The organism is Blautia caecimuris (genome assembly GCF_024622975.1).
GTDB classification, from domain to species: Bacteria; Bacillota; Clostridia; order Lachnospirales; family Lachnospiraceae; genus Blautia_A; species Blautia_A caecimuris.
The window spans coordinates 1-115343 of record NZ_JANJZT010000003.1 but is presented as its reverse complement, the minus strand read 5'-3'; the positions used below and the strand labels follow the sequence as shown (position 1 = coordinate 115343).

Annotated in this window: 89 protein-coding genes, 1 tRNA gene and 1 riboswitch (1 of these 91 running past the window's edge); of the genes, 80 read left to right on the top strand and 10 right to left on the bottom strand. The window is 43.1% G+C overall.

All coding sequences use genetic code 11. The features are described from left to right. From gpr to NSA57_RS02975, 33 genes are all read left to right on the top strand, one after another. Positions 1 to 643, top strand: partial view of a GPR endopeptidase gene (gpr, locus tag NSA57_RS03135; RefSeq protein WP_257463992.1) — the 3' portion only. Its footprint begins 266 nt before the window's first position; 643 of the gene's 909 nt are visible here — the last part of the coding sequence; its start codon lies off the left edge, out of view; the stop codon is at positions 641 to 643. A 165-nt stretch (positions 644 to 808) separates the two neighbouring features. Further along, positions 809 to 2110: a stage II sporulation protein P gene (locus tag NSA57_RS03130; RefSeq protein ID WP_257463991.1), complete on the top strand. Its 1302-nt coding sequence runs from the start codon at positions 809 to 811 to the stop codon at positions 2108 to 2110. 496 nt (positions 2111 to 2606) lie between these two features. Continuing rightward, positions 2607 to 4415 carry a translation elongation factor 4 gene (gene lepA / locus NSA57_RS03125; protein WP_147598410.1) on the top strand — a complete coding sequence of 603 codons (1809 nt, stop codon included), beginning with the start codon at positions 2607 to 2609 and terminating at the stop codon, positions 4413 to 4415. A gap of 122 nt (positions 4416 to 4537) precedes the next feature. After that, positions 4538 to 4894: a hypothetical protein gene (locus NSA57_RS03120; RefSeq protein ID WP_257463989.1), complete on the top strand. Its 357-nt coding sequence runs from the start codon at positions 4538 to 4540 to the stop codon at positions 4892 to 4894. Then, positions 4884 to 6119, top strand: coding sequence for a radical SAM family heme chaperone HemW (hemW, locus tag NSA57_RS03115; RefSeq protein WP_257463988.1), 1236 nt, complete (start codon positions 4884 to 4886; stop codon positions 6117 to 6119). Before NSA57_RS03120 ends, hemW begins: the two co-directional genes overlap by 11 nt. Before the next feature lie 64 nt (positions 6120 to 6183). Continuing rightward, positions 6184 to 9027: an excinuclease ABC subunit UvrA gene (gene uvrA, locus NSA57_RS03110; RefSeq protein WP_147598407.1), complete on the top strand. Its 2844-nt coding sequence runs from the start codon at positions 6184 to 6186 to the stop codon at positions 9025 to 9027. An 81-nt stretch (positions 9028 to 9108) separates the two neighbouring features. Then, complete coding sequence (gene mreB / locus NSA57_RS03105; protein ID WP_257463986.1) at positions 9109 to 10098, top strand: rod shape-determining protein; 990 nt, start codon at positions 9109 to 9111, stop codon at positions 10096 to 10098. A 1-nt stretch (position 10099) separates the two neighbouring features. Beyond that, entirely contained in the window at positions 10100 to 12331 is a 2232-nt protein-coding gene (gene recD2 / locus NSA57_RS03100) for an SF1B family DNA helicase RecD2 (protein WP_257463985.1), read from the top strand. 32 nt (positions 12332 to 12363) lie between these two features. Next, positions 12364 to 13071, top strand: a complete 708-nt coding sequence (locus tag NSA57_RS03095) for a ComF family protein (RefSeq protein WP_257463984.1) — start codon at positions 12364 to 12366, stop codon at positions 13069 to 13071. Positions 13072 to 13216: 145 nt separating this feature from the next. Beyond that, entirely contained in the window at positions 13217 to 13651 is a 435-nt protein-coding gene (locus NSA57_RS03090; protein WP_257463983.1) for a hypothetical protein, read from the top strand. Further along, entirely contained in the window at positions 13648 to 14757 is a 1110-nt protein-coding gene (locus NSA57_RS03085) for a hypothetical protein (RefSeq protein ID WP_257463982.1), read from the top strand. Before NSA57_RS03090 ends, NSA57_RS03085 begins: the two co-directional genes overlap by 4 nt. A 51-nt stretch (positions 14758 to 14808) precedes the next feature. Beyond that, entirely contained in the window at positions 14809 to 15696 is an 888-nt protein-coding gene (gene cdaA, locus NSA57_RS03080) for a diadenylate cyclase CdaA (RefSeq protein ID WP_257463981.1), read from the top strand. Further along, positions 15674 to 16954: a CdaR family protein gene (locus NSA57_RS03075; RefSeq protein ID WP_257463980.1), complete on the top strand. Its 1281-nt coding sequence runs from the start codon at positions 15674 to 15676 to the stop codon at positions 16952 to 16954. Before cdaA ends, NSA57_RS03075 begins: the two co-directional genes overlap by 23 nt. 15 nt (positions 16955 to 16969) lie before the next feature. Continuing rightward, complete coding sequence (locus tag NSA57_RS03070) at positions 16970 to 17233, top strand: HPr family phosphocarrier protein (RefSeq protein ID WP_022067741.1); 264 nt, start codon at positions 16970 to 16972, stop codon at positions 17231 to 17233. Positions 17234 to 17278: 45 nt separating this feature from the next. Further along, the gene (locus tag NSA57_RS03065; RefSeq protein ID WP_257463979.1) at positions 17279 to 20035 is read left to right on the top strand and encodes a L,D-transpeptidase family protein; all 2757 of its coding nucleotides are present in this window, start codon (positions 17279 to 17281) and stop codon (positions 20033 to 20035) included. 77 nt (positions 20036 to 20112) lie between these two features. After that, positions 20113 to 21195: a dTDP-glucose 4,6-dehydratase gene (gene rfbB / locus NSA57_RS03060; protein ID WP_178709057.1), complete on the top strand. Its 1083-nt coding sequence runs from the start codon at positions 20113 to 20115 to the stop codon at positions 21193 to 21195. A gap of 221 nt (positions 21196 to 21416) precedes the next feature. Next, positions 21417 to 23555 (top strand): pyridoxal-phosphate dependent enzyme, encoded by a 2139-nt coding sequence (locus NSA57_RS03055; protein ID WP_257463977.1) that lies wholly within the window; start codon positions 21417 to 21419, stop codon positions 23553 to 23555. Positions 23556 to 23557: 2 nt separating this feature from the next. Beyond that, positions 23558 to 24745 carry an ATP-grasp domain-containing protein gene (locus NSA57_RS03050; protein WP_257463976.1) on the top strand — a complete coding sequence of 396 codons (1188 nt, stop codon included), beginning with the start codon at positions 23558 to 23560 and terminating at the stop codon, positions 24743 to 24745. 15 nt (positions 24746 to 24760) lie between these two features. After that, positions 24761 to 25147 (top strand): DMT family transporter, encoded by a 387-nt coding sequence (locus NSA57_RS03045; RefSeq protein ID WP_022068089.1) that lies wholly within the window; start codon positions 24761 to 24763, stop codon positions 25145 to 25147. Then, positions 25144 to 25488: an EamA family transporter gene (locus NSA57_RS03040; RefSeq protein WP_022068088.1), complete on the top strand. Its 345-nt coding sequence runs from the start codon at positions 25144 to 25146 to the stop codon at positions 25486 to 25488. Before NSA57_RS03045 ends, NSA57_RS03040 begins: the two co-directional genes overlap by 4 nt. 18 nt (positions 25489 to 25506) lie before the next feature. Then, positions 25507 to 26454, top strand: coding sequence for a glycosyltransferase family 2 protein (locus NSA57_RS03035; protein ID WP_147598396.1), 948 nt, complete (start codon positions 25507 to 25509; stop codon positions 26452 to 26454). A 16-nt stretch (positions 26455 to 26470) separates the two neighbouring features. Then, positions 26471 to 27598, top strand: coding sequence for a dTDP-4-amino-4,6-dideoxygalactose transaminase (gene rffA / locus NSA57_RS03030; RefSeq protein WP_257463975.1), 1128 nt, complete (start codon positions 26471 to 26473; stop codon positions 27596 to 27598). A gap of 13 nt (positions 27599 to 27611) precedes the next feature. Beyond that, positions 27612 to 28889 (top strand): D-alanyl-D-alanine carboxypeptidase family protein, encoded by a 1278-nt coding sequence (locus NSA57_RS03025; protein WP_257463974.1) that lies wholly within the window; start codon positions 27612 to 27614, stop codon positions 28887 to 28889. Between the two features lie 10 nt (positions 28890 to 28899). Next, positions 28900 to 29778, top strand: a complete 879-nt coding sequence (gene rfbA, locus NSA57_RS03020; protein WP_022068084.1) for a glucose-1-phosphate thymidylyltransferase RfbA — start codon at positions 28900 to 28902, stop codon at positions 29776 to 29778. 1 nt (position 29779) lies between these two features. Further along, positions 29780 to 30349 carry a dTDP-4-dehydrorhamnose 3,5-epimerase gene (gene rfbC / locus NSA57_RS03015; RefSeq protein WP_173751851.1) on the top strand — a complete coding sequence of 190 codons (570 nt, stop codon included), beginning with the start codon at positions 29780 to 29782 and terminating at the stop codon, positions 30347 to 30349. Continuing rightward, positions 30346 to 31152: an ABC transporter permease gene (locus NSA57_RS03010; protein ID WP_257463971.1), complete on the top strand. Its 807-nt coding sequence runs from the start codon at positions 30346 to 30348 to the stop codon at positions 31150 to 31152. Before rfbC ends, NSA57_RS03010 begins: the two co-directional genes overlap by 4 nt. 12 nt (positions 31153 to 31164) lie before the next feature. After that, on the top strand, positions 31165 to 32421 hold the full coding sequence (locus NSA57_RS03005; protein ID WP_178709050.1) for an ABC transporter ATP-binding protein: 1257 nt from the start codon (positions 31165 to 31167) through the stop codon (positions 32419 to 32421). Next, positions 32418 to 34601, top strand: a complete 2184-nt coding sequence (locus NSA57_RS03000; protein WP_257463970.1) for a class I SAM-dependent methyltransferase — start codon at positions 32418 to 32420, stop codon at positions 34599 to 34601. Before NSA57_RS03005 ends, NSA57_RS03000 begins: the two co-directional genes overlap by 4 nt. Positions 34602 to 34679: 78 nt before the next feature. Then, positions 34680 to 37097 (top strand): glycosyltransferase family 2 protein, encoded by a 2418-nt coding sequence (locus NSA57_RS02995; protein WP_257463969.1) that lies wholly within the window; start codon positions 34680 to 34682, stop codon positions 37095 to 37097. 18 nt (positions 37098 to 37115) lie between these two features. Beyond that, positions 37116 to 39560 carry a glycosyltransferase family 2 protein gene (locus NSA57_RS02990; RefSeq protein ID WP_257463968.1) on the top strand — a complete coding sequence of 815 codons (2445 nt, stop codon included), beginning with the start codon at positions 37116 to 37118 and terminating at the stop codon, positions 39558 to 39560. 10 nt (positions 39561 to 39570) lie between these two features. Next, positions 39571 to 40419, top strand: coding sequence for a dTDP-4-dehydrorhamnose reductase (rfbD, locus tag NSA57_RS02985; protein ID WP_147598387.1), 849 nt, complete (start codon positions 39571 to 39573; stop codon positions 40417 to 40419). Between the two features lie 6 nt (positions 40420 to 40425). Further along, on the top strand, positions 40426 to 43056 hold the full coding sequence (locus tag NSA57_RS02980) for a YfhO family protein (protein ID WP_257463967.1): 2631 nt from the start codon (positions 40426 to 40428) through the stop codon (positions 43054 to 43056). 96 nt (positions 43057 to 43152) lie between these two features. Beyond that, a complete protein-coding gene (locus tag NSA57_RS02975) occupies positions 43153 to 43440 on the top strand; it encodes a DUF6506 family protein (RefSeq protein WP_138270741.1) in 288 nt (95 codons plus the stop codon). 193 nt (positions 43441 to 43633) lie between these two features. Here the strand turns inward: NSA57_RS02975 and NSA57_RS02970 are convergent, their stop codons facing one another. The 3 genes from NSA57_RS02970 to NSA57_RS02955 form a co-directional block, all read right to left on the bottom strand. After that, positions 43634 to 43870 carry a hypothetical protein gene (locus NSA57_RS02970; protein ID WP_138270740.1) on the bottom strand — a complete coding sequence of 79 codons (237 nt, stop codon included), beginning with the start codon at positions 43868 to 43870 and terminating at the stop codon, positions 43634 to 43636. A 436-nt stretch (positions 43871 to 44306) separates the two neighbouring features. Further along, the gene (locus NSA57_RS02960; protein WP_022067715.1) at positions 44307 to 45443 is read right to left on the bottom strand and encodes a sodium ion-translocating decarboxylase subunit beta; all 1137 of its coding nucleotides are present in this window, start codon (positions 45441 to 45443) and stop codon (positions 44307 to 44309) included. 335 nt (positions 45444 to 45778) lie between these two features. Further along, positions 45779 to 47014, bottom strand: a complete 1236-nt coding sequence (locus tag NSA57_RS02955) for a D-alanyl-D-alanine carboxypeptidase family protein (protein ID WP_257463965.1) — start codon at positions 47012 to 47014, stop codon at positions 45779 to 45781. 248 nt (positions 47015 to 47262) lie between these two features. Here NSA57_RS02955 and NSA57_RS02950 point away from each other — a divergent pair, with 248 nt between their 5' ends. The 15 genes from NSA57_RS02950 to NSA57_RS02880 all read left to right on the top strand — a co-directional run bounded on the left by NSA57_RS02950 (position 47263) and on the right by NSA57_RS02880 (position 68558). Beyond that, positions 47263 to 49122 (top strand): glycosyltransferase family 2 protein, encoded by a 1860-nt coding sequence (locus NSA57_RS02950; protein WP_257463964.1) that lies wholly within the window; start codon positions 47263 to 47265, stop codon positions 49120 to 49122. 9 nt (positions 49123 to 49131) lie between these two features. Continuing rightward, positions 49132 to 50085, top strand: coding sequence for a glycosyltransferase family 2 protein (locus NSA57_RS02945; protein ID WP_257463963.1), 954 nt, complete (start codon positions 49132 to 49134; stop codon positions 50083 to 50085). A gap of 110 nt (positions 50086 to 50195) precedes the next feature. Continuing rightward, positions 50196 to 51599, top strand: coding sequence for an undecaprenyl-phosphate glucose phosphotransferase (locus NSA57_RS02940; RefSeq protein WP_257463962.1), 1404 nt, complete (start codon positions 50196 to 50198; stop codon positions 51597 to 51599). Between the two features lie 19 nt (positions 51600 to 51618). Beyond that, positions 51619 to 53178 (top strand): LCP family protein, encoded by a 1560-nt coding sequence (locus NSA57_RS02935; RefSeq protein ID WP_257463961.1) that lies wholly within the window; start codon positions 51619 to 51621, stop codon positions 53176 to 53178. A gap of 87 nt (positions 53179 to 53265) precedes the next feature. Further along, entirely contained in the window at positions 53266 to 54195 is a 930-nt protein-coding gene (locus tag NSA57_RS02930; RefSeq protein ID WP_257463960.1) for a glycosyltransferase family 2 protein, read from the top strand. A 115-nt stretch (positions 54196 to 54310) separates the two neighbouring features. Then, positions 54311 to 55741, top strand: a complete 1431-nt coding sequence (locus tag NSA57_RS02925) for a S1C family serine protease (protein ID WP_257463959.1) — start codon at positions 54311 to 54313, stop codon at positions 55739 to 55741. Positions 55742 to 55876: 135 nt separating this feature from the next. Further along, positions 55877 to 57304 (top strand): ATP-dependent Clp protease ATP-binding subunit ClpX, encoded by a 1428-nt coding sequence (clpX, locus tag NSA57_RS02920; RefSeq protein WP_257463958.1) that lies wholly within the window; start codon positions 55877 to 55879, stop codon positions 57302 to 57304. Between the two features lie 26 nt (positions 57305 to 57330). Further along, the gene (locus NSA57_RS02915; RefSeq protein ID WP_257463957.1) at positions 57331 to 57981 is read left to right on the top strand and encodes a zinc ribbon domain-containing protein; all 651 of its coding nucleotides are present in this window, start codon (positions 57331 to 57333) and stop codon (positions 57979 to 57981) included. 255 nt (positions 57982 to 58236) lie between these two features. Then, entirely contained in the window at positions 58237 to 60000 is a 1764-nt protein-coding gene (locus tag NSA57_RS02910; protein ID WP_257463956.1) for a hypothetical protein, read from the top strand. Between the two features lie 155 nt (positions 60001 to 60155). Further along, positions 60156 to 60239 (top strand) — tRNA-Leu (locus tag NSA57_RS02905). Between the two features lie 236 nt (positions 60240 to 60475). After that, entirely contained in the window at positions 60476 to 61552 is a 1077-nt protein-coding gene (locus tag NSA57_RS02900; RefSeq protein ID WP_147598377.1) for a carbamoyl phosphate synthase small subunit, read from the top strand. Next, positions 61552 to 64767 (top strand): carbamoyl-phosphate synthase large subunit, encoded by a 3216-nt coding sequence (gene carB / locus NSA57_RS02895; protein WP_257463955.1) that lies wholly within the window; start codon positions 61552 to 61554, stop codon positions 64765 to 64767. Before NSA57_RS02900 ends, carB begins: the two co-directional genes overlap by 1 nt. A gap of 291 nt (positions 64768 to 65058) precedes the next feature. Then, positions 65059 to 65961: an undecaprenyl-diphosphate phosphatase gene (locus NSA57_RS02890; RefSeq protein WP_022067097.1), complete on the top strand. Its 903-nt coding sequence runs from the start codon at positions 65059 to 65061 to the stop codon at positions 65959 to 65961. A 100-nt stretch (positions 65962 to 66061) separates the two neighbouring features. Continuing rightward, positions 66062 to 67558 carry a glycerol kinase GlpK gene (glpK, locus tag NSA57_RS02885; protein WP_257463954.1) on the top strand — a complete coding sequence of 499 codons (1497 nt, stop codon included), beginning with the start codon at positions 66062 to 66064 and terminating at the stop codon, positions 67556 to 67558. A gap of 52 nt (positions 67559 to 67610) precedes the next feature. After that, positions 67611 to 68558, top strand: coding sequence for an SPOR domain-containing protein (locus NSA57_RS02880; protein ID WP_257463953.1), 948 nt, complete (start codon positions 67611 to 67613; stop codon positions 68556 to 68558). A 49-nt stretch (positions 68559 to 68607) separates the two neighbouring features. Here NSA57_RS02880 and NSA57_RS02875 read toward each other — a convergent pair whose 3' ends face one another. Both NSA57_RS02875 and NSA57_RS02870 read right to left on the bottom strand, forming a co-directional pair. Beyond that, a complete protein-coding gene (locus NSA57_RS02875; RefSeq protein ID WP_147598374.1) occupies positions 68608 to 69534 on the bottom strand; it encodes a substrate-binding domain-containing protein in 927 nt (308 codons plus the stop codon). Next, on the bottom strand, positions 69527 to 69739 hold the full coding sequence (locus tag NSA57_RS02870) for a TOBE domain-containing protein (RefSeq protein WP_022068675.1): 213 nt from the start codon (positions 69737 to 69739) through the stop codon (positions 69527 to 69529). The genes NSA57_RS02875 and NSA57_RS02870 overlap by 8 nt, the downstream gene beginning before the upstream one ends. Positions 69740 to 70256: 517 nt before the next feature. Between NSA57_RS02870 and modA the strand changes: the two genes are divergently transcribed. The 4 genes from modA (at position 70257) to NSA57_RS02850 (ending at position 74502) form a co-directional block, all read left to right on the top strand. After that, entirely contained in the window at positions 70257 to 71165 is a 909-nt protein-coding gene (gene modA / locus NSA57_RS02865; protein WP_257463952.1) for a molybdate ABC transporter substrate-binding protein, read from the top strand. Positions 71166 to 71212: 47 nt separating this feature from the next. Continuing rightward, entirely contained in the window at positions 71213 to 71908 is a 696-nt protein-coding gene (gene modB / locus NSA57_RS02860; RefSeq protein ID WP_147598617.1) for a molybdate ABC transporter permease subunit, read from the top strand. A 264-nt stretch (positions 71909 to 72172) separates the two neighbouring features. Further along, positions 72173 to 73222, top strand: a complete 1050-nt coding sequence (locus NSA57_RS02855; RefSeq protein WP_257463951.1) for a sulfate/molybdate ABC transporter ATP-binding protein — start codon at positions 72173 to 72175, stop codon at positions 73220 to 73222. A 377-nt stretch (positions 73223 to 73599) separates the two neighbouring features. Continuing rightward, the gene (locus NSA57_RS02850; protein ID WP_257463949.1) at positions 73600 to 74502 is read left to right on the top strand and encodes an RpnC/YadD family protein; all 903 of its coding nucleotides are present in this window, start codon (positions 73600 to 73602) and stop codon (positions 74500 to 74502) included. A gap of 39 nt (positions 74503 to 74541) precedes the next feature. Here NSA57_RS02850 and NSA57_RS02845 read toward each other — a convergent pair whose 3' ends face one another. Together NSA57_RS02845 and NSA57_RS02840 are read right to left on the bottom strand one after the other, a co-directional pair. Next, positions 74542 to 75630 carry a PucR family transcriptional regulator gene (locus NSA57_RS02845; protein WP_257463947.1) on the bottom strand — a complete coding sequence of 363 codons (1089 nt, stop codon included), beginning with the start codon at positions 75628 to 75630 and terminating at the stop codon, positions 74542 to 74544. Between the two features lie 218 nt (positions 75631 to 75848). Beyond that, positions 75849 to 76880: a LacI family DNA-binding transcriptional regulator gene (locus NSA57_RS02840; RefSeq protein ID WP_257463946.1), complete on the bottom strand. Its 1032-nt coding sequence runs from the start codon at positions 76878 to 76880 to the stop codon at positions 75849 to 75851. A gap of 394 nt (positions 76881 to 77274) precedes the next feature. On the opposite strand from NSA57_RS02840, the gene NSA57_RS02835 reads away from it, so the two are divergent. From NSA57_RS02835 to NSA57_RS02795, 9 genes are all read left to right on the top strand, one after another. Beyond that, a complete protein-coding gene (locus NSA57_RS02835; RefSeq protein ID WP_257463945.1) occupies positions 77275 to 78510 on the top strand; it encodes an extracellular solute-binding protein in 1236 nt (411 codons plus the stop codon). A gap of 17 nt (positions 78511 to 78527) precedes the next feature. Further along, entirely contained in the window at positions 78528 to 79904 is a 1377-nt protein-coding gene (locus NSA57_RS02830) for a carbohydrate ABC transporter permease (protein ID WP_257463944.1), read from the top strand. 2 nt (positions 79905 to 79906) lie between these two features. After that, complete coding sequence (locus NSA57_RS02825) at positions 79907 to 80779, top strand: sugar ABC transporter permease (protein ID WP_257463943.1); 873 nt, start codon at positions 79907 to 79909, stop codon at positions 80777 to 80779. A gap of 15 nt (positions 80780 to 80794) precedes the next feature. Next, positions 80795 to 82714 (top strand): type I pullulanase, encoded by a 1920-nt coding sequence (pulA, locus tag NSA57_RS02820; protein ID WP_257463942.1) that lies wholly within the window; start codon positions 80795 to 80797, stop codon positions 82712 to 82714. Positions 82715 to 82718: 4 nt separating this feature from the next. After that, positions 82719 to 84653: an amylo-alpha-1,6-glucosidase gene (locus NSA57_RS02815; protein WP_257463941.1), complete on the top strand. Its 1935-nt coding sequence runs from the start codon at positions 82719 to 82721 to the stop codon at positions 84651 to 84653. Positions 84654 to 84684: 31 nt separating this feature from the next. Beyond that, positions 84685 to 86946: a glycogen/starch/alpha-glucan phosphorylase gene (locus NSA57_RS02810; protein WP_257463940.1), complete on the top strand. Its 2262-nt coding sequence runs from the start codon at positions 84685 to 84687 to the stop codon at positions 86944 to 86946. An 11-nt stretch (positions 86947 to 86957) separates the two neighbouring features. Then, complete coding sequence (gene malQ / locus NSA57_RS02805) at positions 86958 to 88415, top strand: 4-alpha-glucanotransferase (RefSeq protein ID WP_257463939.1); 1458 nt, start codon at positions 86958 to 86960, stop codon at positions 88413 to 88415. 63 nt (positions 88416 to 88478) lie between these two features. Further along, positions 88479 to 90230: a glycoside hydrolase family 13 protein gene (locus NSA57_RS02800; RefSeq protein ID WP_257463938.1), complete on the top strand. Its 1752-nt coding sequence runs from the start codon at positions 88479 to 88481 to the stop codon at positions 90228 to 90230. Positions 90231 to 90245: 15 nt separating this feature from the next. Beyond that, the gene (locus NSA57_RS02795; RefSeq protein ID WP_330671287.1) at positions 90246 to 91928 is read left to right on the top strand and encodes a glycoside hydrolase family 13 protein; all 1683 of its coding nucleotides are present in this window, start codon (positions 90246 to 90248) and stop codon (positions 91926 to 91928) included. Positions 91929 to 92240: 312 nt separating this feature from the next. On the opposite strand, the gene NSA57_RS02790 is transcribed toward NSA57_RS02795, so the two are convergent. The 3 genes from NSA57_RS02790 to NSA57_RS02780 all read right to left on the bottom strand — a co-directional run bounded on the left by NSA57_RS02790 (position 92241) and on the right by NSA57_RS02780 (position 95147). Then, positions 92241 to 93332 (bottom strand): ABC transporter ATP-binding protein, encoded by a 1092-nt coding sequence (locus NSA57_RS02790; RefSeq protein WP_147598360.1) that lies wholly within the window; start codon positions 93330 to 93332, stop codon positions 92241 to 92243. A gap of 164 nt (positions 93333 to 93496) precedes the next feature. Continuing rightward, positions 93497 to 94363 (bottom strand): damage-control phosphatase ARMT1 family protein, encoded by an 867-nt coding sequence (locus NSA57_RS02785; RefSeq protein ID WP_257464066.1) that lies wholly within the window; start codon positions 94361 to 94363, stop codon positions 93497 to 93499. A gap of 412 nt (positions 94364 to 94775) precedes the next feature. Beyond that, positions 94776 to 95147, bottom strand: a complete 372-nt coding sequence (locus NSA57_RS02780; RefSeq protein ID WP_147598358.1) for a hypothetical protein — start codon at positions 95145 to 95147, stop codon at positions 94776 to 94778. Between the two features lie 390 nt (positions 95148 to 95537). Beyond that, positions 95538 to 95615: riboswitch (Fluoride riboswitch) on the top strand. A 43-nt stretch (positions 95616 to 95658) separates the two neighbouring features. Here NSA57_RS02780 and NSA57_RS02775 point away from each other — a divergent pair. The 19 genes from NSA57_RS02775 (at position 95659) to NSA57_RS02690 (ending at position 114900) form a co-directional block, all read left to right on the top strand. Beyond that, the gene (locus NSA57_RS02775; RefSeq protein WP_257463936.1) at positions 95659 to 96834 is read left to right on the top strand and encodes a cation:proton antiporter; all 1176 of its coding nucleotides are present in this window, start codon (positions 95659 to 95661) and stop codon (positions 96832 to 96834) included. Positions 96835 to 97317: 483 nt separating this feature from the next. After that, positions 97318 to 98943, top strand: coding sequence for a response regulator (locus tag NSA57_RS02770; RefSeq protein WP_257463935.1), 1626 nt, complete (start codon positions 97318 to 97320; stop codon positions 98941 to 98943). A gap of 12 nt (positions 98944 to 98955) precedes the next feature. Continuing rightward, positions 98956 to 99984 carry a sensor histidine kinase gene (locus tag NSA57_RS02765; RefSeq protein WP_257463934.1) on the top strand — a complete coding sequence of 343 codons (1029 nt, stop codon included), beginning with the start codon at positions 98956 to 98958 and terminating at the stop codon, positions 99982 to 99984. Continuing rightward, entirely contained in the window at positions 99953 to 101377 is a 1425-nt protein-coding gene (locus NSA57_RS02760; protein ID WP_257463933.1) for an ATP-binding cassette domain-containing protein, read from the top strand. The genes NSA57_RS02765 and NSA57_RS02760 overlap by 32 nt, the downstream gene beginning before the upstream one ends. Before the next feature lie 140 nt (positions 101378 to 101517). Then, positions 101518 to 102486: a substrate-binding domain-containing protein gene (locus NSA57_RS02755; RefSeq protein WP_257464065.1), complete on the top strand. Its 969-nt coding sequence runs from the start codon at positions 101518 to 101520 to the stop codon at positions 102484 to 102486. A gap of 102 nt (positions 102487 to 102588) precedes the next feature. After that, positions 102589 to 104076, top strand: a complete 1488-nt coding sequence (locus NSA57_RS02750) for a sugar ABC transporter ATP-binding protein (protein WP_257463932.1) — start codon at positions 102589 to 102591, stop codon at positions 104074 to 104076. 13 nt (positions 104077 to 104089) lie between these two features. Then, positions 104090 to 105097: an ABC transporter permease gene (locus NSA57_RS02745; RefSeq protein ID WP_257463931.1), complete on the top strand. Its 1008-nt coding sequence runs from the start codon at positions 104090 to 104092 to the stop codon at positions 105095 to 105097. Between the two features lie 13 nt (positions 105098 to 105110). Beyond that, positions 105111 to 106001, top strand: coding sequence for a sugar phosphate isomerase/epimerase family protein (locus tag NSA57_RS02740; protein WP_257463930.1), 891 nt, complete (start codon positions 105111 to 105113; stop codon positions 105999 to 106001). 12 nt (positions 106002 to 106013) lie between these two features. Next, on the top strand, positions 106014 to 106577 hold the full coding sequence (locus NSA57_RS02735) for an SIS domain-containing protein (protein ID WP_257463929.1): 564 nt from the start codon (positions 106014 to 106016) through the stop codon (positions 106575 to 106577). A 26-nt stretch (positions 106578 to 106603) separates the two neighbouring features. Beyond that, positions 106604 to 108358 (top strand): dihydroxyacetone kinase subunit DhaL, encoded by a 1755-nt coding sequence (gene dhaL, locus NSA57_RS02730; RefSeq protein WP_257463928.1) that lies wholly within the window; start codon positions 106604 to 106606, stop codon positions 108356 to 108358. Between the two features lie 63 nt (positions 108359 to 108421). Continuing rightward, positions 108422 to 108865 carry an RpiB/LacA/LacB family sugar-phosphate isomerase gene (locus NSA57_RS02725; RefSeq protein ID WP_257464064.1) on the top strand — a complete coding sequence of 148 codons (444 nt, stop codon included), beginning with the start codon at positions 108422 to 108424 and terminating at the stop codon, positions 108863 to 108865. Between the two features lie 30 nt (positions 108866 to 108895). After that, entirely contained in the window at positions 108896 to 109678 is a 783-nt protein-coding gene (tpiA, locus tag NSA57_RS02720; RefSeq protein ID WP_257463927.1) for a triose-phosphate isomerase, read from the top strand. A gap of 319 nt (positions 109679 to 109997) precedes the next feature. Next, positions 109998 to 110213, top strand: a complete 216-nt coding sequence (locus NSA57_RS02715) for a hypothetical protein (protein ID WP_306814018.1) — start codon at positions 109998 to 110000, stop codon at positions 110211 to 110213. Continuing rightward, positions 110195 to 110266, top strand: coding sequence for a hypothetical protein (locus tag NSA57_RS19900; protein ID WP_390427221.1), 72 nt, complete (start codon positions 110195 to 110197; stop codon positions 110264 to 110266). Before NSA57_RS02715 ends, NSA57_RS19900 begins: the two co-directional genes overlap by 19 nt. A gap of 225 nt (positions 110267 to 110491) precedes the next feature. Then, entirely contained in the window at positions 110492 to 110929 is a 438-nt protein-coding gene (locus tag NSA57_RS02710; protein WP_257463926.1) for a PBECR2 nuclease fold domain-containing protein, read from the top strand. Positions 110930 to 111211: 282 nt separating this feature from the next. Beyond that, positions 111212 to 111682 (top strand): ABC transporter substrate-binding protein, encoded by a 471-nt coding sequence (locus tag NSA57_RS02705; RefSeq protein ID WP_330671285.1) that lies wholly within the window; start codon positions 111212 to 111214, stop codon positions 111680 to 111682. Between the two features lie 146 nt (positions 111683 to 111828). After that, positions 111829 to 112419 carry a hypothetical protein gene (locus NSA57_RS02700; RefSeq protein WP_257463925.1) on the top strand — a complete coding sequence of 197 codons (591 nt, stop codon included), beginning with the start codon at positions 111829 to 111831 and terminating at the stop codon, positions 112417 to 112419. Next, the gene (locus NSA57_RS02695) at positions 112350 to 113618 is read left to right on the top strand and encodes a DNA primase family protein (RefSeq protein WP_257463924.1); all 1269 of its coding nucleotides are present in this window, start codon (positions 112350 to 112352) and stop codon (positions 113616 to 113618) included. The genes NSA57_RS02700 and NSA57_RS02695 overlap by 70 nt, the downstream gene beginning before the upstream one ends. 247 nt (positions 113619 to 113865) lie before the next feature. Then, positions 113866 to 114900: a helix-turn-helix domain-containing protein gene (locus tag NSA57_RS02690; protein ID WP_257463923.1), complete on the top strand. Its 1035-nt coding sequence runs from the start codon at positions 113866 to 113868 to the stop codon at positions 114898 to 114900. The last annotated feature ends 443 nt before the right edge of the window (positions 114901 to 115343 follow it).

Here is a 115343-nt window from a genome sequence, read left to right as displayed (position 1 = left end):
TCATCTGAGAAAGCTTGTCAATCTGAAGCGAGAGACATCAGTTCTTGTGGTAGGCCTGGGAAATCAGGCAATTACAGCAGATGCCCTGGGTCCTCATGTGGTGGATAATCTCAGAATGACCCGCCATATTATCAGAGAATACGGACTTAAAAGCACAGAAAAGGAAATTCTGCACCGGGTCAGTGGTCTTGCGCCGGGCGTTATGGCTCAGACAGGAATGGAAACTTCAGAAATTGTAATGGGTGTAGTGGCAGAAACAAAGCCGGATCTTGTGATTGCGGTAGATGCCCTGGCAGCCCGCAGTATCCGAAGGCTGAACCGGACAGTCCAGATCACGGATACGGGGATTCATCCAGGTTCCGGGGTGGGAAATCACAGGATCGGACTTACTGAAGAATATCTTCAGGTAAAAGTAATTGGAATCGGGGTTCCCACAGTAGTAGATGCGGCAACGATTGTCCATGATTCTATGGAACATCTTCTGGATGCACTGGAGGAACAGGAGCAGAAAGAGTTCCTGGAGGAAATGATTGCGCCAAATCTTTACAGTATGTTTGTGACACCGAAGGATGTGGATGAAACTGTAAAATATTTAAGCTTTACCATATCAGAGGGGCTGAATATGGCTTTTTCAGGCGTCTGATGGGAAAATCAAAAAATAGATTTCTGCATAGATAAAGCTTATTGCTGCTGTCGCAGAGAATCAGAATATATGACCGGGAAATACTTTGACAGCAGCATATTTCCGGAAATACAGGGGTATAATCATATCATTTTTGTCATAGGATTCTTTGAAAGAGGTGATTCTATGACGAAGCTCCAGAAAGTAACCTGCATTATTTTGAGCGTTTTCTTTTTTGCGGTTCTGCTTTTGGTTCCGGGACCGTTTTTTTTGCGGGGAAATGTGTACAGGCAGCTGCCGCTTTACTGCTTTCTGGAGGAAGAAGCAACAAGTGTTCCTCAGAGAGAAGATCCGGAAACCTATGAAAAACTTGTGGAAAGTAATGCAAAATATCTGGCTGATATGATGAAGGCGGAAAATCTTCAGTCGGGCAGTGATGATATGCGGGAAAATCAGGAAACGGCTGCTGAAAAAGAAAAAAACAGACCGGAAGCACACCTGTCAGAAAATGAAAAACTGGAAGAAAAAACAGAAGAATCGGACAGGCACTTGCAGGAACAGCAGGTGACCGGAGAAAAGAAAAGCTCTGAGACAGAGGCGATTCCCACATCAAAACCGGAAGTCAGCCCGGTATCAGGTCCCACTGCCAGTCCGGCAGTCAGTTCAGCAGCCTCTGCACAGCCTGCCCTGGCGCAGATTCAGCCTGCACCGGTTATTGATCTGGCTCCGGAGATCCTGGCAGATTATGATTATCTGCTGAATAATTTTTTTATTGTAGACGAGGATACTGCCACCAGCGCAGAGCAGCTGGATGCAGCAGAATTTCTGGCAAATGATCTTACGGTAAAGAAGGATCCGCGGACGCCTCAGATTCTTATTTATCACAGCCATACACAGGAAACTTTTGCAGATTCCAGAGAAGGCGTGGTGGAGGATTCTATTGTGGGAGTGGGAAACTATCTGGCGAAAATTCTTACAGAAACCTATGGCTATCAGGTACTTCACGTAACAGAAGAATTTGATCTGGCAGGAGGCGTGCTGGACAGGAATAAAGCCTATGATTACGCCCGGCCTTATATAGAACAGATTCTGAAAGAAAATCCTTCTATAGAAGTAGTAATAGATCTTCACAGGGACGGTGTGGCGGAGGATCGTCGGCTGGTAACAGAGATCAACGGCAAACCTACAGCTCAGATTATGTTTTTTAACGGACTCAGTTATACAGCCTCAGGCGGACCGGTGGATTACCTGCCCAATCCATACATACAGGATAATCTTGCTTTTTCTTTTCAGATGGAATACCAGGCCGCGCAGTATTATCCGGATTTTTACAGAGGAATCTATCTGTCCGGACTGAGATATAATCTGCATCTGAGAAAAAGAGCAGTTCTTCTGGAAGCGGGGGCGCAGACAAATACAGTGCAGGAGGTAAAAAATGCAATGGAACCTTTTGCAGATATTCTGAACAGAGTCCTGACAGGGGAGTGAAAAATCTTGCTTACATTATACAGAATGAAAACTCTTAAAGGCAATAGAGGATATATGCAGGAGCAGCTTCTGTTTATTTATATTATAAGGATTTATGCGTTATATGGAACTGTAAATGAGACAATACAGAATTTTGCACAATAAAATCCACAGTATGCGGACATAAACAAATTTTAAACTTTATTTGTATATCCTGTAAAGGCAAAACAGAGAAGATTTTGTGTGCTTTTTTAATCTGTTCATTTACAGAGATGGTATTTACTTTTGCCGGCTGGGATTTAAAAATGCATTTAAGTTTTGTCGAAGGAAAAAAGAAAATAGGTCTTGAAAATATGAACGTATGTTTGTATAATGAAAGCAGGAAAATAAATAGCATGTAGGACTGCGAAAGGCCTTGGAAAGCAGGGCTGATAACTGGACTTGATGAGGGCGGATATGCTATAATGGGGCACGATATAACGAAAATACACTGAGATAAGAGGAGGAACGCTGCGGAATGACAGATCAGAGCAAGATTCGTAATTTCTGCATTATTGCACATATAGACCATGGCAAGTCCACACTTGCCGACCGTATTATTGAGAAGACCGGACTTCTGACACAGAGAGAAATGCAGGCGCAGATCCTGGACAATATGGATCTGGAAAGAGAAAGAGGGATTACTATTAAATCTCAGGCAGTCCGGATTGTTTATAAAGCAAAGGACGGAGAAGAATATATTTTTAACCTGATCGATACGCCGGGACATGTGGATTTTAACTATGAGGTTTCCAGAAGCCTTGCGGCCTGTGACGGAGCCATCCTTGTGGTAGATGCTGCTCAGGGAATTGAAGCTCAGACACTGGCAAATGTCTATCTGGCTCTTGAACATAATCTGGATGTGCTTCCGGTGATCAATAAGATCGATCTTCCAAGCGCGGAACCGGACCGCGTGATCAGTGAGATCGAGGATGTGATCGGACTGGAGGCAGAGGACGCGCCAAGGATCTCTGCAAAAACAGGACTGAATATTGAGGATGTACTGGAACAGATCGTGGAGAAAATCCCGGCGCCGGAAGGGAATCCGGATGCCCCGTTAAAAGCCCTGATCTTTGATTCTATTTATGACTCCTATAAAGGTGTTATTGTATTCTGCAGGCTGATGGACGGATGTATCAGAAAAGGCACAGAAGTAAAAATGATGGCAACAGGTTTTTCAACAGAGGTTGTGGAGGTTGGATATTTTGGAGCCGGCCGTTTTATTCCATGTGATGAGCTGTCTGCTGGAATGGTAGGTTACTTTACAGCAAGCATCAAAAACGTCAGTGATACCCGCGTAGGCGATACGGTTACAGAAGTGACCAGACCGTGTGCGGAGGCGCTTCCCGGATATAAGAAGGTTCAGCCTATGGTTTACTGCGGCCTTTATCCGGCAGACGGAGCCAAGTACGGGGATCTGAGAGACGCTCTGGAAAAGCTTCAGTTAAACGATGCGTCTCTTTTCTACGAGCCGGAGACTTCTGTGGCGCTGGGCTTCGGTTTTCGCTGTGGATTTCTGGGGCTGCTTCATCTGGAGATCATTCAGGAGAGACTGGAGAGAGAATATAACCTTGATCTTGTCACTACCGCTCCAGGCGTTATTTATAAGGTCTATAAAACAAACGGAGAGGTAATCGAACTTACCAATCCGTCCAATCTTCCGGATCCCTCAGAAATTGAGTATATGGAAGAGCCTATGGTAAATGCTGAGATCATGGTAACGACGGAATTTATCGGCGCGATCATGGATCTTTGTCAGGAACGCCGGGGACAGTATATTGGCATGGATTATATGGAGGAAACCCGTGCGCTTCTGAAATATAAGCTGCCTCTGAATGAGATCATTTATGACTTCTTTGACGCTCTGAAATCCAGATCCAGAGGATATGCATCTCTTGATTATGATCTCTGCGGTTATGAGCGCAGCGAGCTTGTGAAGCTGGATATTCTTGTAAATAAGGAAGAGGTAGACGCCCTTTCCTTTATTGTTCATGCGGAAACTGCCTATGAAAGAGGACGTAAAATGTGCGAGAAGCTGAAAGAGGAAATTCCCAGACAGCTTTTTGAAATTCCAATCCAGGCAGCAATCGGAAGCAAGATCATTGCCAGAGAGACAGTTAAGGCCATGCGTAAAGACGTGCTTGCCAAATGTTATGGCGGCGATATCAGCCGTAAGAAAAAGCTTCTGGAAAAACAGAAAGAGGGAAAGAAGCGCATGCGTCAGGTAGGAAATGTGGAAATTCCTCAGAAAGCCTTTATGAGTGTCCTGAAGCTGGATGAGAAATAAGGAATTCTGTGAAGGTCAGAAACAGTACTAATAGGTGACTGTACGCAGAAGGCTGTAAAGGTCAGGAACAGTAAGGAAAATAGCCTGAACAGGCCTGAGCCTGTCAGAATTGGAGATAGGAAATGAAAAAAAATGCAGCAAGAAAGCTGGTTGTTGTTTCTGTGCTTCTGCTCTGTGTGTTTATGGCAGGATGCGGCTGCGGCAAAAAGAAAAAGGATCCGGTCACCCAGCAGGTTCTGAAGATCAGTATCACACCTGAGCCGTCGCCTGCGCCTGAACCGGATAAAATGGATCAGAAGGCAGTAGTCAAAAACGGAAATATTACCATGGTAAATGAATATCTGGTCAACGGGAACAAGACAGACGATAAAGAAACCGACAGCAGAACAGGTGAGAACTCCGAAAATGCAGAAAGTCCGGAACCGGAAACCGATAACGGCAGCGACACAGGAGATCAGGAGGACATTATTGAAGAATAAAGGGAAAAAACCTCTGGAACTTTATCTTCACATTCCTTTTTGTGTGAAGAAATGTGATTACTGTGATTTCCTTTCCGGTCCGTCCGGCACAGAGACCAGGAAAGCATATACAGAGGCTCTTATTAGAGAAATTCAGGCGCTTCCGGAACACCTGGACAGAGAAGTTGTTTCTGTGTTTACAGGAGGAGGAACGCCGTCTCTTCTGGATGCTTCGGACATGGAACGGATCATGGCGGCTCTCCGAGACAGATTTGAATTTTCTGAGAATGCAGAGATCACCATAGAGGCCAATCCCGGTACTCTTTCTTCTGATAAGTTGGAAATATATCGGGCGGCCGGTATCAACCGTCTCAGTCTGGGACTTCAGTCAGCGGATAACAGGGAGCTTCAGCTTCTTGGAAGGATTCATACGTATGAAGAATTTCTGGAAAGCTATGAGCTGGCAAGAGCTGCCGGATTTGACAATATTAATATTGATCTGATGTCAGCAATTCCGGAACAGACCTGTGAAAAATGGATACATAATCTGAAAACTGCAGCAGAACTGAAGCCGGAGCATATATCCGCCTACAGCCTGATCGTGGAAGATGGGACGCCTTTTGCCCGGAGAGAACTGAAGCTTCCCGGTGAGGATGAGGAATATCAGATGTATGAAGATACGGCAGATATTTTGAAGAGATATGGATTTGAACAGTATGAAATATCTAATTATGCAAAGAATGGATATGAGTGCAGACATAATATAGGTTACTGGAAAAGAACAGAGTATCTTGGACTTGGACTGGGATCAGCCTCTCTTGTAGATGAAGAACTATGGAAATGCCTTTGTGGAGAGGAAACCAGCGGAAGCTCTGAAAGAGAAGGTATGGACGGAACAGAATACTGCAGCCCGGAACAGAGGGAATACCGGTTCTGTAATACCCGGAATCTGCAGGAATATCTGGAGAGCAGCAGGAATCCCCGGATAATCCGCCGGGATGTTGCTGCTTTGTCAGAAAGGGAACAGCAGGAAGAGTTTATGTTTCTTGGACTTCGGATGACAAAAGGCATTTCTGTTCAGGAGTTTAGGGGACGTTTCGGAAAAGAAATTGAAGAAATTTACGGAAAAGTTCTGAAAAAATATGAAGCCATGGGATTTCTGGAGGAAAGCGGTGGATTCTGGCGTTTTACGCGAAAGGGAATACATGTAAGCAATCACATTCTGTCAGATTTTCTTCAGGACTGAAGGGCTGAAACCAAAAGCAGGATACAGAATCCAGGTATATACAGGATAGAAATTGGAGGAACAAATGGCTGAACATACAACAGGCAAAAAGTTTATCAGAATCCGCGGGGCAAATGTAAATAATCTGAAAAACCTCAGCGTGGATATTCCGAGAGATGAATTTGTGGTTCTGACAGGCGTCAGTGGATCCGGAAAATCTTCTCTGGCTTTTGATACCATTTATGCAGAAGGACAGAGACGTTACATGGAATCTCTTTCTTCCTATGCAAGACAGTTTCTGGGACAGATGGAAAAACCGGATGTGGAAATGATTGAAGGGCTTCCTCCGGCAATTTCCATTGACCAGAAATCCACCAACCGAAATCCCCGTTCCACAGTGGGAACCGTGACGGAAATTTATGACTATCTTCGTCTTCTGTATGCAAGAATAGGAATTCCTCATTGTCCCAAGTGCGGAAAAGAGATAAAAAAACAGACCGTGGATCAGATGGTGGATCATATCATGTCTCTGCCTGAGCGGACAAAGCTTCAGCTTCTGGCTCCTGTGGTCAGAGGGCGGAAGGGAACCCATGTCAAGCTTCTGGAACAGGCAAAAAGAAGCGGATTTGTCCGTGTTCAGATTGACGGAAGCCTGTATGAACTGTCAGAAGAGATTAAGCTGGACAAAAATATCAAACATAATATTGAAATTATCGTAGACCGTCTTGTGGTAAAACCGGGAATCGAAAAAAGACTGGCAGATTCCATTGAAACTGTTCTGGATCTTGCAGAGGGACTTCTCATGGTAGATACCATGGACGGAAATGTTCTGACCTTCAGCCAGAGCTTTTCCTGCCCTGACTGTCAGATCAGCATTGATGAGATCGAGCCAAGAAGTTTCTCTTTTAACAATCCTTTTGGAGCCTGTCCGGATTGTTACGGCCTTGGATACAAAATGGAATTTGATGAGGATCTGATGATTCCGGATAAATCACTGAGCATTTCACAGGGAGCTATCGCTGTAATGGGATGGCAGTCCTGTACGGATAAGGGAAGCTTTACAAGAGCCATTCTGGATGCTCTTGCAAAGGAATATAATTTCAGTCTGGATACACCTTTTCAGGATTATCCCCAGAAAATAAAAGATGTGCTGATCCATGGAACAGAAGGCAGGTCTGTCAAGGTTTATTATAAGGGTCAGAGAGGAGAAGGCGTTTATGATGTGGCGTTTCCGGGACTGATCAAAAATGTGGAGCAGAGATACCGGGAGACCGGTTCCGATGCCATGAAGCAGGAATATGAAACTTTTATGCGCATCACCCCATGCAAAACCTGTAAGGGACAGCGTTTGAAAAAAGAAGCTCTGGCTGTTACTGTTGGCAATAAGAATATTTATGAGCTGACAGCTCTTTCCATAGAGAATCTGAAGAAGTTTCTGGCTGAACTGAAGCTGACAGAACAGCAGGAACTGATCGGAAGGCAGATTCTGAAGGAGGTCCGGGCAAGAGTGGGATTCCTGGCAGAGGTAGGACTTGACTACCTTTCTCTGGGACGGGCTACAGCAACTCTTTCCGGAGGGGAAGCGCAGAGAATCCGTCTGGCAACGCAGATCGGTTCCGGTCTTGTAGGCGTGGCCTATATTCTGGATGAGCCAAGTATCGGACTTCATCAGAGAGATAACGACAAGCTTCTGAAAGCGCTGATGCGTCTGAGAGATCTGGGAAACAGTCTGATTGTGGTAGAGCACGATGAGGATACCATGCGGGCTGCAGACTGTGTTGTGGATATTGGTCCCGGAGCCGGGGAACATGGTGGAAAACTTGTGGCAATGGGAACTGCAGAAGATCTGATGAAAAATGAAAATTCCATAACAGGTGCTTATTTAAGCGGAAAATGCAGAATCCCGATACCGGAAGAGCGGAAGAAGCCAACGGGATGGCTGAAGATCAGAGGAGCTTCGGAGAACAATCTGAAACAGGTAAATGTGGATATTCCTCTTGGGATTCTGACCTGTGTCACCGGTGTCAGCGGATCGGGAAAAAGCTCTCTGATCAACGAGGTGCTTTATAAAACTCTGGCGAGAGACCTGAACAGAGCCCGTATCATTCCGGGAAAACATAAGGAAATACTGGGACTGGAAGAGCTTGACAAGGTGATCAGTATTGACCAGTCGCCGATAGGAAGAACTCCCAGATCCAATCCCGCAACTTATACAGGTGTTTTTGATCAGATCCGGGACCTTTTTGCGTCTACGGCAGACGCCAAGGCAAGAGGGTATAAAAAGGGACGCTTCAGCTTTAATGTAAAGGGCGGAAGATGTGAAGCCTGCAGCGGAGACGGAATCATCAAGATTGAGATGCACTTTTTATCAGACGTTTATGTGCCCTGTGAGGTCTGCAAAGGCAAACGATACAATCGTGAAACCCTGGAAGTTAAGTATAAGGACAAAAATATTTATGATGTGCTGAATATGACAGTGGAAGAAGCACTGGGATTTTTTGAAAATATCCCGTCTATCCGCAGGAAGATCCAGACCTTATATGATGTGGGACTTTCCTATATCCGTCTTGGTCAGCCCTCCACAGAGCTTTCCGGAGGAGAGGCGCAGAGAATCAAGCTGGCAACGGAACTCAGCAGAAGAAGCACAGGAAAAACCATCTATATTCTGGACGAGCCTACAACCGGTCTTCATTTCGCGGATGTGCATAAACTGGTAGATATTTTGAAACGTCTGGCAGACGGTGGAAATACAGTAGTAGTGATCGAGCATAATCTTGATGTGATCAAAACAGCAGATTATATTATTGACATGGGACCTGAGGGCGGCGATCGGGGCGGCACAGTGATCGCAAAGGGAACGCCCGAAGAAATTGTAAAAATACCGGAATCCTATACGGGACAGTACGTGGCCAGATATCTGAAGCAGTAAACAGAGAACTGCCGGAGAGGTAAAGAATTCTCCGGTACAAAATTACGTCAGTGACAGAGTTTGGTCAGAAAGGAGGGCATTATGCCTGCAAGTGATATCGGAATCGATCTGGGCACCAGAAACTGTCTGGTGTATTCTACGGCAAAGGGACTTGTTCTTCAGGAACCTTCTGTAGTTGTTTATGATAAAAATACAGAAAAGATCAGAGCCATAGGGGAAGAGGCCCGTCAGATGGCAGGCCATGTGACCTCTAATATGGAAGTGATCCGCCCTATACGTCAGGGAGTGATCGCTGACTTTAATGTTACAGAAAAAATGTTGAAATATTTTATAACAAAGGCAATGGGAAACAGGGTTTTCCGTAAGCCCCGGATCAGTATCTGCGTTCCAAGCGGGATTACGGAGATTGAGAGAAAAGCTGTTGAGGAAGTTACTTATCAGGCCGGGGCCAGAGAAGTTTTTCTGGTAGACGAGCCGATAGCCGGAGCCATAGGCTCCGGTGTGGATGTAACCAAGCCTTTTGGAAATCTGATCGTAGACATAGGCGGAGGAACCACGGATGTGGCAGTGATCTCTCTGGGAGGCGTGGTGGTTTCTGCATCTGTTAAGATGGCAGGAGATGCCTTTGACCAGGCGATCATGAATTATGTGCGGAAAAGTCACAGCCTTTTTATCGGAGAAGATATGGCAGAGGAAATAAAAATTAAAATAGGAACAGCGATTGAAGAGTCCAGCCCTCATGTCATGGAGATAAAAGGCAGAAACATAATGACAGGACTTCCAAAGACTGTTAAGCTGACCTCTGAAGAAGTGCGGGCTGCCTTAAAGGACGCTACCGGACAGATTGTGGAAACCGTGCATGGGGTTCTTGAAAAAACTCCGCCGGAGCTGGCAGCGGATATTGTTGACCGCGGGATTGTTCTGACAGGAGGCGGCGCGCTTCTTCGGGGAATGGATACGCTGATCGAGAGGAAAACAGGAGTCAGCACACTGACCGTGCAGAATGCAATGAGCGTAGTTGCTGTAGGAACCGGAAAATATGCTGAAGTAAGAGCAAGAATGGAAGAGTAAGATGAGTGAAAGCGTAACAGGATATATTGACCATATTATATTCAGAAATGAAGACAACGGATATACGGTTCTTGTTCTGAAAGGAACAGAAGGCGACGATGAGGAGCTGACCTGTGTGGGAACTTTTCCTGTGATCAGTCAGGGAGCCACCATTGAGGCTTCCGGAAATTTTATCAATCATCATATTTATGGAAAACAGTTTCAGATCACCTCTTTTACAGAAAAAATGCCTGAGGATGCCATGGCAATGGAGCGCTACCTTGGCTCCGGGGCTATTAAGGGGATCGGAGCGGCTCTGGCTGCCAGGATCGTCCGCAGGTTTGGGGCAGATACTCTTAGGATCGTGGAAGAAGAGCCCGAGCGTCTGGCTGAGATCAAGGGAATCAGTGAAAAAAAGGCCCGCGAGATCGCTGCTCAGATGGAAGAAAAGGCAGATATGCGAAAAGCAATGATGTTTTTGCAGAAATATGGGATCTCCCTGAATCTGGGGGCAAAAATCTATCAGAAATACGGAGATTCTGTTTACAGTGTTCTTCAGGAAAATCCTTACCGCCTTGCAGATGACATCAGTGGCGTGGGTTTTAAAATCGCGGATGAAATTGCAGGGCGCATAGGCATTCATACAGATTCAGATTACAGGATCAAAAGCGGAATGATGTATACTCTTTTACAGGCAACAGGAGAAGGTCATGTGTATCTTCCGAAAGAAGAGCTGTTCCAGAGATCCTCTGAGCTTCTTGGAGTGGACGTTTCCTATATGGAAAAGCATCTTATGGATCTTTCCATGGAGCGAAAGGTGATTCAGAAAGAAGAAGGGGAAACGGTACTGGTTTATCCCAGTCGTTTTTATTACCTGGAGCTTAATACCGCCAGAATGTTAAGAGAGCTGAATATTGACTGTCCTGAGGATGAAGCTTTTGTGCAGCGCAGGATTGCCCAGATTGAAAAGGAAACAGGTACAACACTGGATGAAATGCAGAAAAAAGCAGTGACCGAGGCTGCCGGCCACGGTCTTTTTATTTTAACCGGAGGACCGGGAACCGGAAAAACGACAACCATTAATGCAATTATCCGTTTTTTTGAAGGAGAAGGCAGTGAACTGCGTCTGGCAGCGCCTACAGGAAGGGCTGCAAAGCGGATGACAGAGGCCACAGGCTATGAAGCTCAGACCATACACCGGCTTTTGGAATTAAACGGAATGCCGGAAGAGGAAAGACAGGGACAGGCAGTTCATTTTGAACGAAATGCGGAAAATCCTCTTGAAGCAGATGTGATCATCATAGATGAGATGTCTATGGTTGATATTCAGCTGATGCATTCCCTTCTTCTGGCAGTAACCGCAGGAACACGGCTGATTCTTGTAGGAGATGAAAACCAGCTTCCAAGTGTGGGTCCGGGAAATGTTTTAAGAGACATTATCCGAAGCGGAGAATTTCCGGTGGTAGAGCTGAAAAAGATCTTCCGGCAGGCTTCAGAGAGTGACATTGTTGTCAATGCCCATAAGATCAACCGGGGAGAACAGGTGACTCTCAGTAATAAAAGCAGCGATTTCTTTTTCCTGAAGAGACAGGATGCAGACATTATCATTCGAGTGGTGATCGCCCTGATCCAGGAGAAGCTTCCCAGATATGTTGAGGCAAAGCCTTTTGATATTCAGGTTCTCACGCCCATGCGAAAGGGGTTGCTTGGTGTGGAAAGGCTGAACCAGATCCTGCAGCGTTATCTGAATCCTCCGGAACCATCCAAAAAAGAAAAAGAATATGGTCAGGGTCTGTTCCGGGAAGGCGACAAAGTCATGCAGATCCGGAACAACTATCAGCTTGAATGGGAGATCCGCGGAAGGTACGGGATTCCTGTAGATAAGGGCGTGGGTGTCTTTAACGGTGACACGGGGATCCTGAAAACGATCAATGAATTTTCGGAAACAGCGGAAGTGGAGTTCGAGGACGGACGCTGTGCGGAATATTCTTTTAAGCAGCTGGAAGAACTGGAGCTTGCCTATGCAGTGACCATACATAAATCCCAGGGTTCTGAGTATCCGGCAGTGGTGATTCCTCTTCTGTCCGGACCAAGGATGCTTTTAAACAGAAATCTGCTGTATACGGCTGTCACAAGAGCGCGCCGGTGCGTGACCATTGTAGGCAGCGAAGAAACTTTCCGGGAAATGATAAAAAACGAAAAGCAGCAGAGACGCTACAGCTCTCTTGATATCAGATTAAAAGAGGAGCTGTAGATACCTTTTTCATCGGGGAGAAAGGACTGTTTTTGAATAAATATGTAAATATGTTTCTGAATATCCTTTATCCCAGGCACTGCCCTGTGTGTCACAGAATACTGAAAAATCAGAAAACGCTGATCTGTCCGGAGTGTGAAACTGTATTTTGCAGGATCGGAGAGGATTATTGTCTGAAATGCGGAAAGCCTGTAAAAAAGCAGGAAGAATACTGCAGGGAATGCTCGGCGCTTTGCCGCAGCTTTGATCAGGGAAGATCTGTTTTTATTTATAATGGAAAGCTCAGGCAGTCGCTTGTGAGATACAAATATTATGGCTGCAGGGAATACGGGGATTATTATGCGGATGCAGTCTGTAAATACACAGGAAAAGACATTATGAGATGGAAGCCGGATGTGATCGTACCAGTTCCCCTTACAGGCCGGAAGCAGCGTATGAGAGGTTTTAATCAGTCTGCATATCTGGCTGACAGAGTGGGAGAACAGCTTCAGATCCCTGTGGCTTATGGACTGGTAAAAAAGACCCGCAATACAAAATCCCAGAAAAAGCTGAATGCAGCTCAGAGAAAGCAAAATCTTGCAGATGCTTTCCGCGCAGAGGAAAATATCCGGGGACTTACCGTACTGGTGATTGATGATGTATATACAACAGGAAGTACTGTGGATGCCATGGCTCAGTGCCTGAAGGGAGCCGGCGCCGAACAGGTGTATTTTATTACGCTGTGCGCAGGACAGCAGTAGAAAAACCATAAAAACACTTTTCATGGATAATGATATATGTTACAATTAAATTACTGTGAATATTTGTGTCCTTTTACAGAAAATACAGGAGACGGATATGTCCGACGGTTTATTCAGAAACAGATTGCTTATTGAGGAGTAGATCATGATCAACGAAGAAAAGGTTAAAATAATGACCAAAATTGCTATGTATGAGCAGGGAAAAGGCAGAAGATACCTTCCGGTCAGCAAGTATTATAGAAGCGATTACATCGGACTGGCTCTGATTAAGAACTTTTTTCTTGTTACTATCGGGTATGCGCTGGCAATTGCTGCAGTAGCCGCATATTTTGGGGAATATCTGATGGAAAATATTCATAAGATGAATCTTGTTTCCATGGGTATTTACATAATTGTGGGATATGCTGTTGTTCTTGTAGTATATTCTGTTCTTACTTATATTCAGTATTCTGTGCGGTATTACAAAGCTAAAAAGAGTGTGCGGGAGTATTACAGCCAGCTTACTGAACTCAGCAAGATTTATGTGCGCGAAGAGAAAAAAGCAGCAGGCAGAGGAACTGCAGGAGGGTATCGGAAATGACAGCTTTACTGGAATTTAAACAGAAAATAAAAGGATTATATGCAAAATATGAAATGTATCTGCAGCCATTGATGAAGTTTGTTCTGGCTCTGGTATATTTCATATGGATCAATTCCAATATGGGATATATGACAGCTCTGGATAATATGTTTGTGGTGCTGATACTTGCGCTGATCTGTTCTATTCTGCCATCCGGAATGACCATATTTGCAGGTTTTGCCATGATGGTAGGCCACAGCTATGCGCTGGGAATCGATGTTGCGGGATTTATGCTTGTCCTCATTCTTTTTATGATGATCGTATTTCTCAGATTCAGTACAGAGCAGAATATTGTTGTGGTATTTACACCTCTTGCCTGTGCATTTGACCTTCCGGTACTTCTGCCTGTTGGATGCGGTCTTTTAAGCAGTGCGCTTTCTGCACTTCCGGCAGCAGGCGGTGTGATCCTCTATTATTTTGTAAGATTTCTTGGAAGTCAGTCTCAGATGCTGCAGAATCCGGATGCCGAGATTCTGGACAGGATCACGCTTCTTTCTGATGGACTTATGAAAAACGGGGAGATGTGGCTGACGCTTGTTGCGTTTGTGGCTGTGATTCTGGTTGTAAATCTGATCAGAACAAGAATGTTTGACCATGCATGGCGGACTGCTATTGTAGCAGGCGGAGTAATCTACGTAGTGATTATGCTGATCGGAAGCATTTTTATGGAAATTTCCATTTCCGTGGTGCCAATGATCATCTTTTCGGTTGTGTCTGTCCTCATTGGTCTTGTCCTTGAATTTTTTGTATACGGAGGAGACTATACACGTACAGAAAGACTTGAATATGAGGACGATGAGTATTATTATTATGTAAAAGCAGTTCCCAAGGCACTTGTTGCAACTTCTGAACGCAGCATTAAAAAGATCAATGCCGAGCCGCCAAGGGAAGATAAAAATCGGAATGAACGTGTGGTAAAATATAATGAACCACTGTTCCATGGACAGGAACCGCAGAAGCAGGCAGAGAACAGCCGCTTTCATCGGGAAGAACAGATGCTCAGAAAGCCCTCTGTGGATAACATTGATTTTGAAAAGAAACTGGAGGAATCCCTGAAGGATTTATAACAGAAATATGATTTTGTAACCTGAGGAAGCATAAGAAAGAGAGGAGCAGTTATGCAGAACATCATAAGTGTATTGAACAGATATCTGTCGCATATCAATATGCCTTCTGTCAATATCATTGATGTAATAGAAATTCTGTTGATTTCTGTATTTGTATATCAGTTTATGGTATGGATCAAGTATACCCGTGCCTATACTCTTTTGAAAGGACTTCTGATTATCAGCGCTTTTCTGCTTGTGGCGTACATTTTTAAGATGAATACGATTCTGTGGATCGTGTCCAAGCTTTCCAGTGTGCTTATTATGGCAGTGATCGTTATTTTCCAGCCGGAGCTGCGTAAGATTGTGGAGCAGCTGGGCCAGAAGAGGATCATGTCAGCCATTATTCCTTTTGATGTGGGAAAGGAAGTAAAAGAGCGTTTTACAGATAAGACGATCAATGAGCTTGTAAAAGCCTGCTTTGATATGGGGGAGGTTAAGACCGGGGCCCTGATCGTTATTGAACAGAAAAACCGCCTGGATGAATATATCCGCACAGGAATCAATGTGGATGCAGTTCTTTCCAGTCAGCTTCTAATCAATATATTTGAGCATAATACTCCTCTTCATGACGGAGCAGTTGTTATGAGAGGGAATCGTATTGTTGCAGCTACCTGTTACCTGCCGCTGTCAGATAATATGGAGCTGAGCAAGCAGCTGGGAACCCGGCATCGGGCCGGCGTGGGAATCAGCGAGGTTTCTGATTCGGTGACAATCATAGTCTCAGAGGAAACCGGTCAGATTTCCGTGGCTCAGGAAGGAAAGCTTGAGAGAAATGTTTCATCTGCCAAACTGAGAGAAATTCTTGAAAAAGCGCAGAATAAAACAATTGTGGATAATAACAAACTGAGACAGCTTTTAAAGGGGAGGTCAAAGAATGAAGGAAAAACTGACAAATAATCTCTCTCTGAAAATTCTTTCTCTGCTTGTTGCTATTCTGGTATGGCTTCTTGCTATTAACATAGACAACCCGATTGTGAAAAAAACTTTTATTGTAACAGATGTTCAGCTTCTGAATGAGGCCTACATTGATGCAGACGGCAAAATGTGTATGCGAAACGAGGAACAGGAGCCCATCCGTGTAACAATAAAGGCTCAGAGAAAGGTTCTGGATGATCTGACGTCAGCGGATATCCGTGCAGCGGCTGATCTGCAGCAGGCGGTGAGTCTGGATACAAATCCTGTTATGGTACCCATTACTGCCACAGTGGATAATATTGCTCCGGGCAATATCCAGGTGACACCTCAGAATCTCAGTCTTCATATAGAGGATAAGGAAACTAAGGAGTTTGTTGTTACTGTGACAACCAAAGATACAAAGCCTGAAAGAGGGTATGAAATTGGAAATTTAGTATCCAGTCCTGAGAAAATCAGGATTACAGGACCAACATCTCTGATCAATAAAATAGATAAAGTAACAGCCTCTGTTGATGTCAGTGGCGCATCTTCCGATGTGACCAGAGAGACAGATGTTACAGTCATTGACAAAAACGGCGAGCAGTTCAGCAGCCAGGATATGTCATATCTTAATGTGTCAAAGGTTTATGTGACTGCCCGTTTATGGAAAGTGCGTACAGATGTAAAAATCAGCGCAGAATGCTCCGGAACGCCGGCAGATGGTTATCAGGTGGAAAGTGTTACCACTACGCCTAATGTGATTAGTGTGTCGGGAAGCGATGAGGCGTTACATGCTCTTGCTGAGCAGAATAACACAGTATGGATTCCAGCAGAGGCTATTGATATATCCGGCAGGGATAAGGACTGTGAAGAAAAAATAAATATATCTGATTATCTTCCGGAGGGACTGAAACTGACCAGTGATTCCAGTGAAGATGTATTTGTTCATGTAAATATTCTTCCGGAGGGAAGTACTGTATGCGAGGTTCCTACAAAAAATATTAAAGTGGAAAACGTGCCGGATGGAATGCAGGTGGCATTTGATGCGGCACAGGTAGAACTTCGTGTAAAGAAAACAAAAGAGGACCTGGGAGATCTGAAGGAAAAAAATATTAAAGCCTCCATTGATCTGAAAGATAAAAAAGAAGGAACTTACGAGGTGGTTGTTGATATCGAGATTCCCGAGGGATATGAACTTGTGGATGAGGTAAAAACACAAATTGAGGTTTCCAGGATTTCCAAGGCAGAAGAAAACAGTTAAACAGGAGAAGGGAATATGGTCAGTCAGAAAATTACAATCAATAATCCTTCTGGGCTTCATTTGCGGCCTGCAGGGAATTTGTGTAATGAGGCGATCAAGTATCAGTCATTGATTACCTTTACGTACGAGGGGGGAACAGCCAATGCAAAGAGTGTGCTCAGCGTATTGGGGGCCTGCGTAAAATGCGGGGATGAAATTGAGCTTGTCTGCAAAGGGGCAGACGAGGAGGAGGCAATGAAAGCTATGGTCAAAGCTATCAGCAGCGGCCTTGGTGAATAAATAATAACATGAGGAATGAAGAAGAATAAGCAAGGAGGAAGTACGTTGAAAAAACGAGTGGTGGCAATTCTTTTGAGCCTGACAATGTGTTCGTCTATGGTAACAGAGGCCGGTGCGGCGGCAATGCTGGATTCGGCAGTGGAATCATATTCTGAAAACAGTTTTTCAGATTCTGAATCAGATGTTACTGTGGAAGAAGAGCCAATGGTGGACGGTGAAACAGAGACGCCGGAAGATACTGATGGTGGTAATATTTCAATTGAAGATCCTGAGGGAGAGATGCAGCAGCCCTCTGACGAACCTTCTGACAATACAGGCAGCAATGATGTGACAGACAATACAGAACCGGAAGTGGGATTTGCAGATGATCTTTTCAGTTCAGGTGACAATATGACTGAGTCGGAACAGAAAACTCAGACTGTACCGGAAATGGAAAATACAACTGCAGAGCCTGCAGCAGCTTTTGAGACAGAGGATGCAGAAAAGCATACAGCCACTCTGCTTTATACACGTTGGAAGCTGGAAGAGGGAAATAAGTGGATGCTTCAGAAGCTTCCAAAGACAAGGGATACTGTAGTTGGTAACGAAAACGCAGAAGTTTTAGACGGAACAGCTGCAGATGAAGGTACTGTATCGGAGATGCTTCCGGATATACAGACAGAAAGTCAGTCTGCTTCTGCTGAAACTGATGATGAACCGGTGACTACATCAGAAGAAGTTACAGACACAACAGAAGCAGTAAACCTTGAAGGTGATATGCAGGGAGATACAGAACAGCTGGAAACAATTCCGGAAGTTATCCCTGATGTTAATACTGTTCCGGAAACAGAAGATAATATATCGCAAGAGAATGTATCTGTTGATGTACAGGATGCAAAAGAATCAGTGGAGTATTACAGGAACACACTGGTTGAAATTACAACAGTAGACAGCCGGGGACAGGTTCTTCAAAAAGGAACATACTATTTTAACGAAAATGGGTGTATGCTTACAGGAAAAAGAGTTGTAAATCCTGGCACAGAGGGATTTCCTTACGATTCCCCGGCTGAGTACTTCTTTCAGTACAGCTCCAGTGCCAAGGTGACAAATCCTGATACAGAGGCAGGAGATACACCGACTCCTTTTAATTCCAACATGGGACAGATGCAGAAGAATACTGGATACATGTGGGATGCAGGTGCTTTTCATAAATACGGAGAGGATGGAAGAGCAGAAGAAATTGCACCTAATATGATATACAAGATTGGTGGTCAGTTTTATTATCTTTTGGAAGATGGCAAACCATATATTGGTGTAGTAGAAGCTTCCTATAATGGAAGAAAAGGACTGTATGCATTCAGAAAGAGTGAGCCAGGCGAAAAGGTTCCTGGAAAAATGGTATTCAATCGTTGGGCAAGTATGAAAACCAGCAAGGGAGACAAATGGCTTTTCTTTGGATCCAACGGTCTTAATCAAAAAAAAGGAGCAGGTGTATATAAATTGCTTGCGCCTTCCAAGAATACAGAATATCTGATTGATTCTTACGGATATCTTGCCAAAGACAAAGTGATTAAAGCTGCTAATGGTTCCTACTATATGGCAAATAAATATGGCTGGGTATACAAAGACAGCGTTGTTAAATGGAATAATGCCAGATATTATTTTGGTAAAGACGGAAAACGTGTAGAATGGACTAAACGGTGGATTCGTGTACACGGAAACAAGAAAGGACGTTATTATTATATCGGAAGTATTCCCGGTCGTATTCAGGAAATGAAGGGAATCCAGAATGTTACCATGAATGGTAAACATGTTGGATGGTTTTTGTTTGACTCAAATGGTGAAAATGTTCAGAGCCAATGGTCAGGTGACAGATATTTTCTTGGTGATGGACGTATGGCAAGCGGACCCGTGACGGTAGGTGATTATAAGTACTTTTTTGAACGCAGTTCATCAACGCAGTGTCGTGGAAAAAAATATAAGAGCCAATGGATCAAGTATAATAATAAGTTTTATTATGCAACAAAAGAGGGCAGATTATATGGAGCCGGATGGAAAACAATCAATGGTAATAGATACTATTTTGAAGACTGGACAGCAGTTACCAATGTTGTAAAGAAAGATCCGGATACAAAGCTGTATGGATATTTGGATAGTCGCGGAAAGTTTACAACAGAGTGGATTGCACATAATAACTCAAAAAATAATGCAAGATATGTGAATCCACAGACTGGTGCAGTATATAAAAATATGACCAAAACTATTGACGGGGTGAACTATCGTTTTGACAAGTATGGAAACCGTGTCAATGACAGAACAAGTGAATTCAAACGCAGTAACTATTATCTGGAGTGTGATCGTGTAAATGGAGTTATGACTATTTATACAGACAGCAGTAAAAAAACTCCGATTAAAACAATCCGTGTATCCGTTGGTCTTCCGGAAACTCCTACAAAGGTTGGAACATTTAAGATTACCAGAGCGGATCGCTGGCAGCTGCTTATGGGACCGTCCTGGGGACAGTATGGATCTCATGTAGTAAATGGAATTTATATTCATTCAGTAGCAAGCGGTCAGCCGAACGGAAATAACCTTCCGGCAGGAGAATATCTGAAACTTGGAAACCCGGCTTCTCACGGATGCATCCGCTGCTGTGTGGCAGATGCCAAATGGATTTGGGAAAACTGCAATGGTTCTACAATTCGTGTATTTGACGGGAAGTACAAATCAGATGAATGCTTTAAGGGACCTCTGGGAAGAAATCCGCTGACACCATTAAGAGGAAGCGGAACCTTTGATCCTACAGATCCAAACTATAACTAATCAATAAAAAGGGGGCTGTTGCAAATCCTGTGGAAAATAAGGTTCTGCAATGGCCTCTTATCAGGAGGAGAAAATATATGAGAACATATCTGGTAACAGGAGGAGCAGGTTTTATAGGTTCCAACTACATTCACTATATGTTTGAGAAGTATGACAATGAAATCCGCATTATTAACGTAGATAAACTGACTTATGCGGGAAATCTTGAAAACCTCAAGGACATTGAAAACAGAGACAACTATACTTTTGTGAAAGAGGATATCTGTGACAGCGAAGCGATCATGAAGATCTTTGAGGAAAATGATATTGACCGTGTTGTTCATTTTGCAGCAGAAAGCCATGTAGATAGAAGCATCCGCAATCCGGAAGTTTTTGTAAAAACGAATGTACTTGGAACTCTTGTTATGCTGAATGCTGCAAAGGCTGCATGGGAGCTTCCGGACGGAACCTTTAAGCCGGACAAAAAATTTCTTCATGTGTCTACCGATGAGGTTTATGGCTCTCTGGAAGAAGACGGCGGATATTTTTATGAGACAACACCGTATGCGCCTCACAGCCCGTATTCTGCCAGCAAGGCATCTTCAGATATGCTGGTAAAATCTTATATGGACACCTATAAGTTCCCTGCCAATATTACAAACTGCAGCAACAACTATGGTCCGTACCAGTTTCCGGAAAAACTGATTCCTCTGATCATCAACAATGCGCTCCAGGGCAAAAAGCTTCCGGTGTACGGCGACGGAAAGAATGTAAGAGACTGGCTTTATGTTATGGATCATGCAAAGGGAATCGATATGGTTCAGGAAAAAGGCCGCCTTTTTGAAACCTACAACATCGGCGGACATAATGAAAAACAGAATATCCAGATCATTCACATTATTCTGGATACTCTGAAAGAGATGCTTCCGGAAGGAGATCCCAGAAGAGAGCTTGTCAGCGAAAACCTGATCACTTATGTTGAGGACCGCAAGGGCCATGACCGCCGTTATGCGATCGCTCCTGACAAGATCAAGGAAGAGGTTGGCTGGTATCCGGAAACCTGTTTTGAGGATGGAATCCGCCTCACGATCAAATGGTTTTTTGAGAATGAGGACTGGATGAAAAATGTCACAAGCGGTGATTATCAGAAATATTACAACGATATGTATCAGACAAAATAATGTTTTTCTGAAAAAGGAAAATACTATGTCTGACTAACGAAGAATGCTGCAGTAATCTGGCAAGAGCGTCAGAACTGCAGCGTTTTTTATTTGGATCACCGAAGATGATTTGGAATTCCGTGGAAATTGTCCGGTATCAAAATAAGGTGGAAAGCTCAGGAATAAAATGATAGAATACCCTATAGATGAATGTTCGTGATCTGGACAGAAAAGAGGTATCCATGAAAAAGATTGTGATTATCGGGGCCAATGATTTTCAGCGCCCTTTAATAAAAAAAGCCGGAGAAATGGGATATGAGACGCATGTGTTTGCCTGGAGAGACGGCGCTACAGGAGCCGGGGATGCGGATTTTTTTTATGAGATCAGTATTACGGAAAAAGAGCAGATCCTTGAGATCTGCCGTAAAATACAGCCAGATGCAGTATCAACCATAGGTTCTGATCTGGCAAATATTACAGTGCAGTATCTGGCAGAGAAGCTTGGACTTCCGGGAAACAGCAGCGCATGTATTGAAAATTCCACCAACAAGTTTGCCATGCGGACTGCCTTTCAGAAGGCCGGAATCCCGGTGCCGTTTTTTCAGGCAGTCTCTGTGGGAGACAGAGTGTTTCCGGAGAGCTTTCCGGTTATTGTAAAGCCCACAGACCGTTCCGGAAGCAGGGCCATAACAAAGGTTTATACCCAGGAAGAGCTGGAACAGGCCATCACACAGGCGGCAGAACAGTCTTTTGAAAACAGAGCGATTGTGGAAGAATATATTGAGGGTGCAGAGTACAGTGTGGAAACCATCAGCTATAAGGGTGAACACACCTGCCTTGCAGTAACAAAAAAATTTACAACAGGCAGTCCCCATTATATTGAGACAGGTCATTTGCAGCCGGCTCCTGTATCGGAAGAAATGTATGGAAAAATTCAGGATACGGTGTTTCGCGCCCTTGACGCACTTGAAATCAGAAACGGCGCAGGGCACAGCGAGCTTCGGATCGACAAAGCGGGAAATATCAGGATCATTGAGATTGGTTCCAGAATGGGCGGAGACTGCATCGGCTCCGATCTTGTTCCTCTTTCCACAGGGCAGGATTTTGTGGCAATGGCAGTGGATACTGCTGCCGGGAAACCGCCGGTTTTTACAGAAAAAAAGAAAAAGGTTTCTGCTATTCGGTTTCTTATGGACAGTAACGATCTGAAACATCTTCAGGAGCTTCAGAAAGAGCATCCGGATAAGGTGAAAAAAGTGGTGCTGGAAGGAGATGTGGAGCAGGCGCAGATTACAGACAGCGGAAGCCGTCCCGGATTTTTTATTCTTCAGACAGATACTATGGAAGAAATGGAAGAGCTTTTTTATCACGGTCCCTGGGAAAATCCGCTGAGGGAGCTTCCGGTGACTCCAATACAAAAGCTGAGATTTACCGGAAACGGCAGGGACAATGCTGAGACAGCACCTGTGTACAATCATTTTTATATGAAAAGAGAGGATCTTCTTCCTTATTCTTTTGGGGGGAACAAGGTTCGGTTTGCACAGAAGTTTATTGAGGATATGAAAAGAGAACACTGCGACAGCATGATCATTTACGGAAATTATCATTCCAATCTCTGCCGGATTCTTGCCACCCTTTGTTTCCAGCTGCACTTGCCCTGCTATATGGTCCATAATACAGAGGATGTAAAAGAGGATAAAGAAACAGAGAACAGCAGAATCATCCGGAGTATGGGAGTAACAGAGATCCCCTGCAAAAAAACAGAAATTGCAGACGCTGTGCAGAAGGCTGTGGATGAGCTGAGGGAAAAAGGCTGTAAGCCTTATTATATTTACGGAAATACCAGAGGCGAGGGCAGAGAGTGGGTACCAATGGAGGCCTACAGAGAGGTTTATCAGGAAATCTGCTGTCAGGAAAGAAAAATGGGTATTCATTTTGACTATATTTTTCTTGCATCCAGCACCAACGCCACACAGTCCGGCCTTCTTGCCGGAAGTCTGGAAGAGGGTGATGAACGGAATATTGTGGGTATTTCTGTTTCCAGGAATGAGACCAGAGGAAAGCAGGTAATTGCCCGGAATCTGGAGGAGTATGCGCAGATGCATAAAAGCAGCCTGCCTCAGAATTTTAAAGAGAAGATTCTTTTTACAGATCAATACATGGAAAACGGATATGGAACCTACTCACAGGATACGGCAGATCTGATTCGCAGTATTTACCGGTCAGAGGGCACCCCCCTTGATATGACCTATACAGGAAAGGCTTTTTGTGGTATGGTAAAATATCTGGAGGATCATCAGATCCGGAATAAAAATATTCTGTTCCTTCATACAGGAGGAACTCCGTTATTTTTTGATTTTCTGGAGGAGTACAACCTGTAAATATGAAAAAACTTATGATTTTAGGAGCCAGCTATTCTCAGCTTCCTCTTTATGAGGCTGCAGAAAGGCTTGGCATAAAAACAATAGCTGCAAGCACTCCCGGTGACTGGCCGGGATTTCAGGCAGCAGATGAAAGTACGTACACAGATATTTCTGATCCCGGGGCGGTTATGGAAGCTGCCCGTAAGTTTCAGGCGGATGGCATTACCACCTGCTGTCTGGATACAGGAGTCCGGGCAATAGGTTATGCCTGTGAGAGACTGGGGCTGAAAGGTCTGTCAGAAAAGGCGGCTGATATCAGCAGCGACAAATTCAAAATGAAAGAAGCCTTTATGGCAGGGGGAGTGCGCTGCGCCCGCCACATCTGTATCAGAAACCGGGAAGAGCTTGCAGAAGCTCTGGAAAAACTGAATTTTCCCGTAGTGATAAAGGCAGTGGATCTGATGGGAAGCAGGGGGATATTCCGGTGCGATACCAGCGAACAGGCTTTTTCCTTTTATGAAAAAACCATGGAAGCTACAGGTAAGGATTATTGTCTTGTGGAAGAGTTTATTGAGGGAGAACCCTTTGGCTGTGAGGCAATGATGTCAGAGGGCAGGCTTTTATACTGCCTTCCCAATAATATAGATGCTTTTCAGAGCTATGTACCCACTCCGGTAGGTCACTCTGTTCCCTGGAAAAAACAGGACAGTCTGGGAGAAGAGGCGAAACGTCAGGTAAAGCTTGCTATCCGTGCAGTGGGGCTGGATAACTGTGCAGTAAACTGCGACCTTATTGAAAAAGACGGAAAGGTTTATGTGATCGAGATTACGGGAAGAGCAGGAGCCACCTGCCTTCCGGAAACAGTAGGACTGTATTACGGCATCAATTATTATGAGGCTATTGTGCGTCTTGCCCTTGATATGGAGCCGGAAAAGCTTTTTACCAAACCGTATCCGGGAAGCGCCAGCCTGTCTAAGATTCTGACCTCAGACAGAAGCGGAACCGTAAAAGCGATCCGAAATGAAAATGCGCCTGCAGAGGATATCATTGATCTTTCCTTTAATATTCAGCCGGGAGATTATGTGAATCAGTACCGGAATGGAAGGGATCGTATCGGACAGATCATTCTTGCAGGGAAAGAACTTCATGACTGCGAAGAGAGGCTAGATGAGATTTTGTCGAAAATTAACATTGAATTTACAGTATGATTGTGAGAAAATAACATGAGAAATAATGACCATGCCTTAAAGAAAAGTACATTTTTGCTGCTGCATATCAGCCTTTTGTTCAGCTCCCTAAGCGGTGTCTGTTCAAAAAAAGCTTCCGGATATACGGATCATATTTTTTCCCTGCCGTTTATTTTCTGGTTTGGACTTGTTTTTGTGATCATGTTCGGCTACGCCATTATCTGGCAGCAGATCCTGAAAAGAATGCCGCTTACTGTGGCCTATGCAAACCGTCCCGTAACTCTGATCTGGGGAATCGTCTGGGGAGCTCTGATCTTTGGAGAAAGGATCACCTGGAATATGATCGCCGGAGCAGCTGTGATTTTTGCAGGAATTTATCTTGTAACAAGTGATAACGCCGGAAAGGATGGTGAGAATTCATGAGCAGTCTTGGAATATCCGTATGTCTTTTGCTTCTGTCGGTTTTTATCTCGTCTGTATCTCAGATCATTCTGAAAAAGGCAGCAGATAAAACCTACGAAAGCACCCTGAAGGAGTATATGAATCCTATGGTGATCGGAGCTTACGGGCTTTTTTTCTGTTCTGTAATACTGACCATGCTGGCTTTGAAGCATGTGCCTCTTTCCATGTCACCGATCCTGGAATCTACAGGTTACATCTTTGTATCAGTAATGGGATATATTTTTCTGAAAGAAAGATTCAGCAGGCGGAAACTTATGGGCTTTGCCCTGATACTTGCAGGGATCGTCATATTCAACTTATAGAAACGAGGGACAAAAGAGATGCTGGTATCGATTGTTATACCGTGCTATAATTCAGAGCAGACCATCGGCAAGGTGGTGGAGCTTGCAATTGAAGAATTTGAGAAACTAAAAGATTACGAGTGTGAATTTGTTCTGGTAAATGATTATTCCAGAGACAATACCTGGAAATCCATACATGCTCTTACAGAAAAATATCCAAATGTAAAAGGAATCAACCTGGCTAAGAATTTTGGACAGCACAATGCCATTATGGCCGGAATGAATTATGCTCAGGGAGAGCTGATCCTGGGAATGGATGACGATATGCAGAATCATCCGTCACAGATTCCACAGTTCCTTGACAAAATGGAAGAAGGCTATGATATTGTGTTCGGAGTGTTTAAACAGAGGAAGTTTTCCTGGTTTAAAAATCTCACAGGGGCAGTAAGCCGGTTTCTTTTGTGGCATCTGCTGGACCGTCCGAAGGATATCCAGATGAGCAGTTTCTGGTGCTGCAGAAAGTATGTAAGAGACGAGGTTGTCAAATACGACGGCTATAATACCTTCCTTCAGGTATTGTTTTTCCGCACCACACATAACATTGCAAACATAGAGATCGAACATTTTGAGCGCGAGGTGGGAACCTCCAATTATAATTTTAAACGGGGACTGAAGCTGTTTATGTCCTGTCTGAATTTTACCGTGATTCCTTTAAGGGCAGCCACCTTTTTCGGAACCCTGTTCTCGGCAGCAGGTTTTATAGGCGCAGTGATCGTTTTTATCCGTAAGCTTCTGAATCCGGCAGTTGCCATTGGCTGGTCTTCGCTGATGTGCGCCATGCTGGTACTGTTCGGCATCTGTTTCCTGATGCTGGGCATTGTGGGAGAATATCTGGGAAAACTGATGCTGAATGTAAATAAGACACCTCAGTATGTGATCCGTGACAAAGAAAATATTTCCGAACAAACTGACAACACAGATAATTAAGAAACAGGAATAGCAAATGATAGATTTTAACAGGCCTGCAATTGTAGGAAAAGAACTGACATATATTAAAGACGCCGTAGACCAGGGAATGCTTTGCGGAGACGGCAAGTATACGAAGCTGTGTTCTGCATGGATGAAGGAGCGGTTTCAGGTAAACCAGGTGTTTCTGACAACCTCCTGCACTCATGCGCTGGAAATGGCGGCATTTCTCTGTGACATAGAGCCCGGGGATGAGGTGATCATGCCCTCTTATACCTTTGTATCCACAGCAGACGCCTTTGTGCTGAGAGGAGCCAGGATCGTGTTTGTGGATATCCGGCCGGATACCATGAATATGGATGAAAACCTGATCGAGCAGGCAATCACAGAAAGAACAAAGGCGATTGTGCCTGTCCATTATGCAGGGGTTGCCTGCGAGATGGATGCGATCATGGCTCTTGCAGAAAAATATCATCTGAAGGTAGTGGAGGACGCAGCTCAGGGAGTAGAGGCTTATTATCATGGAAAAGCTCTGGGAACTATTGGAGATTTCGGGTGCTACAGCTTCCATGAGACAAAAAATTACACCATGGGAGAGGGCGGCGCCCTTGTTTTCCAGAAAAACGAATACCAGGAAAAAGCAGAGATCCTCAGAGAAAAGGGAACAGACAGAAGTAAATTTTTCCGGGGACAGGTAGATAAATACCGCTGGATCGATTATGGCTCATCTTATCTTCCAAGTGAAATGAACGCGGCGTATCTTTATGCCCAGCTTGAGGAAGCGGAAAAAATCGACCGTAAGAGGCATCAGATCTATAACTATTACCATGAGGGGCTGAAGAGTCTGGAGGAACAGGAAAAAATCCAGAGACCTTTTGTGCCGGAAGGGTGCAAGCATAACGCCCACATGTATTATATAAAAGTCAGAGATCTGGAGACAAGAAGCAGGCTGATCACTTATCTGAAAGAAAACGGAATCTGCACTGCCTTTCATTATGTGCCTCTTCACAGCTCTCCGGCAGGCAGAAAATTTGGACGCTTCAGCGGAGAGGATGTTTATACCACACGGGAAAGCGAACGGCTTTTAAGACTGCCCATGTTTTATAATCTGGAAATGTCTGATGTGGAATACATTACAGAAAAAATACTCTCATTTGAGTTTTGACGGAGGAAACACAATGAAAAATAAAATAGCAGGCACTGTGGCAGCCGGAATTGCGGCACTGCTGATCCCTGCAGTATCCGTGCAGGCAGTAACTGTGAATTTCGGAACAGCGGCAATAGTGAGCTCAGACAGCATTCAGGGATGGCCGAAAGGGCCGGACACAGTTTCTGAGACAGCAGTTCTGATTGATGCGGATACAGGCGCGGTCCTTTATGATAAAGGAAAAGACGAGTACCGTTATCCGGCAAGTACCACAAAGATCATGACCGTGCTTACTGCGATAGAAAACAGTTCTCCGGAAGATTCTGTAACTTTTACAGAGACAGGAGTCCGGGATGTGACCTGGGACAGCTCCAATATCGGAATGCAGCTGGGAGAAACCATTACCATGAAGGACTGCTGGTATGCGGCCATTATCAAATCAGCCAATGAAGTGTGCGCTCAGATGGCAGAGTATGTAGGGGGAACAGAAGCTCAGTTTATTGAAATGATGAATGAGAAGGCCAGGGAGCTTGGATGCAGAAATACACATTTTGCCAATGCAAGCGGGCTTCCGGATTCCAATCACTATACCACAGCCTATGATCTGGCAAAGATCATGCGGGCAGGACTTCAGAACCCCCGGTTCCGGAAAGTTATCAGCGCAGCCAATTATACGATTCCGGCTACAAACCTCAGCGAGGCAAGAGGAATGCATACTCATATGCCTCTTATGGCAAAAGAATCCAATCTTTATTATGAAGGCTGCATTGGCGGAAAAACAGGAAATACCAATGACGCAGGCCATACCCTTGTAGTGGCAGCGGAGCGGAACGGAAGAACATATATTGCAGTTACCATGCGTACAGCAGATCTGGGAGCAAACTGTACAGACAGCATTGCGCTGTTTAACTATGCGTTTGATAATTTTGATACGCTGACAGTCAATGGAAAAAAAATGACTGTGCCAAAAGGTGTCACAGCGGATCAGCTTACAGTAGAGCAGGTGGACAAAAACGGAACAATGCTGAACCGTTATTTTTATAACGGACAGTATGTAGGCTATGCGGCGCCTGCCGCAACTCCCACACCCCAGGCGGTACAGACAGCGGCAGCGGGAACAGGAGAAAATACTTCCGGTACACAGACAGTACAGGAAGAAGCGGAAATACCGGAATCGGAAACTGAGGAAGGACTTTCCGATATGTCAAAGATCCTTCTTGGATTGATGGCTGTGATGGCCGTGACTCTTGTGGCATTGATGACAGCCCTTTACTTTAAAGAGAAAAAAATGTACGGTTCCAGAAAATAGGAGGAGAGATATGAAAGGTATTATTTTAGCAGGCGGTTCAGGAACAAGATTATATCCATTGACAAAAGCGATTTCCAAGCAGATCATGCCGGTGTATGACAAACCGATGATCTACTATCCCCTTTCCACGCTGATGCTGGCAGGGATCAGAGAAATTCTCATCATTTCCACACCAAGAGATCTTCCGGTGTTTGAAGAGCTTCTGGGAGACGGAAAGCAGCTTGGAATGCGTTTCGAGTATGCGGTTCAGGAGCAGCCAAGAGGGCTGGCAGATGCGTTTATCATTGGCGCGGACTTTATTGGAAACGATGCGGTTGCCCTTGTTCTGGGAGACAATATTTTTTACGGACAGAGCTTTTCCAGAGTGCTTCAGAACGCATATAAGAGAACAGAAGGGGAAAAGGGAGCAACCATCTTCGGCTATTATGTAAGGGACCCAAGAGAGTACGGCGTGGTAGAATTTGACGAAGACGGAAAAGCTCTTTCCATAGAGGAAAAGCCGGAGCATCCCAAGTCAAACTATGCGGTTCCGGGACTTTACTTCTATGACAATGATGTAGTGGAGATCGCCAAAAATGTGAAGCCTTCAGCAAGAGGCGAAATTGAGATTACAAGCATCAACAATGAATATCTGAACAGAGGAACCCTGAAGGTGGAAACTCTGGGAAGAGGATTTGCATGGCTGGATACAGGAAACCATGATTCCCTTCTGGATGCGGCTGATTTTGTTTCCGCGTTCCAGAAACGTCAGGGACTTTATATTTCCTGTATTGAGGAAATTGCTTACAAACGTGGATTTATCAATAAAGAGCAGCTTGTGGAGCTGGCGCAGCCGCTTCTTAAAACTGCATATGGAAAATATCTGATCGAAGTAGCGGAGGGCTTATAAAATGGGAAAAATTACAGTAGAAACCTGTCACATTGAAGGATTAAAGGTGATCACTCCTGCAGTGTTCGGAGATGACCGGGGATACTTTATGGAAACTTATAATTACAATGACTACAAGGCGGCTGGCATTGACCAGGAGTTTGTTCAGGACAATCAGTCCAGTTCCAGAAAAGGCGTTCTCCGCGGACTTCATTTTCAGATCAACTATCCGCAGGATAAGCTGGTCCGCGTAGTAAGCGGAGAGGTTTATGATGTGGCTGTGGATCTTCGTGAGGGCTCTCCTACTTACGGACAGTGGTACGGAGTGCTGCTTTCTGCAGAAAACAAAAAACAGTTCTTTATTCCAAAGAACTTTGCCCATGGCTTCCTTGTACTTTCTGATTCTGCTGAGTTTGCCTATAAGTGTACAGATTTTTATCATCCCAATGATGAGGGCGGACTTGCATACAATGACCCGGATATTGCAGTAGAGTGGCCGATTCCGGAAGGAATGGATCTGATTCTTTCTGACAAGGACAAAAAATGGGGAAGCTTTCAGGAATATTCCGCAAACAGGAGCAAAAAGGATTGAAAAAAGAGACATGGCTGCCAGGGGAACTATACCGGAACAGAAGGCTGGTTCTTTCCCTGGCCAAAAATGATTTTAAAACAAAATATGCAGGTTCTTATTTTGGAACAGTCTGGGCCTTTATCCAGCCGGTAGTTACCATCTGTGTATACTGGTTTGTGTTTGGTCTGGCTTTAAGAGGCGGAGCGGACAGAGGAGTTCCCTTTGTTCTCTGGCTGGTAGCCGGACTGGTGCCCTGGTTCTTTTTTCAGGACGGGCTGATCGGCGGGACCAATTCTCTTCTGGAATATAATTATCTGGTAAAAAAGGTTGTTTTTAATATTCGTATCCTTCCTGTGGTAAAGGTGATTTCAGCCGGGTTTGTCCACTGCTTTTTTGTGCTGATCGTTCTGGTGATCTATACCTGCATGGGCTATCCGCCTACCTGGTATGCCCTTCAGCTTATTTATTACAGCTTCTGTATTTTTATGCTGATTCTGGCAGTGACTTATTTTTCCAGCGCGGTGGTGGTATTTTTCCGGGATCTCAGTCAGATCATCAACATCGGACTTCAGGTAGGGGTATGGGTAACTCCCATTATGTGGAGTTTCAGCGACCTTGGTCTTACAGGGATTCTTACAAAGATCCTGAAGCTGAATCCGGTATTTTATGTGGTACAGGGATATCGTGATTCCCTGATCGATCATGTGGGATTCTGGCAGCATCCGGCTCTGACCCTTTATTTCTGGGCTTTTACCCTGGTGCTGTTTTTCCTTGGAACAAGACTGTTCAAAAAACTTCAGGTACATTTTGCAGATGTACTGTAAACGGAGAAAAAAATGAGTGAATTTGCAATTCAGGTAAAACATCTGGACAAGATGTATAAATTATATAATAAGCCCTCAGACAGACTGCGGGAAACTCTGGGATTTAAGGTTCCGGTCAGAGAGCATTATGCTTTAAGAGATGTGAATTTTCAGGTGGAGCGGGGCGAGACTGTGGGAATCATCGGAACAAATGGTTCCGGAAAGTCCACAATCCTCAAGATCATTACAGGAGTTCTGAACCCTACGGCAGGAGAGGTGAAGGTGGACGGAAGGATTTCCGCTCTTCTGGAGCTGGGAGCCGGATTTAACATGGAATATACAGGAATCGAAAACGTATATCTCAACGGAACCATGATGGGATTTTCCAAAGAAGAGGTGGATGCCAGACTTCAGGATATCCTGGACTTCGCAGACATCGGAGATTTTGTTTATCAGCCTGTAAAATCTTATTCCAGCGGTATGTTTGTCCGTCTGGCATTTGCAGTTGCCATTAACATTGATCCGGAAATTCTGATCGTTGACGAGGCGCTTTCTGTAGGAGATGTGTTCTTTCAGGCAAAATGCTACCGGAAATTTGAAGAATTTAAAAAGATGGGCAAAACCATTCTTTTTGTCAGCCACGATTTAAGCAGTATTTCCCGGTACTGTGACAGAGTGATTCTTCTGAATAAGGGAGTGAAGCTGGAAGAAGGTTCTCCAAAACAGATGGTGGATATGTACAAGCAGCTTCTGGTAGGTCAGGATCCTGCAAAGGCAGAGGAAAAGAAAGAAGAGCAGAAAGAAAGCTGGAGCCAGCAGTTCCAGGTAAATCCCAATATGCTGGAATATGGTACCAAGCTTGCGGAGATTGTGGATTTTGCAGTTCTGGATGACAAAGACCGCTGTACCAATACCATTGAAAAGGGCAGCAGTTTCCGGATACGGATGAAGGTGGTATTTCATCAGGATATTCAGGAACCGATTATGGCCTATACCTTTAAGGATATTAAGGGTACAGAGATCACAGGAACCAATACTCTGTTTGAAAAGAAATCTGTGGAACACTCTCAGGCAGGAGATAGCTGTACAGTGACCTTTGAGCAGGAAATGTTCCTGCAGGGAGGGGAATATCTTCTTTCCTTTGGCTGCACCGGGTACAAGGACGGTGAGTTTACAGTTTTCCACAGGCTGTATGACGCATGTAATATCACAGTGGTTTCCAACAAGAACACAGTTGGATTTTATGATATGAACTCAAAAGTGGAGATTCGCTACGGAGAAAAAGCATGATAGAAAAAATCGGTAAGGCAGTCCTGGATGATACCTGTTATCCGGGACAGGATTTATACAGTGACGGAGCCATAGAGGATGAGATGCTGGAAATTGCCAGAACTTATCCAAAGGAGCAATGGAACCAGGTGATCGCAGAGAGGAAAAGCTGGCCCATTCTCTATCATTTTTCCCATGTAAGGGAAAATATTTTAAGCTGGCTTCCGTTTACCGGAAAGGAAAATGTGCTGGAGATCGGCTCCGGCTGTGGAGCTATTACAGGTGCGCTCTGTAAAAAAGCAGAGAAGGTCACCTGTATTGAGCTGTCAAAAAAACGAAGTGAGATCAATGCCTGGAGACATAAGGACTGCGAAAATCTCACAATACTTATGGGAAATTTTCAGGAGATCGAGCCTGCGCTGACGGAGAAGTATGATTACATTACTCTGATCGGCGTTTTTGAGTATGGGGAAAACTATATTCAGAGCGACACCCCTTATGTGGATTTTCTGAAAACCATTGCCCGTCATCTGAAACCGGGCGGACAGATCGTTCTTGCCATCGAAAACCGTTTTGGACTGAAATACTGGGCAGGCTGTACAGAGGATCACTTTGGAACCCTTTTCGAGGGACTTGAGGGCTATCCCACAACAAAGGGCGTAAAAACCTTTACCCAAAAAGAGCTTACAGAAATTCTGGAAAAAGCAGGAAATCTGAAAGCGCAGTGGTATTATCCGTTTCCGGATTACAAGCTTCCCATGACCATATATTCTGACAGGCGTCTTCCTTTAAAGGGCGAGCTGAACCGTATGGAGACAAACTTTGACCGGCTTCGCCTGCAGCTTTTTCAGGAATCTCCTGTGTATGATTCTCTTCTGGACAATGATATGTTCCCGGAGTTTTCCAATTCGTTTCTTCTTCTGATCGGAAAAGAGCAGATCTGTCCGGAGATTGTGTATACCAAGTTTTCCAACGAGCGGGACGCGCGCTTTGCCCTGAGAACAGATATCTGTGAGCCGGGAAGGTTTGAGAGATATGTGCAGAAGCTTCCGGCAAATGAAAAGGCCTGTGAGCATACAGCCCGTCTGGAGCGGATTTATACAGAGCTTACAGAAGACTATAAAAAGCAGGGGTTGGAGCTTAATCTCTGCAAAACAGTAAATAAGGCTGCAAGGCTGGAATATCTGGAGGGAATGACTCTGGAAGAAAAACTGGATCAGCTTCTGGCTCAGGGGAAATTTTCTGAGCTGGAGGAACTGTTCTTTTATTATCTGAAAAAGGTTCAGAACCTTCACAGCACAGATACCTTTATCAAAACGCCGGAGTTTGTACAGGTATTCGGGGACGTAGAGCTGACCGGAGAGTATTCCTGCGCAAAAATGTCCAATATTGATCTGGTTCCTGCCAATATTCTGATTCTGAAGGACAGACAGGTTGTGATCGATTATGAGTGGACCTTTGACTTTCCGGTTCCCGCAGACTTTATCCTGTACCGGATGATCCATTATTATCTGGAAAGCGACGGAAAGCGCCGTGTTCTGAAGGACAGGGATTTTTATGGCAAAGCAGGTATTACTCAGGAGGAGCTTGCTGTTTACGGAGAAATGGAAAGGAATTTCCAGAAGTATATGCATGGAAGTCATGTGCCTCTTCTTTCCATGTATGAAGATGTTTCTCCGGGCAAGGTGGAGATCCTTCCCTATTATGAGCAGATGAGGGCAGCTGGGGCAGAGAGGAGGCTTCAGGTGTTTTTTGACCGGGGAAATGGATTTTCTGAGGAAGACTCAGAAGATTATCCCATGAGCAGAGCAGGAGTCAGCATGGAGCTTGAGATTCCAGACAATGTGAAGAACCTCCGTCTTGATCCGGGAGAAGCATCAGGTGGTCTGATCCTTCGGAAGCTTGCTTTTGAAAATGACATAAAGGCAGACTTTACAACAAATGGTTTTCCAGTAGGAGCTGACAGCTATTATTTCGGCGGGGGAGATCCTCAGTTTGTGATCGGAAATATCAGCGGAGAGAAAAAACTCAGAATTGAAATTGAGATCATGAAGGCTCAGGAAGCGGGAGAAAAGTTCTGGAAGAGCTTTGGCCTGGTGTCAGCGGAAAAGGATGAAGAGATCCGCAGACTGAAAGAAAAGATCAGTCAGATGGAAAATACAAAAGTCTGGAAATTGTACAGAAGCATTAAGAAAAAATAAGCTGTCAGAGAGAAATGACAGAAAAAAGGTCTGATGGCAAAATTCCGGCCTTCAGATCAGACAGAATGAGGATGAAATATGGAAGAATTGCGCTTCAGCATTGATGAAGAAAAATATGATGACAGACATGGACAGGTGTTAAGCCTTGGAGGCTGGTATGCCGGATCTGACAGACAGGAAATGAGCTTCTGTCTGGTGGGAGACGGAAATCAGGAGCTTGTTCTGGCTGATCCTGAGAGATATGAAAGACCGGATGTGGCTCAGGCTCTGGAAGCGGACTTTGGAGAGTTCCTTCCGGGCTTCCGGCTGCGGATTCCAAAGGCAGATCAGCTTGCAGAACAGTTTCAGCAGATCGAGCTGTTTCTTACAGACGGAGAAAAACGAGTTTCTGTGTGGAAGAAGAGCGCAGATGAGCTGAAAAGCTTTCTGAACCAAAGCCTGCTGGAATATCATCTGGACAGAGTGGAAATCCTTTATGATACCATGCTGGAAATCCAGGGCTGGGCTGTGGATCAGAGGGGTGAGACGGAGATCACCGCTTTAAATCAGGACGGAAGTCCTTTTGCCTGCAGGATAAGCAGAGGGCGGAGGCCGGATGTGGCGGAGCGCTGCAGCCTTGACGAGATTTATAAAAATCAGGAAATCGGCTTCCGTATTTCAGCCTCTTTAGATGAAATTTCAGGAAAGAAGCTTCTGCTTAAATTTACAGGATCTTCTGTGGAAAAGGCTTATGAGGTAGATATTCAGAAGCTTCGTAAAGAGCAGAGGCCAAAGGGATTTTTTAACAGGCTTCTGAACCGTCAGGAAAACACTCAGGGAGATTATGAACAATGGCTGAAACGTCATTTTCTGAGCCGGCGTCAGGCATGGAAGCAGAAGCATACTTCTTTTGACAGAAAGCCTTTGATCAGTATTGTGATCCCTCTTTACTGTACGCCCCTTCCCTATCTGAAGGAGCTGATCGAGTCCGTCAGAAAGCAGACCTATGGAAACTGGCAGCTTTGTCTGGCAGACGGAAGCCCGGACGAAAACGTTCATGAGTTTCTGAAAAAAAATTACAGACATGAGGTAAGGATCAGTTATAAAAAGCTGAAATCCAACGGCGGTATTTCTGTGAACACCAATAAGGCCATGGAGCTTGCCAGAGGGGAATACCTGATGCTCTGTGATCATGACGATACTCTGGAGCCAGATGCGCTGTTTGAGATTGTAAAGGCAATTAATGATCAGGATGCTGAGGTGATTTACACAGATGAGGACAAGGTCAGCATGGACGGACAGCATTATTTTGATCCTCATTTTAAATCGGATTTTAATCTGTTCCGTTTCCGGGATAATAATTATATCTGTCATATTTTTGCAGTAAAGAGACAGGTGGCAGAGCAGGCGGGATATTTCAGGAAAGAATTTGACGGAGCCCAGGATTTTGATTTTATTTTCCGCTGCTGTGAAAAGGCAGAGAAGATCATCCATATTCCCAGGGTTCTGTATCACTGGCGCTGTCATATGGATTCCACGGCAGCAGATCCGGAAAGCAAGGCCTATGCTTTTGAAGCAGGACGAAAAGCCGTGGAAGAGCATTATAAGAGAATGGGAATCCCGGCAAAGGTGGAGATGACAGAACGGCCCGGCTGGTACAGAAGCAGACTGGAGATCCAGGGAAATCCGATGATCTCTGTGATCATTCCAAACAAAGACCATACAGAAGATCTGGAGCTGTGTCTTTCTTCCATGGCAAAGCGCACCTCCTATGAGAATTATGAGGTTTTAGTGGTAGAAAACAACAGTGAGGAAAAAGAAACCTTTGCCTATTATGAGAAGCTTCATGAGCGTTATCCAAGGGTGAGAGTTCTGACCTGGGAAAAAGAGTTCAATTATTCCTCCATCAATAATTTTGCCGCAGAGCAGGCAAAAGGAGAATATCTTCTGTTTCTGAACAATGATGTGGAGATCCTGACCCCTGACTGGATGGAGGAAATGCTTGGAATCTGCCAGCAGAAGGAGGTTTCCATTGTGGGAGCCAAGCTGTATTATCCGGATGACACCATCCAGCATGCAGGAGTTGTTCTGGGGCTGGGAGGTATTGCAGGCCATGTGATGTGCCGGGCGTCCAGAGAGGATGCAGGATATTTCGGCAGAATGGTAAGCGTTCAGGAGATCAGCGCAGTGACAGCTGCCTGTATGCTTGTGGATGCCTGTGATTTCCGGGCAGTGGGAGGCTTTGATGAAAGCTTCCGCGTGGCGTTTAATGATATTGACCTCTGCATGAAAATAAGGGATATGGGAAGAAAAATCGTCTTTACCCCTTATGCGGAGCTGTATCACTATGAGTCCAAATCCAGAGGCCTGGAGGACACTCCTGAGAAACAGTACCGTTTTGAAAAGGAAATAACACGTTTTCGGGAAAAATGGGAAGATCAGCTGAAAAAAGGCGATCCTTATTACAGCCCCAATCTGTCTGTGACAGAGGGCGACTGTTCCCTGAGAGAAGACTGAGAAATTGTGAGGTTGGATATGTCAAGAGAGATTTTTGAGGTAACAAAGGACCGGTTTCACCTGAAGGATCCCTGTCAGTATATTCTGCAGGGAACCTGGCCAAAGGAAGCAAAGATGCGCGCCTGTCTGGACGGCTCTGAAGTAAAGGCGGAGATTCAGCGCCTGGAGGTAGTCAGCGCTCTGGAAAGATTTAAAGATCCGGATCTGATGAGAGGCGAGAGGATCACTGCGTCTGTGCAGCTTCCTCAGTCTCTGGAAGGCTGTCAGAAGCTGACCGTGTATGCGGATATGCCGGACCGGCGGATCTGCTGGTTTTCCGTTTCTGCAAGGGAACTGGAAAAAAGAAGAGGAAAGCCTCAGTTTTTTATTGAAGAAGAAAAGGTGCAGCAGGGATTTCTTCGGATCAGAGGCTGGGCAGTTGCAGACGAGCCGGTAAAAATTCAGATTTTTGATGAAAACAAACAGAAATTAAATGTGGAGATCCTTCGCACCCAGCGTGTGGATGTGGAACAGCTTTATGAGGAAATGGACAGTGAAGACAAGTCCGGATTTTTTGTGGAGCTTACAAACCTTACCGGAAAGCTTCTGTACCTTGTGTTTTACGCAGGAGACACAAAATCTGTCCACATTGTTCATTTGAATCCTGCGGTTGTTTTCCGCAAAAAAATAGAAAAATATGCAAAAAAAGGTCTGCGCTACTGGAAAAGCCAGGGAAGTGCGGCTATGGTAGGCAAGGTGGTATCCAAGGTAAAAACTGCGTCCACAAGGGAGATTCCCTATCAGAAATGGATCGTCCGCCATCTTCCCGGCTCAAAAGAACTGGAAAAGCAGAGAAGGACAAAATTTGAATACCAGCCTAAGATTTCTATTGTTGTGCCTTTATATAAGACGCCGGAAAAGTATCTCCGCCAGCTGGTGGATACTGTAAAAGCTCAGACCTATCCAAACTGGGAGCTTTGTCTGTCAGACGGCAGCGGCGCAGATTCTCCTATCCGTAAGCTTCTGGACTCTCTGGCTTCTTCTGATGAAAGAATTAAAGTGATCTTTCATGAGAAACCGCTGCAGATTTCCGAAAATACCAATGCGGGAATTGAGGCTGCCACAGGCGATTACATTGCTTTTGCAGATCATGATGATGAGCTGACGCCTCACGCGCTGTTTCAGTGTGTAAAGGCCTTAAACGAAAACAGGGACATCCGTATTCTTTATTCTGATGAAGATAAAATGTCCATGGACGGCCACAAGTTTTTCCAGCCTCATTTTAAGCCGGATTATAACCCGGATCTTTTGTGTACGGTAAACTACATCTGTCATCTTTTTGTGGTGGACAGAGAGATCATCAGTCAGGTTGGAATGCTTCGCAAGGAGTTTGACGGGGCTCAGGATTATGATTTTATTTTCCGTTGTGTGGAAACTGTAAAGCCGGAGCAGATTTATCATATTCCCAGGATCCTTTATCACTGGCGCTGCCATGAGGATTCCACAGCAGAGAATCCGGAAAGCAAGACCTATGCCTTTGAGGCAGGAAAACGGGCCATTGAGGAGCATTATAAGAGAACCGGGATCAACGCAGAGGTGCTTCAGGGAGAGTTTCTGGGTCTTTACCGCACAAGGTTTATCCGGGACCATGATCCGCTGATCTCCATTATCATTCCCAATAAGGATCATATTGAAGATCTGAAGCGGTGCATGGACTCCATTGACAAAAAATCCACATATCAGAATTACGAATATATTATTGTGGAAAACAACAGTACGGAGGAGGAAACCTTCCAGTATTATAAAAAGCTGGAGGCAGAGAATCCAAAGGCTCATGTGGTTTACTGGGACAGAGAGTTTAACTATTCTGCTATTAATAATTACGGAGCTTCTTTTGCAAAGGGTGAATACATCCTTCTTCTGAACAATGACACGGAAATTATCAATGAGGACTGTCTGGAACAGCTTCTGGGATACTGTATGCGAAGCGATGTGGGAGCTGTGGGAGCAAGAATGTATTATGAGGACGACACCATTCAGCATGCGGGAGTTGTCATTGGCTTCGGAGGCATTGCAGGACATTGCTTTGTGCTGCAGCCAAGAGGAACCACAGGCTACTGCCACAGAATCATCTGCGCTCAGGATTACAGCGCAGTTACAGCAGCCTGCATGATGGTAAAACGGTCTGCCTTTGATGAGGTGGAAGGCCTTACTGAGGAGCTGGCAGTTGCTTTTAATGATATTGATTTCTGTATGAAGCTGAGAGCCGCAGGCTATCTCATTGTGTACAATCCTTATGCAGAGCTGTATCATTATGAGTCAAAGTCAAGAGGTCTTGAGGACACACCGGAAAAAGTTGCGCGGTTTAATAAAGAAATTCAGATTTTTGAAAGACGCTGGCCGGATATTATGAGGGACGGAGATCCTTATTATAATCCGAATCTGACATTGAAGAGTCAGGATTTTTCACTGAAAAGGATATAGGAGGTTTGGTATGAAGGTATTGGTTACAGGAGTAAACGGACAGCTTGGCCACGATGTAATGAACGAGCTTGCAAAAAGAGGCTATGAGGGAGTAGGCGTAGACGTGGCGGAAATGGACATCACAGACGCAGAGGCTGTGCGCAGAGTGATGGAAGAAGTGCGCCCGGACAAAATGGTTCACTGCGCTGCATGGACAGCAGTGGATGCGGCAGAGGATGAAGTAGAAATGTGTCGCAAGGTCAATGCAGAGGGAACCGAAAACATTGCCAGAATGTGCGGAGAAATGGATATCCCAATGATCTATTTAAGCACAGACTACGTGTTTGACGGTCAGGGAACCCGTCCCTGGGAACCGGATGATCCGGTGGTACAGCCGCTGAATGTTTACGGTCAGACAAAATATGAGGGCGAGCTTGCAGTAGAAAAATATACCGACAAGCATTATATTGTGCGTATTGCCTGGGTATTTGGCGTCAATGGAAAGAATTTTATCAAGACTATGCTGAATCTGGGAAAAACACATGATACACTGACTGTTGTGGACGACCAGATCGGAACTCCTACCTACACCTATGATCTGGCCAGACTTCTTGTGGATATGCTGGAAAAAGAAGAGTACGGAAAGTATCATGTGACAAATGAGGGAGGATATATTTCCTGGTGTGATTTTGCAAAGGAGATCTTCCGTCAGGCAGGAATGAACGTGACAGTAACTCCGGTAAGCTCCGATCAGTATCCGGCAAAGGCAAAGAGACCTTCCAACAGCCGTCTGGAAAAGAAAAAGCTGACAGAGCATGGCTTTACCCGTCTTCCGGACTGGCAGGATGCCCTTGCCCGTTATCTGAAGGAGATCATGTAAGCAGATATGGATAATACACATAAGAAAAAAAGAGCGGTGGATAAAGCCACCGCTTTTACTAAATGGTGTGGAAAAGATCTGAAATATCCTGCGCTTCTGTTTCTGCTGATGACAGTCAGCAGTCTGATTATGTTCCAGGACTATCTTTTGGGAAATGAGCTGATGATTTTTAACGATATCGGAAGCGACACCTGGCAGCAGTATATTATGAATTACACTGCCATTGTCAATGACATCCGGGACGGAAGCTTTTCTCTGTGGGATTTTTCTAATGGACTGGGAGTGAATCTTTTTAATTTTAATCTGTTTGATCCCTTCCTGATGCTGCTGTACGGCCTTGGGGTAATCCTGGGGCCTGCACATATGCTGATGTATCTGAATGTGATACAGATTATAAAAATGCTGATGGCGGGTCTGGTCTTTTACTGGTTTTTATCTCAGTTTTCCTTCAGTCCCAGGGCAAAGCTGGCTGCCTCCTATGCATACGGCTTCAGCGGTTTCCTTCTGGTGTGGGGACAGCATTATCAGTTTGGAACAGCAGTGATCTACCTGCCTCTGCTTTTGCTTTTCTGCGAAAAATTTATCCAGAAGAAAAAAGGAAGAGGATTCTTTCCGGTGATGGTATTTCTCTGCGGAATTTACAGCGTGTATTTCACCTACATGTGTCTGGCTGCCACAGGGCTTTATCTTCTTTTCAGGATTTTGATGGTGGATGATCTGACACTGGCACAGAGAGTGAGGAGGTTTCTGCTGGGCTGCGGAGAAATCCTTCTGGGTGTGGGGATGAGCCTTGTGGTATTTCTTCCCATGGCAGAGGTGCTTCTGAATGTTTCTTCCCGGCTTGACAGCCAGGGAACCGGATTCCTGCAGTGGCTTCAGCAGTGCTTTACTCCTTATCACACAAAGGTCTATGATTCCATGATAAAGCATCTGTTTTCCAGCAATCTGCAGAACGGCTTCGGCCTTGCAAAAGGTCCTCAGTCCTATGCTATGAATTATTATGAGGATCCCATCTTTTTCTGCTCTGTGCTGGCAGTGTTTCTGAGTGTCCAGTTCCTTTTTGTACTGCGCAAGGCCCAGATGAAAAAAAGGGCAAAAACAGTGCTGTACAGCGCTGCGGTTCTGATTTTTATTGGCGTGGTCTTTCCGGTTGGAGGAACAGTGTTTAATTATTTCACAAAGCCTACGCAGAGATATACCTTTGTTCTGATCCCGTTTTTTCTTATGGCAATGGCATGGATGTGGGATTATCTGAGAAAGGGCGGAATGCTCTGTCTGACTTTAATACTGGCGGTAACAGTTCTTATGGGCTGGGCATATCTGGAAGGCTGGAAACAGGCAGGCTTTGCAGAATATAAAAGAAATATCCTGATCCTGGCAGTGACAGGAACCGTGCTGGCAGTGTGTCTTGTTCTTTTAAATTTTGTACATAAGCAGGCTGTGCGGCAGGGGCTTATGGCTGTGCTGGCGTTGGCTCTTCTGGTGAATGTAGCGTCCGAGGGCGCAGCGAATTTTCAGGCAAGAGTTACCATGAAGAAAACCGATACACCTGCAGAGCTTATGGAGCAGGAAATGGCTAAGTATGAGGCTGACAGGAAATCAGATGATAAAGAAACAAAATACCGGGCAGAAATGAACAAGCCACAGGATTTTTTCAGAGAAATGTATCGGGCAGACCTGGGGCAGTGCCTGGAGTATCTGGAACAGAAAGACCAGAGCTTTTACCGGGTGGAAAAGGATTACATATCAGGAACAGTTGCCATGGATGCTTCCGCCCAGGGCTATAATGGTATTTCTTCTTATAATTCCGTTATGAACGGCTATGTGAAGGAATTTGTGGAAACCTTCTGTCAGGAGCTGTTTTTTGCAGACCAGAACCATTATACATTCTGGAACAATGTAGAAGAAAACCGTCTTGCAGCGTTCCTTGGAATACGCTACCTGCTTTCCGGACAGGAAACACCTCAGGAAGGCTGGAAGCTTCTGGACAGAGTGGGAAGCCTTTATATCCATGAGAATGAGGCTCAGGCAGGAACCGCGCATTTTTATACAGATGCGGTGACAGAGGAGAGCGTGAAGGCGCTGTGCAGCGAGGAAAACAGAGATGAGCTTCTGGAAAGTGTGATCGCTCTTCCACAGGAAGGAGAGGGCTCAGAGAAAGAGGTACTGAAAAGTGGCGGAAACTCTGAGGCAGAAAACAAAACTGTGAAATCCTCAGAGGATGATCCGGCATATGAGATTACAGATCTGGAAGAGGTTTCTGACATTGAAAGCGTTGTTTCCGAACAGGACAGGCAGGTAATGGAAGCTTCAGAGATCATTCTGGATGCTCCGGAAAAGGATGCTTATATTACAGGAACCGTTCATGCGGAAGCTGACGGCTATGGAGTGTTTATGATTCCCTATGAAAAGGGCTGGAACCTTACTGTTGACGGAAAAGAAACAGAACTTTTAAGAGGCGATATTGGCTTTCTGGCATGTCGGCTCCCGGAGGGGGATCACAGTCTGGAGCTGAAATTTGAGGCTCCGGGTCTGAAGGCGGGAGCAGCCGGAAGTGCAGTATTCTGGGTTCTGTTTGCAGTGACCAGGGCAGTGTCCCAGTGGAAGAGATACAAACTGAAAGTGAAAAGTAAATAAGAAAATAAGCTTTTGCAGCAGACGAAAAAGTAAGGCTCAGAAATAAGGAGTTCCAGGTGATTTATCAGAAATATGTCTGAAAATGGAGGTAAAAGGATGAAGTTTGCATTTTTAATTATGGGAAAATTTAACAGTGAAACAGATAAAGCGGCAATCCATAACGGCGTGTCTCAGCTGATCGGCGTTGCAGATATAGAAGATGCCTGCCGGACAGCCAGAAACCTGTATGAAAATGGAATTGACTGTATTGAGCTGTGCGGAGCCTTTGGCGCAGAGGGAGCCAGAAAAATAATAGAAGCCACAGAAAACAAAATCCCTGTAGGCTATGTTACCCACCTGCCGGAGCAGGAGGAGGTGTACCAGGCTGCGTTTCCACAAAAATAAAGCCCATGTATCGGGAGCAGAGAGCCGGGGAGAACTGTGATCCTATGTCAAACAAAAAAGAAGTTTCTGTAAAAGTGGAAGGGAAATCCACTTTGCGGAAGCTCCTTTTTTGTAAAGATTTCTGTGAGATAATTTGTGTAGTTTTATAATGCTGTGGTATAGAAGGAAATCCGTTTTTTACCATATTTTCAGACTAAAAAAGAAGAAAGATGATTATGATACCTAGTATCATTAATCCGAATATTATTTTAAGAATAATATTTTTGCTGGCATATATCAACAGCATTAACGATGCGCACCATAAAACGCCTGCAATATAAAAAACAATATCATTACTATATGCCATCATACTTAAAAATAGAAAAATACCGGTTAAGACAACTCCTCTTTCTCCAAATTTTTTATATTTTTCTCTTTTTATTTCGTCCATACTGCTGCCCTCCTTATCATAACTGAAAATCTGTTTTTGTATAAACATTTAATAGATAATATCCAATAAACTGTGAGTCCATTTCTGTATATTCTACTACGCTACAAAAACTGGTATCCTGAAAATTTTGTGTAAATTATATAATTTCATATTTTAATTCAGATAAAATACATTTTATTACATAATTTTCACGCTCTTATCTTATGATACAAAGGTACAATAGACATGCAGTATTGTCAAGCTGATATTTCAGCCCATAAAAAACAGCGCAGCTTTACGCCGTGCTGTTTTTCAAAACCTATTTCAGGAATTTATTGATCAGATACACAAGAATCGTCAGAATGATGATTACTGTAAAAATACTCAGCATTCCTTTCCACATAACCTCAAGTGCCTGCATAATAAGCTCAGAATTCATAGAGATATCTCCTTTCTCTTACAGAATACTTGCAACGACATTCAGGATAACACCACCTGCAACAACAGAAGCGATCTGACCGGATACGTTTGTACCTGTAGCCTGCATGATCAGAACATTGCTTGGGTCCTCTTTAAGCGCCATTTTCTGAACTACGCGGGCAGCCATCGGGAAGGCGGAAATACCTGCGGCGCCGATCATAGGATTGATCTTTTCCTTTGAGAAAAGATTCATAAGCTTTGCAAAAAGCACGCCTGCAGCAGTGTCGAAGATAAAGGCTGCAAGACCGATCAGCATAATAAGAAGAGTTTCTTTGTTTACAAAGGTGTCAGCCTTCATACTGAACGCAATGGTAATACCAAGAAGAAGGGATACCAGATTGGACAGTACGTTCTGTGCGGTATCGGAAAGATTATTCAGCACGCCGCACTCGCGGAGCAGGTTGCCGAACATCAGGAATCCTACCAGAGAAACGGACATCGGAGCTACAAGGCCGGCAATAAAAGTAACAACGATCGGGAAAATGATCTTTGCTTTTTTGGAAACTGTAGCCGGTTTGTATTCCATATGGATGCAGCGTTCTTTTTTTGTTGTAAGAAGCTTGATGACCATAGGCTGGATAATAGGAACAAGCGCCATGTAGGAATATGCCACCACAGCGATAGGCCCTATGTAATTGGAGCCAAGGACCTGAGATACAAGGATGGAAGTAGGGCCGTCGGCTGCTCCGATGATACCGATAGATGCAGCGTCTTTTAAGTCAAAGCCCAGGAAACATGCAACAACGATTGCGGCAAAAATACCGAACTGTGCGGCTGCGCCAAAAAGAAACAGCTTGGGGTTGGACAGCAAAGGTCCGAAGTCGATCATGGCGCCGATTCCGATAAACAGAAGCAGAGGCATTGCCTCGGAAGCCTCGATACCTACATTGAACAGCCACTCGATAATACCATTTGTTTCACCGATACCTGCAAGTGTCTGATTCAGAACACCGGAAGCAGGAAGGTTTACAAGAATTGCTCCGAATCCCAGAGGCAGAAGCAGTACCGGTTCCAGATCCTTATTAATGGCAAGCCAGATCAGCACAGCGCCAATCACGTACATAACGATCTGCTGGGGGGTGATAGATGTGATGCCGGAAATTAAAAAATCCATACTGGTTCCTCCTGATTTTTTTCACGGGAAAGTCTGCCTGAATATTTTCAGTAAAAAAGACCTGTGCTCCCCTGAAAGCGGAACACAGGTCTTGTCGTATACCAAAAGCATAAGGTATAGATTAAGCCAGAGCCGGAGGCTCAAGGTGTTGACTTAATCGCACCATACAGTGCTGACTACTCCCCTATATCAAGAGTATTGTACCGTATGGAAAAGTATTTTTCAAGAAATTTTTTGTAATTCTAAAACATACAGAGTGAAAAGCCGCCGCCCGGGGTGATCGGGAATCCATTTTCCGGTTACTGAAAACAGTAGCTGAGGCGCCCTGCCATCTGTCAGGATTTTGCTGTTTTTATAATTCTGTAGATCAGAAAACCAAGAAGCAGAATGCCAGCACCGGCGATCACATAGTAAGGAACAGCCGTATGCTTTTCGGAGTAGTTTCTGGCAGCTTCTATATTTTTCTCTCCGGCATCTGTAAGAGCGGTATCCTGTTCCTGTACGGCAGCCATTACCGAGGTTCCTACCGGAGCGTTTCCAAAGTAATACTGACGGGTGTACTGACCATTTTCCGGTGTGCCGTCTTTTGTGGTAAGAGAGTCGGCAGCGGTTCCCACAGGAACATAAACATTTCCGCCGGAAAGCATGTTAAAGTCTGTATCGCCAAGAGAGAGCATCTGGAAGTTGTCAAAGCCATAATTTAAAAGGCTTCCGGCTTCGGCGGCTGTGGTGCCGGATGCGCCCTGAAGCACAACTGCGATCAGGGTTACTCCGTTTTTTTCTGCTCCGCATACAAGGGTGCTGCCGGAAGCGTCCGTATATCCTTCACGTCCTCCAAGACAGTTCTGATAATAAGCGGCATTGGCAGCGCTCATCATGGAGAAATTATTTGTCAGTACCCGCTCGCCTCCTGATATGTTGGTAGGAGAGATAGTATAGGAAAGGGCTCCTGCAATGGTACGGAAAGTTTCATTTTCCATGGCGGCCTGCATAATAAGAGCCATGTCATGAGCAGTGGTGTGCTGGTTTTCATCAGAAAGACCGGTAGGATTGGTAAACACTGTGTTGGTGCATCCAAGCTCGGCAGCCCTCTGATTCATCATCTGTACAAAGCCTTCCACAGAGCCTCCAAGATGTTCGGCAACCTGCAGGGCAATGTCATTGGCAGATACCAGCATAATAGCGTACAGACACTGCTCCATGGTAAAAACTTCATCAAGATTGGCGGAAATATTGGCTCCGCCGTCAGTAACGCCGGAAACGCCGGTAGCAGTCATGGTAACCTGGTCGGTAAGCTGGCTGTTTTCCAGTGCCAGAAGAGTTGTCATGATCTTTACCGTACTTCCGGGAAAAAGCTGCTGATCCATATTTTTTGCGTAGACAATGGTATTGGTGGATTCTTCCATAACAACTGCGGCTGTGGAAGTGATATCAGCTCCCTGGGGCCAGCCCGGAACAGCGTTGGTGGTAATTCCGGAAGCTGCCTCGGCGGCTCTTACCGGTGTTGGAAGCATCAGGGAAAAAGCCATTCCCAGGGCAAAAAGCCCGGCGCATAATTTTTTTATTTTCATAAAGTATACTCCTGTAAAAGGTTCGGTAAATAAAGGTAGTGTGCCGCAATACTAGGACGAATAATCCTGTATGTGGCGGAAACTGTTACAAAATCTATCATATCCCATTTTTTTATGTAATTCAACACTTTTGTGAGCCCGGAATACTGATACACACGTTCAGCCTTGCAAAACACGGGACGGGATGATAAAATAAACCCGGATTCTATGAAAAAAGAATGTAAAATGACAATAAACCGAGGTTTTATATGAATAAAGAAAAAGGTTCAGCCGGCAGGATCCAGTGGGGACGGATGCTAAAAAAACTCAGTCCCTACACCATACAAAAGGGATTCCGCTATCTGAAGCATTACGGACCAAAGGAGTTCTGGATAAGGCTTCACGAAAGATTTGAGCCGGAGGAAGTTCCTTACGGACCGTGGTATGAGGCTTATGTGCCTGATGAAGCAGCGCTTGAGAAACAGAGACACCACCATTTTGAGTACAGTCCTCTGATCAGTGTGGCAGTACCTGCATACCGGACACCGGAAAAATTTCTGGCTCAGATGATAGACTCTCTTCTTGCTCAGACCTATGGAAACTGGGAGCTTTGTATTGCAAATGGAAGTCCTGAGGACAGTGCAATGAAAAAGGTGCTGGAAGAGTACACAAAAAAAGACAGCCGTATCCGGGTCAGTGAGCTTACAGAAAATAAAGGGATCGCAGGAAATACCAATGCGGCTCTTGAGATGGCTCAGGGAGAATTTGTGGGACTTCTGGATCATGACGATCTGCTTGCGCCCAATGCCCTTTATGAAATTGTCCGTGCGCTGGATGAGGACAGAAATCTTGACGCGGTGTATACAGATGAAGATAAGGTGACAACTGAGCTTGACGAGCATTTTCAGCCGCATCTGAAACCGGATTTTAATCTGGATCTTCTGAGATCAAACAACTATATCTGCCATTTTTTTGTGGTAAGACGTTCCATTGTACAAAAGGTTGGAGGATTCTGTCAGGAATTTGACGGAGCCCAGGATCATGATTTTATCTTCCGCTGTATCGAAACTGCGGAAAAGGTAGGACATATTCCGGAAATCCTTTATCACTGGCGTACTCATAAGGCATCCACCGCAGACAATCCTGCCAGCAAAATGTACGCTTTTGACGCGGGAAAGCGGGCGATAGAAGCCCATCTGAAGCGGACAGGAACAGAAGGGATCGTAAGCCATACGCCGGATCTGGGATTTTTCCGGGTAAAATATCCGGTGCAGGGCCAGCCGCTTGTTTCTGTTATTATTCCAAATAAGGATGAAAAAGAAACACTGAAGGCATGTATTGACTCCATCAGAGAAAAAACAGAGTATCCCAATTACGAGATCATTATTGTGGAAAACAACAGTACCACAGATGAGATTTTTCAGTATTATAAGGAATTGTCGCAGGATCCCCGCATCCGGCTTCTCAGATGGAAAAAAGAATTTAATTATTCTGCCATTAATAACTACGGAGTCCGTCATGCAAATGGAGAATATCTGCTGTTTCTGAATAATGACGTCACTGTGATCACACCTGGATGGATCAAAGAACTTCTGGGTGTCTGCCAGCGCCCTGAAGTGGGAGCGGCAGGCGTCAAGCTGATCTATCCGGACAATACCATTCAGCATGCAGGCTGTGTGATCGGACTTGGAGGAATTGCAGGCCACATGTTTGTGGATATGCCGGCAAACAGAACCGGATATCTTCATAAGGCGTCGATCCTTCAGGATATGAGCGCGGTGACAGCAGCCTGTATGATGATGAAGCGGACAGCCTTTGAGGAGGCAGGTGGATTTACCGAAAAGCTGTCTGTAGCATTTAATGATGTAGATCTGTGTCTGAAGGTTCGAAAGAATCATAAGCTGATCGTCTATGATCCATATGTACAGCTTTATCATATGGAATCAAAAACACGGGGAGCAGAGGATAACAAAGAGAAGGTGCGCCGTTTCCAGGAGGAAATTGAGTATATGCGGTGTCAGTGGCTTGATATTCTGAAAAAGGGAGACCCTTATTATAATAAGAATCTTTCTCTTACAAAATGGAATTATTCTCTTCGCCCTCTTCCGGGAATGACGAAGAAGCAATAAGGAGGAGTTATGGAAGTATCGGTAATCATACCGAATTATAACGGGATTGCGTTTCTGGACAGTGTACTTGGAAGTCTGGAAGGGCAGACCGCAAGAAATTTTGAGGTTATTTTTGTAGACAATGGCTCCACAGACGGAAGTTGTTCTTTTGTGGCCGGAAATTATTCCTGGGTCCATATCATAGAGCTTCCTGAAAATTATGGCTTCTGCAGAGCTGTGAACGAGGGAATCCGTGCTGCAAAGGCCCCTTATGTTCTGCTTCTTAACAATGATACAGAAGTGGCTGAGGATTTTGTGGAACAGATGCTCAGCGCCATACGAAGACACAAAAACGCATTTTCCTGCGCAGCCAGAATGGTTCAGTATCATGACAGGGACAGGCTGGATGATGCAGGAAATTATTACTGCGCTCTTGGGTGGTCTTTTGCCAGAGGAAAAGGAAAAGATATCCACACCTACGAAAAGGAAGAGCAGATTTTTGCCGCCTGCGGCGGAGCTGCTATTTACCGAAAAAAAATACTGGAAAAAATCGGGTATTTTGATGAAGAACATTTTGCGTATCTGGAGGATACGGATATTGGATACAGGGCCAGAATTTACGGCTATGAAAACTGGTATGCTCCTGAAGCGCTGGTTTATCATGTGGGAAGCGGCACAAGCGGTTCCCGGTACAACCAGTTTAAGACAAGATATTCTTCCAGAAACAATGTATATCTGATCTATAAAAACATGCCCTTGCTTCAGATCATTCTGAACCTTCCGTTTTTGCTTCTTGGCTTTGGAACAAAGCTTTTGTTTTTTACGGTAAAAGGAATGGGAAAGGAATATCTTGCAGGCATCAAAAACGGGTTCAGTATCAGCAGACAGGGGAAAAAAGTAAAATTTTCTATGAAAAATCTGCCTCATTACGCAAAGATCCAGGTGGAGCTGTGGATCAATATGTTCCGGAGACTGGCAGCGTAAAGTGTTTATTACAGAGTTTCACTGAAATTTTATAAAATAAACCTTAAGAAAACATTGATTTTGAAGAACAACTATTATAATATAGATGAAATGGATTGAGGTGTCAGAGATTGATTCAGGATAATCAGAAGAATTTCAGCCGCCTTCAGATGCTGATAGATGTAATTGTACTGGCAGTTTCCTATGTAAGCGCATGGTTTTTGCGCTTTATGGGACCTTTTGCCTATTCGGCAGAAAAAGGTCTGAGCTTTGAACAGTACATGTTGCCTCTGATTTTCATTATACCGGGCTATCTGCTGTTATATCAGGCATTTACTCTTTATGAGCCTCTTCATATGCAGGGGCGCAGGCTTATGCTTGCCAATATCATCAAGGCAAATGTGTTGGGAATGCTGGCTTTTGTATTCCTTTTATATATGCTGAAAGAGAGTGATTTTTCCCGACTGACAGTATATATTTTCTGTGTGGTCAACATTCTGCTGGAATGGGGCGTCCGTATGCTCATCTTTGCTGTCCTTAGAGACATGCGAAAAAAAGGTCTGAATCAGAAGCAGATCATACTGGTGGGCTACAGCCGTGCAGCGGAGGAATATATTGACAGGATTGAGGCAAATCCTCAATGGGGATATATTGTCAGAGGAATTCTGGATGACAATGTTCCCGCAGGCACTATGTATAAGGGGATCAAGGTGATCGGCAGAATTGCCAATCTGACAGTGATACTTCCTGCCAACAGGCTTGATGAGATTGCCATCACTCTTGGGCTAAGCGAATATTACCGTCTGGAAGAAATTGTTGCCATGTGTGAGAAGTCAGGCGTGCATACAAAATTTATTCCGGATTACAATAAGATTATTCCCACAAAGCCATATACAGAAGATATTTTGGGACTCCCGGTGATCAATATCCGGTATGTGCCGCTGAGTAATACCTTTAATGCTATGGTGAAGCGGGTAATGGATATCTTTGGCTCCATTGCAGCGATCATTGTATCTTCTCCGGTAATGGCGCTGATGTGTATACTGATAAAAGCAACTTCACCGGGGCCACTGATCTACAAACAGGAACGGGTAGGGCTTCATAACAAAACTTTCTGGATGTATAAGTTCCGTTCCATGGAGATCCAGCCGGAGGCAGAAGAAAAGAAAGCATGGACAGTCAAAAATGATCCCCGTGTAACGGGAATCGGAAAGTTTATGCGCAGAACAAGTATTGACGAGCTTCCTCAGCTCTTTAATATTCTGAAAGGGGATATGAGCCTGGTGGGACCAAGACCGGAGCGCCCCTTCTTTGTAGAGAAATTCAGAGAAGAAATTCCAAGATATATGGTAAAACATCAGGTTCGTCCCGGCCTGACAGGATGGGCTCAGGTAAATGGATACCGGGGAGATACATCCATCAGGAAACGTATTGATTGTGACCTTTATTATATTGAAAACTGGAGCATTGGTTTTGATATTAAGATTTTGTTCCTGACAATTTTTAAAGGTTTCATTAATAAAAATGCATATTAAAAAGATAAGGGGAAAGAAGATGGCAAAACCAAGGTCAAAGACAAAAAAGATACTGTTTGCAGTTGAGATCATTGTACTCCTTCTGTTTATCGGAGGTCTGTATGTTTACGGACAGCTCAACTCCAGACTGGACAAGCTTGAAAAGCCCAAGACAGAAAACGCGCAGCCCATAGAGGTAAACCAGGAAGTACAGGATTCTATCAATGCGGAAGAATCAAAACTGACAGGATATACCACCTATGCGCTGTTTGGTATTGACCACAGAGATAAAAGCGCTACCGGCGGCATGAACAGTGATACCATGATCATTGCAAGTGTAAATAATGATACAAAGGATGTAAAGCTTGCATCTGTATACAGAGATACACTTCTTAATGTTTATGATGATACTTATTCCAAGGCAAACGCGGCCTATGCGAAAAGTCCGGAAGCAGCAGTTAATATGCTGAACAGAAACATGGATCTGAATATTACAGATTATGCTACTGTGAATTTTTCAGCTCTCACAGAGATTGTTGATGCACTGGACGGTCTTGACATCGATATGTCCTACGCAGAGATCGTGCACATGAACAGTTATTGCGAAGAGACTTCAAAAGAAACCGGTAAGCCGTATGAACCGATCGAACTTCCGGAAAGACCTGAGGACATTGAAAAGATTGATTACCGTTTTCATCTGAACGGTGTGCAGGTAACCTCCTACTGTCGTATCCGTTATACGGCAAGTCTTGATATGGGACGTACAGAGAGACAGCGTAAGGTTATCCAGCTGATCGTTCAGAAAGCAAAAAAGGCAGGACTTCCTACGATCTTTAAGGTAATGGATGCTGTGTTCCCAATGGTATCCACATCCATGGATAAAACAGAAATCCTTCAGCTTCTGCCTACAGTGATCGGCTACAGCCTGAATGAGACAACCGGTTTCCCGTCAAGCATTAAGTTTTCCAATGTAAAGGGAAGCGTAATCGTTCCTACAAAAGAAGGTACCTCAGAGGCAGACCTTGTATCCAATGTAATTGCTCTTCACAAATTCCTTTATGGAGACGAAGCATATACACCGTCCAGCACAGTTCAGGAGATCAGTGCCAAGATTGCTGAGATCGTCAGCGGACTGGGTGAACTGGAGGATACACAGAAGATTACTGCTGAGGATGAGAATACAGCAAACGACAGTATTATCTTTGAAAACGATGGTTCTGGATGGGTTGACAACAGTACAGATTGGGTAGATCCGGGAACCGGAGATGACGGAAGCAGCGACTGGGTAGATCCGGGAACCGGAGATACCGGTGGTGGAGATACTGGCAGTGGAGATACCGGAAGCGGTGATGTTGGCGGTGGAGATACCGGTGGCGGAGACGTTGGCGGTGGAGATATCGGTGGCGGTGATGCTGGCGGTGGAGATATCGGCGGCGGAGACGTTGGCGGTGGAGATGCCGGTGGCGGAGACGTTGGCGGTGGAGACATCGGAGGCGGAGACGCTGGCGGTGGTGATGTTGGCGGCGGCGACATGGGCGGCGGAGATGCCGGCGGTGGAGACGGTTTCGTAGATGAGGGAACCGGAGAAGAAGTTATGTAATCAAAGTTATAAGAAAAGGGAATTTCTTAAAAAGAAATTCCCTTTTTGCCAGTTTGGGACAAAGGAAAACCAGAAAGAGAGAAAAACATGAAAAATGAAAAAATTGATGTGATCATTCCGACATACCACCCAGGCAAAGAATTTGCAGCTCTCCTTGAATGTCTGGAACAGCAGTCCTGCCCTGTCAGCAGGATCATTGTTATGAATACAGAGGAACAGTTCTGGGATACCAGGTGGGAAAAAGAGCATCCCTGTCTTGAAGTTCATCATTTGAAAAAAGAAAATTTTGACCATGGAGGAACCAGAAGACAGGCGGCAGAGCTTTCTGATGGAGATGTTATGGTTTTTTTGACTCAGGATGCGATGCCTGCTGATAAAAATACTGTCAGCCATCTGGTAAAGGCCCTGAACAGTCAGGAGAATATCGGAGCTGCATATGCAAGGCAGCTTCCGAATTCTTCCTGCAGTTTTGTGGAAGCATATACAAGATCCTTTAACTATCCGGATCAGTCAGGGGTAAAGACAAAAGATGATCTTCCCGTTCTGGGAATTAAAACTTTTTTCTGCTCCAATGTATGTGCTGCCTACAAAAAAGATATTTACAGGAAACTGGGAGGATTTGTGGAAAAAACCATTTTTAATGAGGACATGATCTATGCGGCAGACCTTATTCACGCCGGATATGGAATTGCATATGCTGCGGATGCAAAAGTTGTTCATTCTCATAATTATTCCTGCAGCCAGCAGTTTCACCGGAACTTTGATCTGGGAGTTTCCCAGGCTCAATATCCGGAAATTTTTGATGGAGTTCCATCTGAGGGAGAAGGACTCCGCCTGGTAAAAAAGACCTTTTCCTACCTTGTAAAACATGGGAAATGGTATCTGATTCCCGGATTTATCATACAGAACGGGTGTAAATATGCAGGATATTTTATGGGAAAGCGCTATAAGAAGTTATCGAAAAAAATGATCCTCCGGTGCACCATGAATCAGACATACTGGAATGAATCAAAATAATAAAATGATTTTCGGGAACACTGTTTTTTAAAGGTATTATCACATTTTGAACACAATTCCCTGATACACTTGTGTCATAACAATAAGAAAGTGGTGAAGGGAGGGAAGAAAGCCCATGGATTATGAAAAGGATCAGGATGTCAGTGATTCCGGAATGCATGAGATACAAAGCAGTGAGCCGCCCCGGTACGAACATTATCAGATGCACCGGCACAGCGGAAGAATGGAGCAGAAATCCCCTGTAAAACCAAAAAAGAAAAATAATCCGGGAAAGAAGATTGCAGAAACCATAGCTCTGGCAGTGGTGTTTGGAATAACAGCCAGCGCGGTGTTTCAGTGTTCCAATACAGTTGCAGAAAAATATTTCAGAAAAGAGACAGAAGCTGTTCAGCTTTCTGACGGCAGCGCAGAACAGACCGGACAGACAGCTGCTCCGTCAGGAGAAGCTTCCACAACGGCAGGAAGTGTGGCAGAGGTGGCAGAATCAGCAATGCCGGAGGTAGTTGCCATTACTTCTGTAAGCATTCAGGAGATTCCAAGCTTTTTCGGGGCTTACGGGTTCAGTCCTTATGGGACAGTAGAACAGTTTTCCAGTGAGAGCAGCGGATCAGGCATTATTGTAGGCGAAAACGAGGATGAGTTTCTAATCGCAACCAATAATCATGTGGTAGAGGGAGCAACTACACTGAGCGTGTGTTTTATTGGTGATGATGTGGCAAATGCAGAGGCGGAAACAAGAGATCTGGCAAGCGGAGACATTAATGTGGAGGATGCAGTCAGCGCAAAGATCAAGGGAACTGATAAGGGAAATGACCTAGCAGTAATTGCAGTACAGAAGTCAGATATTCCAGAGGATACCCGTTCAGAGATCAAGGTGGCTCAGATCGGCGATTCGGATGGGCTTCAGGTTGGAGAACAGGTAGTTGCCATTGGAAATGCACTTGGATATGGTCAGTCAGTTACCTCAGGATGGGTCAGCGCTCTGGATCGAAGCATTTCCAGCGAAGACGGAACAACTACCACAGGGCTGATACAGACAGATGCCGCCATTAATCCCGGCAACAGTGGGGGCGCTCTTCTGAACATGAAAGGGGAGCTGATCGGAATCAACTCCGCCAAATATGCTGCAGATGCAGTAGAAGGAATGGGATATGCAATTCCCATATCAACAGCCAGCCCCATTCTGGAAAAGCTTATGAACCGGCAGACAAGAGATAAGCTGGATGTTTCAGAGTCCGGTTATCTTGGAATCAGCGGAGGCGATCTGACAACAGAGGCAGTGCAGATGTTTGGTGTTCCGGCAGGAGCTTTTGTCCGTGATGTGGATGAGGGCGACGCTGCGGAAAGAGCCGGCCTTCAGAAAGGTGATGTGATTGTGGAGCTGGATGGTCAGCCGGTAACGGGAAGTGACGATCTGGCGGAAAAGCTTTCCTATTATGCAGCAGGGGAGACGGTAGAAATGGTCATTGCAAGGGCTGTCAACGGAGAATACGTGGAGCAGACAATGGAAGTGACGCTGGATGCAAGACCCTCTTCCGGATATTGATCAGAATTTTTATAAAAACTTTAGTTTACAGGCACAGAGGTTATGATATAATGGACGCATAGGTGGCAGAATCCTGAAGAAACAGAGCTGACCACCTGTGCGTTTTGTATTATGACAGAACGGAAAGGAGTTTATATGACAGACAAATACGAAGATGAGGTAATTCAGGAAGAGGATCACGAGAATAAAGATGAGAACAGACGTGGTCCGGAAAAGTTTTGTTCCCTTTGCCGGAGATCTGAACGGCAGGCGGGCAGGATGATTGATCTTCCAAATAATATACATATCTGTTCAGACTGTATGCAGAGAAGTTTTGACACCATGAATCAGCAGATGAGCAGCGGAAAGTTTAATTATAATGATATTTTTAACATGCCGGGTGTAAGCATGGTTGATCTGGGCAGCTTCCAGAATCAGATGTCGCAGCAGCAGAGCGCTCCCAAGAAGAAAAAAGAAGAAAAGCACAAACCGGTTCTGGATCTGAAAAAGATTCCGGCTCCTCATAAGATCAAGGCTGCGCTGGACGAATATGTGATCGGGCAGGATTATGCAAAAAAGGTAATGTCAGTTGCAGTTTATAATCATTATAAGCGTGTAGCAACAGACACCATGGATGAAATTGAAATTGAAAAATCCAACATGCTGATGATCGGCCCGACAGGAAGCGGTAAGACTTATCTTGTAAAAACACTTGCAAGACTTCTGGATGTGCCCCTTGCTATTGCAGACGCTACCTCCCTTACAGAGGCAGGCTACATTGGCGATGATATTGAAAGTGTGGTATCCAAGCTGCTTGCAGCTGCAGATAACGATGTGGAAAAAGCAGAGCACGGCATTATTTTTATTGATGAAATCGACAAGATCGCCAAAAAGAAAAACACCAATCAGAGAGATGTAAGCGGCGAGGCGGTTCAGCAGGGAATGCTGAAGCTTCTGGAAGGCAGTGAAGTGGAAGTGCCGGTAGGGGCAAACAGTAAGAATGCAATGGTTCCGCTGACAACTGTGAATACAAGAAACATTCTGTTTATCTGCGGAGGAGCTTTCCCGGATCTGGAAAACATTATCAAGGAACGACTGAACAAACAGGCGTCCATCGGATTTTATGCTGATCTGAAAGACAAGTATGACAATGATCCCCATATTCTGGAAAAGGTTACTGTAGATGATATCAAAAGCTTTGGCATGATCCCTGAGTTCATCGGCCGTCTGCCGATCATCTTTACCCTTGACGGACTGTCTGAGGATATGCTTGTGAAGATACTTATGGAGCCGAAAAATGCCATTTTGAAACAGTATCAGAAGCTTCTTGCCCTGGATGAGGTGAAACTGGAATTTGACGAGGGAGCTCTTCATGCTATTGCGGCAAAAGCTATGGAGAAAAAGACAGGAGCCAGAGCACTGAGGGCGATTCTGGAAGAATACATGCTTGATATCATGTATGAAATTCCCAAGGATGACAATATAGGACAGGTTGTGATCACCAGAGAATATATTGAAGGAAACGGCGGACCGAAGATCCTTCTGAGAGGGCAGGAAATTCCGCTTCTGGAAACAGCTCAGTAAATGGTGACCGGAAAGGAGAAACGGTTATGGCAAAAGATTTTTTTGAAGAACTTGGAGAAGCAATCACAAAAACAGCAAGAGAAATCGGCGGACGCGCAGAGGTTCTGTACGGAACTCAGAAGCTGAAAAATAAAATATCCGGCGAGGAAGGACAGATTCAGAAGATTATGGAAGAGCTGGGAAAAGTTCTTTACAGAAGATACCGGGAAGGCGTGCCGCTGGATGATCTGCAGAGGCGTCTCTGCGAGCAGATTGATCAGAGGATGACAAGGATCGAGCAATATAAAGAAGAGATGGCAGGAGTCAGATCAAAGAAGGTGTGTCCGTCCTGCGGAACAGTCGTAGATCAGGACGCAGCATTCTGCCATCACTGCGGAGCAGCCTGCACAACAAAGGAAAAGGAAGAGGCGGCAGGCAGCGTCATTGACGGAACAATGGATGAGACTGTAAAATCAGAAGAAGCTCCGGCGTGGAAGGTTACTGCAGATACATCAGAACCGGAAAAAGAGAATACAGCGGAAGAACCGCAGAAAGATCCGGTTTCAGAAGAAGTTGCGGAACAGTCAGAGTCAGAGATGTCCACAGAAACTGAAGAAGCAGATCAGAAAATCCTGACGCAGGAAGCAGAAGAAAAACAGCCGGAAGCTGAAATATCAACAGAACAGCCGGAAATGTAAGAAAAGCTGATCTCTGAAGCATCAGGCGAGCGGTCGGAAATGCCAGAAGAACTGACCTCTGAAGTTCAGAAGAAACAGTCAGAATCTGTAAAAACAGAAGAAACATCGGAAGAAAAAACAAGAACAGAAAAAATGCCTGAAATTCCGGAGGGATAGTCAGAGCAGTCAGTTTTACAGGAAGCTGTATATCCTGAAACAGAAAATTCAAGTGATACAGCGAATGTGTAAGATCAAAACATTTTGAGGGGAAAATTAATGAAAACCAGATTTCTGGCAGTCATAGACAGAAAACGAAAAAGCCCGTGGTTTGCCCTGGGGGTAAATCTTATGGCAATGCTGGCGATGACGCTTGTTATGCGCCCGTCTTTTGAGACAAATGATGATATTGTTTTTGCCGAGTTTGGAAGTGGACTGCGGGGAGTGAAAACTCCCCGTCTTGTATTTCAGAATTACATTCTCGGACTGGTATACCGTCTCCTTTATCAGGTTACAGGCAGACTGCCCTGGTATACGATTGTGCAGTATGCAGTGCTTGTGGCAGCTTTCAGTGCAGTGACCTATGTATTTATGAACCGGCTGAAAGGCTATTGGGGCTTATATTTGTCTTTCATTCTTTTGTGGGTGTTCGGCTATGAAAGCTATATTCATATTCAGTTTACAAAAACAGCAGGAATAGCGGCGGCAGCGGCTGTACTGCTTCTTTTTCATATGATCACATCTGAAAAATTCTGTGTCTGGGAGACGGTGGCAGGTTTTCTTCTGGGACTGACCGGCTTTATGTACAGAGAGGATCAGTTTTTTGCCAGCAGCGCGCTGATGGCAGGTGTTGGTATTTATTTTATTTTTACACTTAAAAAACGCTTTCCGGGAAAAGAATGGAAACGGTTTGGCCTGTGTGCAGGTATCTTTGGGATGCTGCTGCTTGCTGTGTTTGCTGTGGACTGTACGGACAGACTGATGTATAAAAATCCTCAGTGGCAGGAGTATCAGAGGTTTAACAATCTGAGATCAGAGCTTCTGGATTATGGATTTCCGGATTATGAATCCAATCAAACTTTATATCAGGAGCTGGGAATTTCCAGAGAAGCATATGAGCTTTACAGAACCTGGAACTTTAATGATCCGGACAAATTTACCACAGAGGTTATGGAGAAGCTGGCAGAGCAGAAGCCGGAAAAGATACTCTCCGGAAAGGTGATCCATTCTTTTGTAAAGCGATTTCCAGGTGATGTGCTTCAACAGAAAGCATTCTGGATTGTTTTACTGCTGTTTGTACTGTGGCTGTTTTTTGGAAAAAAGGGATATGCTGCGTGGTTTGGACTTGCCGGAGAGCTCTGTATGCTGGGAGGACTGAATTTTTATCTTTATTTTCAGGGAAGATATCTGGTAAACAGAGTAGACGTAGGGCTGTGGTTCAGCGTATGTCTCACAATGGCGTGGCTATTGGCAGATTCTGTAAAAGAGCGTGAGAAAGCAAAAGAGCGTTCAAAAGGCAAAGTAGGTGCTTTATCTGTTCCTACTGTTTCTATGGAAAAGATTTCCGGAAGGTGGGGGCTTGTTTTATGTGCAGCAGTTCTTCTGATTGCACAGAGTTTCTGGTATGATGACTGGAGGCTGACTACCAGAGAGATTCCCAAAGCGCGGGTAAGTCAGCGGGCAGTACTGGAAACCATCGGAACAGACAAAGAGCATGTATATCTTGCAAAAAGCGGCACGGTATCAGAGATTGTATGTTACGGACCTTTTGACCCCATGCCGGAAAATCTTCTGGATAATCTGTACTGGCTCAGTGGATGGGAATGCAGAACCCCGGGGATTGTAAAGGAGATGCGGGAACACGGGGTCACAAATCCATATAAAGATATGATCGAAAATAAAAAGGTTTATCTAATTGACGATAATATTCAGCTGACCCTGGATTATATCCGGCAGAATTATGACAAAAATGCAGAGGCGGTATTTGTGAAAACGCTGGGAAACGTGGATTTATATCAGATTCAGGGTAGCGTCCGGGAATAAAATCCCTGTAAAACAGGCGGAAAAACAGGCTTTTGCAGGGATTTGAAAAAAATTCGCGAATTTTTAAAAAAAATTAAAAAAACCTATTGACTTTTATTAGAACATGAGGTATTATAATCAAGCAGTCGCGAGAGAGCGGCTGATAAATAAGAAATGCAGGAGTGGCGGAATTGGCAGACGCGCAGGCTTCAGGTGCCTGTGGTCGCAAGATCGTGTGGGTTCAAGTCCCATCTCCTGCATTATTTTTTTGTGTATCGGGAAGCCCTTAGTTCAGCTGGGGCTCCCGATTTTTTCGTGTTATGAAAGAAATAATTTCCTGGCCACCAATGGTTAAGGCTGCTTCGGCTTCCTGGATTGAATCAGAATTATTTTCAGCGAAACATAATTTTTTTCAGCTACTCTTTATGTTGAAAAAGAAAGTTTCTTGTGATATAATCTTGAAGATTTAGGATAAAACAAGAGAAAGGGAGATTGTATGAAAGCATTTCTGATATTAGAAGACGGCCATGTGTTTACAGGAACCAGTATTGGCGCAGCCAGAGAAGTAATCAGTGAGATCGTTTTTAACACATCTATGACCGGATATCTGGAAGTGATGACTGATCCGTCTTATGCTGGACAGGCTGTTTGTATGACCTATCCGCTGATTGGTAATTATGGAATTTGTTATGAGGATCAGGAGTCCAGGAAGCCGTGGATAGATGCATTTATTGTTCGTGAATTATCCCGTATCCCCAGCAACTTCAGAAGCGTTGACACCATTCAGCATTTTCTGGAAAAACATGACATTCCGGGAATTGCGGGCATCGACACAAGAGCCCTGACAAAAATCCTTCGTGAAAAGGGTACCATGAATGGTATGATCACAGTTGATGAAAACTATGATTTAGATGCAATTATTCCCCGTTTAAAAGCATATACAACTGGAAAAGTAGTGGAAAAGGTTACCTGCCATGAAAAAGAGATTCTGGAAGGCAAAGGACCGAAGGTGGCTCTGATGGATTTTGGAGCAAAACGCAACATTGCCCGCTCTCTTAATGAGAGAGGCTGTCAGGTGACGATTTATCCAGCTCTTACACCGGCAGAGGAAATTTTAAAAGATAATCCGGACGGAATCATGCTCAGCAACGGACCTGGGGATCCCAAGGAATGTACTTCTATTATAGAAGAAATCCGTAAGTTATATGAGTCTGATGTTCCGATTTTTGCAATCTGTCTGGGTCATCAGCTTATGGCGCTTGCCACAGGCGGAGACACTCATAAGATGAAATACGGACACAGAGGCGGAAATCATCCTGTAAAGGATCTTGCAACAGGAAGAGTTTATATTTCTTCTCAGAATCACGGATATGTGGTGGATGCAGAGCAGCTTGAGGCGAAAAATATTGCAAAGCCGGCATTTGTGAATGTAAATGACGGTACCAACGAAGGTATGGCCTATGTAGGTAAAAATATCTTTACCGTGCAGTTCCATCCGGAAGCATGCCCGGGACCGCAGGATTCCAGTTACCTGTTTGACCGATTTATGGAAATGATGGGAGGAAACAGATAATGCCGAAAAATAAAGACATTCATAAAGTTCTTGTGATTGGTTCCGGTCCGATTATTATCGGCCAGGCAGCAGAGTTTGATTATGCAGGTACTCAGGCGTGCCGTTCTCTGAAGGAAGAGGGCATGGAGGTTGTACTTCTTAACTCCAATCCGGCAACCATTATGACAGATAAAGATATTGCTGACCGCGTATACATTGAGCCTCTGACTGTAGAGGTGGTAGAGCAGCTGATCCTGAAAGAAAAACCGGACAGTGTGCTTCCTACACTGGGAGGTCAGGCCGGCCTGAACCTTGCAATGGAGCTGGAAGAAAAAGGCTTTTTCAAGGAGCATAATGTACGTCTGATCGGTACTACTGCAGAAACGATCAAAAAGGCAGAGGATCGTCAGGAATTTAAGGATACTATGGAGAAGATCGGTGAGCCGGTTGCAGCCTCCAAAGTAGTAACAACAGTGGAAGACGGTATTGCATTTACAAAGACTATCGGATATCCGGTTGTTCTCCGTCCTGCCTACACTCTTGGCGGCAGCGGCGGCGGTATTGCCAACAACGAATACGAACTGAGAGAGATTCTCGAAAATGGTCTTCGTCTTTCCCGTGTAGGCGAGGTCCTTGTAGAGCGCTGCATCGCAGGCTGGAAAGAGATTGAGTATGAAGTAATGCGCGACAGCGCAGGAAACTGCATTACAGTCTGCAACATGGAGAACATTGACCCGGTAGGCGTTCACACAGGCGACTCTATTGTAGTTGCTCCTTCTCAGACTCTTGGAGACAAAGAATACCAGATGCTTCGTACTTCTGCCCTGAATATTATCACAGAGCTGGGAATCACTGGCGGATGTAACGTTCAGTATGCGCTTCATCCGGAGAGCTTTGAATACTGCGTTATCGAGGTAAATCCCCGTGTAAGCCGTTCTTCTGCTCTTGCAAGTAAGGCTACCGGTTATCCCATCGCCAAGGTTGCTGCAAAGATCGCTCTTGGCTATACACTGGATGAGATTCCAAACGCCATTACAGGAAAAACCTATGCAAGCTTTGAGCCGATGCTGGACTACTGTGTTGTAAAGATCCCGCGTCTGCCATTTGACAAATTTATTACTGCAAAAAGAACTCTGACAACTCAGATGAAAGCAACCGGAGAGGTTATGAGTATCTGTCATAACTTTGAGGGAGCTCTGATGAAAGCTATCCGTTCTCTGGAGCAGCATGTGGACAGCCTTATGTCCTATGACTTTACCGGACTTACTGAGGATCAGCTGATTGAGGAGCTGGCTGTTGTAGATGACCGCCGTATCTGGAAAATTGCGGAAGCCATCCGAAGAGATATTTCCAAAGAGTACATCCACCGCATCACAAAGATCGACCGCTGGTTCATTGACAAGATTGCAATCCTTGTTGAGATGGAGCAGGCGCTGAAGACCCAGCCGCTGACAGGAGAGCTTCTTCTGGAAGCAAAACGCATGGAATTCCCGGATTATGTGATCGGAAATCTCTGCGGCAGAACAGAGGCTGAGATCAAAGCTCTCCGTGAGGGCTACAACATCCGCGCTGCCTATAAAATGGTAGATACCTGCGCGGCAGAGTTTGCGGCAGCAACACCATACTATTATTCTGTTTACGGCGGACCGGATACAGAAAATGAAGCAGTTTCCACACCGGATAAGAAAAAAGTTCTTGTTCTCGGTTCAGGTCCGATCCGTATCGGCCAGGGTATTGAGTTTGACTTCTGCTCTGTACACTGTACCTGGGCTTTTGAAAAAGAAGGCTACGAGACAATTATTATCAACAACAATCCTGAGACTGTCAGCACAGACTTTGACATTGCAGACAAGCTGTATTTCGAGCCTCTGACACCTGAGGATGTAGAAAATATCGTAAAAATCGAAAAACCGGACGGAGCGGTCGTTCAGTTCGGCGGACAGACTGCCATCAAGCTGACAGAAGCGCTGATGAAAATGGGCGTGAAGATTCTCGGAACATCTGCAGAAGACGTAGATGCAGCAGAGGACCGTGAGCTGTTTGACGGCATCCTGGAGCAGTGCCAGATTCCGAGACCGAAGGGAGATACTGTATTTACTGCTGAGGAAGCAAAAGAAGTTGCTAACAGACTGGGATATCCGGTTCTGGTACGTCCTTCCTATGTTCTTGGCGGACAGGGAATGCGTATTGCAGTCAGCGATGAGGATGTAGAAGAATACATTGGAATCATTAACCAGATCGCGCAGGATCATCCGATCCTGGTAGATAAATACCTGATGGGCAAAGAGATCGAGGTAGACGCTGTATGTGACGGCGAGGACATTCTGATTCCTGGTATCATGGAGCATATCGAGCGTGCGGGAATCCACTCTGGTGACAGTATTTCCGTATATCCGGCACAGACTATCAGTGAAACTGCAAAGGAAACCATTGCAGAGTACACACGTCGTCTTGCAAAAGCGCTTCACGTTGTAGGTATGATCAATATCCAGTTTATTGTATGCGGCGAAGAAGTGTATGTAATCGAGGTAAATCCACGTTCCAGCCGTACTGTTCCGTATATCAGCAAGGTAACAGGAATTCCGATCGTGCCGTTGGCAACAAAAGTAATCCTGGGCTATAAGCTGAAGGATCTGGGCTATGAGCCGGGACTTCAGCCTGAGGCAAAACATTTTGCCATTAAGATGCCGGTATTCTCCTTTGAAAAGATCCGCGGCGCAGATATCAGCCTTGGACCTGAGATGAAATCCACCGGAGAGTGCCTTGGTATTGCAGAGACCTTTAACGAGGCTCTTTATAAAGCGTTTATCGGAGCAGGAATCAAGCTTCCGAAGCACCGCAACATGATCATCACTGTAAAAGAGGAAGATCATGAGGAAGTTGTTCCGATCGCAAAACGTTTTGAAGCTCTTGGCTACCGTATTTATGCTACAAGAGGAACTGCAAAGGTTCTGAAAGAAAACGGCATCAAGGCAATCCGTACCAACAAGCTGGAGCAGCCTGCGCCAAACCTTATGGACCTGATCCTGGGACACAAGATCGACGTTGTAATTGATACTCCGCCTCAGGGGGTAGAGCATCAGAAGGACGGATTTGTGATCCGCAGAAATGCCATTGAGACAGGTGTAAATGTACTGACCAGTCTTGATACTGCAGAGGCTCTTGTAACCAGCCTTGAAAATACAGACCTTAATAATCTGACTCTGATCGATATTGCAACGATCGCAGACAGATAAAAACAAATATGAACCGGGGAGGCACAGACTTCTCCGGTTTTTATTTACCAGGAATTCAGGGAGTTTGAAACGGATATGTCCGTTTGGTTTTGGGAAAGGAAAGTTTCGTCCGGGATTATCTGCGACTGTTACATTGCAGACTATTTCCAGCAGAATATTACCTGTGAACAGTGTTGCTTTATTCTTTAATGAGAGTAAAAATTGTGTTATACTTACAGTGTCCGGGGTGGATAAAATCTTTGTAAAAGAAGAAAAATGCCCGGCATAAAATAAAAATGAAAGGGAGAAAGAATGGATATTATTGAATTTTTAAAAGCCGTGTTTCTGGGTATTGTGGAAGGTATTACGGAATGGCTTCCTATCAGCAGTACCGGACATATGATTCTGGTGGATGAATTTATCAAACTTAATGTGACGCCGGAGTTTAAAGAATTCTTTCTGGTAGTGATCCAGCTTGGTGCGATCCTGGCAGTGGTGGTATTATACTGGGGAAAGCTGTGGCCTTTTTATATCAGAGAGCTTCCAAAGAAACAAAGAGCAATCATAGCAAAACAGCCTGTTTTTGCAAGAGGGATCATGACTTTTGTGGAACGGTTCTGCGATAAGGAAAAATGGGTGCTGTGGTTTAAGATCCTTGTGGCATGTATTCCTACCATTGTGATTGCATTGCCGTTTAATGACTTCATTGAGGAAAAATTTAACAATTACGTGGTTGTTTCCATTGCTCTGATCGTTTACGGTGTGATTTTTATTTTTATTGAAAACTATAATAAAAGACGGAAAGCAACCTGCAGATCTCTGGAATCCATGAGCTTTAAAACTGCTTTTCTGATCGGTCTGTTTCAGGTTCTGTCTGTAATTCCCGGAACTTCACGCTCCGGTTCTACGATCATCGGAGGTATTCTGGTAGGAACTTCAAGAACAGTAGCGGCTGAATTTACCTTTTTCCTGGCAATTCCTGTTATGTTTGGCGCCAGCCTTCTCAAGCTGATAAAATTCGGATTTGCCTTTACTGCCGGAGAGGTTCTGATTCTTATTACAGGCGTGGTGGTTGCATTTGTTGTATCCATACTGGCGATCAAGTTCCTGGTAGGATATATTAAAAAACATGACTTTAAAGTGTTTGGATGGTACAGGATCGTACTGGGTGTCCTTGTACTTGGATATTTTATCGGAAAGAATGTAATTGGATAAAAAATAAGGGATATACAGGGCAGAATCCTGTTACACAGGGGAAGGAGCAGGATTTTTGACCGGCAGCTGCAGCAGGCTGCAGAAACGGAGGTACATAATTATGGGAAAATATATTATGGCAATGGATCAGGGAACCACAAGCTCCCGCTGTATCCTTTTTGATAAGGCGGGAAATATCTGCAGTTCAGCGCAGAAAGAATTTGCCCAGTATTATCCAAAGCCGGGCTGGGTAGAGCATGATCCTCATGAGATCTGGTCCTCTCAGATGGCTGTGGCAATTGAGGCCATGGGAAAGATCGGGGCTGATGCGGGGGATATTGCAGCCATTGGAATTACAAATCAGCGTGAGACAACAATTGTCTGGGACAAAAAAACAGGAAATCCTGTTTATCCGGCTATTGTATGGCAGTGCCGCCGTACGTCAGACATGATCGAGGAACTGAAACAGGATGGTTTTGCTGATAAGATCAGAGAAAAAACAGGACTGATTCCAGACGCTTATTTTTCCGCCACAAAAATTAAATGGATCCTGGATTATGTGGATGGAGCCAGAGAGGCGGCAGAAAGAGGCGACCTTCTTTTTGGTACGGTAGACACCTGGCTCATCTGGAAACTTACCAAAGGTCAGGTACACGTTACAGATTACACCAATGCTTCCCGTACAATGTTATTTGATATTTATAAAAGACAGTGGGACGAAGAGATTCTGGAATATTTTAATATTCCAAAATCCATGCTTCCGGAGGTTAAACCAAGCAGCTGCATTTATGGCTATACAAATGAAAATCTGATCGGCGGTTCGATTCCCATTTCAGGTGCGGCAGGCGATCAGCAGTCAGCGCTTTTCGGACAGTGCTGCTTCCGTGCAGGAGATGTGAAAAACACATATGGAACAGGCTGCTTTCTTCTGATGCATACAGGAAAGCAGGCAGTTCGTTCCGAGCACGGACTTCTTACAACAATTGCAGTGAATCCGGACGGAACACCGGGATATGCTCTGGAAGGAAGTGTGTTTGTAGCCGGAGCTGCGATCCAGTGGCTGAGAGACGAAATGCAGATTTTGAACAGCGCCCCGGAATCAGAATTATATTGTCTTTCTGTACCTGATACCAATGGGGTTTATGTGGTTCCCGCTTTTACAGGACTGGGAGCGCCTTACTGGGATCAGTATGCCCGGGGAGCGGTTCTGGGACTTACTCGGGGAGCGGGAAAAACTCATCTGATCAGAGCAACTGTGGAGTCTCTGGCTTATCAGGTGACAGATGTGATTCATGCAATGGAAAAGGACTCCGGAATGAAGCTGAGCTTTCTGCGTGTAGACGGAGGTGCAAGCGCAAATAATTTTCTGATGCAGTTTCAGTCAGATCTTCTGGATGCGCAGGTAGTGCGTCCAAGCTGCATTGAGACAACAGCGCTTGGAGCAGCTTATATGGCAGGCCTTGCAGCAGGATTCTGGAAGGATGCAGAGGAAATCCGCCAGAACTGGAAGCAGGAAAGAGAATTTTCTCCTTCGGTTGAACCGGAGAAGAGAGAAGCCCTTCTGAAAGGATGGCAGAAAGCAGTACGCTGCACCTTCCAGTGGGCAAAGGACGAATAGATATATTTGTTTGGATTCAGATTTATGAATCCGGAAAGGATGGTAGATTCAAGTGAGAAAATCCAGAAAAATAGTATTTGCAGTCGGTACGGCAATGGCGTTGACGCTTGCAGGATGCGGATCAGATAAAAAAGCAGAGGAGGTTGTGCCTACTGTGGCTCCTACAGCTACTCCTACCATACCTCCGGTGACGGCAACTCCGGCGCCTACGTCCACACCGGCACCGAGAAAAATCGGTGAAAAAACCTCCCAGTCAAAGTTTGTTTATCTTACAAACAATCTGAAAACAGATGTAAGAGAACTGTATCTCATGGTTTCCGGAAGCGAAGACTGGGGCGACAATCTGATTCCAAGAGAATTTTCGGTAAAGGCATCCGATCAGGTTCAGATGTTTTATACACCGGAATCTGTACAGGCTTCCGCAGAAGAGGAGGATTCCGAAGAGACCGGCGCTCCTTCCGGTGCGTTGTATGACATGAAACTTGTAACTGCAGATGGAAATACCTATGAAATCTACAGTATTGAGCTCAGCGATATGGAAAAAGCATCACTGACACTGGATGAGGAAACATCAACCGCATATCTTCGCTATATGAGTCTTTCAGAGAAAAAAGAAAAAGATACAAAGGAAAATTCTCAGCAGACCGGTTACGGAGATGACTATGACAGTGACGATGAAAGTTATGATGACAGCTATTCCGATGATGGAAATTATGATGATGGAAGTTCCGACGACGGAAATTACGATGATGGGAATTATGACGATGGAAGCTCCGATGACGGTAACTATGATGATGGAAGCTCCGACGATGGAAACTCTGACGATGGAAGCTCCGATGATGGTAACTATGATGACGGAGGCTCCGATGACGGAAGCTCTGACGATGGAGGCTCTGATGACGGAAATTATGATGACGGAAGTTCCGACAGCGGAAGCGGCGATGACTATGTAGATGCCGGAGATGGCGATGACGACGGCTACTATGATACAGAAGAATAATATAAGTGTGTAAAACGAAAACGCTCACCTTTCGGTGAGCGTTTTCGCTTTACAGATATAATATTTCGCCGGTTCGGGAGGTGTTGCAGCCGTTTTGCAGCCGGAGGGCAGTGCGGAATTCCGAAGAACGGATAATTTCTGCAAGAGCAGAAAAACCGGGCCGGTTCAGGGATTCCGTTTCCATTACAAGAAACATAGGAAGCTGCTGAAGAGGAATAAAATCCAGGTATTTTGACTTGAATATGACGGATTCTGCTCCCAATGCAGCATCGGCCTGGCTGGTCAGAACTGCGTTTGCAGTAGAAAAATCAGAAACCAGTTCTTTCTGGTAGCCATTGATCTGATCTGGCAATATTTTGGCATCTTTCAGTAAAATATCCAGATACATTCGTCCGGTACTTCCCTTTTCTCTGTTTGCGAGAGCAACATCGGGACGTTTCAGATCACTGACGGACAATATATTTTTCGGATTTCCTTTTTGGACATAAAATCCCAGAGAATATTCATAAAGAACAAAAGCTGCAACGGACATACCGGGAAGCAGGGCAGGAATATGCTCAGGAAGAATACCGGCAGTGGTGGCATGAACTTTTTTAAAATAAAGAGAATACAGTCCGTTATAAGTATTCAGGTGTGAATGAAGTACTGGAAGTCCATTGGGATGAACAGCCATCTGGTTGATCAGATATTCCAGAGCTGGAGATGCCTGTCCGCTGATAATAAGACCGTTGGAATACAGAAGATAGTCTCTTTTCAGAAGAGAGCTTTCCGGCTGAAAACCGGGAAAAGGCAAAGGCGCTTCAGAGACAGATGCATCGCCTCCCTGAAGATACCGATTCAGCTGTTCTTCACTGATTCGAAGCTGTTTGCCTATTTTTGAAGATCCCAGTTCTCCACGTTTGATGAGTTCGTAGACTGTAGTTTTTTTTATTTTCAGCTTGTCTGCAATTTCCTGGGCAGTGTAAAGCTTATTCATCAATTCCTACCATAACATTTGTGGCTTTGATAACAGCGTAGGCATCAGATCCAACTTCCAGGCCAAGTTCTTCCACAGCCGCACAGGAAATGGTGGCAACAATAATATTTCCCCCTCCGATATCAATAGAGACAATAGAATTTACAGCTCCTTTGTTAATGCTGACAACTTTTCCTTTTAACTGATTTCTTGCACTTAATTTCATGATGATTTCTCCTTTATATATTATTGTAAAAATTATTGATATCTGTTATTTCTGTTACTGCTTACGGTATTTTTTAATTTTTATTTCGGAAAGTAACCTGAAATGAAATCCGGTATGTTACTGTTTGCTACATTTTCAGAAATATGGTTAAAATATTTTTAAATCCTCTTCAGTAATGGTAATTGTCCTGTATATTTGGGGATATTGGAAACATACAAAAACGTCTGGCGGAATATTGCCTGTGTACAGTTGCTGTTTTACATTGAGATTCATTTCATTCCTGGCAGTCTGGTTAAAGTGTTTTCCCAATCACCTTCGGTGATGGTAATTATCCTGCATACCCCGGGGACTCTGGTAAAGAATACAAAACACCTTGTGGGATAATACCACATGAACAGTAACTATTTTACTACTATTTACTATAACACAGTGGAAATGAATTGACAATAACAGTATTCTGATATAAAATGAATAAAACAGAACTAAAATAAATTAAAATGAATAAAGGAGAAGAGAAATGAAGAAAAAACTGGCAGCTATTGCGTTTGCAGGAATGATGGCAGTCGGATTAACAGCAGGAAATGTACAGGCGGCGGAACCCAGCGGAGAGGTCTATGTATTTATTGCAGCCAGTCTTGCCAATGCAATGGAGGATATACAAAAGGACTTTAATCAGAAGTATCCGAATGTGGAGATTTTTTACAATGCGGACAGTTCAGGAACTCTCCAGACACAGATTGAGGAAGGATCCAGATGTGATATCTTTTTTTCAGCAGCAACCAAGCAGATGGATGCCCTTGTAGAGGAGAAACTGGCAAAGGAAGAGTCTGTAGTGAATCTTCTGGAAAATAAGGTTGTTCTGATTAAGACAAAAGATACAGAAACCAGGGTTACAGGATTTGAGAATATCACAGAGGCTGAGAATCTTGCCCTGGCAGGGGAGGATGTTCCTGTAGGACAGTATGCCAGAGAGATTTTTACCAACCTTGATATTATGGATCAGGTAGAGGCAATGGAAATCAACGAGGGAAAAAATGTAACAGAGGTTCTGGCAGCAGTGACCCAGGGAAGCAACGAGGTAGGGGTTGTATATGCAACAGATGCAGCTTCCGTGGCAGATCAGGTAGAAATCATTGCAGAGGCTTCATCAGACATGCTTGAAACACCGGTTCTTTACCCGGTAGGCATGATAGAGGATGAAGAGGCTTTACCAGAGGAAAAAGTGGCAGCAAAGACATTTTTTGAGTATCTTCAGACAGAAAACGCACTGAAAGTTTTTGAAGAGCATGGATTCAGTCCTTATACTGCTGAAGTGGAAGAGAACGACACAGAGGAAGCGGAAGATACACAGGCAGATCAGAAAACTGACTCAGAAGCAGAAGAAACCGGGGAAGCTTCCACTGAGCAGGAGAAAACAGCAGAGTGACATAGAAATAAGAATTTGCCAAAGCTCTGTACATTGGAGAATGAATGATGAGTGAGTTTATACAGGAGATTAACTGGTCTCCTTTATGGATTTCCTTGAAAACAGGCGCGGTGGCTACTACCATCGCGTTCTTTCTGGGAATCTGGTGCGCCAGAAAAATAATGAAAATGAAGCCTGTGACCAGAGCAGTATTTGATGGTATTCTGACAATGCCTCTTGTGCTGCCTCCTACAGTTGCAGGTTTTTTTCTGCTGATTATTTTCAGCCTGCGGAGACCTTTTGGAAAGTTTCTCCTGGAGAATTTTGATTTTAAGATCGTGCAGACATGGAAAGGGTGCATTGTAGCGGCTGCTGTAATAGCGTTTCCTCTGATGTACCGTAATGCCCGAGCAGCTTTTGAGCAGGTAGACGTAAACCTGATCTATGCAGGACAGACCCTTGGAATGAGCGATCGGAAAATATTCTGGAAAGTTATTATTCCGGCAGCTGCTCCGGGCATTGTATCCGGTACAGTTCTTGCGTTTGCCAGAGCAATCGGGGAATACGGCGCAACCTCCATGCTTGCAGGAAATATTCTGGGAAAAACAAGAACCGTTTCTGTTGCAATTGCGGCGGAGACTGCGGCGGGAAATTATGATGTAGCAGGATTCTGGGTTGTGATTATTGTGCTTATTTCTTTTTTTATTGTGTCATTGATCAATATTGTGTCAGGAAGAGGAATGAAAAGCAGACGGTGGATATAAAAAGTAAATGGTTTGTATATGAATACAAAACCATCAGTGAGAAAATACTGAATGATGCATAATGGAAGCGGTAATATGAGGATATAAAAGAAATGTCGGGCTTTCTATGTGTATTATATACAAACAGAGAAGAGTTCTTTATGTTTTTTGTGGCTGTTTACGGTACGAAGGAAGAAAAACAAGAATCAATACCTGAATATATAAGAAAACATATTCAAGGTTTATAAAAACAACTGTCAGGGGAAAGTGAGACGGAAGGAAAATATGTCCATAAGTGTAAATATAGAAAAAAGCTTCAGAGGCTTTACTCTGAAAGTACAATTTGAAACTACAGATTTATCTACAGGAATTCTGGGAGCCTCAGGAAGCGGTAAAAGTATGACTCTGCGCTGCATTGCAGGTATTGAGAAACCGGACAGAGGAAAGATTGTGATTCATGGAAAAACGGTTTTTGATTCAGAAGAAAAAATCAATCTGAAACCACAGGAACGCCAGGTAGGATATCTTTTCCAGAATTATGCGCTTTTTCCGACAATGACAGTTCGTGACAACATTCGTTGTGGATTTCGGGGCGAAAAAAAACTTCGAGACGAAAAAGTACAGGATTTTATCTGTCGCTATCATCTGGAGGGGTTGGAAAATCGGTATCCTTCTCAGTTATCCGGAGGGCAGCAGCAGAGAGTTGCCCTGGCCAGAATGATGATAGGGGAGCCTGAGGTCATTCTTCTGGACGAGCCTTTTTCTGCTCTGGATGGATTTTTAAAAGACGTTCTTCAAAAAGACATGCAGGATTTCCTGAAGGAATATACGGGAGATATGATTATGGTCACTCACAGCAGAGATGAAGCTTTTCGATTCTGCAGGAACCTGATGCTTTTAAAAGAGGGAAAAACTCTGATATTTGGAGATACCCGGAAGCTTTTTGAGCAGCCGGAGCTTCTGGAAGCAGCAAGACTTACCGGGTGCAAAAATCATTCCAGGATCGAACGTCTGGGAGATTATGAACTGTTTGCTCTGGACTGGGGCGTTGCTCTTCGTACAGAGAAAAAAATAGACTCCGATATCACTCATGTGGCAATCCGTGGACATTGGATGCAGGGAACGGATCACAAAACAGAAAACTGTATTTTGTTTCAGGTAGCGGACTATGTGGAAACGACCTTTGAACATCAGTATCTGGTAAAAAGCCCGGAGATGGAAGAAGATGCAGTTCTCTGGTGGATGCGCCCTAAGGGCAGTTTTGACGAGCCGGCAGAAAAAAATCTGCCCAGGTATCTGTATCTTCCGCCAGAGCATTTAATGCTGCTGAAATAGAAAAGTGTTTTTATGATGTTTTTCTTTATAAGTACAGGGGATTGATTTATAATAAAATTGTGGCGATAAATGAGCAAATATATAATTTTGCATAATGGATCCGCAATATGAAGAAATAAAAAATTTAAACTTTATATGTGCATTTCACAAAGCAACGATAATTTTGTGTACTTCTTCAAGTTTGCTCATTTATAGATTATAATTATTAATCATTTAACATGATAAGGAGGGAAAACAAAGACCAGCACCATTTCCACAGAAGATAAGGATTCCGGGAGTTTCCGGAATAAAATATACAGGCTGATAACATTTCTTAAAATACATAAGACAAAACCCGAAAGCTGATAATATAAGTTACATAAAGAAAGGAATGTCTTATGGAAAGCAGTACTATTTTTGATGATGTGTTCCGGACTATGTTGGAAAAGATGCCGCAGCTGGCAGTGCCGCTGATCAATGAAGTTTTTGGCACTTCCTATCCGGAGGATGTTAAAATCATACAAAAGAGAAATGAACATCAGACACAAAACGGCAGGATAATCACAGATTCCCATTTGCTGATTGCAAATCGGATTTACCATATAGAATGTCAGAGTACAGACGATTCTACTATGGTGATCCGAATGATTGAATATGATTTTGCAATCAGTCTGGAACAGGTACAGAAGGAAAATGGCAGATATCGGATGTATTTTCCGCAGTCCTGCGTATTGTATTTGCGGGGCATAAAAAAGAGGGATACGATATCTGTAGAGATTGTGATGCCAAATGGTAATACAGTGGAATACACGGTTCCTGTTGTACAGGTGCAGAGGTTTACCTGTGATGATATGCTGCAGAAGCATTTGCTGTTTTTGCTGCCGTACCATGTAATAAAATACGAACAGGAAAAGGAACTGGACACGGACAGCGAAAAATGGAAGGAACTTTTAGATGAGTATGCAAAAATCGAGAAGTATCTGGAGAAAAATTTTCTTGAGAAAGGAAATGAAAAAGCATACCGGGATATGGTTGAGCTGATCATCCGGATTGCAGATTATGTGTTCAGAGACAAAGAAAAAGTAAAGAAAGGATTTGGTGATGTAATGGGCGGAAAGGTATTGGAACTGGAATCAGATAAGCTGATTCAGCGGGGAATTGAACAGGGGCTGGAAAAGGGAATCCAACAGGGCATTGCCATGGAACGAAAAAACACAGAGCTTGCACGTCGCAAGGTGGAGGCGGCAGAGGAGGAGATTCAACGTTTGAAGAAGCTTTTGGAAGAACAAAATAATAAATAGTGACTGTGAGAAGCACAACAAAGAATTCAGGCCGGAGCATCAGCTCCGGCCGTTTTTATGATAAGTTACATACCCGCTTACCAGCATGGCCAGCTTAAAGGTCAGGGCATCCTCAAAGGTACGGAGATCCAGCCCGAACTTTTTCTGGATTTTCTCAAAGCGGTACACAAGAGTGTTCCGGTGGACATAAAGCTGTCTGGAGGTTTCGGAAAGATTCAGGTTGTTCTCAAAGAAGGTACGGATGATGGCAAGGGTTTCACTGTCCAGGGAATCCAGAGATTCACTGCCAAATACCTCCTGGATAAACATTTCGCACACAGAAACCGGGAGCTGATAGATCAGCCTGCCAATTCCAAGCTTGCGATAGCTGAAAACATTTTTTTCTGAGTAAAAGATCTTTCCGATTTCCATAGCTGTTTTTGCTTCTTTGTAGGCATTGGAAAGCTGGAGGAGATCATCGGCTGTGTTGCTGTAGGAAACCCAGGCCTGGGTCATGGCTTCAGTTCCAAGCATGTCTACCAGCATAAAAGCAATATCTTCCATATCCTCGTCTGATTCTGTAGAGGAAAGCTCCCGGATTACAATGATTCCGGAATCGTCTACAGAGGTAATAAAATCTTTTGTACGGGCGGAAAAGATATTCCGGATAGTGGCAAGAGCGTGTTCGTCTCTGGCCTGGCGGGTTTCCACCAGAAAAACTGCCCGTCTGGCAGTGGAAGAGATATGGAGCTTTTTGGCGCGGTTAAAGGCTTCTACGTCCTGATAATTTCCCAGAAGAAGTTTTTGCATAAAAGTGTTTTTGTCATTTTTTTCTGCATAGGCTTCCAGAAGACTCTGTACCTGGCAGACAGCCAGTTCTCCAATGGTGGGAACACTGTCTCCGCTTCCCCACACAATAAGGATATAGGCCAGCTCTTCTTTATACAGGACTTTATAAAGACAGCGGCTGGTGTTTGCCATGATAAGAGCATTGCTTTCCCTGAATTCACTGAGCTTTTTTTCTGAAGGAAGTGAACGGGAGCAGGTAGTTACAAAAACTTCGTTTTCATCATTGATAAGACAAAAATCAAGATTGCTGATGGTTTTCCAGTCATCCATATATTTCTGTAAGGTTCGCTGTATTGACATGAGATCATCCCTCTTTCTACTGTAGTTATAAATGAAACAAAGCCGGCTCCTGTATTTTATCTGCCGGGAAAGTAGTAAATTCTGTACCGGACTTTCTGGTAAAGAATATTGCAGCCTGTATCATAGCTGAAATTTCCTGTAATATAAAATGCTTTGCACAGGATTCAGTGACAAAGCAGGTTACTGTAAACAGAGTGAACAGTAACCAAAGCTGTGGATTATCTTGAAAATCCGGAAGATTCATCCTCTGCCGGGCTATGAGGCGCTGGTCCGGTGGAATTTCGTTCAATCAGCTGAGCGTGAAGATAAATGGTTCCGATAGAAACTTTGTTCATAATACTGTCTATGGCATAAAAACCACATTTGCCAAGCTCGATCCGGTCCTGGCGGATGGTAGTCAGAGGCGGAGAAGTATAGGCGCACAGAGGCAGATCGTCAAAACCGATAATACTGATATCTCCCGGGACCCGGTATCCCAGCTGCTGACACTGAACCATAGCGGCGTTGGCAATCTGGTCGTGGCTGCAGATAATGGCAGTCATTCCCATATTCAGAAGTCGGGGCAGATGCTTTTCAATACACTGGGTTACATAGTAAGAAGCGCCTGCGTAATCGGGATCAGCCTTCAGCCCGTTCTGTTTCAGCGCATGGAAAAACGCCTTGTGGCGCACCTGCATAATATAAGCACCAAGTGCGCTGCTTAAATATCCGATCTTTCGGTGCCCAAGTTTTTTTAAGTGAGATACAGCAAGAGCCATTCCTTCATTATTGTCAATTCCGATAGAAGCGATAAAGGGATTGGCGGGAATATAGTTGTCATAAAGAACAGTTGGAGTGTGGCTTGTTTTAAAATCCTCCATCCAGGGATCGTTCAGAGAAAACCCCAGGACAAAGGCGCCAGCATAATCATTCTGGAGCATAAAAACATCATAGGGAGTTTTTTTCTGAAGCTTTGCTGTTACAGGAACCACATTTACTACATATCCTGCAGGTTCTGCCATCTGCCGGAAGCCGATCACAAAATCATATCCGAACTGATGAGGTTCTTCATATTCCATATTTTCGATTAGGATGCAGAAACGTTTTGCATCATTTTTTTGCCGCCGCAGTCTGGTATATCCCATTTCTACTGCAGTATCAAGCACTGTTTTTCGTAAAGTTTCGCTTATATCGGGAGCATTGTTGATTGCTTTGGACACAGTTCCCTTGGAAACGCCAAGTTTGTCAGCGATATCCTGTATTGTTGCCATATGTGTACCTTCCTTTTGCCAGACATATCTGAGATAAAAGAGCAGCCGTGTAAATCCGAAAAGACAGAGCCTTAAAAGCAGAATAGTGACTGTATAAACAGTTTGCTTTTAATCCTGCCTGTTTATTCGGAAACTGCGGATTGTACTTAAAAACAGTTCAAATGTCTGGATTCTTTGACTTTAATTATATCGAAACATGAGGAAAAATGCAATTCTTTTGATCTTACTTGTTTCGAAAAGTATATCAGCGAACAGAGAAATTATAAAAAATGCACAAAAATAACAATATAAAAATGTGAAAAACAGAGAAAAGCATCTGATATATTGACGTTTTTTTCGGGGTGTTGTATATTACAAGTAACGAAACATAACGAAACACAAGGAGAAAAGAAAAATGGGAAAGAGAAGAACAGTGCTTCTGATGGTCGGAGTTCTTGCTGCAGTCAGTCTTGCAGGCTGTGGAGGAGCTTCAGGAGAAAAGACCGGAGCAAAGGAAAAGGTACGTCTTATGGTATGGTCTCCTTCTGAGGATCAGTCCAAAGACAGCGGCCAGTGGCTCCAGAACAGCTGTGAGGACTTTGCGGAGCTTCATCCGGAATGGGACATCACGTTTGTGTATGGAATTGCTGACGAGGCAACAGCGGCAAATCAGGTGGCACAGGATCCGGTGGCAAGCGCAGATGTATTTATGTATGCCAACGATACACTGACAATTATGACAGACGCCAATGCACTGGCGAAATTTGGTGGAAAGTACAGAGAAGAGATCGAAACAACCAACTCTCCGGAGGTTCTGGAATCTCTGGTAAAGGATGGAGATCTTTACGGTGTTCCGTTTACCACAAATACCTGGTTTATGTATTATGATAAGAGTGTTTTCTCTGAGGAGGATATTAAAAATCTGGATACCATGCTGGAGAAGGGAACGGTTTCTCTTCCATTTACCAATTCCTGGTATCTTCCGTCTTTCTACATTGGAAACGGCTGTACTCTCTTCGGAGATGGAACAGATGAATCCCAGGGGGTGGATTTTGGCGGAGAAAAAGCGGCAGAGGTAACGGACTATCTGATCGATCTGGCTGCAAATCCGAATTTTGAAATTGATGCAGACGGTTCCGGTCTTGCAGGACTTCGTGACGGAAGCATCAACGCTATCTTCTCCGGTTCCTGGGACGCCAATGCCGTAAAGGAAGCCCTTGGCGAAAATATGGGCGCCGCGGCTCTTCCGACTTATACCTTGAATGGTCAGAAAAAACAGATGACAGCTTATGCCGGATCCAAGGCGATTGGCGTGAACCCTTACAGTAAAAATATGGTAGCGGCAGTAGAGCTTGCCGTTTATCTGGGCTCTGCAGATGCACAGAGAACACATTACGAACTGAGAAATGTGATCCCCTGTAACACAGAGCTTCTTGAAGAAGAAGACATTGCTGCAGATTCGCTTGTTTCTGCGCAGAACGACACCTTTAACCGGACTTCCATTCTTCAGCCTTTTGTGGCTAAGATGAACAACTGCTGGGTTCCGGTGGAAAATATGGGAAAAGGTATCCGGAACGGAAGCGTGACCCATGAAAATTCTCTGCAGCAGACAGAGGATATGAATGAGGCGATGAACAGCGACGGTATTTAAAAGAAGGGGACAGGAAAATGTTGAAATTAAAGAAAACAAAAGACGAATTTTCCACACCATATACCTGTATGAACGCCATTAAAAAAGGCGGGATTGAGACAAAACTTTCCATGGTACTGATGGGATTTGGAAACTTTGTGCACAAACAAAAGATCAAAGGTCTTTTATATCTGGCAATAGAAGCTGCGTATCTTGTATTTATGCTGGTGAACGGCATCGGATTCCTGAGTATGCTGGGCTCTCTGGGAAGTGTTCCCCAGAAAGAGGTCTGGGATGAGGCAAATCAGGTTTATGTGTACACACAGGGCGATCAGTCAGTACTGATCCTGCTCTACGGAGTGGCAACGGTCTTTCTGACACTGCTTATGATCTGGGTTTGGAGAGGTACTCTTAAAAGCGCTTACAAAGCAGAATGTCTGGACAAAAACGGACAGCATGTGAATACTTTTGCAGAAGATCTGAAATCTCTGCTTCATGAGAATCCTCACAGACTTCTGATGACTCCGCCTGTGGCAGCTATTTATATTTTTACGATCCTGCCGCTGATCTTTATGATCTGTATGGCGTTTACCAATTACAGTAAGATCGGAAATCACCTGATGCTTTTTGACTGGGTAGGACTGGAAAACTTTAAGGCGCTGTTTGATTCCAACAGTATTCTGGGAAGCACCTTTTGGTCAGTTCTTGGATGGACCCTGGTGTGGGCGTTCTTTGCAACCTTTAGTAACTACATTTTCGGTATGATCCTTGCTATGGTGATCAACCGTAAGGATACAAAAGCCAAGGGATTCTGGAGATTTTGCTTCGTACTTTCCTGTGCGGTTCCCATGTTTGTCTCTCTTCTTATTATGAGAACCATGCTTCAGCCAAACGGCGCGGTAAACGTACTTTTAAGAAATCTGGGATGGATCGGGGCAGACGCAAGCCTTCCGTTCTTTACAGATCCAACATGGGCGAGAGTGACTGTAATTGTTATTAATATCTGGGTTGGTGTTCCCTATACACTGCTCCAGCTTACCGGTGTTCTGCAGAATATTCCGGAGGAGCTTTATGAAGCGGCAAAGGTGGACGGAGCCAATGCGATACAGAGATTTTTCAGGATCACACTTCCGTATATGCTGTATGTGACAACTCCGTATCTGATCGTGACCTTTACCGGAAACGTAAATAATTTTAATATTATTTATCTTCTTTCTGGAGGAGATCCGGTTACGGATCTGGCGTCCACAGCCGGAAAAACAGACCTGCTTGTTACCTGGCTCTATAAGCTTACCATTGATAAACAGTACTATAATATCGGAGCAGTGATCGGAATTCTGACCTTTATTATTCTGGCGGTGGGAGCGCTTCTTACTTACCGCAACAGCAAGTCCTATAAAGAAGGAGGAATTTAAAGATGGCAGCAGCAAAATATAAGTCAGCAAAAACAAAGCGTTTTGTAAACAATACCATTGTACATGTAAGTCTGGCAATTCTGGCCTTTATCTGGGTATTCCCTATTGTCTGGGTTGTGCTCACAAGCTTCCGTGCAGAAAAGGGCTCTTATGTTTCTACGTTTCTGCCCCGGTCTTATACACTGGATAACTATATTAAACTGTTTACCGATACATCGATTCTGAACTTCCCCAGGATGTTCATGAATACCCTGATTATTGCATTTTTTTCCTGCCTGATCGCAACCTTTTATACACTGGCAGTTTCCTACTGTCTGTCAAGACTGAAATTTAAGCTGAGAAAGCCATACATGAATATGGCAATGATACTGGGACTTTTTCCGGGATTTATGTCCATGGTGGCTGTGTACTTTATCTTAAAGGCTGCAGGACTGACAGAAGGAAATCTTATCAGGGTAGCGTTGATCCTCTGTTATTCAGGCGGCGCAGGACTGGGCTTCCAGATCGCCAAGGGATTTTTTGATACCATTCCCTATGCAGTGGATGAGGCTGCTATTCTGGACGGCTGTACCAAATGGCAGGTATTTACAAAAGTAACTTTGCCGTTAAGTAAGCCGATCATTGTTTATACAGTACTTACAGCGTTTATGGCTCCATGGCTGGACTTCATCTTTGCAAAAGTTATCTGCCGTGCAAACTCAGACCAGTATACCATTGCCATTGGTCTCTGGAAGATGCTGGAAAAAGAATATATTGACAGCTGGTATACAAGCTTTGCGGCAGGGGCTGTTCTGATTTCCATACCGATTGCGATTCTTTTCCTGTGTATGCAGAAATATTATGTAGATGGAGTATCCGGCGCAGTTAAGGGTTAATGAAAAAGGAGAATTATGAGGACGAGACAGGAATTAAAGAGACTATATCATTCTTCAGAATTTCAGAAAAAATATTTGTATGAGGGCAGTGACCTGGGGGCTGTCTGCACAGAGGAAGGGACCTCCTTCCTTCTGTGGAGCCCTCTGGCGGAGAACGTGAAGCTTCGTTTTTATAAAGACGGGGAAAAAGCTTCCTGTCATCAGGTCGTTTCCATGGAAAAAGAAGAAAAAGGTGTCTGGGCATACCGCACCGGGGAAAGCCTCCACGGAGTTTACTATGATTATGAACTCACATTTGACGGCGAAAAAACAGTTACCGGGGATCCTTATGCAAGGGCATGTGGGGTAAACGGGAACCGCAGCATGGTATGTAACCTGAAAAAAACAGATCCACAGGTCTGGGATGAGGATAAACGACCGGAGCCGTCCCCTGAAAATGTGATCTATGAGCTTCATGTAAAGGAGTTTTCCTGGGATGCTTCCGGTGGCTTTAAAAAGGAAAACCGTGGAAAATACAGAGCCTTTACAGAAGAGCATACCACACTTCACGGGAACGGTGTGCATCCTACCGGACTTGATTATCTGAAAGAGCTTGGAGTTACTCATGTGCAGATCATGCCTGCATATGATTACGGCTCTGTAGATGAAAAAAGTGAAACAGACTTTAACTGGGGCTATGATCCGGTGAATTACAATGTGCCGGAGGGGTCCTATTCCACAGATCCGGAACATGGGGAAGTGCGTATCCGGGAATTTAAGGAAATGATCCAGGCCCTTCACAGAAATGGTTTTCGTGTGATTATGGATGTGGTTTACAATCATATGTATTCACTGGATAATAACCTGAATCGTACAGTGCCCTGGTATTATTTCCGCACAGACAAAAACGGAGAGATTTCCAATGGCTCTGCCTGTGGAAACGATGTGGCAAGCGAGCGTCCTATGTGCGCCAGATATATTCTGGATTCGGTGCTTTACTGGGTAAGGGAATATCATATTGACGGATTCCGCTTCGACCTTATGGGACTTCTTGACGTGGAGCTTATGAACCGCATCCGAAGAGAACTCGATACTGTTTACGGAGAGGGAGAAATCCTGATCTACGGCGAACCATGGGCGGCTGATGTGACAGCCATGGAGGACGGCGCGGCTCCGGCTCTGAAAAGCAATATACAGCTTCTTGACAAAAATGTAGGTATGTTCTGCGATGATACAAGAGACGCCATTAAGGGGCATGTGTTTGAGGCGGAAACACCGGGCTTTGTCAACGGGGCAGAGGGCATGGAGGATAAAATCCTGAACAGTGTAACTGCCTGGTGGGGAAAAGACAGTGTAAAGACCCCAAGCCAGATCATTACCTATGTGTCCGCTCACGACAACTGGACGCTTTGGGATAAGCTTGAAAAAACCATTTCCGATGAAAAACAGCGGGAAAAAGTGAACCGGCTGGCAGCAGCAATTTATATGACCTGTCAGGGAAATCTTTTTTTTCTTTCCGGCGAGGAATTTGCCAGAACAAAGGACGGATATGAGAATACCTACAACGCGCCCATAGAGCTGAACAGACTAGACTGGGAACGGGCTTATGAATATCAGGAGTTAAGACAGTACTATCAGGGACTGATCGCTCTTCGGAAACAGCTCCCCGGCCTCTGTGACAAATCAGAGGAGGCGCGGAAAAGGATTTCCGGGCAGTGGAAAGAAGACGGCGCAGTTGGATTTCTGGTGGATAACCGGGACGAAGCAAAGACATCCCCCTGGAAAAAGCTTCTGATCATTTATAACAGAACAGAAAAAACAGTAACAAGAGAGCTTCCGGAAGGAAACTGGGAAATTCTTCTGAATGGAGAAAACAGTTTTCTCTGGAAGGAACCAAAAAATACACAAAAGGCAGAGGCTGCGCCGGTAAGCGCGCTGATCCTGGGACAGAGGTAAGGATATGAAGTGGATTTACGGAAAACAGGAGCTGAAAAATCTGGAAAGAGGACAGGAAAACTGTTATCTTCTTACCAATGGCCTGGGTGGATTTTCTTCTCTGACCATGACAGGTTCTGTATCAAGAAACGATCACGCCCTTCTGATGGCATGTGTGCAGGCTCCCAACCACAGATACAATATGGTGCATCGTCTGAAGGAAAGTCTGTGTTTTGGTAAAGAGGAGATTGTTCTCTCTTCCCAGGAGTTTGCAGACGGACAAAAAGAAGAGGGCTGTCCTTATCTTTCCTCTTTTGTATTTGACGATATGCCCATATGGAGATTCCTTGTTCATGGAGTGGAGATCCGCAGGGAAATTGCCATGAAGCAGGGGGAAAACACAGTGGCAGTCCGCTACAGTATCAGAAACCGCAGTGGAAAAACAGCGGAACTGAAAGTGATGCCCTTTTATCAGTTTACCCCAAAGGGCAGTGAGCCGGAACCAGAGCAAAAGTTTCAGTATACGAAAAATGCAGTGATTTCCAATGGAATGACTCTCTATTTCCAGACAAATGGAACACTGGATAATATAGAAGAAATACAGGAAACATATTTTTACAGCTATGACGCCTGTGACGGACGAAGGGAGACCGGTCTTGCAAAGTCCGGACACATAATCACAGAAAGCGTTCAGCCGGGAGAGGAAAAAATCCTGAAGCTTGTATACTCCATGGAAAATGCAGATCAGGATGCAGACGTTATCATTCTGGAAATGCAGACTTACCGCAAAGCTCTGGAAGCAAAGGCGGGACTTCATAAGGAAATGGCAAAAGAGCTGGTAAAAAGCGCCAGCCAGTTTGTTTCCAGAAGGGAATCTACCAACGGAAGAACCATTCTTGCAGGTTATCCGTTTTTTGAGGACTGGGGAAGAGATACCATGATTGCTCTTCCGGGCGTGTGCATTTCCACAGGACAGTATGAAACAGCCAAGGAGATTCTCAGAACCTTTGCAGTTCATGAACGGAGAGGGCTGATGCCGAATCTTTTTCCGGAGGGCGGAAACGACCCCCTTTATAATACGGTGGATGCGGCGCTTTTGTTTATCAACTGTGTGTATCTTTATTATCAGGCTGCCGGGGGCAGAGCTTTTGTGCAGGAAATGTATCCGGTGATGGAGCGGATCATAAAGGCTTACCGGGAGGGAACCGACTATGGAATCCATATGGATGAGGATGGTCTGATCCAGTCAGGGGAAGGGCTGTGGCAGGTAACCTGGATGGACGTGCGGGTAGGAGATATTCTTCCCACGCCCCGTCACGGCAAGCCTGTGGAAATCAATGCTTACTGGTATAACGCGTTGTGTATTATGGATGAGCTTGCAGAGACAGCAGATAAAAAGGCAGTTTATACACAGCTAAAAGAGAAAGTAAAAGCTTCTTTTGTGGATAAGTTCTGGATGGATGACAAAAAATGTTTAAAAGATCTTGTTTCCGGAACAAAGGCAGATGCTCAGATACGGTGCAATCAGATCTGGGCAGTATCCCTGACCTTTACCATGCTGGACCCGGAAAAAGAACAGCAGGTAGTGGAAACTGTTTTTGAAAAGCTTTACACTCCATATGGAATTCGTACCCTGGAACAGGAAGATCAGGAATTTCATGGACTTTATCAGGGGAAAATGGAAGACAGGGATATGGCTTATCATCAGGGAACGGTATGGACGTTCCCTCTGGGAGCTTATTATCTTGCATATCTGAAGGTGAATCAGTACAGCCCGGAAGCAAAAAAAATCGTGAGAGAGCAGCTTGAGGTTATGGAAGCAGCCATGAGAGAGGGCTGTATCGGACAGCTTCCGGAAATCTATGACGGCGAAAATCCTACAAGGTCAAAGGGATGCTTTGCCCAAGCATGGAGCGTGGGAGAGATCCTGAGAGTATATGAAGCACTGGAAAAACTCTGAACATAGAATGAATAGAAAAGAGGAGACAGTTATGGAGAAATTATTAGAGCAGGTATTACAGGAAAGATATCACAAAACCATCAGGGAAGCCTCCAGTCAGGAGATTTATACAGCGCTTCTTCTGATCACAAAAGATAAAATGAAACATATGAAGCGGAACGAAGGAAAGAAAAAGCTGTACTATATTTCAGCAGAATTTCTGATTGGCAAGCTTCTTTCCAATAATCTGATTAACCTTGGGCTGTTTGAGGAAACAAGAGAGGTTCTGGAAAAGAACGGTCATCACCTTACGGATATTGAAGAGATTGAACAGGAGCCTTCTCTTGGAAACGGCGGCCTTGGACGTCTGGCAGCGTGTTTCCTGGATTCTATAGCAACTCTGGGATTGAACGGAGACGGTGTGGGATTAAATTATCATGACGGTCTGTTTCGTCAGACTTTTGTGGACCATAAGCAGAAGGAAGAAAAGAATCCATGGATTACAGAGGATTCCTGGCTTACAAGAACAGAAACAACTTTCCAGGTTCCTTTTAAGGATTTTACCCTGACCTCTGTCATGTATGACATTGAAATTCCGGGATATAAAAACAACTGCAACCGCCTGCATCTTTTTGACACAGACACTGTGGATGAAAGTATCATCGGCGACGGTATCAGCTTTGACAAAAACGATATCAAAAAGAACCTGACCCTGTTCCTTTATCCGGATGACAGTGATGAGGCAGGCCAGCTTCTTCGTATTTACCAGCAGTATTTTATGGTCAGCAATGCCGCGCAGCTGATCCTGAAAGAAGCAGAGGACAACGGTTACGATCTCTACAGACTCTACGACCACGTGGCAATTCAGATCAACGATACTCACCCCACCATGGTGATCCCGGAGCTGATCCGTCTTCTTATGGAAAAAGGCTTTAACATGGATACTGCCATTGATGTTGTGAGAAAGACCTGCGCTTATACCAATCATACCATTCTTGCAGAGGCTCTGGAAAAATGGCCGGTTGCATATCTTGAAAAGGTGGTTCCTCATCTTATGCCTGTGATCCGTGAACTGGATGCCCGTGTAAAAAAAGATTACAGTGATGAGCGTGTTGCTATTATAGATAAGGATGACCGTGTGCATATGGCGCATATTGATATTCATTACGGATATGCGGTAAACGGTGTGGCTGCCCTTCATACAGAGATCCTGAAGGAATCTGAGCTGAAACCATTCTACGATATTTATCCGGAAAAATTCAACAATAAAACAAACGGAATCACCTTCCGCAGATGGCTGAAGCACTGTAATCATGATCTGGCGGCTTATCTGGAAGAGCTGATCGGCGAGGAATATCTTGAGGATGCCACAAAGCTTGAAAAGCTTCTGGACTATAAAGATGATGAGACTGTACTGAAAAAACTCTGTCAGATCAAAATGCATTCCAAGGAAGAGCTGAGAGATTATCTGAAAATGACTCAGAATGTGGAGATCGACCCAAACGCGATTTTTGATATCCAGATCAAGCGTCTCCATGAGTATAAGAGACAGCAGATGAACGCACTTTATGCAATTTATAAATATAAGGAGATCAAAAAAGGAAATCTTCCGAAACGTCCGCTGACAATGATCTTCGGGGCAAAGGCAGCTCCGGCGTATACCATTGCCAAGGATATCATTCATCTAATCCTGTGCCTGCAGGAGCTGATCGAAAAGGATCCTGATGTAAATAAATACATGAAGATCGTTATGGTGGAAAACTACAATGTAACCAAGGCAGAAAAGCTGATCCCTGCCTGCGATATTTCCGAGCAGATCTCTCTTGCTTCCAAGGAGGCCTCAGGAACCGGAAATATGAAGTTTATGCTGAACGGCGCAGTGACTCTGGGAACAGAGGATGGGGCAAATGTGGAGATCCATCAGCTTGTCGGAGACGAGAATATTTATATTTTCGGAAAACGTTCTGAGGATGTGATCCATCTTTACGAAGAGGAAACCTACAGCGCGGAGACTCTGTATCAGGAAGATGAAATGATCCGTGAGCTGGTTGAGTTTATTAAGGGAGAAGAGCTGGAAGCTATCGGAGATATGGAAAATCTGGAAAGACTGTATAAAGAAATCCGCTCCAAAGACTGGTTTATGGCTCTTCTGGATGTAAAAGAATATATTGAAACAAAAGAAAAAATGCTGGCAGATTATGAGGACGAGGCAGCATGGTCAAGAAAAGCTCTGGTAAACATTGCAAAGGCCGGATACTTTTCTGCGGACCGTACCATTGCCGAGTACAATCGTGATATCTGGAAGCTGTCATAAAGAGGTATATTATGAAAGAATCAGGAATTTTGATGCCGGTGTCAGCTCTTCCCTCCAGTACAGGAGTGGGAGAGCTGGGAGCTGACACCTTTCGGTTTATTAAAAATCTGAAACATTCAGGAGTAAAGATATGGCAGATACTTCCCCTGAATCCTGCAGGCTATGGAAACTCTCCGTATCAGCCTTATTCCTCCTGTGCGGGAGATGAAATCTACATCAGTCTGGAAGAGCTGTATAAGCAGGGACTTCTGAAAGTTTTGCCTGAGGCTTTTCGCAAAAATGCGGCAAAGGTGGACTATCAGGCGGTGAGAGAATGGAAGGAGCCTTATCTCCGGGAAGCCTGCAGCAATTTTCAGGAAACAGAGGATTATCAGGGGTTTGTGGAGCAGCCCTGGGTAAAAAACTACGGAATGTTCCGCGCCTTAAAAAAGGAAAACGGAAACCGCTGCTGGAATGAGTGGAAAGATGAGGATAAGAGCTGGCCGGAAACAGGGGCAGAGGTTCCGGATCATATAAAGGAAGAGGTTTACTACCAGATGTTCCTTCAGTATGTTTTTTACTGTCAGTGGATGGCAGTAAAAAAAGCTGCCAATGACGCTGGGGTCCGGATTATGGGAGACGTGCCCTTTTATGTGGGAGTGGACTCTGTGGATGTGTGGGCAGGTAAGGACAACTTCCTTCTGGATACAGACGGCCGTCCCATCTTTATTGCAGGAGTTCCGCCTGACTATTTCAGTGCCACAGGACAGAGATGGGGAAATCCCATTTATGACTGGGATTATCTCAAAAAAAATGATTATCAGTTCTGGCTTGACCGGATCGGGTACAGCAGCAGATTGTTTGATATGATCCGTATTGATCATTTCCGGGCTTTTGACACCTTTTGGAAAATTCCGGCAACCTGTCCCACAGCCATTGAAGGGGAATGGATCGAGGCTCCCGGTTACGAAGTTCTGGACATGCTTACCGAAAAGCTTCCGGATGTGGAACTGATCGCAGAGGATCTGGGAGATCTCCGGCCGGAGGTTCTTACCTTAAAAGAACATTATCATCTGAAGGGAATGAAGGTTCTGGAATTTGTCCTTGATATTTCAGGTAAATATGCGGCAGACAGCTTTCCGGATGAGGAAAACATGATCATCTATACCGGAACCCACGATAACAGTACACTGAGGGAATGGTATCAGGAGCTTAGTGTTCCGGCCAGAAGAAAGCTCCGCCGTTTCCTGAAAAAACAGGGCATCAAAAACGGTTCTGTACAGGACAGGCTTCTGGAATATACCTGGAGAAGCAAAGCAGAGTACGCAATTGTTCCTCTTTCTGATATTCTTGGAATGGGAAAAGAAGCACGACTGAACACTCCGGGTACTGTGGGAAGTCCAAACTGGGAATGGAGGATGCCGGACGGGGACAGGATAGAAGCAGGTCTTAAAAAATATGCAGGACATTTATCATCTATAAATCTATAGAAAGAATAAGCGTACAACCATCATTTCTGGTGGTCATACGCTTATTATACGAGGAAATAACATATGGAATTTACCGGGGTTTATCATAAAACTTCAGAGCAGATGAGCTATCCGTACAATGAAAACCAGCTGATCGTGAACATAAAAACCGGTTATGATGTCAAACGGGTCTTCATACATTATGGAGACCCGTTTGATGCAGGTATTCTGGGCGGAAAAGAAAAATGGACAGGGAAACGGGAAGAAATCTGCTACAAAAAGCGGCTGAAGCATCAGCTCTGGTGGACGACCACCCTTGCGCCGCTATATAAAAGATGCAAATATTATTTTGAGCTTCAGACAGACAAGGAAACCTGGTATTATTTTGAGGACGGTTTTCTTACAGAGGAGCAGCTTCATATGGATGGAAGAATGCTCCAGTGTTTTATTGTTCCCTGGATGAATCCGGCAGATCTGAACATGACGCCGGACTGGGTGAACAATACTATATGGTACCAGATTTTTCCTGACAGGTTCTGCAATGGAACACCGGAGAAAAATACAGAGGATATTCTTCCCTGGAGAACCGGACCGGTTACCAACAGAGAACGGTATGGAGGAAATCTTTCCGGAATCCGTCAGAAGCTGGATTATCTGAAAGAGCTGGGGATCAATGGAATTTATCTGAATCCCATTATGGAGGCAGAATCCAATCACAAATACGATACAACAGATTATGAAAAGATCGATCCGGTCTTTGGAGATGAGAAGGAGTTCTCTCTTCTGGTAAAGGAAGCTCACGATCACGGCATCCGTGTGATGGTGGACGCAGTATTTAACCATTGCGGGCCAAAATTTGCTCCCTGGATGGACGTGCAGGAAAATGGACGGGCTTCTGAATATGCAGACTGGTTTATGATCAATGACTGGAGTGACCTTAAGAAAAAGGCAGATACCAGGGATGGACGATTTTATTCCTTTGCCTTTGCGGATGGAATGCCAAAGCTGAATACCAATAACGAAAAAGTGCAGGAGTATTTCTGTAATCTCTGTGAAAGCTGGATCCGTGACTATGACATTGACGGCATCCGCTTTGATGTTGGAAATGAGATTTCCCACAGCTTTCTCAAAAAAATGAGAGAGCGGGTAAAAAGGCTGAAGCCGGATATTTATCTTCTTGGCGAGATCTGGCATGACGCAAGCCAGTGGCTTATGGGAGACGAGTATGATTCTGTTATGAATTATCCTCTGATGAGCGGCATCCATGACTTTTTTATTGATAAGGCAATGACAAAACAGGACTTTGAATATATGGTCAATCACTGTTATACTATGTACATGCAGCAGTGCAACAATGTACTTTTTAATCTTCTGGATTCCCATGATACGGAGAGACTGATGAACCGTTTTCATGATCTGGATATGTTTTATCAGCAGCTTGCAGTGTTGTTTACCATGCCGGGAAGCCCCTGTATTTACTATGGAACAGAAATTGCAATGGAGGGCGGCCACGATCCGGACTGCAGACGCTGTATGCCCTGGCAGGAACTGGATTCAGAGGAAAACAGACAGCGTATAGCAGAAATGAAAAAGCTGATTTCCCTGAGAAAGCAGGAGCCTTCTTTTAAAAGCCTGTACTTTCATTTTCCGGGAAATTATCAGGAGAAGCGCTGCGTGGAATATATTAAGCTGGATGAACAGAATCAGAAAATTGAAGTGCTGCTGAACTGTTCAGAGGATTCCATAAAAGTGGAAGAACAGGGAGAAATCCTTTTTGCCCGGGGCTATATGAATGGAAGCCTTGCAAAAAACGGAACTCTCATACGAAGGATTTAACAGGAGGAAATGGATATGAACAATAAAAAATGGTGGCAGAATTCTGTGGTTTACCAGATTTATCCCCGAAGCTTTCAGGACAGTAACGGAGACGGGATCGGCGACATCCAGGGAATTATAAAAAGACTGGACTATCTTCAGGAGCTTGGCATTGACGCCATCTGGCTGTCTCCGGTGTGTAAATCTCCCCAGGATGACAACGGTTATGATATTTCCGATTATCAGGATATTGACCCCATGTTCGGAAATCTTGATGACATGGAGCAGCTGATCTCTGAGGCAAAAAAGAGAAATATCCGTATTATTATGGATCTGGTGCTGAATCATTCCTCTGATGAACACCGTTGGTTTACTGAGGCAAAAAAAAGCAAGGACAATCCTTATCATGATTACTATGTATGGCGCGATGGTGAAGAGGGCGTTTATCCAAATGATATGGGATCTGTATTCGGCGGCCCGGCCTGGGAGTGGGTGCCTGAGTTAAAGCAGTATTATTTTCATCAGTTTTCCGTGAAGCAGCCGGATCTGAACTGGGAAAATCCTAAGGTCAGAAGAGAAATCTATGATATGATCCTCTGGTGGATGGACAAAGGTGTTGGCGGCTTCCGTCTGGACGTGATCGACCAGATTGCCAAGGAGCCGGATCTTAAGATTACTAATAACGGACCGAGACTTCACGAGTTTATTCAGGAATTAAGCAGAGAAACCTTCCAGAAAGGAGATCTGATCACAGTTGGAGAGGCCTGGGGAGCAGATATTGACAGGGCAAAGCTTTACAGTAAGCCGGACGGAAGCGAGTTTTCCATGGTGTTCCAGTTTGAGCATATGATGCTGGATCAGGAACCGGGAAAAGAAAAATGGGATTTCTGTCCCCTGCCTTTTGTGAAGCTGAAGAAATGCCTGGAAAAATGGCAGAAGGAGCTTCACGGCTGCGGATGGAACAGCCTTTTCTGGGATAATCACGACCTTCCGAGAATCGTATCCCGCTGGGGCAATGACAGAGAATACAGAGTGGAATCTGCAAAAATGCTGGCAACTGTTCTTCATGGAATGGAAGGAACTCCCTATGTGTATCAGGGAGAGGAGCTGGGTATGACAAATGTGCGTTTTGATTCCATTGAACAGTATCAGGATATCGAGATCCGAAATATGTACAGGGAGCGTCTGGAAAAGGGCTATGCAGAGAAGGATATTATGGAATCCATCTATGCAAAGGGCCGTGACAATGCCAGAACTCCCATGCAGTGGGATGATACAGAAAACGCAGGATTTACAACAGGAGCTCCATGGCTGGGTGTGAATCCCAACTATACAGAAATAAATGCCCGAAGCCAGCTTCAGGATGAGAACTCTGTTTTTCATTATTATAAAAAGCTGATTCATCTCCGCAAAGAAAACAGCATTTTTGTTGATGGCGATTTTACCCTGCTGCTGCCGGAAGACGAAAATATTTTTGCTTATGTGCGGGAATATGAGGGCAGGAAACTGCTGGTGGCAGCCAATTTTACAGATAAAGAGGTGGAGTGTCCGCTGTTAAAGGAGTGGGGAGTGCCTGCAGACGAGGATGGCGCCGCTAAGAGCCGGGACAATGGAGTGAAGCTTTTGATTCACAACTACAATAATCTGCCTTCCCAGCAGAAGCTGAGACCCTATGAAGCGATGATATGGGAGAAAGCAGAGACAGGAACTGAGATCTGATTTATGGAAAAATGGTTGTTATTATGTTGGCAGAAATACCAATGGCAAACCTTTCGCCCGAATGTTTTTTATGAATCCTGGCTGTTTATCTGACAGGATAGACACCGGAAGTTTCGGGAAAGCAGGCAGAAATATAAAGGCTCAAAATGCAGTAATAGGGCAGGATTCTAAGAATCCTACCCCCAAACTTGACACAGAGCCCAAATATAAAGCTGATATTGACAGGCTGCAGACAAATAGTTTATTTTGATTTTTGATAAGGAGCCTAAAAAACACCCCCGGAAATCTTCCGGGGGTGAAATCATATCAGGATTAGTTTGTGATAACAAGTTCAGTTTCTTTGTCAAAGAAGTGAGCTTTGTCCATATCAAAGTCGAAGCTGATCGGATCGCCGGTTTTAGCTGTTGTACGAGGATCAACACGAGCTGTGATCTGAGTTCCGTTTACATCGAAGTACAGGAATACTTCTGCTCCGAGAAGCTCGTATACTTTAACGATAGAGGACATGGAACCGTTAGCGGAATCTGCAACGTCCTCAGGACGGATACCCATAACAACTGTTTTGCCTACATAGCCTTTATCTTTGAGAACTTTTGCTTTTTCTGCCGGAATAACAACCTCGTCATTGCCGATCTTAGCAACCAGATCAGAACCGTTTTCTTTGATCTCAGCGTCAAGGAAGTTCATCTGCGGAGATCCCATGAATCCTGCTACGAACAGGTTGCCTGGTTTCTGATACAGGTTCTGAGGTGTATCTACCTGCTGAACAACACCATCTTTCATAACAACGATTCTGGTACCAAGAGTCATAGCCTCTGTCTGGTCATGTGTTACATAGATGATAGTAGCGCCCAGTCTCTGATGGATCTTGGAGATCTCAATACGCATCTGTACACGAAGCTTTGCATCCAGGTTGGAAAGAGGCTCGTCCATAAGGAATACCTTAGGATTACGAACGATTGCACGACCCATGGCAACACGCTGTCTCTGACCACCGGAAAGAGCTTTCGGTTTACGGTCAAGAAGTTTCTCAAGGTCAAGGATTCTTGCAGCTTCACGAACCTGTTTGTCAATCTGATCCTTCGGAACCTTGCGGAGCTTCAGACCAAATGCCATATTATCATAAACAGTCATGTGAGGATACAGAGCGTAGTTCTGGAATACCATTGCGATATCACGATCCTTCGGCTCTACATCATTCATAACTTTGTCGCCGATTTTAAGAGTACCGCCGGAAATCTCCTCAAGACCTGCGATCATACGAAGAGTTGTGGATTTTCCACATCCGGATGGTCCTACAAAGATGATAAATTCTTTATCTTCAATTTCAAGGTTAAAATCCTTAACAGCCTCAAAGCCGTTCGGATAGGTTTTGTTAATGTGCTCTAATGATAAACTTGCCATTTTAATTTCCCTCCAGGTAATATTTGTAAAATATAGTTTTGCTCTTGTTTCGAACTGTACTTAGTATAACGAAAAGCTATAAAATGTACCAGAGAAGAATCCTACAAATATTTCAGAGGTTTGTTGACAGATTGACGAAAAGAACAGAAAGATCAGTCATTTTGCTACACCATTTCCATCTGTATTCTGCGTTCGTTCAGGAACATTCCCTGAAGCGCTTTTGCGTGGAAGCGTCTCTGGAACAGGTCGCATTTGCAGAGAAACAGATAGTAGACATTCAGGCCGCAGTCGTTCATGGTTTCAAAATTACCCTGGCCTTTTGCAAGAATCACATCTGCCTGTTCCAGAAGCGTCCGGGCTTCATTGCTGAGTCCAGGGAACCAGGTTCCGCCTACGTTGCTTCCGTTTCCAGTTACTTTTACAATATCAGTAAGTCCGATTTCTTCAGCATCTTCCATGGTTGCATCATTGACAACAGGATATCCCCGTACAATGACGGTAATATTCAGCTGGGGATATTTTTCTTTCAAAATTTTAACGGCAAGTTTATCAAGAACAATTTCTCCGCAGTTATCAGTAAGATAAACAAGAGTTTTAGCTGTGGAGAGATCTTTTTGGAAGTTGGCGTATTCCGTCTGGCTCAGAGGTTCCTGATTTTCATTTTCCAGAAGCTTAAGCATTGTTTCCTGACTTACATTTTCCAAAGCTGCAAAATCAATATAGTTTCCAATGCGGGCATAGAGAAGCGCTGTTTCCAGAGGGTCTGCGGAAGTACGGATTTTTTCCTCAACAGAAGCTTCCACATTCAGCATAAGCTGGTTGAATTCTTTTTTTATTTCCGTGTAATCTTCAGCAGGACAATTCCAGAATTCGCTGTAGAGCCTTTTGACCTCAACAGAAAGGCTGGGAGAGCAGTCCTGTTCTTTGGCACTGGAAAGAATTGACATGACCTTTTTCATATATTCGGTTTTCTTATCCATGTCTGGAAATTTCCGGATTTTTTCTTCCTGTTTATTTACTGCACAGCACATGCAATAGGGATTTAATTTCATTTGTAGTCCTTTCCGCCCGGATTCAGGGGCCAGTTTGATAAAAATATTATAGGACACAGGGAGAAACCGGGCAAGAGGGAGATGGTGAATTTCATAAAAGCTTACAGGGAGGAACTGAATAAGAAGCTTCAGAGAGACAGCTTTATAAGAATTTACAGAAAGACAAATGAATAAGAAACTATAGTGAGATGACGCTGCAATATTTATAAGAATCTACGGAAAGACAATGGAATCATAATCCACAGACAGAAAGCATTCTATGAGTATCCAGTGTGACAGACACAGAAGCTACATGATGCAGAAACAGCTCAGGAATCACCTGGGAAAACAGATGCTCCCGGGCAATTCTTTCCTGTATATTCGGTGGTGGTTAAATAACAGGCATGATAATTCAGGCTTTTATACTGCGCCTGCGTTGATACCGGGCCAGAAGATCTTCTTCCCTGAAATCTCCCGGATTATCGGAAACGTCACTGTGATACAGGATCCAGTCACTTACATTCTCCATAAACCAGCCTTGTTTTTTGAGAGAATTTATGATCTGACAAAAGCTGCCATGTGTCTGACCGGTCTCGTTATCACAGTAGACCAGGGCATTGGTTTCATCGGAAATTCTCTGGAATCTCATACGGGAAAAGGCATTGTTCAGTGTGGAATAAATACTTTCCGAATTATATTTCTGTTCCGTTTCTATTTTATGATTATCCATACGAATCAGCATTTTCAGCATAACATCGCCTCCTGTTGTAGTTGATTTCAGCAAAGAAAAATCTCCTGTTTTGCGCAAAACGGGATGTTATGATGTCTGCAGAGGATCAAGCATGATTACCTTTACTGCCTGTAAAAAGTATAGCATCTAAAGAAGGGGACAACAAGAAAAATCGTTCGACAAATTCTTTGATTTTATGCAGTTTCAGGGAAATTGAACTTCTGTTTTGCCACTATACGGCCTGCGTTATTTACGGTTTGGAGCTGCCGTTGTACCCGGAATATTCAGAATTGCTTCTTTTCCGATTACTTTAATAAGGCAAAGATATGGTTTACGCTGCTTACAGAAATCAGGAAAAGTCAGTGATTTTATTATTTATGAATCAATTATTGTTGCCTTAAAAGAATGGTTGGATTATAATATACAAGACAGACAATTTATCATATTTTATCGGGGAATGAATGTCTCCCTAAGTAGTTCACACTTAAACCGCTTATAAAAGCTGATGACTTCTGCAATAAATATAAGGCAGAGGTGTCGGCTTTTTGTTATTGAGGAGGAATTTATGTTATTAAGTATTTCATTAATTTTACTGGTTGGTATGTCCATGAGCTGGATATACCGGAAAATAAAACTTCCGGGTTTACTGGGAATGCTGGTTACCGGTATTGTTCTTGGCCCATACATGCTTGATTTGTTAGACGAAAGTATCCTGGGCATATCGTCAGAATTACGGAAAATTGCCCTGATCATTATTCTGACCAGAGCGGGCCTGGGGCTTGATCTGTCAGGGCTGAAAAAAATCGGAAGACCGGCAGTGCTGATGTGTTTTGTTCCTGCAAGTCTGGAAATCCTTGGAATGATACTGCTGGCCCCAAAGCTTATGGGGCTGACTGTTCTGGAGGCAGCCATTATGGGGGCTGTACTGGCGGCAGTTTCTCCTGCAGTTGTTGTACCGAGAATGGTTAAGCTTATGGATGAGGGATATGGTGTAAACAAAGGAATCCCACAGCTGATTCTGGCAGGCGCATCTGTGGATGATGTGTATGTGATTGTTTTGTTTTCAACCTTTACAGGAATGATGCAGGGTGAAAGCGCTTCCGTGACAAGCTTTCTTAACGTTCCGGTTTCTATATTTCTGGGGGGTGTGCTTGGACTGCTGCTCGGTACCTTTTTTGCGTACTATTTTAAAAAAGTACACCTTAGGGATACAGCTAAAGTACTTATCATATTAAGTGTTTCTTTCCTTCTTGTAGTGATAGAAGACCATCTCAATACACCAATTACATTTTCAGCGCTGATCGCAATTATGTTTATTGGAATCGGACTGCAGAAGAAGAGAGAAGCTGTTGCGAAAAGACTTTCTGTTAAATATGGAAAACTTTGGGTAGGGGCAGAAGTATTTTTATTTGTTTTGGTCGGCGCTACTGTAAATATTGAATATTTTGGGAAAGTGGGTGTTCAGGCACTTGCAGTAATCCTGGGAGCACTGGTATTCAGAATGCTTGGTGTGTTTATATGTTTGCCTGGAACAGACCTTACAGGCCGGGAGAAAATGTTCTGTATGCTGGCCTACACGCCAAAGGCTACGGTTCAGGCTGCCATTGGCGGAATCCCCCTTTCCCTTGGATTTGCCTGTGGTGATATGGTGCTGACAGTGGCAGTGCTGGCGATTGTACTGACAGCGCCGCTTGGGGCGCTTGCAATAGATTCGTTGTATAAAAAATGGCTGGTAATATAAAGTTGTCTGGTACGAATGTAGAAGGTTTTGTATACGAACTGACGCATTTATATAAATACTGTACAGATTAGAAATGATAGTGTATCAGGGTATGATGGAGAGTGATGGAATTTATCGACGGTATATTAAAGAAAAAAAGAAGTTGTTTTAGGAGAAAAGGTTTGGAAAATAGAAAGATTATCTAATTGTTTTATGAAATATATTATACATAAATGACAAATACATAATTTGGCATAATAGAATCCGCAATCTGCGTATACAAAGAAATTTTAAGGTTTATATGTGTATTCTGCAGAGTCAAAACAACGAGGATTTTGTGTACTTTTTCAAATTCACTTATTTACAGTATATTATCTTATTATACTGGCTATTTTGTTGAAATACTAAATAATATTAAAAACAAAATAAATTTTGAATATAAATCTGTTATATTTTTATTTACAAAATAATGATATAATCATATAAATAAAAGCGGAAATAATTATGAGAAAGGAAGATAAGTATTTGATGAAAAAGTATCAAGTTTTAATTATAGATGACGAAATCAGAATTGCTCTTTTAATAAAAAAGCTAATTCATTGGAATGAAATTGGATTAGAATGTATGGATGTAGTTGATAATGGTGAAATAGCGTTAAAAAAAATCAGGGAAGGAAAGTATCCCGATATTGTTATTACAGATATTAGGATGCCTAAAATTGATGGCCTGGAATTTATTTCTATGACCCAAAATATTGGATGTGATATAAAGTTTATTGTTATCAGTGGATATAAAGAATTTGAATATGCACATAGAGCTATGCAGTATGGTGTGGAGAATTATTTGCTGAAACCAGTGAATGAAAAAGAATTAAATAAGGATTTAAAAAAAATAGTGGATGAATTAAATATACAGTGGAAAGCGGAAAAGGAACAGAAGGTGCTTCAGGAAGTTGTCACAGAAAGTCGCCATATCATAAAAAGAGAGTTTTTAAAAAATATAATTGAGACAGATATATCAACGGAACCGGCGGATTCTACTGTATCTCTTCAGGGAGAAATATATAGAGGAATAGATATTAAATTAGACTATATAGACTATTCCCAAAAGGATGATAAGCAAGATATACTTATGGTGACGAAAATAGAAGAAATCGTGGAACAGATATTAGAAAATGTGGTAGAAGAAGTATTGATATGTAAAAAAGAAAATCTTCATATTTACTGTCTGTTTAATTATGATGTTAGTAATCGGAAAAAGATAAAAGAGTGTATAAATAGAATATTATCAGATATACAGGAACAACTTTTGGGATTTGAGCAGTATGAAGTGACAATAGGGGTGGGAACAGAAAGATCAGAATTTGGAGAAATCAGATTTTCAATTAAAGAAGCAAACCGGGCAATAGGAAATCGTATCAAAGAGGGTGTAGGAAGATTGATCTATTCGGAATCGATAGAGTCAGATACGCAATTAGATAGAGAATACTTATCTCCATTGGAAAAAAATAATATAAAAAAGTGTCTGGAAAGTTATTCTGTAGAAATGTTGGAAATGTTGATTAATACTATGTATAGAGAATATCTTACAGATGAAAAAAAAGATTTTTCAGAATGCTATTTAAAGGCAAAAGATGTGGTAGATTATTTTTTTGATCAATTTGATATGAAACAGAATGAGATTAAAAAGATTCGAAAAGATATACAGGAAGGGTGTCAACATTGTTATACATTAGGTAAACTAAAAAAATATTTACAACAGAATTTAGGAGATTTTTTGAAAGAGAGTTGTGAATCTATTAAGGAAGAGGCTGCCAAACCAATTCGACAGGCCAGAAAATATATAGAAGAGCATTATGCAGAAAAGATTGTTTTGGAGGATATTGCAAAGCTTGTAAATTTGAATCCAGTTTATTTTAGTGTGCTTTTTAAAAAAGAGTGTGGTATCAATATCAGTACATATTTAATGGATGTAAGGATGGAAAAAGCAAAAGAGTTTTTGCAAAATTCTAATGATACAATAGCTGCAATTGGAGAAAAGGTTGGATATAAAGATACAAGATATTTTAGTCAGACATTTGCAAAATATGTGGGAATCAAACCAATGCTGTATCGAAAACTTCATTCGTAGGAGAAAGTAAATATGGAATACATGAAAAAAGCGAAGAAAATTGTATGGCTTATTTTTGGAGGATGGTTAATAACAATTTTATGTCTGATCAGGTCAGGGTGTCCAAAGGAAATTGTTATACTGATATTTGCATTGGAAATGATAGCGTTGGCATATGTTTGGTTGGAATTAATTAAACCGCTGGATATGTTTGAAAAATACATCAAGGAATGTCTGGAGGGGGAATTAGGAGAGTCAAAAATAAAAAATATTCCTTTGAATATTCCATTTTTGTATCAGATTACTCAGCTTATGGAGAAGTATGCTGTGTTAAGAACAAAAAAAAATACGGCTCAGATTTTTGATAAACAAACAGAGCTTACTGCATTGCAAAGTCAGATTAATCCCCATTTTTTATATAATACACTGGAGTGTATAAGAGGTCAGGCATTACTGGATGATAATATAGAAATTGCAAAAATGGTAGAGGCTTTATCGTCATTTTTTCGATACAGTATTAGCAAAAAGGGAAATCTTGTTACTTTACGGGATGAACTTGCAAATACTGAAAACTATATGTTAATTCAACGCTACAGGTTTAACAATCGTTTTTCTATGGAAATTATTATAGATGAAGAAGATGAAGTAGCTTATGATTTTTTAGTACCGCGGCTTATTATCCAGCCTGTGATAGAAAATGCAATTTTTCATGGATTGGAAGAAAGAATGGAAGGTGGAATTGTATCTATTGAAGTGATTGTGACAGATTTAGATATGATTATTACAATTTCAGATAATGGAAAGGGAATAGATTGTGCAGAACTGGAAGAATTGAATAACAGAATGAATGCCAATGATATGGAATTGGAGGATAAAAATAATCAGATTAATACAGGAATTGCGCTTCCCAATATAAACAGGAGAATCCGTTTGCTGTTCGGAGAAGAATATGGTGTAAATGTATATAGTACATTAGGGAAAGGTACAGATGTAGAGATTATTATTCCAGCTAATTATAAAAGAGAGGAACATGAAAATGAGGAAAGAGCTTTTGAAAATTAATGACCTAAATTATATTCATTCTCAGGAAGGTAAACTGGAAAACATATCCTTATTTATTCTGGCAGGAGAATGTGTTGGCTTTTTAGGTCTATCCTATTCAGGAAAAGATCTTTTAGTGAAATTGTTATCTGGAAATACACAAAGAGAGTTTTCTAATCATATACATATTGCGGGAAGCGATAAAACATATCAGCAGGACAAATTTGAAAAAAATATTTATAAAATTTGTCCTGCTAATTATTTGATAGGAGACTGGACTGTTGCAGAATATTTATGCTTGGTGGAATCAAAAAAAAGCCGATTATATCTGCGAAAAACTGAGTTAGAAAATGAGGCAGAAATGTACCTGAAACAATTAAATCTGCAAATACAGGTTACGAAGAAATTAAAACAGCTTTCAGAGATAGAAAAGAGAATTGTAGATTTTGCCAAAGCCTGCTATAGAGGAGCAAAAATTGTGATCATAGAGGATGAGTTCGAGGGGATGAGCTATGATGAGATACGAATGTTTGCTCAGATCATACATAGATTGGTTAAAGAAAGAATTGGAGTGATTGTAAACAGTCATTCTAATTTTGTTTTAACAACTTTATCAGATAAATACATTATATTTAACGAAGGACGGATTGTAAAAAAGTGCAAAAACACAAATAATGACAGTGAAGATGAGTTAAACCAGTTTTTACATGAAGGACAGATAGAGGAAGAAACAGAAAAAAGTTTCTGCTTTAAGAAGCAATCAGAATCGAATGACTTGTGGTACTGTGTAAAAAATCTGGAATTAATAGAGGGAGAAACTGTAGAGATTAATTTAAAAAAAGGAGAAATTATTACAATCGTTTCTCATAATAAGGTACAAAAAGATAAAATATTCAAGGCATTGTCAGGAAGAGAAAAGATAGGAAATATACTTTATATTATTAATGGGAAAACATATAGTAAGATAGATTATAGTAAATTATCAGAAGAAAGAATTGTGTCGGTAAAGGTTCTGGGTAGTTTAGACGAGATGTTTCAAAGAATGTCTGTAGAGGAAAATTTATTATTGCCGTCATTAAAAAAAATTTCCGCATTTGATTATATAGGTTTCTCAAAAAGGATTCGCGATATTTTTATGTCGGAAATGAAACAGGATACAACTCAAAAGGGATTGGGGATAAAGGAATTAAAAATTAATGAATTAGTAGAACTTACTTTAGCACGCTGGTATATTTTTAATCCCAAAGTAATAGTATTGCTTGAGCCATTTGGTTTATGCGATATAAATGGAGTTGCAATTGTCCGAAAATATTTGAAAAAGTTTTCTTCTAAGGGTACGGCTGTAATTGTAATAGCTGCCCGTACGGAATATATGGAAGATATATCTGATAGAATTATAGACATGAATTTTTAACTATTTATTAAATGAAATTCTTAAGAATATCACACCTATTCTAAATTTTCTCGCATTGATAAGCGATTAATCCGAAATTATAATATAAACATCTTAAATCAAACAGAGAAAAATACAAAATAAGGAGGAAAAGATTGAAAATGAAAAAAAGAATGATGGTAACATTATTATCGGCAGCAATGGTAGCCGGAGCAGTTGTACCGACTGTTACATGTATGGCTGCAGAAAAAGCAGAGGATATGACATTTGTTGTTATTCCTAAATGTGTTCATGCATGGTTTGATGAAGTAAATAAAGGTGCCCAGAAACAGGCAGATCTCCTTTCAGCACAGCTTGGTGTAGAAGTAAAGGTAGATTATCGTGCACCAGAATCAGCAGAGGTTTCTGAACAGAATTCAACACTTGAGCAGGCAGCAGCTACAAATCCTTCTGCCATTTTACTTGATCCTGTTGATTATGACGGAAGTGCAGATATTATTAAAGAGATTCAGGAAAGAGATATTCCGGTCATTCTTTTTGATGCACCGTCGCCGGAAGGAAGTGGGCTTACATCCGTAGGCAATGATTTTTCAGAGCAGGCAACGATTGCAGTTGAGATGCTTGTTGAGAAAATGGGAACCAAAGGAAAAGTTGCAGTAATGCAGGGAGCTCCGACTGCTCCGAACCATGCAGAAAGATATCAGGCACATTTGGATGCTTTGGCGAAATATCCGGACATTGAAGTGATTGATGGCGGAATTGACAATGATAATGTTGAGACTGCACAGTCTCAGGCAGCAGCAGTATTGGCTGCGAATCCAGATCTTACAGGATATTTAAACTGTGACGCATGTGGTGCAGGTGTAGCTCTTGCAATAGAAGAAAAAGGTATGCAGGAGCAGGTGACATTTGTTGCGATGGACAACCTGATTGAAATTTTAGACTATGTAAAGAGTGGTACAATTACTGCTACTTCTTCTACTTTACCACAGGAGCAGGGAATGTATGCAATTCTTATGGCATATCAGGCCACACAGGGAATGCCTCTTCCGGCAACAGTAGATACTGGAATCGGACGTATTACAGTAGATAACGTTGATGAGTGGATTGAAATTGTAAGTGGAAAGTAAACAGTACAATAGTAAATTTTTTAAGTGAGTATTTTGGTGAGGGCTTGTGACTGGATTAATTCAAGTTGCTCGCCCTCACCTTTTCATATGAGGAGCATAAAAATGAATATATTAGAGGCAAAAAATATTACCAAAATGTTCCCTGGAGTTATAGCTCTGGATTCTGTTGATATTGCTTTTGAATTAGGAGAGATTCATGCAATCATAGGTGAGAATGGAGCTGGAAAAAGTACTTTGATTAAATGTCTGACTGGGGTTTATGAACCGGAAGAAGGAGAAATATTGATTGGTGGAAAAAATGCAATGAAAAATAAAAATCTTTTCAATAAAATTGCATATGTACCACAGGAAATTGACTTATTTGGATATATGTCAGTTGCAGAAAACTTGTTTATTCCGTATGAAAAATCAGGAATTAAGGGAACGGTAAATCAGAAAGAGTTGGAAGAAAGGGCAATTTCTGTTTTGGAAAAATTTTCGATTCCAGTAAAACCAGGAGATTTGGTAAAAGATATTTCTATTTCTTCACAGCAACTTCTTCAAATTGCAAGGGCAACTGTCCATGAGGATTATGAGGTTCTTATGTTGGATGAACCAACAACCAGTTTAACAAGCAAGGATACAGAAATCCTGTTTGATATTGTAAAAAAAATCAAAAAAGAAAATAAGGCGATTATTTTTATTTCCCATAAACTGGAAGAGATATTTCAATTGGCAGATGTTATTACAGTATTTCGCAATGGTAAGAAGGTTGCTTACTCAGAACTTAAAGATGTTGACAACAATTGGGTTATTCGACAGATGACAGGTAGAGAGCTTGACCAGAATGAATATTTTTATTCCGAAAAAATTTCGGATGAGGTATTGCTGGAGGTAAATAATCTTACAGGAGAATATTTCACAGATGTAAGTTTCAGCTTGAGAAAAGGTGAAATTTTAGGTTTTTCAGGACTGGTTGGAGCTGGGCGAAGTGAACTTATGCAGGCTATTTTCGGATATCTTCCAGTATATGAAGGAAGTGTAAAATTTAGCGGGACTGAATGGAAACTGGGAGATACAAATTATTCTGTTAAAAATGGATTTATTTATCTTCCTGAAGAACGTAAAAAACAGGGGATTTTACCAGAATTATCCATAAGGGATAATATTTCTGTTGCAGTGCTTGATGAATTGAAACAGGGAATCAGCATTTCAGCAAAAAAAGAAGACCAATTAGCGAAAAAGGTAATTGATACATATGAAGTAAAAACACCTGGAACAGATAAAAAAATACAGTTTTTATCTGGTGGTAATCAACAGAAAGTTATTATTGGACGTGCAATGGCATGTAAGCCAAAATTATTAGTATTTGATGAGCCAACGAAAGGAATTGATGTTGGAACAAAAACAGAGATATACCGGTTGATGAAAAAGCTTGCGGAAGAGGAACAGATAGGAATTATTATGATCTCATCTGAAATGGAGGAAATAAAGAAATGTTCCAATAGAATTATTGCAATGTATGAAGGCAAAATATCCGGCGAATTTGATGCAACAGCAGATAAGCAATCTATTCTTGGTTCTATTATTGGCATGAATTCTGTAGAATAAAGGAGTTTTGATCATGGGCAGAGAAAGTGAAAAGCAAAAAACAGGAAATGCATTTATTGCGGCATTAAAAAAGAGCAATATGACAGCGATGGCAATGATATTAATAATAATGATTATCATTGCAAGTATTGTTTCTCCATACTTTTTGAATATTTATAATTTACAGTCTGTTTTAAGAGATCTGGCATTTGTCGGAATGATTGGTATAGGGCAGTCCTTGTTGCTGCTAGTAGGTGAACTGGATTTATCCGTTGGCAAAATTGCCTGCTTAAGTGGAATACTTACAGGCATGTTGATGGTAAATGTAGGCTTAAATCCATGGCTGTGCTTGGCTCTGGGATTGGTATTTGGTTTGATATTCGGACTTATCAATGGTCTTATCATTACAAGACTCAGATTAAATTCAATGGTTGCAACAATCGGTATGCAGGGGGTATATGGAGGTATCAATCTGGTAATTACAAAAGGAAAAGCAGTCACAGGAATACCTCAGGATACACAGTTTCTTGGAAAAAAATCTGTCGGACCGATTCCCATTCCATTTATTATTTGTATAGTAGTCCTTCTGGTTGTTCTGTTCATAGTAAAGAAAACAAAAACAGGCAGATATATTTATGCGATTGGAAATAGTAAAGAGGCAGCTAAAATTCTTGGAATAAAAGTTGACCGTATTCGAGTTATGATCTATTCCTTTGTAGGATTGATTTCAGCTATGGCAGGTCTGTTATATGTATGTCGTCTTGGATCTGCTCAGACTGCAATTGGTGAAGACTGGCCAATGAATTCTATTGCAGCATCTGTTATTGGCGGTGTTTCTCTTACCGGAGGTGTGGGAAATCCGGCAGGAGCATTAATTGGTGCAGCAGTAATTACGGTTATTCAGAATATTATTGTTCTGTTTGGCGTCAATTCTTACTGGCAGTCAGCCGTCAGCGGTATTGTAGTAGTACTGGCAATTTCTTTTAGCTCTATTTCTGATATTGTACGTGAAAACCGACAGAAGAGAATCAAACTGAATTAGGGAGGGATGCTAAATGAAATTAGGATTAAACTTATCTTTTGCAGTAAAAAGATGGATAGAACCGGAAAGACTTGCAAAGCTGATAAAAGATGACTTTGGTGTAGAACACATTCAGTTTACTTGGGACCTGATTGATCCCTGGTGGCCGGAGAAGCAGCGAAAGATTATGGCACAGGAGTATAAAACAGCATTTGAAAATGCTGGTATAACAGTGGATGCTACATTTGGAGGGCTGGCTTCTTATACTTATGCACATTTACTGGCGCCATCTAAAAGACAGAGAGAGATTGCGTTTTCGTTTTTTAAAAGAGCAATTGATCTTACAATAGAGTTGGGGGCAGATGTTATGGGGACACCTGTAGGAGGGCTGTCCTATGATGATGCCAGAAATCCTGAAAGAAGAGAAGAGCTTTACAAAGAGATGCTGCAGTACATAAGAAAACTTGCTGAATATGGAAAAACCAGAGGCTTGAAGGAAATCCACATAGAAGCAACACCTTTAATAACAGAATTTCCTCATAGCCCACAGGTATCTGTACAGATGATGAAAGATCTGGAAGGAACGGAAATTCCGGTAAAACTTCTTATAGATTGGGGACATGCATTATATAAACCGTTGTTAAAAGAGGAGGCAGATATTCATCTGTGGTTCCAGCAGTGTGCTCCATATATTGGATCGCTCCATTTGCAACAGACAGACGGATTATTAGACAGACACTGGGATTTTACTCATAAGGAAGGAATCATCACTCCGGAATTGATTAGGGATGCAGTGCACAGGGCAAATCTGGAAAATATTACACAGTATCTGGAGGTTGTAACAATTTTTGAAGAAGATGACGATACGGTATATAAAGGAATGAAGAAAACAATGGAGTATCTTCACAGGGAGTTAGAGTGTTAAAAGGAGAGGTAAATGGATTACAGAGAAACATATCAAAAAATTCTTGAAGAATACAGGGAGGTTTTTGAACGCCTGGATCAGAAAAACATGAGAGATTTTATAGATGAAGTAAAGAATCATGATCGTATTTTTCTGATTGGTGTAGGTCGTGAAGGCATGGCAACGAAAGCTTTTGCTATGCGTCTGATGCATATGGGGAAAGATGTTCACTGGATCTGGGATGATACCACTCCTTCCATAAAGCCTGGTGATCTTTTGATTGCTACATTGGGAGACGGAAAGATCGGACATATTGATTATGTTTGCAGACGCGCTAAAGAAGCGGGGGCATTTATCTATGTTGTGACAGGATCTCCAAGTGGAGAAACGGCAAAAACAGTAGCGGATAAAGTATTCTTTGTTCCGGCAGCAGTGTACAGAGGAACGGATGATGTAGTACCTTCCTTTCAGCCAATGGGAAATTTATTTGAACAGTGCTTGCTAATTCTGTTTGATATTATCATCATGACAATGGTAGATGAGATGCCGGGGCTTTCGTTTGAAAAAATGTCTGCCAATCATCGCAATATTGAGTAGGTATTAGAAACCTGGAGGATGTATAAATGGGGATAAAAAAAATATTAAATAAAGACGTATCGAATGTTGTAGAAGAGAGTTTGACTGGTTATTTAACTGCTTACAGAAAATATTATAAAAAAATAGAAGATTATAATGCGTTTTATTATAAAAAGCACAGACAGAATAAGGTTGCACTTGTAATAGGTGGTGGGAGCGGGCACGAACCTCTGTTTACGGGATATTGCGGAGCTGGTCTGGCAGATGCTGTTGCATGTGGAAATGTGTGTGCATCCCCCAATCCTGAATTGATTACAGAAGCTGCAAAGGCTGTAGATCAGGGGAAAGGTGTACTCTTTGTATATGGAAATTATGCGGGCGACAACCTGAATTTTGACATGGCAGAGGAAATGTGTCAGGCAAACGGAATGAAGACGGCACACGTTCGAGAATGGGATGATTTTGCTTCAGCGCCCAAAGACAGAATTACGGATCGCAGAGGTATTGCAGGGGACGTTTATACAATCAAAATTGCCGGTGCGGCATGCGATGCAGGACTCAGCCTAGAGGAGGTAGTGAGGATTACTGAAAAAGCCAGAGATAATACAAATACTATAGGTCTGGCAACCTCACCGGGAACTCTTCCCGGAAACGACAAACCTACCTTTGAAATTTCAGATGACGAAATGGAATTTGGAATGGGGCTTCATGGAGAACCAGGAATTGAACGTACCAAAATGATGCCGTGTTCTGATATGGTTGATCGTATGTACAGAGAATTAAAATTGGAAATGCAACTGAAAGCGGGGGATGAGGTTGCAGTTCTGGTAAACGGGCTTGGCTCCACTCCTTTATTAGAATTAAACCTTGTATATTATGAATTGTACAAACGGATACATAAAGAAGGTCTTAAAGTATACGATGCAGAAATAAAGACTTATTGTACCTGTATGGAAATGGGAGGGTTTTCTATTACATTCTTAAAGATGGATGATGAGCTAAAGCCATATTATGATGCGCCGTGCTTTTCTCCTTATTATGCTAAAGGCTCTGTAGCATCAGTAACGGTAGATACAAATGAGGATGAGCAAGAGATTGAATTTGATGAAACGGATGTAGAGCCGACTACTGTTGTAAGAAGTAAAGAGGGAGTTCTTGAGCAGTTAAGCGTAAAAGATGCCAGAAATATGCTGTTGTATGTTGCGGATAAGATTATAGCAAATAAACCGTATCTGACAGAAGTGGACAGTGCGATTGGCGACGGCGATCATGGAATCGGCATGGCAGGCGGCATGCAGAAGGCGAAGAAAAAGCTTCTCAGGATGGAAGATGAACGAAATGTATATCAGATATTTGAAACTGCAGGACAGGCCATGTTAATGTCTATGGGTGGAGCTTCTGGTGTCATTTTTGGAAGTTTATATCTTGCAGGTGCAAAAGGAATGGAGGCAAAAGAGATTCTTACGGCCCAGGATATTGCAAAGATGGAAGAAAAGAGTCTGATTGCTATTCAGAAACGTGGAGGAGCCAGGTTGGGAGATAAGACCATGGTAGACGCACTTGCTCCAGCTGTAGAGGCGTTAAAAGAACATGCGGGAGAAGGTCTTTTGGAAATGATGAAAGCAGCAGAATATGCAGCGAAGCAGGGTGTTGAAAATACGAAACAGTATATTGCAAAATATGGTCGTGCGAAATCACTTTTAGAACGGGCTATTGGTTATCAGGATGCTGGAGCAACTTCTGTATATCTAATTTTCCAGGGAATGAGAGAATTCATAGAAGGCAGTATGGAAAATAATTAAATAAAGATATCTGTAGACATTTAACTGGATATTTTACCGGAAAGAAACGGAGGGGAAAATATGATGAAGATAGCAATAGGATGTGATCCGAATGCACAGAAAGAAAAAGAAGAGATAATTGAGTATATTGAAAAAAAGGGTTATGGTGAAGTTACCGATTTTGGGAGTGAAGATGTTATCTATGCTCATGTTGCAGTAAAGGTGGGAGAAGCAATTGCAGCCGGAAAGTATGACAGAGGAATCTTAATTTGTGGAACCGGAATTGGAATGTCTATTTCTGCCAATAAGGTAAAAGGTATCAGTGCAGCTCTGATAACAGATGTTTATTCAGCTGAACGGGCTCGTTTGAGTAATGATGCAAATGTTGCATGTATTGGAGCTTTCACAACCGGATGCAAAACAAGAGAAAAACTGATAGATGCATTTTTAGGAAATGAATTTGTAGAAGGATGTGCTTCCCAGCCCAAGGTAAACGCATTCAGAGAGTATGATATGAATCGAAAGTGATTCTGAAAGCGGATATGAAAGGAAAGGGATATGAAGAAATTATATTTTGGAAGTAATCTGAAAATGTATAAAAATAGAAAAGATACTGTTTCATATCTTCAGGAATTAGCAGAACTGACTAAGGATATCAGCAGAGAAGAGTTTCATTTATTTATCATTCCTTCATACACATCTTTAGAGGCTGCGTCAGAACAAATTGACAGAAACCTTATTCAGATTGGAGCACAAAATATGTGTTGGGAAGAGCAGGGACAGTTTACCGGGGAAATTTCACCACTCATGCTTAAAGAAATGAATCTGGATCTGGTTATGATTGGTCATTCTGAAAGGAGACATGTTTTCAGAGAGACAGATATCGAAGAAAATAAGAAAGTTCTTGCAGCATTGAAGCATGATTTCCAGACATTGTTATGTGTTGGTGAAACTCTGGAGGAAAAGGAGTATGGAATAAGCAAGGAGGTTCTTCGTAAACAGCTGATTGTAGGTTTCCATAATGTTTCTCCTGTATATGCAAAAAAGATATGGGTTGCGTATGAGCCGGTATGGTCGATTGGAGTTAATGGTATTCCTGCTTCTCCGGATTACGCAGAAGAGATGCACAAAGTAATCAAAGAATGTTTGTATGAGTTGTTTGGAGAAAACAGCAATGAAATTCCTGTTTTATATGGAGGAAGTGTAAATGCAAGCAACGCAAATGAACTGATTACAAAAGAGTCAGTAGACGGACTTTTTATAGGAAGAGCGGCATGGGATGCTGAGAAATTCAATTCATTAATTCGTGATGTCAGAAGGAATTATAATAATCAGGAATAAATTTAGTTGAGATGGGCTGAATATAAAATATGTTATTAGTTACATTGGGCAGAGCCGAGTTTTGAGGTTCTGCCCTTACTTGTATTATATGCAGATTCCAGGTAGGTCAAGCAGGACTGGTTTACTTAACTCTGATGGAGCTCTGTTACTTACAGTACAGATAGTCTTTTTTATGAAAATTTTTAGCAGGCAGTCATTTGAGAAAAATATAGTTTTCGATTCTGAATGCTGTTTTTCCGGTGTCTGATTTTTTATTCTCTCATCACCTTTTCCCCTTTCCTTCATAAGATAAGGAGAAGGAAAAAGGAGTATCGCAAATATGAAAATCAAAAAAAGAGTGGCAGCGGCAGCCCTTGCCGTCCTTCTGGCGGTGCCTGCCCTGCCAGCTGCTGTTATGGCAGAGAAGAAAGGTGATAAAAAAGATCTGACAAAGGTGACTTTAAATGAGGTTGCCCATTCTAGTTTTACGCGCCTCAGTATGTTGCCATTGAGAAGGGCTATTTTGCAGACCAGGGGCTGGAGGTGGAGCTGGTAACAGGTTTTGGAGCAGATAAGGTTCTGACAGCTGTAATCTCAGGAGTAATCTGAAAGGAAAAAAGTACTTGGAGGATGAAAAGCGGCGTACATATATTAATGTAAATTTAGAGAGTATTGTGATTTTATGTAACCGGCTGGACGGAATGAATAGTGCAAACAATTCGGTTTCCACTTGTACATAGTGAAATGCCTGTGTTACAATAACAAAATAAACTGGTTGTACAAAAGAGTGCAATCACAAACCAAGAAAAGTTATTGGTAGAAGGGAGAACCGATATGAAGTATAATCAGGTTCGTAGGGGAGATGGTAGTATCGTCAATGAGGAAAAAGTTATAATTCACAGTCTTGGGCGATTAGATTGGAATATTTATGATTGTATTTCCAGTAATCATATAACCGATGAGGTAATTATTACAGAAGAACAAATGATGCACATTCGTGAAAGGCATCCGGAAGCATACACAGATACGATGCATTATGTAAGAGAAATATTAGATGATCCGGATTACATTTTCAGGGACAAGCGTCCCAATACTGGTTTGGTTGTGAAAAAAATTTTTAATGATGAAGAAAGTTCTCTTTTGGTACTTAAAATCATAACTTCTGACGATAATAAGGATTACAAAAATTCGGTGCTTACCAGTTGGAAAATAACTGAAAAAAGATTGAACAACTATTTGCGTAACAAGGATATTATTTACAAAAAAGCATAGTTGGGTTATAATATGTATAGAATAAGATAGTAAAGAGATTATTTGAGGTGGTAAATTTCGTTGCAACCACGCACCCTATGGGTTAAAAGAGATGCAGGAGCCGCGACGCCTGCCAAATAATCTCTTTCAGCTATAAATTATGAATGCTCTGTTCTGAATGGATAGAGCTTTTTATTTTGCAATGAATCGAATCGTTTTCTGGTGGCTGATTTTTTATTCTCTCATCACCTTTTCCCCTTTCCTTTCATAAAATAAGGAGAAGGAAAAAGGAGTATCGCAAATATGAAAATCAAAAAAAGATTGACAGCGGCAGCCCTTGCCGTCCTTCTGGCGGTGACTGCTCTGCCTGCTGCTGTTATGGCAGAGGAGAAAGATGATAAAAAACAACTGACAAAGGTGACTTTAAATGAGGTTGCCCATTCTATTTTTTATGCGCCTCAGTACGTTGCCATTGAAAAGGGGTATTTTGCAGACCAGGGTCTGGATGTGGAACTGGTGACTGGTTTTGGAGCGGATAAGGTTCTGACAGCTTTGATCTCCGGGGAAGCGGATATTGGATTTATGGGAGCGGAGGCCTCTATTTACGCGTATCAGGAGGGAGCCACAGATCCGGCAGTGAACTTTGCCCAGCTGACTCAGCGTGCAGGAAATTTCCTGGTGGCAAGAGAAGAGATGCCGGATTTTCAGTGGAGTGATCTGAAGGGCAAGAAAGTGCTTGGGGGACGAAAAGGTGTCGTACACAAATCAATGTAAATCTTGAGTCTATCGTTATCATATGTAACTGGATTGATGGTCTGACAAAGGCAAAAGCCTTATATTCAGCCATCATATAAATAAAATATTTATCGAAAGGCGGTCCTTGATTGGAGCGTCTTTTTTTACGTTAGGAGGGATTTACATTGAATAAAAGTTTTTTAGAACACTATATGGAAACCAAACCAGAAACCACAGAACAAAAATATCTATTTCTTGTAGATAATCTGGATATTGCATATGCACTTATCTATGCCGGATATCCTGCTATTTTTCTTATAAACGGATCAGATGCTTACCATTCTTCAAACAGTTTTATCGAATACATGGATGATATTGCCTGTACCGGAACTTATCAGATGGATTACGTTTATGTTCCAGCCTGTTCCAGTAAAAAAATAAATGATTTACTGGAGGTGTATTGTCAAAATAATTACCTAAACTATCGCAAGGGATGGATTTTATTCAAAGAGAAAGAATACCTTGCAAAATCAGAGTATTTACCTGAGTTAAAAGCAGTTATATCGGATTTTATAAAACGCTTCGAAGGAAAACCATCAGACCAACCGGACTTAAATAAATTTCATAGATTCAACGAACAGGGAAAGCGAATCGGTGTATTTGATATGGAAATTGTAGACTATCTAATACAGACGGTTCCTTTTTTATGCTCGGAAGTACTCCTTATATCTATAAAAACGGCTGTTACCATGAAGATCGTAATGGCATACAGTTAAAATCTCACATTCAGAAGCTGATATTTCGTGATTGTATCAAAGCAACTACAATCCAGGGCATTTACAATCTGCTGGTATCACAGCCACAGGTGCAGAAACACTTTTCTGACCTGAACAATCAGCCTCCCCATTGGGTAAATTTTCAAAATGGATATTTTGATGTGGTGGAATGGAAATTGATTGAACACGATACCAAATACCTGATGATTAATCAAATACCATTTTCCTTTCATCCGGAACAAGTGGAAACTGCCCTCGCAAATGTAGCACAGATTCGTAAGTATCTGGATTTTTCTATCCCTAACGAAACTGACCAGCAGATGTTCTGGCAGTACCTTGGATACTGTATGACTACAGATACTCGTTTTCAGAAATTTCTGATGATAAAGGGTAAAGGTGGAACTGGAAAATCCATTGCCATTTCCTTTATTCAGCACATCATTGGAACCGGCAATTATTCCAGTATGTCACTCCAGAATCTGAATCAACGATTTTATCCAACCGGATTATTCGGCAAGTTGTTAAACGCCTGTGCTGATATTCCAAGTACAGCTATGGAAAGCGTAGATATCATCAAGAAAGCGGTTGGGGAAGATACGCTTCTTTATGAAAAGAAAGGACAAGACCCAACACAGTTTAACAGCTATGCAAAGCTGTTATTCTCAGCAAATGAAATGCCTTTGAATCTGGATGATAAAACAAACGCCTACTACCAACGTCTGCTTGTTCTAGATATCAACCGTACAATTCCAGAAGAACAAAAGGATTCTCAGCTAAAAGAAAAGATGTGCCAGGAATCTGATTATGCCATTCACATGGCAATGCTGGCGTTGAAACAGTTATATGCAGATAATCATTTCGCTGAAAGTGATCATAGCAAAGAATGTATCGCTAATCTTTATCGTTCAGCTGACAGCGTGAAAGCTTTTACTGATGATATGCTCTGCCATAAAGGCGGAGAAAAAATGAAACGCAGTGATGTGTATAAAATGTATGAAGAATACTGCGAAGACAATGGACGAACACCACATGGGAAGTCTCGATTCTGGGAATATATGGCTGACAAAGGATTTGTGATCAAACGATTCTCTGACGGAGTGTATTATTTTAAAGATACTTCGGTAAAAGAATCCGATTTTGAAACGATAGACGATACAATAACGAATCCATTTGAACAGATGGATTTGGCTTTATCGTAAATGACAGAAATGATAAAAATGGCAAAATGCAAGTGGATATTCTTGAACATAGAGAGTGATGAAAAGTTTGTTGATATAACAGGATATCATTTTTGTCATTTTGTCATTATACGTTTGGGGTATTGAATATTAGTTAAATTTATTTCTTTTTAATCAACATCTGCTCAATTGTTGATTTCATCTTAATTTGTTATGATTGAACTATAGACAGCGGCCGATGTTAATAAATCAAAGGAGGCTTTAAATCATGCAGATAGGAAAAACCATCCGAAAATATAGAAAAGAAAAAGGTATGACACAAGAAGAAATGGCAAATCGTTTAGGTGTAACAACTCCTGCCGTGAATAAATGGGAGAATGAAAACTCTTATCCAGACATCACATTGCTTGCGCCAATCGCACGACTTCTGGGAATATCCCTTGATACTCTTCTTTCGTTTCAGGAAAATCTGACAAAAGAAGAAATCGCTTCGATTGTTATGGAAGCAGATCAGAAACTGAAAACGGAAACTTATGATGAAGTTTTCTGTTGGGCAAAATCCATCATCGAATCCTATCCAAATTGCTTAATGTTAATTTGGCAGCTGGCAACCATTCTGGATGCACAGCGTTTGATAAAAGATATTCCAAATGCCATGGATTATGATGACTATATCCTAAACTGTTATAAGCGTGCATTGGAAAGTGATGAAGAATCCCTTCGCACCAGTGCTGCCGATTCTCTCTTTGGGTATTATTCTCGAAACGAACAATACGAAACAGCAGAACAATATTTGCAGTATTATTCTACTCAAAATCTACAGCGCAAATTAAAACAAGGTATTATTTACAGCAAAACAAACCGAACAGATGATGCTTACAAACTTTATGAAGAAATCTTGTTTTCTGAATATGGGATTCTAAGTATGACTTTAAACAGTTTATACATGCTCTACTTAGAAGAACAAAATTTTGATAAAGCACATTTCTTTACAGACAAGCAGGAAGAACTGGCAAAATTATTTGAAATGGGTAAATACCATGAAATATCCTGTAGACTGGATCTTGCAACTGCTGAAAAGGATATTGATACTATATTAGATACCATGGAAGTCATGCTTACTACACTGGATGATATCACCAGTTTTTCAACCTCCCCATTGTATGAACACATGGATTTCAAAAAATCAAACAGCACATTTTTAGAGCAACTAAAACAAGAGTTATTGAATTGCTTCCAAGATAAAGAAACCTACGGATTTCTTGAAGGAAATGAACGCTGGCATAAAATAATACAAAAATAACCAACGAAACTTTATAACTGAATATGACCAATCAGGTCAGATGAAGCAGCCGATGCATTTTGAGCGAAAAGCCAATGCATCGGCTTTTCTTATGCCTAATTATTCGGTGAATGATTTGGCATAAACCGAAGGAACGAAATGAAATCTCAATTGTGATGGAATTGGTTCTTTCGGAGCAGGTGTACAGAGGAATGCAATTTCTTTGTGCATGGGTACAGGGAATGCAATATCCCTGTGCAGGTCAAGGGCAGCCGCCTTGCCCAGTTCAGTGGCGCCTCGCCACTTAGTACTGGGCATTACTTGACGCTAAAAGCAGCAAGGAATCAGCTTCGCTGTCTAAATCCCTTTCAGGGAAATTTTCAAAGAATGGAGCTTCCTGTATAATAAAAAATGTGGATGTTGAAAATTGAAAATACCTCAGAGTACAATAAGACTACTGACTG

Coding starts and splice junctions, on each gene's coding strand:
- NSA57_RS03130 (WP_257463991.1), top strand. CDS start 809: ATGACGAAGCTCCAGAAAGTAACCTGCATTATTTTGAGCGTTTTCTTT.
- lepA (WP_147598410.1), top strand. CDS start 2,607: ATGACAGATCAGAGCAAGATTCGTAATTTCTGCATTATTGCACATATA.
- NSA57_RS03120 (WP_257463989.1), top strand. CDS start 4,538: ATGAAAAAAAATGCAGCAAGAAAGCTGGTTGTTGTTTCTGTGCTTCTG.
- uvrA (WP_147598407.1), top strand. CDS start 6,184: ATGGCTGAACATACAACAGGCAAAAAGTTTATCAGAATCCGCGGGGCA.
- mreB (WP_257463986.1), top strand. CDS start 9,109: ATGCCTGCAAGTGATATCGGAATCGATCTGGGCACCAGAAACTGTCTG.
- recD2 (WP_257463985.1), top strand. CDS start 10,100: ATGAGTGAAAGCGTAACAGGATATATTGACCATATTATATTCAGAAAT.
- NSA57_RS03090 (WP_257463983.1), top strand. CDS start 13,217: ATGATCAACGAAGAAAAGGTTAAAATAATGACCAAAATTGCTATGTAT.
- NSA57_RS03085 (WP_257463982.1), top strand. CDS start 13,648: ATGACAGCTTTACTGGAATTTAAACAGAAAATAAAAGGATTATATGCA.
- cdaA (WP_257463981.1), top strand. CDS start 14,809: ATGCAGAACATCATAAGTGTATTGAACAGATATCTGTCGCATATCAAT.
- NSA57_RS03075 (WP_257463980.1), top strand. CDS start 15,674: ATGAAGGAAAAACTGACAAATAATCTCTCTCTGAAAATTCTTTCTCTG.
- NSA57_RS03070 (WP_022067741.1), top strand. CDS start 16,970: ATGGTCAGTCAGAAAATTACAATCAATAATCCTTCTGGGCTTCATTTG.
- rfbB (WP_178709057.1), top strand. CDS start 20,113: ATGAGAACATATCTGGTAACAGGAGGAGCAGGTTTTATAGGTTCCAAC.
- NSA57_RS03055 (WP_257463977.1), top strand. CDS start 21,417: ATGAAAAAGATTGTGATTATCGGGGCCAATGATTTTCAGCGCCCTTTA.
- NSA57_RS03050 (WP_257463976.1), top strand. CDS start 23,558: ATGAAAAAACTTATGATTTTAGGAGCCAGCTATTCTCAGCTTCCTCTT.
- NSA57_RS03045 (WP_022068089.1), top strand. CDS start 24,761: ATGAGAAATAATGACCATGCCTTAAAGAAAAGTACATTTTTGCTGCTG.
- NSA57_RS03040 (WP_022068088.1), top strand. CDS start 25,144: ATGAGCAGTCTTGGAATATCCGTATGTCTTTTGCTTCTGTCGGTTTTT.
- NSA57_RS03035 (WP_147598396.1), top strand. CDS start 25,507: ATGCTGGTATCGATTGTTATACCGTGCTATAATTCAGAGCAGACCATC.
- rffA (WP_257463975.1), top strand. CDS start 26,471: ATGATAGATTTTAACAGGCCTGCAATTGTAGGAAAAGAACTGACATAT.
- NSA57_RS03025 (WP_257463974.1), top strand. CDS start 27,612: ATGAAAAATAAAATAGCAGGCACTGTGGCAGCCGGAATTGCGGCACTG.
- rfbA (WP_022068084.1), top strand. CDS start 28,900: ATGAAAGGTATTATTTTAGCAGGCGGTTCAGGAACAAGATTATATCCA.
- rfbC (WP_173751851.1), top strand. CDS start 29,780: ATGGGAAAAATTACAGTAGAAACCTGTCACATTGAAGGATTAAAGGTG.
- NSA57_RS03005 (WP_178709050.1), top strand. CDS start 31,165: ATGAGTGAATTTGCAATTCAGGTAAAACATCTGGACAAGATGTATAAA.
- NSA57_RS03000 (WP_257463970.1), top strand. CDS start 32,418: ATGATAGAAAAAATCGGTAAGGCAGTCCTGGATGATACCTGTTATCCG.
- NSA57_RS02995 (WP_257463969.1), top strand. CDS start 34,680: ATGGAAGAATTGCGCTTCAGCATTGATGAAGAAAAATATGATGACAGA.
- NSA57_RS02990 (WP_257463968.1), top strand. CDS start 37,116: ATGTCAAGAGAGATTTTTGAGGTAACAAAGGACCGGTTTCACCTGAAG.
- rfbD (WP_147598387.1), top strand. CDS start 39,571: ATGAAGGTATTGGTTACAGGAGTAAACGGACAGCTTGGCCACGATGTA.
- NSA57_RS02980 (WP_257463967.1), top strand. CDS start 40,426: ATGGATAATACACATAAGAAAAAAAGAGCGGTGGATAAAGCCACCGCT.
- NSA57_RS02975 (WP_138270741.1), top strand. CDS start 43,153: ATGAAGTTTGCATTTTTAATTATGGGAAAATTTAACAGTGAAACAGAT.
- NSA57_RS02970 (WP_138270740.1), bottom strand. CDS start 43,870: ATGGACGAAATAAAAAGAGAAAAATATAAAAAATTTGGAGAAAGAGGA.
- NSA57_RS02960 (WP_022067715.1), bottom strand. CDS start 45,443: ATGGATTTTTTAATTTCCGGCATCACATCTATCACCCCCCAGCAGATC.
- NSA57_RS02955 (WP_257463965.1), bottom strand. CDS start 47,014: ATGAAAATAAAAAAATTATGCGCCGGGCTTTTTGCCCTGGGAATGGCT.
- NSA57_RS02950 (WP_257463964.1), top strand. CDS start 47,263: ATGAATAAAGAAAAAGGTTCAGCCGGCAGGATCCAGTGGGGACGGATG.
- NSA57_RS02945 (WP_257463963.1), top strand. CDS start 49,132: ATGGAAGTATCGGTAATCATACCGAATTATAACGGGATTGCGTTTCTG.
- NSA57_RS02935 (WP_257463961.1), top strand. CDS start 51,619: ATGGCAAAACCAAGGTCAAAGACAAAAAAGATACTGTTTGCAGTTGAG.
- NSA57_RS02930 (WP_257463960.1), top strand. CDS start 53,266: ATGAAAAATGAAAAAATTGATGTGATCATTCCGACATACCACCCAGGC.
- NSA57_RS02925 (WP_257463959.1), top strand. CDS start 54,311: ATGGATTATGAAAAGGATCAGGATGTCAGTGATTCCGGAATGCATGAG.
- clpX (WP_257463958.1), top strand. CDS start 55,877: ATGACAGACAAATACGAAGATGAGGTAATTCAGGAAGAGGATCACGAG.
- NSA57_RS02915 (WP_257463957.1), top strand. CDS start 57,331: ATGGCAAAAGATTTTTTTGAAGAACTTGGAGAAGCAATCACAAAAACA.
- NSA57_RS02910 (WP_257463956.1), top strand. CDS start 58,237: ATGAAAACCAGATTTCTGGCAGTCATAGACAGAAAACGAAAAAGCCCG.
- NSA57_RS02900 (WP_147598377.1), top strand. CDS start 60,476: ATGAAAGCATTTCTGATATTAGAAGACGGCCATGTGTTTACAGGAACC.
- carB (WP_257463955.1), top strand. CDS start 61,552: ATGCCGAAAAATAAAGACATTCATAAAGTTCTTGTGATTGGTTCCGGT.
- NSA57_RS02890 (WP_022067097.1), top strand. CDS start 65,059: ATGGATATTATTGAATTTTTAAAAGCCGTGTTTCTGGGTATTGTGGAA.
- glpK (WP_257463954.1), top strand. CDS start 66,062: ATGGGAAAATATATTATGGCAATGGATCAGGGAACCACAAGCTCCCGC.
- NSA57_RS02875 (WP_147598374.1), bottom strand. CDS start 69,534: ATGAATAAGCTTTACACTGCCCAGGAAATTGCAGACAAGCTGAAAATA.
- NSA57_RS02870 (WP_022068675.1), bottom strand. CDS start 69,739: ATGAAATTAAGTGCAAGAAATCAGTTAAAAGGAAAAGTTGTCAGCATT.
- modA (WP_257463952.1), top strand. CDS start 70,257: ATGAAGAAAAAACTGGCAGCTATTGCGTTTGCAGGAATGATGGCAGTC.
- modB (WP_147598617.1), top strand. CDS start 71,213: ATGAGTGAGTTTATACAGGAGATTAACTGGTCTCCTTTATGGATTTCC.
- NSA57_RS02855 (WP_257463951.1), top strand. CDS start 72,173: ATGTCCATAAGTGTAAATATAGAAAAAAGCTTCAGAGGCTTTACTCTG.
- NSA57_RS02850 (WP_257463949.1), top strand. CDS start 73,600: ATGGAAAGCAGTACTATTTTTGATGATGTGTTCCGGACTATGTTGGAA.
- NSA57_RS02845 (WP_257463947.1), bottom strand. CDS start 75,630: ATGTCAATACAGCGAACCTTACAGAAATATATGGATGACTGGAAAACC.
- NSA57_RS02840 (WP_257463946.1), bottom strand. CDS start 76,880: ATGGCAACAATACAGGATATCGCTGACAAACTTGGCGTTTCCAAGGGA.
- NSA57_RS02835 (WP_257463945.1), top strand. CDS start 77,275: ATGGGAAAGAGAAGAACAGTGCTTCTGATGGTCGGAGTTCTTGCTGCA.
- NSA57_RS02830 (WP_257463944.1), top strand. CDS start 78,528: ATGTTGAAATTAAAGAAAACAAAAGACGAATTTTCCACACCATATACC.
- NSA57_RS02825 (WP_257463943.1), top strand. CDS start 79,907: ATGGCAGCAGCAAAATATAAGTCAGCAAAAACAAAGCGTTTTGTAAAC.
- pulA (WP_257463942.1), top strand. CDS start 80,795: ATGAGGACGAGACAGGAATTAAAGAGACTATATCATTCTTCAGAATTT.
- NSA57_RS02815 (WP_257463941.1), top strand. CDS start 82,719: ATGAAGTGGATTTACGGAAAACAGGAGCTGAAAAATCTGGAAAGAGGA.
- NSA57_RS02810 (WP_257463940.1), top strand. CDS start 84,685: ATGGAGAAATTATTAGAGCAGGTATTACAGGAAAGATATCACAAAACC.
- malQ (WP_257463939.1), top strand. CDS start 86,958: ATGAAAGAATCAGGAATTTTGATGCCGGTGTCAGCTCTTCCCTCCAGT.
- NSA57_RS02800 (WP_257463938.1), top strand. CDS start 88,479: ATGGAATTTACCGGGGTTTATCATAAAACTTCAGAGCAGATGAGCTAT.
- NSA57_RS02795 (WP_330671287.1), top strand. CDS start 90,246: ATGAACAATAAAAAATGGTGGCAGAATTCTGTGGTTTACCAGATTTAT.
- NSA57_RS02790 (WP_147598360.1), bottom strand. CDS start 93,332: ATGGCAAGTTTATCATTAGAGCACATTAACAAAACCTATCCGAACGGC.
- NSA57_RS02785 (WP_257464066.1), bottom strand. CDS start 94,363: ATGTGCTGTGCAGTAAATAAACAGGAAGAAAAAATCCGGAAATTTCCA.
- NSA57_RS02775 (WP_257463936.1), top strand. CDS start 95,659: ATGTTATTAAGTATTTCATTAATTTTACTGGTTGGTATGTCCATGAGC.
- NSA57_RS02770 (WP_257463935.1), top strand. CDS start 97,318: ATGAGAAAGGAAGATAAGTATTTGATGAAAAAGTATCAAGTTTTAATT.
- NSA57_RS02765 (WP_257463934.1), top strand. CDS start 98,956: ATGGAATACATGAAAAAAGCGAAGAAAATTGTATGGCTTATTTTTGGA.
- NSA57_RS02760 (WP_257463933.1), top strand. CDS start 99,953: ATGAAAATGAGGAAAGAGCTTTTGAAAATTAATGACCTAAATTATATT.
- NSA57_RS02755 (WP_257464065.1), top strand. CDS start 101,518: ATGAAAAAAAGAATGATGGTAACATTATTATCGGCAGCAATGGTAGCC.
- NSA57_RS02750 (WP_257463932.1), top strand. CDS start 102,589: ATGAATATATTAGAGGCAAAAAATATTACCAAAATGTTCCCTGGAGTT.
- NSA57_RS02745 (WP_257463931.1), top strand. CDS start 104,090: ATGGGCAGAGAAAGTGAAAAGCAAAAAACAGGAAATGCATTTATTGCG.
- NSA57_RS02740 (WP_257463930.1), top strand. CDS start 105,111: ATGAAATTAGGATTAAACTTATCTTTTGCAGTAAAAAGATGGATAGAA.
- NSA57_RS02735 (WP_257463929.1), top strand. CDS start 106,014: ATGGATTACAGAGAAACATATCAAAAAATTCTTGAAGAATACAGGGAG.
- dhaL (WP_257463928.1), top strand. CDS start 106,604: ATGGGGATAAAAAAAATATTAAATAAAGACGTATCGAATGTTGTAGAA.
- NSA57_RS02725 (WP_257464064.1), top strand. CDS start 108,422: ATGAAGATAGCAATAGGATGTGATCCGAATGCACAGAAAGAAAAAGAA.
- tpiA (WP_257463927.1), top strand. CDS start 108,896: ATGAAGAAATTATATTTTGGAAGTAATCTGAAAATGTATAAAAATAGA.
- NSA57_RS02715 (WP_306814018.1), top strand. CDS start 109,998: ATGAAAATCAAAAAAAGAGTGGCAGCGGCAGCCCTTGCCGTCCTTCTG.
- NSA57_RS02710 (WP_257463926.1), top strand. CDS start 110,492: ATGAAGTATAATCAGGTTCGTAGGGGAGATGGTAGTATCGTCAATGAG.
- NSA57_RS02705 (WP_330671285.1), top strand. CDS start 111,212: ATGAAAATCAAAAAAAGATTGACAGCGGCAGCCCTTGCCGTCCTTCTG.
- NSA57_RS02695 (WP_257463924.1), top strand. CDS start 112,350: ATGCTCGGAAGTACTCCTTATATCTATAAAAACGGCTGTTACCATGAA.
- NSA57_RS02690 (WP_257463923.1), top strand. CDS start 113,866: ATGCAGATAGGAAAAACCATCCGAAAATATAGAAAAGAAAAAGGTATG.